Source organism: Kribbella sp. NPDC004138 (assembly GCF_053603655.1).
Window position 1 is genome coordinate 1 of sequence record NZ_JBSGFZ010000030.1, and the last position, 111,201, is coordinate 111,201.

Genomic DNA, 111,201 nt, shown 5'->3' on the forward strand with positions numbered 1-111,201 from the left:
GCCGCGGCTTCTTCTTGCCCATGGACTCCATGATGAACATCCTTCCGGAGCACAAGCTCCTGATCTCGGATGTCCGTCAAAACGGGGCAGGCCCACTGCGGCATGAGCCGACGTGCCAATGGGACACCGGCAGGTGCTCCACACACCCCCGGCACCGCCCACCAACACGCCGTAGTGGCGATCTGGCTTGGTCACTTCTTCGAGGCCATGCCTGAGGCTTCGAAACCGATGACCGCGTGGCTGAATGGAACTTCCGCGAACGCCGCCGCTCCAACGTTCGCAAGCCGTGGCTGGGGCTGAGTTGCGTGGCAGGCCGCTGGCCGCCGCGGCTCACTCAGGCGGGTGCCTGGTTCGAGGGCTCGTAGATCTGGGCCCGAGGTCCGCCTAGGCTTCCGGCAGGACACCGCGGCAGGGAGGGTCGGATGGCGATCACGGTCAGCATTGACAACTTTGCACGTGCCGAGACGGACCGGATGTTCGCCGGCATCCAGGCCGGTGCCGGGGGGATCAATACGTTCCGGCACAACCGGGAGCCCGCACCCATCGACGAGCAGACCGTCATCCGGTTGAACCGCGACACCCTCTACAGCTTCGCCGTCGTCGACATCTCCGCCGGAGCACGGGTGACCCTGCCCGATGCGAGTGAGCGCTACATGTCTGCGATGGTGGTCAACAACGACCACTACGTCAACGCGATCTTCCATGGCGCCGGCGCGCACGAGTTGACCGTCGACCAGTTCGACACCGACTACGTCCTGGTCGGTGTGCGGACCCTGGTCGACCCGGCTGAGGAGGGCGACATCGCCGAGGTCTCCCGGTTGCAGGACCAGATCATGCTGGAGGCCGGGTCGGCGCGGCCGTTCGTCTCCCCCGACTACGACAGGGTCAGCTTCGACGGCACCCGCGATGGGCTGCTCCAGCTCGCCAAGTACGTGACCGGGTTCGACCGGATGTTCGGCACCCGCGAGGAGGTCGACCCGGTCCGCTACCTGCTCGGCGCCGCCGCCGGGTGGGGCGGGCTGCCGACCAGGGAGGCCGCCTATGTTGGCGTCGAGCCGCGCGTGGACAAGGGCGACTACGAACTGACCCTCAAGGACGTCCCCGTTGATGCCTTCTGGTCGATCTCGGTCTACAACGCCCGGGGCTACTTCGAGCCGAACGGCAGCGGCCGCTACACGGTCAACAACATCACTGGAGTCCCGAACGACAACGGGTCGATCACGGTCCGGTTCGTCACCGACCCCAACGACCCGCGGGCCAACGCAATCCCCACCCCGGAGGGCTGGAACTTCCTGGTCCGCCTCTACCGACCACGGCCAGAGGTACTCGACGGAACCTGGAAGGTGCCCACCCTGGTGCAGGCGCCTTGAACACGGTCGGGAAGACACCCAGTCAGCGCGTCGTCTGGGCGGAATGACGCTGGCTGCACCGGTTGCCACAGGGCAGCTTCATCGCACGCCGGCAACGCTCTGTCATCGGCAGAGCGTGCTTCACGGACGCGGCAAAATGAGTGCATCGCGTGTCGCTGCGTCCGCCGCCGAGGTACCATGGCCGAAACCCGCACCGGGTCGCGTCACGTTACGGCGCAGCAGATGACGAGGAATGAGTTGCGCGGGATACCTCATCGGCCCCGCGATGCCAGAACTGCCAACGGCCTCCGTATGCAATGGCTGCTGCGGCGGTGGGAGCACATCGTCAAGCGGGCCGAAGCTGGTTCGACGAACTTCGATCGGCTGTCCCGCTTGTGACGGCGCTGAGGGTCTCGACGCACGTGACGAGCTTGAATCATTGATGCGCCGGGGCGGCAGACGAGCCGAGCGCATCTCGGTCCAGGTGAAGGCGCTGGATGAGCGCTTCCTACGAGCAACTTCTCCGCAGCCGTTCTCGCCCGTCGACGGCAACTGGTGGCGCTACCGCAATCTGGACTGAGTAGGTCCGATACCCGGCAGATGACGTTGCTCCTGAGCATCCGCTCATCGGCATGAGCGCCCTTCACTCTCGGCGGCAAATCCGGACGTCTTGCATGCCAAGGGGCGCCGACCTATACGCACTCCTCATCGCGCACGTGGCATCAGGTTTTGGCATCGGAAGGCGATGTGAACCGATCTTGGCCGACCATCGGCATGAGCGCAGCCTTACCATCCGGCGGCATGGGCACCGGCGCTCGTTGGAGGATGGGGGCATGGATGGCGCAATACCGCCCGATTGAGTTCGTGACCGACGGCCGGGTCTACGAGCCGACCGGACCACGTGCCGGTGAGTTCATCGTTGTGTTCGGCGCGTTGGTCACCGGGCCGGCGGCTCCGCCGTTCGGAGCGTCATGGGTGGTGGAGTTCTCAGCCGAATTGACGAAGCCCGACGGCACACGGGTCCTCGTCGACGCCGCGCATGTGGACTATCCGGTGGGCGACGAGTCTCCGGAAGAAGGGCCCTTTGTTTTCCTGCGCGGCGCACACGCGGGTGACGTGCCTGTCGGCACTCTGATCGTCTCCCGCGACACCACTCGATAGCTCTCGCGTGGCCCTTACCGCGGCAGAGTCGGACGCTATCGGCCGTCCCGACAGCGGCTGATCAGTGCGTTTGCGGATGGACGAACGTGGCCAGTCTCGGCGGGCGGCGCCGATCCTTAGAGGTAGTGAACACCGGTGTCGAGCCATCCGACGTCCGCGAGAGCGTGTCTGGCCGGCAAGTAGCGGTATGGAGTGTGCTGCCAGTCCAAGGCGGTCAACTCTTCCTCGTCGGTGAGCCACACGAAGTTCCGGAGGGCAGCCGCAGTGATCGCCGCTTCGGCGGCCGCGAACCGGACGCCCTCGTGGGCAAACACGGGAGCGAGGTCGATCACAACACAGACGTCCGGGAGCCGGGTAGCAGGTAAAACATGCTCGTAGTAGTCAGGCTTGAAGTCGAAGCGAGCGTCGAAACCAGCCCAGGCTTCGGCGTAGTCGATCGGCCGCCACACTTCTTCGGCCCGGAATGCTTCGCTCATAGGTGCAGAGGCTAGTGTGGTGCGACCTCAGACGCCTCAACTTTCCTCTCGGCGGCCTGTCCGTGCGTTGGGCCCAGCCGCTTGGGGCGTGGCGCGCGCTGTTGCGGGCCCGGGCCAATGTGCACCTACCCTATCCGGCGTGATCGTCAAGTATCCGTGTGTCTGCTGCGGGCATCTAACCCTCGGGGAACCGCCAGGTTCGCACCTGATCTGCCCAGTGTGCTTCTGGGAAGATGACGCGATCCAACTCCGTTGGCCGGACTGGCACGGCGGCGCCAACAAGGCCTCCCTGATCGAAGCCCAACTGAACTTCCAGCAAGTTGACGCCAGCGACGAACGGTCCATCCCGCACGTTCGCGCGGCTAAGGAAGACGAGCCCGTCGACCCGAGTTGGCGTCCCATCAATCCTCGCCAGGACAAGTTCGAACCACGCGGCGTCCAGTTGACCGCATGGCCGGACGACCGCACTGTCCTGTATTGGTGGCGCTACCGCGACACCACCTTCTGGATCCAAGACCCTGACAGACACGGTCACGAGCCACCCCGCCCTGGAGACGGTTAACTGCGCCTGTCAACGGCAGCGAGTCGAAACGCACTCAATTCGGCAAATCCGTGTGTCGGCGATCCGTCAAGTCGTCGCGGATGATCCGACGGATCACGGGATCGACCGATCTGAGCGCCAAGGTGTGCGGCGCGTGCTAGTCCAGGAAGGTCCATCCCAATCCGACGTACAGGGCTGCGCCGACGATAACGATGGCTATGAAGGCGAATTGCGCGATACCCGAGCGCAGGTCGCGGGCCTTGACCCGTGGTTGCTCCTGCTTGGACAGTCGTCGGAACTGCTTTCCCTTCATCTGATGAATATCGAACATGAGTGATGGATCGCCACCTGTTATCAAGAGGATGGCAGTGGACAGCAGCGCTGCGCCGTACAGCATGCCGTCGAGGCTGGTACCGGCGGCTAGCCCACGAACGAAGAAGGTCACCGTGGAAAGCAGTACGCCACTGATCGCGCCGGCCGCACCGATGCGGCTGGTCCGAGACTTGACCGCCGCGAGTACGAGGTAGATCAGCCATGTTGTCCCGAATGCTAGGAGTGCCATCGCTAGTAGTGGTTCACCTTCGGACACACCCCAGTCGTGCATGACGTGGAACGCAGCACCCCCCGGCCCGCGGGCGCTCCCAAACGCCTAGCCTGACGCGGCGTGGGTCTCGGCGGAATCGGTCCACGCGCAAACTCTCCCAACCGGGCATGGCCTGACGGTATCCGAACCGAGCAGTCTTCAGACCCCAGGCCGAAGCCGATCGAGTCGGCTGAGCAACTTCCTGAACTCGGCAGATCCGGAAGGACATGCCTTGCGCGCCGGGCCGAAGAAGTGTCGCCACCAAGTGCCCCGGAAGCGTCACCGATGTCCTGATACTGATTCGTCACCGATGTCTTGAGACATGACAGTGGGGACCCGGGTGAGCTGAGACTGCATGGGAACATTTGTTCGAAAATCATGTAGACTCGGGGTATGGCGGGGCGGAGTGTGGTGGGGCCGACGGCTCTGCGGATGATGCTGGGGGGTCATCTGCGGGAGCTGCGTGAGCGCGCCGGCGTTTCCCGGACCGACGCCGGCTGGGCGATTCGGGCCTCGGAGTCGAAGATCAGCCGTCTCGAGCTCGGCCGGGTCGGGTTCAAGGAGCGCGACGTCGCCGACCTCCTGACTCTGTACGGCGTGCAGGACGCGCGTGAGCGAGACCGCCTGCTGGCGCTCGCCCGCGAGGCCAACGACCCGGGGTGGTGGCATCGGTACGGCGACGTGACGCCGGAGTGGTTCGACGCGTATCTGGGGCTCGAGGCCACCGCTGAGCTGATCCGCACCTACGAGATCCAGTTCGTCCCGGGCCTGCTGCAGACCGCCGACTATGCGCGCGCCGTCGCGCAGCTCTCCCCCAGCGGGCCGCGCGCCGACAGCGAGATCGAGCGGCTCGTCGCCTTGCGCAGACGACGGCAACGGGTGCTCGACCGCGAGCCGCCGCTCAAGCTCTGGGCCGTTATCGAAGAGGCCGTCCTGCACCGTCCGATCGGCGGCACCGCGGTGCTGCGCGACCAGCTCGACGCCCTGCGCCAAGCCATAACCCGGCCGAATGTGACTGTCCAGATCATCCCGCTGGAAAGTTCAGGTCATGCCGCCACCGGAGGCGCGTTCAGCCTGCTCCGCTTCCCGCAGCGCGACCTGCCCGACATCGTCTACCTGGAGCACCTCACCAGCGCGCTCTACCTGGACAAGCGCGACGACGTCGAGACCTACACCCAAGCCCTGGACCTGCTGGCGTCCACCAGCCCGTCGCCGCAGCGGACCGAGCAGCAGTTGACGCGCCTGCTCGAGCGCCTGCCGGCCTGACTATTGCTCGGTCTCGTGCTCAGTCTCGCCCTTCAGATGTTCCACCCGCCCCTGGTCCTCTCCCGCGTCCAGCAGCTTGCCCCCAGGCGTCGGGTTGTGCGCGTACTCGGCGAGCGCCAGTGATGGATGGTGGAGGTCGAAGGCTGGGGACTCCGAGCGGATCCGGGGCAGTTTGACGAAGTTGTGCCGCGGCGGCGGGCAGCTGGTGGCCCACTCGAGCGAGCGGCCCCAGCCCCACGGGTCGTCGACCTCGACGCGAGGCGAGCGGCGGGACTTGTAGATGTTGTAGAAGAACGGCAGCATCGACGCGCCCAGGATGACGGCGCCGACGCTGGACACCTCGTTCAACGTGGTGAAGCCCTCATTGGCGCCGTACGACGCGTAGCGCCGCGGCATGCCCTCGACACCGAGCCAGTGCTGCACCAGGAACGTGGTGTGGAAGCCGATGAACAGCAGCCAGAAGTGCAGCTTGCCCCATTTCTCGTCCAGCATCCGGCCGGTCAGCTTGGGCCACCAGAAGTAGAAACCGGCGAACATCGCGAACACCACCGTGCCGAAGACCACGTAGTGGAAGTGCGCGACCACGAAGTACGAGTCGTTCAGCTGGTAGTCCAGCGCCGGCGACGCGAGGATGATCCCGGTCAGACCGCCGAACAGGAACGTGACGAGGAAGCCGACCGCCCAGAGCATCGGCGTGTCCAGCGACACCGAGCCGCCCCACATCGTGCCGATCCAGTTGAAGAACTTCACCCCGGTGGGGACCGCGATCAGGAACGTCATGAACGAGAAGAACGGCAGGTTCACCGAGCCGGTGACGAACATGTGGTGCGCCCACACCGCGATCGACAGCGCCCCTATCGCGAGGGTCGCCGCGACCAGGCCGTAGTACCCGAAGATGGGCTTGCGGCTGAACACCGGGAGAATCTCGGTGATGATGCCGAAGAACGGCAGCGCGATGATGTACACCTCTGGATGCCCGAAGAACCAGAACAGGTGTTGCCAGAGTATTGGTCCGCCATTGGCCGCGTCGAAGACGTGTGCCCCGAGTGCACGATCCGCCTCCAGCACCAGCAGCGCCGCCGCCAGGATCGGGAACGCGATCAGCACGAGGATCGACGTGACCAGCACGTTCCAGGTGAAGATCGGCATCCGGAACATCGTCATACCAGGCGCACGCATCGTGATGATCGTGGTGATGAAGTTGACGCCGCCGAGGATCGTGCCGAGGCCCGCCATCCACAGACCCATCACCCACAGGTCCCCGCCGACGCTCGGCGAGCGTTCCCCGCCCGACAGCGGCGAGTACGCCGTCCAGCCGAAGTCGGCCCCGCCGCCCGGGGTGCCGAACGCGCTCAGCGTGATCAGGCCGCCGAACAGGAACAGCCAGTAGCTGAACATGTTCAGCCGCGGGAACGCCACATCCGGCGACCCGATCTGCACCGGCATGATCACGTTGGCGAAGCCGACGAACAGCGGGGTCGCGAACAGCAGCAGCATGATCGTGCCGTGCATCGTGAAGAGCTGGTTGTAGACCTCTTCGTTCACGATCTGCAGACCCGGCTTGGCCAGCTCCGCCCGGATCACCAGCGCCATCACGCCGGCGATCAGGAAGAACGCGAACGACGTGACCAGGTACAACTGGCCGATCACCTTGTGGTCGGTCGTCGACAACAGCCGGCCGATCACCTTCCCCAGCGGCCGCCGGCTCCCCTGGACCGCGGCGGTTCCGGTGCGCTCGGTGACCCCGGCATGCCCGCTGACACTGGCCATGCACCCTCCCGAACTACAGCATCCCTTCGATTAGACACCTATGCTCCGAAGAGCAACACCCCATCAACCGAGTGCGCTCAGTAGCGATTTGCTGAAGGCCGGCAGGTCGTCGGGCTTGCGGCTGGTGATCAGGTTGCCGTCCGTGACGACGGATTCGTCCACCCAGTCGGCGCCCGCGTTGCGCAGATCCGTCCGCAGACTCGGCCAGGACGTCATCCGCCGCCCGCGCACGACGTCCGCCTCGACCAGCGTCCACGGCGCGTGACAGATCGCCGCGACCGGCTTGCCCGAGGCCATGAAGTCCTTGACGAATGCGACCGCCTTCTCGTCGGTCCGCAGCGCATCCGGGTTCGCCACTCCCCCGGGCAGCACGAGCGCGGCGAAGTCGTCGACCGACGCATCACCGACAGCCTGATCGACAGGTGCCGTCTCCGCGGCGGTCAAATGATTGAAAGTCTGTACCTGACCGGTCTCGGGGCTGAGCAGGACGGGCTCGTGACCAGCATCCTGCACGGCCTTCCAGGGCTCGGTGAGCTCCACCCGCTCGATCCCCTCGGCAGCGACCAGGAACGCGATCTTCGGCATCGTGAACTCCTCTCGGGTAGCAGGGACGTCATCCGGTACCCGAGGAGCCGGCCGGCACACGCGCTATTTCGGCGGACCCGCGGCGATCAGTGCGCGGACGTCAGCGAGCTGCAGCGTCACCGGGTCGACGTCCATCAGGCACCAGGTCGCGCCCGCATCGGCGTACGGACGCGGATCGACGTCCGGCTCCAGCGCGACCGCGATGTCGTAGTCGTCCAGGTCGCCGCGCAGTTCACGCAGTACGGCGGCCGGTGCCGCCACCTGCTCCGGCGAGGTGAGGTTGACCGGGAAGAAGCCGTCGTACCGTGCGGCGCGCCGGACCGGCTTCGCGTTGCCCGGGAAACCCGCGAGCCACACCGGTACCCGGCCGGCGACCGGGCGCGGCAGGAACTGCACGTCGTCGACCAGGAAATGCTTGCCGTGGTGCCGCACCGGCTCCCCGGTCCACCCGGCGGTGAGGATCTCGAGTGACTCGTCCATCCGCTCGGCGCGGATCCGGTCGTCGATCTCCTCGCCGGTCTTGGAGTACTCCTGCGCGAACCGGTCGCTGCCCAGCCCGACCCCGAGGATCAGCCGTCCGCCCGAGAGCCGGTCCAAGGTCGTTGTCTCGCGCAACAGCTTGGCCGGCCGCCGGCGGGCGATCGGCGAGACCATCGGACCGATCCGCAGCTGTTCCGTGGCGGTCGCCATCGCGCTCATCGTGATCCACGGATCCGAGACCTCCCGCACCGGCGGCCGCCACCACAGCTGGTCCCAGAGGAAGAACCCGTCCCAGCCGGCCTCCTCGGTCGCCGCCGCCAGTTGCGCGACCAGCAGCGGGTCGGACAGCTCGTCGAACAGCGGCAACCAGATCGCGTACTTCATCGCGTCACCTCGTCCACGAACGTCTTCCAGTACGGCGCCGACAGTCCGTGCCCCATGCCGTGCAGGACGACGAGCCGGGCCCCGGGCACCGCGTCGCGGATCGACTCACCGTGCGGCAGCGGCAGCAGCGGGTCGGCGTCCCCGTGCAGGACGAGCACCGGCACCGCCAGGTCGCCGAAGCCCCCGTTGCGCGGGGCATCGAAGTCCATCGCGAAGTGGTTCGTCAGCGCGGCCTCGTAGTCCTTCGTACGAGCCATGTCGTCGCGGACCAACGCCCGGGCGGCCGACTCGTCGAAGTGCCCTGCCGCCTCGGCCTCGATCGAGCGTACGACGTACTCCTCCACGGCGGCCGCATCACCGAAGTCCGGCGTACCCAGCCGCGGCATGTCCGCCGACGGCGGCGGCAGGCCCTCGTCGCCGCTGCTGCTCGACACGAACGTCAGCGACGCGACCCGCGACGGGTGATCGAGGCCGAGCATCAGTGCCGTCCCGCCGGACATCGACTGCGCCACCACGTGCGCCTGCGCGACGCCGAGCGCGTCGAGCAGGCCGACGGCGTCCGCGGCCAGGTCGCTCATCGCGTACCCGGGCGCGCCGACCGGGAACGAGGTCGAGCGACCGGTGTCGCGCTGGTCGTAGCGGATGACGAAGCGGCCGCGGCTCGCGAGCTCGGCGCACAGTTCGGCGTCCCACCACAGCATGGACGCCCCGGCGCCGTGGATCAGCAGGATCGCGGGGTCGGCCGGGTCGCCGTACGTCTCCGCGCAGAGTTCGATGTCATGGACTCGGTAGGTGGTCATGACACGACCGTAGGATCCGGCGCATCATCGTGAAAAGCGATTGATTCTTATCAAAGCGATCGCCATTGGCGATAGAGTGCGGCGCATGTACGAGTTGCGTCATCTGGCGACGCTGGCCGCCGTCGCCGACGAGGGGTCGTTCGGACGGGCCGCGAGCCGGCTCGGGTACACCCAGTCGAGCGTCAGCCAGCAGATCGCCGTCCTCGAGAAGACCGCCGGCGGTCCGCTGTTCGACCGGCCGGGCGGGCCGAAGCCGGTCCGGATCACTCCGCTCGGCGCCGTCGTGCTGCGGCACGGCCGCGAGCTCTTGCGCCGCGCGGACGACATGCGTGACGGGATCGAGCGGTTCCGGGCGGGCGACAGCCGGATCGACATCGGCACCTTCCAGACCGTCTCGAACACGTTGCTGCCGCGGGTGATCCGGGAGCTGCGCGACGCGCATCCGGGCTGCGACATCCGGCTGTTCGAGGAGGAGACCGACGATCCCGACCTGACCGGGCTCGACCTGATGTTCTTCGACGGGCGGACCGGAGACAGCATCGAGGACCTGAAGTTGCTCGACGACCCGTACGTGCTCGTGGCGCGCCCCGGCGACTTCCCCGCCGGACCGATCCCGCTCGAGAAACTCGACGGGCTTCCGCTCGTCGCGCACCCCGCGATCTGCCACCAGGCCGTCGTCGAGGATTTCCTGAACGCCCGCGGCATCCACCCGCAGTTCGTGTTCCGCACCGAGGGCAACGAGGCGCTGCTGGCGATGGTCCGGGCCGGTCTCGGTGCGGCTCTGGCACCGCGTCTCGCCGTACTCCGGGACGACGAGAGCCTGGCGTTGCACGAGCTCACGCCAGAGCTCCCGCCGCGGGAGATCTTCTTGCTGTGGCAGGCCGGCCGCACCCACTCGCCGCTCGCGGCGCACGCGATCGAACTTGCGCGACGTGCGGCGGCCGACCTCGCCGGTTAGCTGACCGTCAGCACCTTCGACGCCGTCTGCGTGCCCTGGTGGTCCGCGTCGGCCAGCCACACCACGCGGTAGGTGTACGTGCCACGGGCGGTCGGCTTGAGGCTGAACGCGTACTTGCCGTTCGTCGTCAGCTTCCCGGTCGTCACCGCCACCCACGACGTACCCGAACGACGCTGCAGGTACGCCGTCGTACCGGCGTGTGCCGGGTTCAGGTAGCCGTACAGCAGGCTCGATCCGCCGAGCGTGATCGCGCCCGGCACGAGGTACGCCGACATCGCCGGGTGGACCTGCACCAGCGCCGTGGCGCTCCGCGTCCCGAGCAGGCCGGCGCCACCGTTGTAGCCCCACATGTAGTAGGTCGACACAGCCGGCTTCTGCGACGTCGAGACGACCCCGTTGGCGTCGGTCGTGAAGGACCCGACCGTCGACCACTTGGTCGCGTTCTTGGCCTTCGAGTACAGCACCACCGGCACGCCGGCCATCTTCGCCGCACCGTCCAGCCGCGTGACGCCCATCGACAGCGTCACCGCACCGGTGTACATGATCGACGCCGAACTCGCGCCGAACGTCGCCTTCGTCCCGACCAGCCGGACATCGACACCCGGGCTGATCTTGCCGGCGCTGTTCTTCACCCACACGCGATACGCGTAGCTGGCCGAGTTCGCGAGCCCGGTGTGCGTGAACAGGCTCGCCGTGCCGTTGTAGATCGGCGTACCCGCGGTCGGCAGCTGCGGCGGGGTCGAGCCCGACGCGGCGCGGACCATGATCTGCCCGAGCGTGACGTTGGCAGGCTGCGTCCAGCGCAGCGTGGCCGCCGCGACCCCGCCCGACACGGTGAAGCTGGTGACCGGCGGCGGCGGAGCCGTCAGGTTCAGGTAGTCCTTGTCGATGTTCAGCGTCACGCCGCCGTTGGTCTCGGTGACGTTGTCGTACTGATGGACGCGCTGGTGGTTGCTCCAGTACGTCGCCGGGATCGACATCGTGCCCGGCGTGCGGTTCCACTGCGCGACCCAGATGTTGTCGGGACGCGTGTACGCCGTGTTCGCGTACGCGCCGACCAGCGCCTTCGCGCCGGAGGTGGCGCCGACGTACGCACCGCCGACGTACCCGCGGGCGTTGAGCTCCTGCGTCCACCCGCTCAGGTAGGACAGGACCGCGGCGTCACAAGCGGCCGTCGACGTGTACGCCTCGATGTCGCTGTAGATCGCGCTCCGCTGGGCGAACCCCAGCGCCTGCGCCGCCGTGACCGCGTTGATCGCCGCATTCTTGCCCTGGATCAGCGCGGTCGACGCGACCGAGGACATCCGGCTGTTGTACGTCGTGCACGGCGCCTGCAGGCCGACGTCGATCAGCAGGAACTGCCAGCCCTTGCTCGCGTTCGTCGTGACCCAGCTGGACGTCAGGTTCGGCTGCGCGCACGCCCGCAAGCCGCCGCTGATGTAGATGCCGATGCCCTGGTACTTCGGGCGCCAGGCATCCATCGTGCTCTGCGACGGCGCCGTGCAGGCGTCGAAACCGTCGCCCGCGTAGTTGCCCGTCGCAACAATCGTCGGCGTCACCGCAGCCTGCTGGGCGACCCGCGCCGACGAGGTCTTCGTCACCACCCGGCCGGTGGCGAGCAGGTCGCTCGCGGTCTGCTCGGCGCCCGGCGCGTAGTACGCCGTGGCCAGGACGCCGGCATCCGCGACCGCGCGCCGGAGCAGGCCGTCGGTGGACGGCTGCGCCGTGGTCAGCGGCTCCAGGATCAGGCCGGTGCTGCGGCCGACGCGGTGCGCCGGGCAGTCGGCCTGCGCCGTGCTGTGGCCGAGGTACACGGCCGGCTGGTCGAGCCGGACGCAGGCGGACGGAGTCGCGGCCAGGTCGACGACCGGCCAACTGGCCGGCACGGTCACCTGATAGCCGCGGTAGGAGACGGTCTTCGTGTCTTCAGCGGTGGCCGGTGCGCTCGCGGCGACTCCGGCGACCAGGCCGAGGGCAAGTGCCAGCACCCCAGGTCTGAACAACCTCACAATGCTCCTCAGTTCATCGATGGACGGTCCCCCCAAGTGAAGGCGAGCGCCGCCGCACTGTCGAAGAGCTTCCGGCACTCGCCTCGATGCGCAGATGCTATCGGCGGTGGGAGATCACCCGCCGGGGAGGATATTTTGGATCAATCGGTCCAAAACGTGCTAGGCTCGGCGGCATGCCGAGACCGAGGACGTTCGACGAGGACCGCGCCGTGGACGCCGCGATGCGGGTGTTCTGGAGATCGGGCTACGAGGCCACCTCGACCCAGGACCTGTGTGCGGCGACGGGCCTCGGCCGGAGCAGCATCTACAACACCTTCACCAGCAAGCGCGACCTGTTCGACCGCGCCCTGCGGCGGTACGCCGATCGCTTCACCGCCGCCCAGCTCGAGGTCATCCAGGACGCGACGCTTCCGATCCGCGAGCGGGTCCGGCGGATCCTGTGGACCGCGGTGGAGCCGGATCCCGACGACCCGGCGGGCTGTTTCGTGATCAACACGATCGTCGAGCTCGGCCCCAAGGACGCCGAGATCGTCGAGCTCCTCGACCGCGACCACAACGTCAAGCTCGCCGCCCTGACCACTGCTCTCCGGGCGGCACAGGCCACCGGCGAGCTCGACCCGGAGCCGGACGCGGCCGGGCTGGCGACGTACGTCTTCACCGTTCTCGGCGGGCTCCGGGTGGCCGCCCGGCGTGGCGCGACCCCCGAGAGCCAGCGAGTGGTCGTCGAGGCCACCCTGCGCAGCTTCTGAACCGCATCTCCCCCGGGCAGTCGCCTGCCCGCTTTTTGCACCGATCGATCCATTATCAGCTTGATTTCCGAGAGGACCCTCATGCCTCGCGCTGTCTATCTGCTCGGGCTCGCGATCTTCGCCCAGGGCACGTCCGAGCTGATGCTCGCCGGTCTGCTCCCCGAGATCGCGACCGACCTGGAGGTCTCGATCCCGGCCGCCGGGCTGCTGATCTCCGCGTTCGCGGTCGGCATGCTCGTCGGCGCCCCGATCCTGGCCGTCACCACACTGCGCTGGTCCCGGCGCGCCGCGATGCTCGCCTTCCTGACCGTCTTCGCGCTCACTCACGTGGCCGGCGCGCTCACCTCGTCGTACGGCGTGCTGGTCGCGACCCGCGTGGCCGGGGCGTTCGTGTACGCCGGATTCTGGGCGGTCGCGTCGGTGACCGCGATCGAACTCGCGGGACCGGCGGCGCGGGCCAAGGCGATGAGCATCCTGGCCGGAGGTCTGACCGTGGCCACGATCGTCGGGCTCCCCGCCGGCACGCTCCTCGGTCAGCACCTCGGCTGGCGATCGGCGTTCTGGGCGGTCGCCGTCTTGTCGGTCCTCGCGATCGCCGGCGTCGTCGCCACCATCCCCGGCGGGCGTGCGACGGAGGCGCCGCGGTTGCGCCTCGAGCTGCGGAGCATGGCGAACCCGCAGCTGTGGCTCGCGTACGGGACGACGGCGTTGTCGACCGGCGCGATCCTGGTGATCTTCAGCTATCTCGCTCCGCTGCTCACCGAGACGACCGGCCTGTCCGCGACCTGGGTGCCGGTGATCCTGGCGCTGTACGGCGTCGGCGCGCTGGCCGGGATCACGATCAGCGGACGGACCGCGGACCGGCGACCGTTCCGCACGCTCGTGATCAGCCTGACCGGGGTGATCGCCGCCGCGGTCGTCGTCGCACTCGCGACCGCGACGCCATGGCTCGCCGTACCGGCGATCATCGGCGTCGGCACCTTCGGCTTCGCCACCAACCCGGCGGTGAACTCGCGGGTGTTCAGCGTCGCCGGCTCCGCGCCCACGCTCGCGGCCGCATTCAACATCTCGGCGTTCAACGTCGGCATCACGGTCGGGCCCTGGCTCGGCGGCCTGGCTCTGGACGCCGGCGCGGGCTACTCCGCCGTCGGCTGGATCGGGGCCGCGCTCGGAGTCCTTGCCTTCGGCACCGTTCCGCTCGCCGCCCGGGCCGCGGGCAGGAAACGCGCCGCGACCGATCAGGCAGCGTACGAGACGGCCAGCTCGATCACCGGCGCGTAGGCCGCGCGCCGGGTTTCGGTCCAGGTCGCGGCGCCACCGGCGAGTTCGTCGGTGGTCAGGCGATAGATCAGCGCCCGGACAAGCATCTGCCCCCACTCCGGCAGGTGCGCCCAGCGCGCGGCGAGATCCGGTGTCGCGCGGTACCAGCACAGGGCGTCCGCGACGGCGACCGCCGCAGCCCAGGACGGTGGACGCCAGTAGACCGGCCAGTCGATGATCGCCGGCGGGAGACCGTCGGCGAACATCACGTTCCCCGGCAGATCGCCGTGCACCAGCTGCGACCTCAGCTCCACCGGCCGCCACGCCGCAGCGAGCGGCCCGACCAGGTCGACGTACGCCGGACTTCCGTCGGCCGACTGCTCGCGCCAGGCCACCCGGTCACCGTCGGCCCACGGATCACGGCGCGTGTCGAGGAACGACGGCCGCGGCAGGTCGGCAACGGCTTCGTGGAACGCGGCGGCCGCCGTGAGTACGTCGTCCTGCCGACTGACGTCCGTCGCTCCGGCGAGCAACTCCGTGGCCTCCCACCCCAACGCGACCCACTCACCGTCGCGAGCCCGCACCGGCCGGGGCACGCGGAAATCCCTGGACTCCGGCAACGCGTCCAACACGTCGGCGCGCCACGCGGCCTCGGCGTCAGCGCGTTTCAGTACGACGTCACCGGACCGCCAGGTCTCCCCCTGTCCACCCGCCAGCCGTACGGCGGGCTCGGACAAATCGAACGCGTCCAGCACACGACTTCCCGGTCCGTCCACAGCTCCACTCTTTCATCGCCGGGGTGCTCTAGGATTTCGCGGTGACTGATCTCGACCTGTTCGGCGACCTGGACACCGGCGCGCTCCCGGAGCGGCAGCAACGCATCCTGGTGGTGATCCGGGACTGGGTGACGCGGCACGGATACCCGCCCAGCAGCCGGCAGCTCGGCGACGCGGTCGGGCTGCGCTCCTCGTCGTCGGTGTCGAAGCACCTGGCCAGCCTGGAGGAGAAAGGGTTCCTCCGCCGCAGTCCGTCGGTCTCCCGGCCGATCGACGTGCGGATGTTCCTGCAGGAGCCGGCCGCGCGCGCCACGGGCGACGAGAACGTGCCGGTGCCGGTGGTCGGCGACATCGCGGCCGGTACGCCGATCTCCGCGGTCGAGCACGTCGACGACGTCCTCCAACTCCCCCGCGGGCTGACCGGCCGGGGCACCGTGTTCGGGCTGCGTGTCCGCGGTGAGTCGATGATCGACGCCGCCATCTGCGACGGGGACATCGTCGTGGTCCGCCAGCAGTCCGAGGCCCACTCCGGCCAGATCGTCGCCGCGATGATCGACGAGGAGGCGACCGTGAAGGTGTACCGCCGCCGCAACGGCCACGTCTACCTGGAGCCCCGCAACCCGGCGTACGAGGTCATCGACGGCGACAACGCCACCATCCTCGGCATCGTGGTCTCGGTGCTGCGCAGCGTCTAAATCCGCTCCAGGGTCTTCTTGACCCCGAACAGCTGCGAGACACCCGGGACGGACGAGAGCAGCCAGGCGAGCAGCGCGGAGACGGCGAAGGCGGAGGGCAGGAGTACGGCGTACTTCGGCCCGATGCCCGCGTCCCAGGTGACGACGAAGTACGCGATCGCGAGGATCACCGGCTGGTGGACGATGAAGTACGGCATCGCGGCCCGCGCGAGCGTCGGCGGTAGCGGACGCTGGAGCGCGGGCGCGCGGAGACCGAGGCCGAGGACCGCGACGAGCCAGCCCCACACGGCGAGCGTGATGAGCGGCGAGTACCACAGGTACGCCCACGAGTAGCCCGGGTCCGGCCACCAGCCGTCGAGGAAGTCGATGATGCCGGTCACGACGCCGAGCACGAACGCACCGGCGCCGAGCAGCAGCCCCGGTACGGCGTCCCGTCGTACCGCTGCCAGCAGGCGCTCGTCCGACATCACCAGGTAGCCGACGACGAAGAAGTCGAAGAAGAACACGAACTCGCCCCAACCGTGCTCGGGACCGGGCGCGGCGAGCAGCAGCAGATGGACCGGCACGAGCGGTACGGCGAGCAGCAGGATCGACCCGCGCCGCCGGCAGCGCCGCGCGATCCAGTCGGTTCTGCCGCGCAGCAGCAGGAACAGCGGTAGCCCGAGCACGGCGAACTGGATCAGGTAGACGAGGAACCACAGGTGGTACGTGTCCCGCAGCCACAGCGGCGCATCACCACCGAGGTCGCTGAAGAACGTCTGGACGTCACCGAAGAACGACGCCGTCGAGCGTCCCTTGTGGTGCTCCTCGATGAAGTACTGCAGCGGCGAGAGCAGCACGTACGCGACGACGAACGGGACGAGCAATCGCAGTGACCGTTCGCGGAGGAACTGCGGCGCGGCCCGCCACCGCAGGGCCAGCCAGGCGGCGCAGCCGGAGATCATGAAGAAGAACGCCAGCCCCCACAGTCCCAGGAACGCGATCCCGATCGAGATACCTTCGCTGGTCTCCGCGTTCTTCACATGCCAGTCGCCGTCGTCGAACGGCCGCAGCGTGTGGAACACGAACACCCCGACCACCGCCAGCGCCCGCAGCCAGTCGAGAAACCACAGCCGTTCCCCCCGCCCCTCCGCACCCATGGAGCAAGGATGCTCGGTCAGCGGGCCAGCCGCTCGTTGAGCAGCCCCAACTGTGCCGGGTTGGTGGTCAGCTCCGCCGCGCGACCGTCGGCGGTCCGGGCCTCGCCGTCGCGGCCGAGATCGCGCAGCAGCTGGGCCCGGGTCGCGTGGAACAGCGGGTAGTGCTCGAGATCGCCCGCCAACCCGTCGAGCTCAGCCAGAGCGTCCGCAGGCCCACGGACGTACGACAGCGCGATTGCTCGGTGCAGTCCGGCGACGGGTGTCGGCTGCAACGTGAGCAGCATGTCGTACAGGACGAGGATCTGCGGCCAGTCCGTCTCGGACCAGGTACGGGCCTCGCTGTGACAGGCAGCGATGGCCGCCTGGAGCTGGTACGGGCCGGGTGCGTGGTGACGGCGTGCGGTGCGGGTCAGGAGTGCCGTCGCTTCGGTGATCGCGGCGTGGTCCCACGAGGTGCGGTCCTGGTTCTCGAGCAGGACAATGTCGCCGTCCGGCGTGAACCGCGCCGCCGTGCGGGCCCGGTGCAGGCGGATCAGGGAGAGCAGGCCGCCCACCTCGGGTTCGTTGGGCAGCAGGCCGTGCAGCAGTGCGGTCAGCCATTCGGCGTCGTCGACGAGGTCCCGCGAGTGCGCACGGTCCGCCGTACTCGACAAGTAGCCTTCGTTGAAGAGCAGGTAGATCACCGTCAGCACTTCGTCGAGACGTTCGGGCAGGTCGTCGGCGCGCGGGATCCGGTACGGGATGCCCGCGTCGGTGATCTTGCGCTTCGCCCGCGTGATCCGTTGCGCGACCGCGGACTCCGACGCCAGGAACGCCGCCGCGATCTGCGCGGTCGTCAGACCGCACACCACGCGGAGCGTCAACGCGACCTGCGCCTCCCGCGCGAGCGCCGGGTGGCAGCAGGTGAAGATCAGCCGCAATCTGTCGTCCGGCGGCGGCTGCACCGGCGGCTCGAGCGCGGCCAGCTTGGCGCGGTAGTTCTGCTGCCGGCGCAGCACGTCGAGACCGCGCCGCTTCGCGACCGTGAACAGCCAGGCGTCCGGCCGCTCCGGGATGCCTTCGACAGGCCAGCGCTTGAGCGCGATCTCGACCGCGTCCTGGACCAGGTCCTCCGCGGCGGCGAAGTCGCCGAGCAGCGTGACGAGCGCACCGGCGAGCCGGCCGGCGTGGTCCCGGACCACGCGGGCCAGCTCGTCCTCGGGCCTCGTCACATCTGCTCGACCGGCCGGATCTCGACCACCGGGCAGGCCGGCCAGGTGCGCACCATCCGCAGTGCCTCGTCGAGGTCCTCGACCTCGATCTCGGTGAACCCGGACACGACTTCCTTGCCCTCGATGAACGGCCCGTCGGTGGTCATCACCCGTCCGCCGTCGAGCCGGACCGTGGTCGCGGTCTCCGGGCCCTGCAGCTTGGAGCCGCGGTCGGTGATCTTGTCCTTGTGGTCCTCGAACCACTGGTACACCCGCCGGTACGCCTCCTCCTGCTCGCCCGGTCCCAGCGCCGCGAATTCCTTCGCGAACTCCTCGGTCTCGATGAACATCAGCACGTACTTCACCCACGCACCTCCTTTCCGGACAGTCTGGCTCACGAAGCGGGCAGGGCGGCGTAGAGATCGACACCGTTGCCGGACGGATCCGCGACGGTCGCGTAACGCATCCCCCACGGCGCGTCGAACGGTTCCTGCAGGCTCGGTACGCCGGCCCCGACCAGGTCGGCGTACGCCGCGTCGAGCTCCGCCGGGCTGCCGTACTCGAAGGTCAGGAAGATCCGGCCGGTCGCCGGCGGTGTCCAGCCGGCAGTGATCTTGCCGCGGGCCTCGTCGGTGTCCAGCATCAGGTGCAGGCCGTTCGGCAGGTCGCAGCCGGCGTGGTCGTCCGGCATGTACTGATCGCGCTCGAACTCGAGCCCGAAGCGGCGGTAGAACTCGATCGCGGCGCCGAGGTCGGACACGACGACGTCGATGATCTTCACGGTGCCTGGCACGGTGGTAGGCATGGTTCTCTCCTCGTGGTGATGAACAGCGGTCACTCTGGAGACGATCGGCGGGTGCCGAGATCCGACACTCTGGATCCGACACTCTGAGAGGGTGGAGAGCATGAAACATCCGCTCTTCGCCCGGATCTACACCAAAGCCCGGCCGGCGCTCGACCAGCAGGGCGCAGCCGAGCACCGTCGCCGCCTCCTGGCGGGCGCCGCGGGCCGGGTGATCGAGGTCGGCGCCGGGGACGGCGGCAACTTCACGCACTACCCGCCCGAGGTGACCGGCGTGCTGGCCGTCGAGCCCGAGCCCTACCTGCGCGCCCAGGCCGAGCGGCAGGCCGAGTCCGCGCCGATCGACGTCGAGGTCGTCGAAGGTACGGCGGACCGCCTGCCGGCCGCTGACGCGTCGGCCGATGTCGTCGTGGTCTCGCTCGTTCTCTGCTCCGTGCCGGACCAGCAGGTGGCGCTCGCCGAGGCCCGGCGGGTGCTGCGCCCGGGCGGAGAGCTCAGGTTCTACGAGCACGTCGCAGCCGAGCCCGGCACGCGGCTCGCGACCGTGCAGAAGGTCGCCGACGCGACTCTCTGGCCGTTGTTCGTCGGCGGCTGCCATACCCACCGCGACACCGCGGCCGCGATCACGGCCGCGGGCTTCGAGATCGAGGACCTGGACGAGTTCCGCTTCCCACCCGACCGCGTCACGCCCGCCAGCCCCCACATCGTCGGCCGGGCTCGCCTCAGGGCATGAGGTCCATTGCGGCGGTTCCGGATTCGAAGTTGGTCGGGACGGAGACCTGGTCGTGGACGATCAGCCACTGGCCGTCGATCTTCTGCCACGCGGCGGTCCAGCGCAGCCAGTAGTCGATCTTGCCGCCGGGCTTCAGCGCAGCGTTCATGTGGTTCAGGGAGTAGACGACGGCCAGGTCGCCGTCGACGAGGACGGTGAGGTCGCGGACCTCGTACTCCAGCGGGGTCTCGAAGACGGTGAAGACGCGCTCCCAGTTCGCCCACTTCTTCTCCGCGCCGAGGTGCCGCAGCGGCGGCTCGATGTCGAAGGAGACCAGGCCGGGCGCGAAGATGGTCTTGACGGCGTCCAGGTCGCCGGTCCGGACCGCGTCGAGCAGGACCTCGACGCGCTCGCGGATCTCGACCTCGGAGACAGCGTTGTGTGACGTGGTGTGTGTGGTCATGTTCCCTACGACGAGACGCCGCCGCGAACTGTCAGACCTCACACTTCGCGGGCCTGTTCCGTCGTACGGGGTATGGACGAGAGGACCGACATGAGTGAGCCCGGCCTGAGCGCGATCATGAGCGAGCGGCGGCAGCTGATCAACCTGGCCTACCGGCTGCTCGGCTCGCTGGCCGACGCCGAGGACGTGGTCCAGGAGACCTACGCGCGCTGGTACGCGATGACGCCGGACGAGCAGCGGGCGATCGAGAACCCGGCGGCGTGGCTGACCAAGGTCGCGAGCCGGATCTGCCTGGACCAGCTGCGGTCCGCGCGCGCCCGCCGCGAGCGGTACGTCGGTGAGTGGATCCCCGAGCCGCTGCCGGAGACCGCCGAGTGGCAGACCGGGCAGACCGGCACCGCCGACCCGGCCGACCGCGTCACACTGGACGAGTCGGTGAACATGGCGTTCCTGGTCGTCCTCGACGCGATGACGCCCGCCGAACGGGTGGCGTTCATCCTGCACGACGTGTTCCGCTACCCGTTCCCGGAGGTCGCCGAGATCGTCGGCCGGACACCGGCGGCCTGCCGGCAGCTGGCCTCGTCGGCCCGGCGGCGGATCCGGGACGCCGAGCACCCGGCGGCGCCGTCCGCGCGCCGGGCGGAGCTGATCCGCGAGTTCAAGGCGGCCTGGGAGGCGACCGACATCGCCGCGCTCGTCACGCTGCTCGACCCCGAGGTCACCGCGGTCGCCGACGGCGGCGGCATCGTGGCCGCCTCGCTCGCGCCCGTCCACGGCGGCGCCGACGTCGCGCAGTACTTCGCCGACCTGCCCGTGTTCCGGCTCGGCAGGACGCTTCTCGAGCGCACGGTCAACGGGCAGCCGGGCCTGGTGATCCAGTTCGACGGCGTCATCGAGACCGTGATCGCCTTCGACGTGGCCGACGAACGCATCACCAACATCTGGGCGATCAGGAACCCGGAGAAGCTGAGCCCCTGGCAGAGCTGACCAGTGTCCGCACGGTCTCCTGGGCGCAGGCCTTGTTGACCCCGATCCCGCCGCGCGCGCCGCGTTTGATCCAGCCCGCCACGTAGTGACCGGGCCGGTCGACGACGGCGCCGCGGACGTTCGGGACGATGCCGCGGTCCGCGTCGAACGGCAGCCCGTCGATCGGCCGCCCCTCGAACCCGATCGCGGTGAACAGGTGGCTCGCCGCGATCGTCTCGCCGGTGTCGAGGACCAGGCCGTCGCCGGTCCAGGCGGCCGGCCTGGCGTGGTACCGGAACTCGACGCGGTCACCGACCGCGGCCTGCAGCTCCCGCAGGGCGGACTGCGTGTATGCCGCCTCGCCGGGCCCGCGTCTGCCGACCAGTACGACCTTCTTCACACCGCTCGCAGCCAGCGCGGCGCGCACCCCTGACGGAACCGCCATCGAGCGCAACCGCTGCTCGTCGCTCAGCAGGATCCGGGCGACGTCGAGTGCGACGTTCCCGTTGCCGACGATCACCGCACGCGGGCCGGCCAGGTCCGCGGGAGCCGCAGCGCCAGGGCGTCCGTTGTACCAGGCAACGAAGTCCTCGGCCGCGATGGCGGCCTCCTCACCGGCGATGCCGAGCTGACGGCTCCGCCGGGCGCCGACCGCGTGAACCACGGCGTCGTATCCAGCCGGCAACGCGCCGTCGTACCCGTGGAGCGCCGCCGCATCCGTCCCGGGCCGCCACCGCACCCGGAGGTGTGCGGCGATCCGCTCGAAGGTGTCGATGATCTGCTTGGTCTGCGGATGGTCCGGCGCGACGCCGTACCGCACCAGGCCGCCGACGTGCTGGAGCCGGTCGACGAGTGTGACCTCGGCCGTTGTCCGCAGCAACAGTTCGCGGGTCGCGTAGATGCCGGCCGGTCCGGCGCCGACCACCAGCACGCGCCGCGGCCCGCCGCCACGCACCTCGTACGACGGCGGCTCCCAGCGGTCCAGATCCATGGCCTCCAGTGGCTCGCGCTCCGCGAAGTGCGCCGCGTTGCGCTGCACGTCCTCGGGCGCCGACTGGTCGGAGGGCTTCGCGGCATCGACAGGGCAGATGTCGGCGCACGCGCCGCAGTCGATGCACGTGCGCGGGTCGATGAACAGGCTCGCACCGGTACCGAACCCGGGCTCGCCCGGCGCCGGGTGGATGCTGTTCATCGGGCAGACCGCGACGCAACTCGCGTCCGAGCAGCACTCCCCCGAGATCGCGTAACTCACAGCAGACCGGTCCGCCGGTACACCCGGGCCGCTGCGGGCGTGAGCAGCCCGACCGAGCCGAGAAAGTCCATCAGGTTCGCGCAACTGGTCCGCAGCAGCGAACGGTGGTACTCGTTGTGCCGCGCCTCCCGGATGGCGCGGCCGACGTCCAGCCCGACGTTCGCGTACACCTCCCGGCCGACCATGCTCGACACGATCATGTCGGCGGCGATCGCGATCACCAGCGCACTCACCCAGCGCCGTCCGCGTCCCGCACCGGCGAGCCGCTCGCGGGTCTCCTCGCGCGCGAACACCATGTGCCGTGACTCCTCCACGACGTGGATGTGGTTCACCGTACGTACCAGTGGCTCGACCCGGCGGTCGCGCATCCAGTCGCGCTGCATGACGTCCAGCACTTCCTCGGCCACCAGGATCGCGGCGTACGCCGACTCGCCGGTGGCCACGGTCTTGAACATCCGGCCGAGCTCGCGCGCCAGCAGCCGCGGCCGGTACGACGGCTCGACCATCCGCTCGGTCGCGCGGGCGAACATGATCGAGTGCCGGCACTCGTCGGCGATCTCGGTCAGCGCCCATTGGAACTCGGCGCTGCGGGCCGGCTTGTCGTACACGTCGCGCAGGATCAGCTGCTGCAGGATCAACTCGAACCAGATCCCGGTCGTCGCCACCGACGCCGCCTCGTGCCGGGTCAGCTCCCGCCGCTGCGCCTCGGTCAGCTCGTCCCAGTACGGCGTCGCGTACAGCGTGCTCCACTCCGGCGACATCCCGTACCCGTCGCCGATCGGCGCGTCCCAGTCGATCTCCGCGTCCGGATCCCGCGACAACCGGCCCGCCGACCCCAGCAACCGCTCAGCGGTCTCGTTCATCGAGCACACCTCCGAAGCGATATGACATCGTCTATGTAACATAACCGATGTCCGAAGTCGTGTCGAGGTTCCCAGTCGGTGTAACAGCCGCTACATTTGCTGCTGTGACGGATCGATGGCTGGTGCTTGTGGTGCGGATCCCCGCGGAGCCCTCGCGGCACCGCGTGGCGGTGTGGCGGGAGCTGCGGAAGGCGGGGGCGCTGTCGCTCGGGCAGGGCGTCTGGGCGGTGCCCCAGCTCCCCGTGTTCGAGGCCTCGATGCAGCGGACGGCCGAACTGGTGGCCCGTGCGGACGGCGAGGTCACGGTGCTCGACGCGGCCGGCCGGAGCGCCGACGACGCGGCCCGGCTGCGCCGGCTGTACGACGAGGCGCGGCGCGCGGATTGGACCGAGTTCCTGGCGGACTGCACGAAGTTCGAGGAGGAACTCGCCAAGGAGATCCGGATCGAGAAGTTCACCCTCGCCGAGCTCGAGGAGGAGGAGCAGAGCCTCGAGCGTCTCCGCCGCTGGCACCGCGACCTGACCGGCCGCGACGTCTTCGGTACGCCGGAATCCGCACAGGCGACCGCCCGGCTCAAGGACTGCGTCGCGCGCTGCGAGGAGTACGCAGAACTCGTGTTCCGCGCACTGCATCAGCTTCCGGGGCACGTGTGAGGACCATGTGGCCGCTGTATGCGGCCGGTTTCACGACCGCCTTCGGCGCCCACGCGGTCGCGGCGAACCTCGGTGGCTCGTCCGAGGATGCCGTCACGTCGCTGCTCACGCTCGGTCTCCTGCTCGCGCTGTACGACGGGGCCGAGGTGCTGCTGAAGCCGGTGTTCGGCACGATCGCCGACCGGATCGGCGCGCGCCCGATGCTGTTGTTCGGGCTCGCCGGCTTCGCCGTTGCCTCAGGCACCTATGTGCTCGTGGACCGGCCGGGCTGGTTGTGGGTCGCGCGCCTCGGCCAGGGCGCCGCGGCCTCGGCCTTCTCCCCCGCCGCCTCCGCGCTGGTGGCGCGGCTGAATCCTTCGGCCAAGCACGGACGCGCCTTCGGGAGCTACGGGTTCTACAAGAGCATCGGCTACACGGCCGGCCCGCTGCTCGGTGGTGGGCTGGTGTGGCTCGGCGGCTTCCGGTTGCTGTTCGCGGTGATGACAGTGCTCGCCGTGGGCGTTGCCGCTTGGGCGCTGATCGCCGTACCGGTGGTGCCCCCGTTGCCGCGGACGCGGCAGACCGTGCTGGACCTCGCGCGCCGAATCACCGATCCGCAGTTCCTTCGTCCGACAACGGCACTCGCCGCCGCGACGGCCGCGTTGTCCGTCGGCGTCGGGTTCCTGCCGGTGACCGGCGCCGCGGACGGACTCGGCACCATCGCGACCGGAGCGGCGGTGTCGCTGCTCGCCGCGACCGCGGCCGTCGTACAGCCACGCAGCGGCCGTGCGCTCGACGCCGGCCGGCTGACGACCCGCGCCGGCATCGCTCTCGGATTGATCCTCGCGGCGGCCGGTTTCGTGTGCGCGGCCCTGCCCGGCGTCGCGTTCCTCCTGATCGCGGCGGCGTTGATCGGTGCGGGGACCGGCGTGATCACGCCGCTCGGGTTCGCGGCGCTGGCGGCGAGTACGCCGCCGGAGCGGCTCGGTCAGACCATGGGGACGGCCGAGCTCGGCCGCGAACTCGGCGACGCGGGCGGTCCGCTGCTCGTCGCCGCGATCGCGACGGTCGCCGTACTCGACGCCGGATACCTCACGCTCGCCGCACTGCTGCTGCTCGGGCTGCTCATGCTCCGCCCGGGACGAAGCTGAACAGGCTCTGCCCTGTCACCAGCGGCTCCGGCACACCGGTGAAGCGGTGCACGCCGACGCCGAAACCGGCGTCCCGGTCGGAAAGCCAGACCCTTTCGAAGCCGCGCGCCTCGAACCAGTCGCAGATCGTCGGCGCCAGGTCCGGGTCCTCCCGGTGGCGGGTCCAGATCACGGTGCCGCCGGTCCCGCAGAACTGCGGCATCGCCTCGACCGTCCGCTTGATGTCCGCGTCGGACACGTTGCCGAAGATCCCGCACAGCAGCACCAACTCGGCCGGCACCATGCCGTCGTACTGATCGGTCAACGACGCATCACCCGTGATCACGTCGACATGGTCCGGCGCCCGCTCCCGAGCGGTGGCTGCGAGCTCAGGGTCCAGCTCGACGAGCCGCGCGTGGACGTCCGCCCCGCGCGGGTGGTCCTCGATCACCTCGAGGAGGTCCCGGCCTTGTCCTGCGCACAGGCTGACCACAGGCACCGGCCCGGCCGGAGCACGGTCGAGCGCCGCCCGCACCTGTTCCTGCACCGCCGCCAGCCGCCGCGACAGCTCCGATCCCGGGACGTCGTACTTCGCATGCCACGCTCGCCAGTCCATAGCGCGCAACACTAGAGACGACCTGAGGTCAGGTGCCGATCTGCCGATCTGTAACCTCACGGTGACGGAGAGGCAGGAACTTCCGGCCCTGATGGATAGTTGATCTTCAGGAGCACGGGCACGATCAGAGGAGAGTCATGGCACGGCGCGTCGAACAGAAGGCTGCGGCCCGCGAGCGGATCGCGGCGCAGCTGGCCGCCCAGCAGCAGGCGGAGCGACGACGACGCCTCCTGTTCGCGGTCGGTGCGGTCGTCCTGGTCCTGGTGATCGTCGGCGGTCTGGTGACGATCCGCCTGGTCGGCGGCGGCAAGAAGACCGCGACCGGCCCGTCCGGCGCGGCCGACTCCGGGCTGGTCACGGCGCTCTCCTCGATTCCGGACTCGACCTTCGCCGCCGTCGGGAGCGCGGACGTGAAGGCCGCGCCGTCGGCGATCACCGCCCCCGCGCTGACCGCGGGCGGCAAGCCGAAGGTGCTGTACATCGGCGCCGAGTTCTGCCCGTACTGCGCCGCGGAGCGGTGGCCGGTCACGGTCGCACTGTCCCGCTTCGGGACGTTCAGCAACCTCGGCACCACCCACTCGGCGTCCGAGGACGTCTTCCCGAACACGGCGACATTGTCCTTCCACGGCGCGACGTACACGAGTCAGTACCTGGCGTTCACCGGCGTCGAGACAACCACGAACGAGATGGTCGGGAACGGGTACAAGCCGCTCGACACCCCGACCGCCGAGGACCAGAAGACGTTCGACACCTACAACAAACCGCCGTACGTCGAGAGCGACGGGTCGATCCCGTTCATCGACCTCGGCGGCAAGTTCGTCAACTCCGGCGCGACGTACAGCCCGGAGGTGCTCGCCGGGAAGACGCAGACGCAGATCGCCGACGCGCTCAAGGATCCGTCGAGCCCGATCGCGAAGGCGGTCCTCTCCTCCGCCAACGTCTACACCGCGGCGATCTGCAAGCTGACCGACAACCAGCCGGCGAAGGTCTGCTCGACCGACACGGTGACCGCCGCGGCGGCGAAGCTCGGCAGCGCGAAGGGCTGAGGCGTGGCCAGCACTGCACAGCAGTCCGCCCGGACGTCGCTCGGCGTGATCCCGTGGGCCACGCTGGCCGTCGCGGTCGCCGGGCTCGCGGTCGCGGCGTACCTCACCTACGAGCACTTCACCGCCGGTTCGACGCTCGCCTGCCCGGACACCGGGGTGGTGAACTGCGCCAAGGTGACCAGCAGCCAGTACTCGAAGCTGTTCGGGATCCCGGTCGCGCTGCTCGGCCTCGCGTTCTTCGTCGGCATGACCGCGCTGTCGGTGCCGCCGATGTGGCGTACGGCGTCCCCGTGGCCGGGGCGCCTGCGGCTGGCCGGCGTACTGACTGGTGTCGTGTTCGTCTGCTACCTGATCTGGGCCGAGTTGTTCCAGATCAACGCGATCTGCCTGTGGTGCACGGTCGTCCACGCGCTGACGCTCGTGCTGTTCGCCCTCGTCATCGTCCGCCTGGCGCTGGTGCCCCCGGTGTCATGAATCAGGCTGCGTGAGCGTGTAGTCGACCAGCGACACGGTGGTCACGACCCGGCCGTCGGTCCGGGTCTCCTGCTGGATCGGCATCCCCGGCAGGCTGGTGGCGAACCAGAACACCTCGTCGGCCGCGCCGTCACGCACGGTGTAGCGCAGGCAGTCGAGGTCACCGATCGCGGTCCGGATCCGCTCCGGCTCGATCGTCGTGTCCGTGGCCGGGAACGAGGCGTGGCCCTGCAGGTCCAGCCAGGTCGTCGTGAACACCTGCGGCTCGCCGAGCGGTTCGCCGTCGAGCGTCAGCCGAGAGCGCTCCAGCGTGGCGCCGTCCGCGTCGCACTCGAGGTAGGTGCTGATCAGCAGGAACGACTGGGCATCCTCGGAGTCGACGCGGCGCGTGATCGACTTCCCCACCGTTGTCGCGTCCCGGATCTGACCGGCCGTGAACGGCGTCGGGGCACGCCCGGGGCCGAGCACATACGCATCCCGCGAGTCAGCTGCCATCTGGTGCCTCCGTGGCGAGGAATGGAGCCACTGTAGACGTCCTGTACCGCGTCATGAAACGAGTCGGCAGGGGTACCGGAGCGGCATGCGATGGCTACGACCGCGAGCGTTGCTGCTGGCCAACCTGGCGCTGTTCTTCGGGTTCCTGGTCGGACTGGCGTTCGTGGGTCACGCGCAGCAGAACTCCGAGCTCACCGATCACGGCCGGCCACCGGAGAGCTTCGGGCAGTACGTCGGCTCGTCCTCCTTCGGCGAGGCGCTCTTCGAGAACTGGGAGTCCGAGTTCCTCCAGATGTTCATGTACGTGCTGCTCACGGCGTACCTGGTGCAGAAGGGCTCGGCGGAGTCCCGGCCGCTCGACGAACCGGCGCCGCAGGACGAGGACCCGCGCGAGCACCGCACCGACCGGAACGCGCCCTGGGCGGTGCGGCGCGGCTCGGAGCTGATCCTGAGGCTGTACGAGAACTCGCTGGCGATCGCGTTCGGGGTGGTGTTCCTGCTGTCACTGTGGTTGCACGCGGCAACCGGTGCCGCGGCGTACAGCGAGGAACAGGCGCTGCACGGCGGCGCCGCGGTCACGACCTGGTCCTATCTCGGCACGAGTCAGTTCTGGTACGAGTCGCTGCAGAACTGGCAGAGTGAGTTCCTGGCCGTCGCGGCGATCATCGGCGGTTCGATCTACCTGCGGCAGCGGCGCTCGGCCCAGTCCAAGCCCGTCCACGCGCCACACTCGGAGACAGGTGGCTGATGAGCAAGTACCCGGGAGCGCAGGAATGGGTCCCGCACGACGGCGGGATGCGGAAGGTCCGCGCCGTGCTCGGCGACTGCCGGGGCTGCGACCTCTGGGAGGACGCCGAGCAGGCGGTGCCCGGCGAAGGGCCGGTGCGGGCCCGGATGATGCTCGTCGGCGAGACACCCGGTGACCACGAGGACAAAGAGGGGCACGTCTTCGTCGGGCCGGCGGGTCACCTGCTCGACAAGGCGCTCGTGGAGGCCGGGATCGACCGGTCGGCGGTGTACCTGACGAACGCGGTGAAGCATTTCCGTTTCGAGCGGCAGGGAAAGCGGCGGATCCACAAGACGCCGGCCGCCAGTCAGATCACCGCGTGCCATCCGTGGTTGCGGCGCGAGCTGGAGATCGTGAAGCCGTCGTTGGTGGTCGTGATGGGATCGGTGGCCGCGAAGGCCTTGCTCGGCTCGACGTTCCGGGTCACACAGGAGCGGGGAAAGCGGTTGGAGCTTCCGGGCGGCGGCCTCGCGGTGGCGACGGTGCATCCGTCCGCGGTGGTCCGGTCGGACGAGTTCCGGCGGGACTTCGCTCGGTTCGTCGACGATCTCCGGGTCGCGGTCGGCCTACTGGACTGACCACCGCCAGCCCCGAACCTCCGGCAGGTCCTCGCCGTACCGGGTGACATAGGCGTGATGCCGTGTGCGCTGGTCGATGAAGTACTGCCGCGCGGACACCGCGCGGGACCGCAGTGCCGGCACCCGGTCGATGACGTCCATCGCCAGGTGGTACCGGTCCAGGTTGTTGCGGACCACCATGTCGAACGGCGTGGTCGTCGTCCCTTCCTCGAGGTACCCGCGGACGTGCAGGTTGGCGTGGCCGTGCCGCCGGTAGGTGAGGCGGTGGATGAGCCACGGGTAGCCGTGGTAGGCGAAGATCACCGGCTTGTCGGTGGTGAACAGCGCGTCGAAATCGGCGTCGGGCAGCCCGTGCGGATGCTCGGCGGCGTCCTGCAGGCGCATCAGGTCGACGACGTTCACGACCCGGATCCGCAGGTCCGGGACGTGCTCGCGGAGCAGGCCGACCGCGGCCAGCGTCTCCATCGTCGGTACGTCGCCCGCACACGCCATCACCACGTCCGGGTCGCCGTCGTCGTTGCTGGCGAAGTCCCACACGCCGACGCCCCGGGCGCAGTGCACCGCGGCCTCGTCCCAGTCCAGCCAGTTCGGCTGCGGTTGCTTGCCCGCCACAACGACGTTGATGTAGTTCCGGGTCCGCAGGCAGTGGTCCATCGTGGACAGCAGCGTGTTGGTGTCCGGCGGCAAGTAGACGCGGACGACCTCGGCCTTCTTGTTCACGACATGGTCGATGAAGCCCGGATCCTGGTGCGAGAACCCGTTGTGGTCCTGCCGCCAGACGTGCGACGTGAGCAGGTAGTTCAGCGACGGGATCGGCCGCCGCCACTCGAGCTGGTTGATCGTCTTCAGCCACTTCGCGTGCTGGTTGACCATCGAGTCGACGATGTGGACGAACGCCTCGTACGACGAGAACAGGCCGTGCCGCCCGGTGAGCAGGTACCCCTCCAACCAGCCCTGGCAGGTGTGTTCGCTGAGGATCTCCAGCACCCGGCCGTCCGGCCCGAGGTGGCGGTCGGTGTCGCGCCGCTCGGCGAGCCACAGCTTGTCCGTCTCCTCGTAGACCGCGCCCAGCCGGTTCGACTCGGTCTCGTCCGGCCCGAACAGCCGCAGGTTGTCCGGGTTCCGCCGGAAGGCGTCCCGCAGGAACGTGCCGAACACCTTCGTCGGCTCCCCGTCCTCGGCGCCCGGCGCCTTCACCGGCACCGCGTACTCCTCGACCGGCGGCAGCTCGAGGTCGCGGCTCAGGAGGCCGCCGTTGGCGCGCGGGTTCGACCCCATCCGCAGCCGCTCCCCCGGCGCGAGCTCGATCAGCTCCGGGACCGGACGCCCGTCCTCGTCGAACAGCTCCCCGGGCCGGTAGCTGCGGAGCCAGTCCTCCAGTTGCCGGAGATGGTCCTCGTTCGTACGGACGCCGGACAGCGGCACCTGATGCGACCGCCACGTGTCCTCGACCGGCTCGCCGTCCACGGTCTGCGGGCCGGTCCACCCCTTCGGCGTCTTCAGCACGATCATCGGCCAGACGGGCCGCGGCGGCGCGTCGCTCGCCGACCGTGCCTCGCGCTGGATCTCGTCGATCCGGTCCAGACACACGTCCAGGGTCGCGGCCAGCGCCTGGTGGACCGCGGCCGGCTCCGACCCCTCGACCAGGTACGGCTCGTACCCGTAGCCCTGCATCAGGGCGGTCAGCTCCTCGTCGCCGATCCGGGCGAGCACCGCCGGATTCGCGATCTTGTATCCGTTCAGGTGCAGGATCGGCAGGACGGCGCCGTCGCGCGCCGCGTTCAGGAACTTGTTCGAGTGCCAGGACGCCGCGAGCGGACCGGTCTCCGCCTCGCCGTCGCCGACGACGCAGGTCACGACGAGGTCCGGGTTGTCCGCGGCCGCGCCGTACGCGTGACTCAGCGAGTAGCCCAGCTCGCCGCCCTCGTTGATCGACCCCGGTACGTCGGCCGCCACGTGACTCGGGACACCTCCGGGGAACGAGAACTGCTTGAACAGCCGCCCCATCCCGGCCTCGTCCAGCGTGGTGTTCGGGTACGCCGCGGTCCAGCTCCCCTCCAGCCAGGTGTTGGCCACCAGGGCCGGGCCACCGTGGCCGGGGCCGGTCACGAACAGCATCTCCCGGTCCCGCTGCCGGATCACCCGGTTCAGATGCGCGTAGATCAGGTTCAGGCCGGGCGTCGTACCCCAGTGGCCGAGCAGCCGCGGCTTGATGTGCTCGGGTCGCAGCGGCTCCCGGAGCAGCGGATTGGCGAGCAGATAGATCTGTCCGACGGACAGGAAGTTGGCCGCGCGCCAGTAGGCGTCGATGCCCTCGAGTTCGTCGTCACTCAGTGCCTTGGCCTCGATCCGCTCCACGGTCGCCCCTCGGGATTCGCCGACGATCTTCGTGCGCCAGCACTGGTACCCGGTGCCGGTCTCCAACATTCGGCAGAGTGCGGGTAGCATGGTTTCTCGATCGCGCACACAGGAGCGGTGCATTCTGAGCCGCGTTCCTGGAGGACCCTCTGAACGGCCCTCTGGACGACACCGGGTGGCATCTCGTCGGCGGGTCGGTCCTCGCGCGGTCCGGTATTCCGTCACGGCCCCCCGTGGCACGACACAGGAGGAAATGTTGGCCCGACGAGGTCAGCGCCAGCCCGGCGCTACCCGTTCCGCTCCCCGTCGCCGGCGCCGTGTCCGCGACGGCGAGTCCGACGGTCTGATCCAGGTCCTCGCGCAGGCCGTGCGCGAGGTCGAGGCAGCGGTCACCCGCGCCGCGATCAAGCCGTCGACCCGGACGAAGTTCCAGGTCGTCGCCCTGCTGGTCCGCGAGGAGCGGGCCCGGGTGAACGGCGCCGAGTCCGCCACCGAGGCGTACCGCACCGAGCAGCTCCGGCGACTCGACGGGATCGCGACGATCCTGGCCAAGACCGCCGCCCTGGAGCCCTCGCTGCTCGGCCTGCTGGCCGAGGACGCGGTGATCTCCGAGGCCGCGGCCGCGCTCCGGCGGCAGATGCTCGAGGACGCCGGTCTGGAGGCGCCCGAGGAGCCGGAGCCGGAGCAGCCCGTCGCTCCCCCGGAGACCCAGACCCGGCGGGTCGTGCCGCAGGCGGTCGTCTCCCGGCAGCTCGCCAACCCGTTCCTGGCCCCGGACTTCTCCAGCGCCCCGTCCCGGCCGGCCAGGCCGAGCCGGCTCGGCGGCTGGGAGCTGATCGGCCCGCTGCTGCGATCCTTCGAGCACGCCGCGGCGTCGGCCAGCATGACCCTGCCCGACCCGACGTCGCTGCGGCTGACCGGCGGCATCGACTCGCTCCGGCTGCGCGGTCTGGAGCTGATGCCGCACCAGGCCCGGCTGATCGCCGCCGCCGCGGCCGGTCACCGGACCTTCCTGCTGGCCGACGAGCCCGGCCTCGGCAAGACCGCCCAGGCGCTGCTCGCCGCCCAGGCCGCCGACGCGTACCCGCTGCTGGCCGTCGTGCCGAACGTCGTCAAGACGAACTGGGCGCGCGAAGCCGGCCTCTGGACCCCGCGCCGGACGCCGACGGTGATCCACGGCGACGGCGACACGATCGACGGGTTCGCCGACATCGTCGTGGTGAACTACGAGGTGCTCGACCGGCACGTCGGCTGGCTCGGCGAGCTCGGCTTCCGCGGCATGGTCGTCGACGAGGCGCACTTCATCAAGAACAAGAAGTCCCAGCGGTCGCGGAACGTGCTCGAGCTGTCGGACCGGATCCGGTCGCGGACCGCGCGGCCGCTGCTGATGGCGCTCACCGGTACACCGCTGATCAACTCGATCGAGGACTTCACCGCGATCTGGGAGTTCCTCGGCTGGATCGACGAGAAGGCGCCGCGCGCCGAGCTGATGGACAAGCTCGACGACACCGACCTGACGCCGGCCGACCCGGGCTTCGCCGCGGCCGCGCGGGCCAGCGTGATCGACATGGGCATCGTCCGGCGCCGGAAGGTGGACGTCGCCGCCGACATCCCGGCCCGCCGGATCGCCGACCTCCCGGTCGAACTGGACGGCGCCCTCGGCCGCTCGATCCGGGACGCCGAGCGCGAGCTCGCCGACCGGCTCGTCGCGCGCTACCGGACCGCGCTCGAGACGCGCCGGCTCGGCATCGTCGTGGACGGGATCGACCACGACCTGGTGCGCCAGGTGGCCGGCTGGGAGCGGGCCGAGATGGCGACCAAGAAGACCGGCGACAACGTGTTCAGCCTGTTCCGCCGGATCGGCCAGGCCAAGGCCGGCCTGGCCGCCGACTACGCGGCGCAGCTCGCGCAGAACGTCGGCAAGGTGGTGTTCTTCGCCCGCCACATCGAGGTGATGGACACCGCCGAGGAGCTCTTCGCCGAGCGCGGCATCCGGTACTCGTCGATCCGCGGCGACCAGACCGCGCGCACCCGGCAGAAGAACATCGACGCGTTCGTCAACGATCCGGACGTGGCGATCGCGGTCTGTTCGCTGCTCACCGCCGGCGTCGGCCTGAACCTGCAGGTCTCGTCGAACGTCGTCCTCGCCGAGCTGTCCTGGACGAATGCCGAGCAGACCCAGGCGATCGACCGGGTGCACCGGATCGGCCAGGACGAGCCGGTCACCGCGTGGCGGATCATCGCCGCGCAGACCATCGACACCCGGGTCGCGGACCTGATCGACGCCAAGGCCGGCCTGGCCGCGATGGCACTCGACGGCTCCGACGAAGAGGTCGGCTCCTCGGCCGACTTCCAGCTCGAGGCGCTGGTCGCCCTGCTGACCCGGGCGCTGGAAGCCGCGGCCTGATTCAGCCTGACATCTCCCCCACCGGCAACTCGACACCCAGCGTGTTGGTTGCCGGTGCGAGGGGGCAGGTCCAGTCCGGGCTGTAGGCGCACGACGGGTTGTAGGCGAAGTTCAGGTCGACGACGAAGCGGCCGGTGGCGAGGTCACCGCCCAGGTCGGCGCCCTTGACCGTGTCGATCAGGTAGCGGCCGCCGCCGTACGTCGTGCTGTTCGGGTCCTTGACCGGGACGAACAGGCCGCCGCCGTACGACTCCAGCCACCAGACGTCCAGGTCGCCGATCGGAAGGTGCAGGACGCCGACGCGGGAGAACGGGATCACGCCGTCGGTCGCCGACAGGAACTCCCAGTTGTGGGGTTTCACGTCGGTGTCGATGGTCGCTTCGAAGCGGTACTGCGGGTCGTACGGCGCGACGGGTGCGCCGGAGTATCCCTCTCGTTGTTCGACTGGGACCGGTGAGGCGGGGTGATGTCTCAGCAGGTCGTCGCGGGTGGCCTGCCACCGTGCGTGCGCCGCGGCGGGGTCGCTCTCGGCGCGGACGGCTCGGTACAGCGCGAAGACCTGTTGGCGCCAGTCGGCGACGGCCAGGGTAGGTGCTGCGAAGGTCACAGGGGCTCCTGTCAGCTCTCGAGGGCTTCGGCGGACTTCGCCCAGTTGCCGTGCAGGCGGTCGAGGTACGACTGCGCCTGCGCACCGGCCTTGCGGCCGCGGGCGAAGATCCGCATGTTGCCGCCGCCCGCGTTGTAGCCGAGGGCAAGCAACTCGTCCTTGGTGTAGAGGTCCGCGCGGTCGGCCGGCAGCCGTCGCGCGAGGTCGTGCAGGTGCCAGGCCGCCGCCTGGATCGCCAGCGCGGGGTTGTCGGGCAGCTCCTCCCACGTCCGCTTCGCGAACGGGCGGCCGCGTTTGGTCTCGTCGAACGCGGGCTTGTGCATGTTCGCGATCCCGAACGCCGGGTTCGAGTCGACCGCGGCCCACTGCCGTTCGAACTTCGGGTCGTGCGGCTTGTACGACTCGTTGTACAAGATTGCCATCAGCAACTGTGGGTTGATCCCGGCCTGCTGGGCGTAGCGCCGGACGTCGGCGGCGAAGTGTGCCGGGTCGTAGTCGTCGTACCAGGGTTTCGAGGCCGTCGGTGTCGGCTTGGCGGGAACCGTCGTGCTGACGGTGGGTACCGGTGCGGTCACCGGTTCGGTGGTGGCGCCGTCGTCCGAGCAGGCCGCCCACACCCCCGCCACGAGGACCCCGACCGCGACCCACGCCCACCGCTTCGCCACCTGCACCCCTCAAACCTAGCCGTACGGCGAACACCGGCCTGTCCGCAGAACGCAAATTGTGCGGGAAACGGGACAGATCGCGGCGAAACCGGTCATAGCAGCCGCATGATGTCACCACGGCAGCCCGACGGCGGCCAACCCCCGCCGGACCGCCAGGAGACGATGAACAGATGGCCATGATCGACCCGATGAGCGACATCACGGCCTCGGCCTTCGCGCGCCTCGCCCTCGAGCTCCACGACGCCGCGAGCGTCGAGGAGACCGTCGACGCCGTGGTGCAGTTCGCCCTTCAGGCCCTGAACTGCACCTACGCCGGCGTCGCGTTCGCGACCCGCGGCGCGCGGGCGCAGGTCGCCGCCGTCACCGACCCGGTGGTCGCCGAGATCTTCGAGCTCCAGATCGGCAGCCAGACCGGTCCCCTGGTCGAGTCTTTGCAGAGTCACGCGCCGGTCCTGATTCGCGACACCGGCTCCGACGACCGCTGGCCGGTGTGGGCCGCCAAAGTCACGGCGCTCGGAGTCCGCAGCGTCCTCGACGTACCGATGGTGACCGGGGCGGAGTCCCGCCGCGCGGTCGGCGTGCTCGGGCTGTACAGCCCGGACCCCGACGCGTTCGGCCCCGACGACGAGGCGGTCGCGCACATCCTGGCCCGGCACGCGTCCGTCGCGCTGGCGTCGGCGCGGCACGAGGAGTCGCTCGCCCAGGCGATCGACGCCCGCAAGCTCGTCGGGCAGGCGATGGGCATCCTGATGGAGCGCTTCGACATGGACGCCGACCGCGCCTTCGCCGTCCTCAAGCGCTACTCGCAGGACACCAACACCAAGCTCCGGGACGTCGCCCAGCAGCTCATCGACACCCGGAAGCTGCCCTAACGCGCCAGGGTCGTGCTCGGCAGCTCGCCGTACAGCTCGCGGTACGCGGCGGTCATCCGGCCGTGGTGGTGGAAGCCCCACCGGGCGGCCACTGCCACAACCGTCTGCTGCGACGGGTCGGCGGCCACGAGCTCCGCACGCACCTCCTCCAGTCGCAGCCGACGCAGGTAGGCCAGCGGCGTCGTACCGAGGTGCCGCTGGAAGGCCGTCTGGAGCGCACGCACGGTGACCCCTGCCGCCGCCGCGATATCGGCGATCGCGAGCGCCTGGTCGAGGTTCGACTCCATGAACGTGAGCGCCCGGCGGACCGTCGTGGGCCGCGCGTCCCGGCTGTCGGCGCCGACCTGCTGAGGGTCGGCATCGGCCGTGTTCGGGAACGCGGCCAGGACGCTCGAGGCGAGCAGCTGCGAGACGGACGCGAGCACGAGCGGCGAGTTCTGGACGGCCGGGTTGGGCAGCGTGTCGGCGAGGTAGGCGATCGTCTGCGACAGCTGGCGGGCGGCCTGACGGGACCGCGGCCGGTGGGCGAGCAGCCGCACCGGCCCGTTGATCTTCCGGCCGACGCCGGCCACCCGGGTCAGCAGCGCCGGGTCGAACATCGTGATGCTGTACGACGACGTGCGGATCTTCCCGGCGTACGGCCGGTCCGGCGGCGCGAACGACACCACCTCCCCCGGCTGGAACGCGTCCTCCCAGCCGTCAGTCGCGTGATCCGTGATGCGGCCGGTGTACACCTCGCACAGGCAGATCTTGCCGAGCGGGTCGGCGTCGTAGCTCATCTCGAACCCGATGTCGATCCGGTCGACGGTGATCGACTCGGCGGCCGCCCGCGCGATCCGCGTGCGCACGCCGGCCGGGCCGCCGCCGATCTGCATCTTCGTGTACGCCCGGTTCAGGAATTCCTCGGTCCGGCCGAGGTCCTGGCTCTCGAACACCAGTGACTCCATGCCCCCATCCTGCACGCCACCGGCACTCGTTGGCGACCAGCAGCCGTGGAAAGCGCTTGCTACAGTAGCGGGGTGATCTACGAGCTGAACCATGTCGGCGGGCGGGTGCGGGATCTCGAGGCGAGTCTGGCGTTCTACGGCGGGCTCGGGGCGGAGGTGGTCGACCGGTTGTTCATGGCCGGTCCGCGCGTGCACCGGGTGCACGTCCAGCTGGCGACCGGCCTGGTCGAACTGCTGCACCACGAGGAGCCCGACGCGCAGGCGTCGTACGGGCTGAACCACATCGGCTTCATGACCGACGACCTGGATGGCGACTACGCGCGGCTGACGGCACTCGGGTACGCCGAGATCTCGTCGCCACGGGTGGCCGGCAGCGGACAAGGGCGGCTGGCGTTCCTGTCCGACCCGAACGGCGTTCGGGTCGAGCTGCTGCAGCGCTCGGAGGAGTTCCGCGTCCCGCCGATCACCGCCGGCCCGGTCCGGGCGTTCACCCACGTCGCCGTCGCCGCCCCCGACCTGGACGCGGCGGCCGAGTTCTACGGCACGCACGTCGGCATGGAGCGCGTCGGCGAGAACACCTTCCGCCTCGGCGCCGACACACTCGAACTCGCAGCCCCGCCGGCCGCGTCGATCGCCCACCTGGCCTTCGCAACGACCGCCTCTGGGCCCGACACCCAGGACCCCGACGGCAACTCGATTCACTTCGTCCCTGCCTGATCTAGCCTTGGCGGCGTGTTCGACTACGACGCCGAGATGCGGTTCCTGCAGGCGCGCTTCCGGGCCGCCTGTGGTGTGCAGAGCGGGGACCGGGTTCTGGATGTCGGCTGCGGGGGCGGGCAGACGACGCGGGAGGCAGCCGCGGACGCCCGGCCGGGGCGGGTGGTGGGGGTGGATGTGTCCGAGCGGATGCTCGCGCACGCCCGACGGCACACCTCCGAGGGGCACGTCAGCTATCTGCTGGCCGACGCGGCGACGTACGACTTCGGGCCGGCCGCGTTCGAGGTGGGGATCAGCCGGTTCGGGGTGATGTTCTTCGACGACCCGGTGCGCGCGTTCACCAACTTGCGGCGGGCGTGCGAGCGGCTCGTGGTCATGGTCTGGCAGCCGCGGGCAGCCAACGAGTGGGCGCGAGTGATTCCGGAGACGATCGGCGGCGCCTTCCGCGACGAGTCGCCGTTCACGCTCGGCGACCGCGATGTCGCGCGGGACGTGCTGACGTCCGCAGGTTTCGCCGATCCCACCTTCACCGCGGTCCACGAACGGCTGTACTACGGCCCCGACGCCGAGTCGGCGTACGAGAACGTGCTCCGGCTCCGCGAGCCGCAGGCCCTTCTCGCCGAGCTCGCTCCGGCTCAGGCCGACCGGGCCCGGGAGGCGTTGCGTGCGATGCTCTCCGCGCGCGACAGCGGCGACGGAATCCTGTTCGACTCCGCGGCCTGGATCATCCAGGCTGTGTGACCGGCGTCACATTCAACGCATGTCGAGCCGCTCGGCACCCGCACGACGCACAGGCACAAGCACCAGACACCACTGAGCACCACTGATCCAAGGAGCACCAGATGCGTACCCTCATCACCACCGCGTTCATCTCCCTCGACGGCGTCGTGGAGGGCCCCGGCGGCGAGCCCGGCTACCGCAACTCCGGCTGGACCTTCAAGGACATCGCGTTCGAGGAGGCGGCCTACGCGCTGAAGGGCGAGGAGCAGACCGAGGCCACCGCGCTCCTGCTCGGCCGGGTCAGCTACCAGGCGTTCTCGCCGGTCTGGCCGGGGATGACGGAGGAGTTCGCCGGCTACAACGCGATGCCGAAGTACGTCGTGTCGACCACGCTGCAGGACAGCGACCTGGTGACGAACTGGGGCGAGACCACCATCCTCCGGTCCCTCGACGACGTCGCGGCGCTGAAGGAGACCGACGGCGGCCCGATCATCATCAACGGCAGCGCGACGCTCAACCGCAACCTGTCCGACGCGGGCCTGATCGACCAGTACAACCTGCTCGTGTTCCCGGTCCTGCTCGGCGCCGGCAAGCGCCTCTTCAGCGACGCCGACCGCGACAAGACCAACCTCGAGCTCGTCTCCAGCGAGTCCTACAAGAACGGCATCCAGAAGCTGGTGTACTCCGTCCAGCACTGATCGCTGTACTACGGTTCGGGGCATGGGTGTCGACGTCGTAGCACTCGCCCGCGAGCGGCTGGGGTTCGAGTCCCTGCGGGCCGGCCAGGAGGACGCCGTACGGGCTGTGCTCGACGGGCGCGATGTGCTCGCCGTCCTGGCCACCGGCACCGGGAAGACCGCGATCTACCAGTTGGCCGGCCTGGCGCTGGGCGGGGTGGCTGTAGTGGTCAGCCCGCTGGTGGCGCTGCAGCGCGATCAGCTACGGGCACTGCGTCCGGCCGGTGTCGAGGTCGCGGAACTGAACGCGACCGATCGCGCCGGCCGGCACGCGGTCCACGAGTTGCTGACGAGCAACCGGCCCGGCTTCGTCCTGCTCTCCCCCGAGCAGCTCACGCATCCCGACGTACTGGAGTTGCTCGCCGCGTCCCGGCCGACGCTCGTGGCCGTCGACGAGGCACACCTGGTCAGCGAGTGGGGTGAGGACTTCCGGCCGGACTATCTGCGGCTCGCGACCGCGATCCGCGGGATGGGACGGCCGCCGGTCCTCGCGCTCACGGCGACCGCCGCGCCGCCGGTCCGCAAGGAGATCGTGCACCGCCTGGAGCTGAACGAACCCGCCGTCGTGGTCGGCGGGTTCGACCGCCCCAACCTCAACCTCGCCGTGTTCGCCTTCGCCGACGACGACACGAAGAACCGCCGGCTGCTCAGCCACGTCCGCTCGTCGCGCGGGCCGGGCATCGTGTACGTCGGCACGCATCGGCATGCCGAGGAGCTCGCGCACGAACTCGACACGGCCGGCGTCGCCGCACAGGCGTACCACGCCGGGCTGCCGGCGAAGCAGCGCCGTGACGTGCAGGACACCTTTCTCGCCGGGGGTTGCCGGGTCGTGGTCGCCACGATCGCGTTCGGGATGGGGATCGACAAACCGGACATCCGCTGGGTCAGTCACGCGGAGGCGCCGGCGTCGGTCGACGCGTACTACCAGGAGATGGGCCGTGCCGGGCGGGACGGCGAACCGGCCGACATTGAACTGTTCTTCCGGCACGCCGACCTCGGTCTGAACCGCTTCTTCGCCTCCGGCGGCGTCACCGACGAGGATCTGCTCGCGGTCGCCACCGCGATCCACGACCACCGGCCGCAGGACGTCGTTGCGCTGGCCCAGGCCACCGGTCTGAGCACGGCCCGGGTCGAGCGTGCTCTCGGCCGGCTGACCGACGCCAGGGTCGTTGCCGTCGGCCACCAGTTCCGGCTGACCCGCTCGGTGGACGCCGCCGTCGCCGCGGCCTCGGCGGTCGAGCACGACCGTCGCGAGGTGGCCCGCTCCCGGGTCGAGATGATGGCCGGCTACGCGGAGTACGGCGGATGCCGGCGCGAGTGGCTGCTCAGCTACTTCGGCGAGCGGTACGACGGCCCGTGCGGCAACTGCGACAACGATCTCGCGGGCCGGACCGCGGCGCCGCCCGAAGACCAGCCGTTCCCGGTCGGCAGCCGGGTCGTGCATCGCGCGTTCGGAGCCGGGCTGGTCGAGCACTACGACGGCACGGCGATGACGGTCCTGTTCGACCGGGTCGGCTACAAGGAGCTCCGGACGGCGTTCATGATCCACAACCAGCTCCTGCAGGCCGAGGTGGCGCCATGAGTATCGACGTACGGCCGGCCAGTGTCTTCGAGGACGTGCGGGCGGTGATCGGGCCGAAGTCGCCGACGGCCAACGTCTGCTTCTGCCTCAGCTACCGCATCCCGTCCAAGCTCAACAACGCGCTGCGCGGCCCGGAACGCGCCGAGTACGTCGCGGGCCTGTGCGCGGCGACCCCGGCGCCCGGCGTGCTCGCGTACGACGGTGACACGCCGGTCGGCTGGGCCGCGATCGCACCGCGCGCGGAGACGACGTTCGCCCGCAACCGGAAGATCCCGCACGTGGACGACCTGCCGGTGTGGTCGTTGTGGTGTATCCGGGTCCGGCCGGGTCATCGCGGTCAGGGGATCTCGCACGCCCTGATCGCCGGCGCCGTCGACTTCGCCCGCGCGAACGGAGCGCCGGCCGTCGAGGCCTACCCGCTCGACAACGGCGACAGCTTGGTCGACCTGACGATGGCGTACGCCGGTATCCGCAAGAACTTCGAGCGCGCCGGGTTCGCCAAGGCCGCAGACACCACGTCGACACTCGCCGGGCATCCACGCATCCTGATGCGCCTCGACCTCAGCTGAGATCGAAGCGCAGCAAGGTGATGCTGTGCGGCGGGAAGTCGTAGCAGCCGTCCGCCAGCTCGGCGGTTCCCAGATCCCGCAGGCTGACGGCGTCCGGTGTGGTCAGGGTGTTGGTGGCGAGCACCTCGTCCGCGCTCAACTGCGTCACCGCAGCCCGGGCCGGAAGGCGGCCGCCGTCGAGCGTCAGGGCGGCGCGGATCGCCGTGTCGCGATGACGGTTGATGACGGCCACGCGGAGCGAGCGGCCGTCGGTCGTCTGCGTCGCGGAGACGTCGAGGTCCGGCACGGTCGCCGGGTAGCTGCGGAACTCGCCCCGGCGGTCGCGCTCGTCCCCCTGCCGTACGGCGGTCAGCCTGCCGGGCGACCGGACGTCGGCGGACAGCGCGACCGGGCCGAGGTGGTTCTGGTACAGGTCCCAGACGTGGTATGTCGCCGCGCGCACCGCACCGCCGGGCCGCGCGACGATGACGCCGTTCGCGTTGAGCAGGTTCACTGTGTTCGCCATCGCGACCGGGACCTGACGGCCGCCGGCGCGGTGCAGCGCATGGAAGACACCGGCGTAGAAGAGCGCATCGGCGAGCGTTCTCGGGCTCCACCGGTTCACCCGGTGCGCCGGCGCGGTCGGCAGGCCGTCGACGTCGCGCGCGACGGTGCCGCCGTCGTCCGACGGTTGCGGATCCGGCCAGGCGGCAGGCTCGACGTGCCGGATGTTCCACTCGTCGAGCGACAACGCCAGCGGGCGGTCCCCGGCGAAGCGTTCGACCAGGTCGGAATACTCGATGATCTGCTGCTCGAAATAGAGCGACTGGGCAACGATCGCCTCGTACTCCGCGGCGCCGTCGACCAGCTGCGTCGTCGCGCCGTACAAGTGGAACGACAAGTAGTCGATCTGGTTGCCGACAGCCCCTAGTACGGTCTCGGTCCAGCCGTCGCGGTCGTCGGCCTTCCCGACCGCAACGAACTTCAGCGCCGGGTCGACGGCTCGCATGAAGCGAGCGTGCTCGGCCGCGTCGGCGGCGTACGCGGCGGCACTGCGGTGCCCCATCTGCCAGTCGCCGTACACCTCGTTCCCGAGGCCCCAGTACTTCACGCCGTACGGCGCCGGGTGGCCGTTGCGGGCCCGCTGCCGGGTGTACTCGGTGTCGCCGCCGTAGTTGGTGTACTCGACCCAGCGGACCGCGCCGTCGACGTCCCGGCAGCTGTGGGCGAGGTACGGCTCGGTCCCGACCTCGGCGCACCAGGCGAGGAACTCGTCCGTGCCGAAGCGGTTGGTCTCCTCCGAGCCCCAGGCCAGCTCGAGCCGCCGCGGCCGGGACTCCCGCGGGCCGACGCCGTCCTCCCAGCGGTACGGCGACGTGAAGTTGCCGCCCGGCCAGCGGACCACCGGGAGCCCGAGTTCGCGGCAGAGCTCGATCACGTCGCTGCGCAGGCCGTTGCGCGCGCCGCCTCCGCCGTACGCCAGCGGCGAGCCCTCGTCGAACACGCCGCCCTCGATGTTGCCGAAGAACGCGGACTCCAGGAAGTGCCCGTAGAGCATCGGATCGATGGTGTGGCGCCGGTCGCGGTGGATGTCGATCGTGGCGGCGGATGTCACGGGCGGGAGACCTCCGGTGGAGTTGTCGTGAGCACGAGGGCAATGCCGCCGCGGGCCGCGGCGTCGGGACCGAGCGCCGCGTGGGTGAGTCGCGCGGTCCGGCGGACCTGGCTGTGGGTGTACCGGCCGAACGCCGCCCGCAGCGGGTCGAACAGGGGGTCGCCGGTCTCGGCCAGTTCCCCACCGATCACGACGACCTCCGGGTTGACCGTGTTGCAGGCCGCCGCCAGCACCTCACCGATCCGCGCGCCGGCTTCGGCCAAGACCTCGTGAGCCTCGGCGTCGCGCGCTTCGAGGACGGCTGCGCAGCGCTCTTGCAGGGTCGTCAACGAGACGTACCGTTCGAGGCAGCCCCGGCCGCCGCACGGGCATGCCGGTCCGTCGCGATCCACGCTGATGTGCCCGAGCTCCCCCGCCGCGCCGCCCGCGCCCGCGAACAGCCGCCCGCCGAGGACCAGCCCGCCGCCGACGCCGTACGACAACCGCAGGTACAACGCGCTGCTCACACCCGCGCCGGCGCCCCAGACCGCCTCGGCCAACGCAGCCAGGCGGGTGTTGTTGTCGACGAACACCGGTACGCCGAAACGCGCGCCGAGAGTCTCGCGCACCAAGTCCGCATCCGGCTCGGGCCGGCTCGCATCGGCCGTGACGGGCCCGACGATGCCGACCCCGATGCCGGCGAGCGCGGCCAAAGAGATCTCGTGCCTGCTGGTCAGGTCGTCGACCAGATCGAGCGCAAGCTCCAGGCGGCGCGCCGACGGTGTCCTTTCCGCGCAGGCGACCGCGCCCGAGGCGACCACCTCGTGCGCGACGTTCGCGATCGTCGCCTGGACGCCGCGGTGGCCGAGGTCCAGACCGAGTGCGAGCCCGCCGGCCGGGTTCAGCGTGAGCATCGAGACGGGCCGTCCACGCCCCCGACCGGTGGTCGCCTCCTCGCTCGTCTCCGTCAGGGCCTGCCGACCGAGCAACGTCTGGACGATCGACGAGAGCGTCGCGCGCGACAGGTTCGTCTGCTCGACGAGTTGGGCACGGGTCAGCGCGCCCCGGGTGCGGAGTGCGGTGAGCACTCGTTCCTCGTGTGTTTCCCGGAGCAGCCGCAGCGGCCCGGACGGTTCCGTCCCCACGGCATCCGACTCTGACCGGCACGCCCTCTTTTTGTCAATGCTCCAGATTTAATAGACTGGTTCGCATGCCGCCCAACGTCCTGGTTCTCTGCACCGACCAGCAGCGGTTCTCCGCGCTGGGTGCCGCCGGCAACGACGAGATCGACACGCCGAACCTCGACCGGCTCGCGAGCCAGGGCGCGCTGTTCGGCAACTGCTACGTGCAGAACCCGGTCTGCGCTCCCTCCCGCGCCAGCCTGATGACCGGCCGTTACGTGCACCAGCACAGCCTGTGGGCCAACGGCGTCGGCCTGCCCGACGAGGCGCGGCTGTTCAGCAAGGACCTCGCCGACGCGGGCTACGACTGCGGCCTGGTCGGCAAGTTCCACCTCAACGCATGCTTCGGCGGCCGCTCCGAGAAGCGGCACGACGACGGCTTCCGCGTCTTCCGCTGGGCCCACGATCCGTACCCCGGCTCCTCCGAGAACGAGTACCACCGCTGGCTCCGCACGCTGCGCCCCGACCTCGCGGGCGCGGACATCGACTACGACACGCTGCCGACCGAGCTGCACTACAGCCACTGGATCGGCGAGCAGACGATCGACTTCCTCACCCACTCCCGCGAGCGCGGCAAGCCGTTCCTGTTCGTCGCGAACTTCTTCGATCCGCATCACGGCTTCGGCGCCCCGGAGGAGTACGTCCGCCGGTACCGCGACCGGGAGCTCAGTCGCCCGCTGCCCGACGACCTGACCGGCAAGCCGCCGATCCAGACCGAGGCGTCGCACGCGTCGTACGCCGGTCACGCGCGCGGCTTCACGTCGTACAGCCCGGAGGAGTTGCAGGAGGTCAAGGCGGCGTACTACGCGATGGTGACGCTCGTCGACGACGAGGTCGGCCGGATCCTCGCCGCGCTCGACGCCGAAGGGCTCACCGAGGACACCTTGGTGATCTTCACCAGCGACCACGGCGAGATGCTCGGCGACCACCGGCTGATGCTGAAGGGCCCGATGCTGTACGAGCAGGCCGTGCGGGTTCCGCTCGTCGTGCGCTGGCCCGCGGCCGTCCCGGCCGGCACCCGCTGCGACGAGCTCGTCCAGTGGATCGACCTGTCCGCCACGATCCTCACCGCCGCCGGGCTGCCCGTCCGCGGTGAAGGGCAGGATCTGTTGCCATTGGTTACCGAGCGTGCCGCGGGCCGCGGTTGGGCGCTGAGCGAGTACCGCAACAGCGGGCATCCGTACACGCCGCCGGTGCACCTCACGATGCTCCGGCGCGATCGCTGGAAGCTCGTTGTCCAGCACGGCTCCCCCGCGACCTCCAGGGAGCGGACCGGCGAGCTGTACGACCTCGCCGCGGACCCGGACGAGCTGCAGAACCTGTGGGACGACCCGCTGCATCGAGACATCCGCACCGACCTCCAGGAGTTCCTCCTCGACGTCCTGGTCGCCACCGAGGACCGCAGCCAGGAGCGCGTCGCGGACTGGTGAGGCTCAGGCGGTCGTGAAGCGCTGTTCGACCGTGTCCAGGAAGCCTTCGACCTGGCGGTACGTCTCGGAGCTGTAGGCCCCGATGCTGCGTTCGTTCCCGAGCGCCTCCCGCATCGCGTCGAGGTAGCGGCGCTGCAGGATCTCCATCTGTTCCCGGGTGTCCGCCTTGGTCTCGCGCAGCTGCCGGCTGCCGGAGACCAGGCGCGGCACGATCCGGTCCTTCAGCGTGCTGACCACGACCGGGTCGAGCGGTTCGCCGTCGACGGTCTGCTCCTCGAGCGGGCCGACGGCGTCGATCGCGGACTCGCCGATCCGCCGCATCAGCGCCTGCACCGAGTCGCGCTTGTCCTCGGCGCTCTCCGGGCGGAACCGCATCCGCGCGATCACCGCGGGCAGCGACAGCCCGAACAGCACCAGCGTGATCAGCGCGACGATGAACGCGGCGAGCACGACGGTCGCGCGGTGCGGCGTACCGGCGGGAATCGTCTGCGCGGCGGCGACCGTCACGACGCCCCGCATCCCGGCCCAGGCGAGCACCAGCAGGCCGCGGCCGGTGATCGGCTCCCGTTCCTCGAAGTCGGCGTCCGCACGGCCCCGCGCCAGCCGCTTGCGGGCCCAGGCGAGCCTGTTCTCCTCGCGCGCGCCGGACGGCTCCATCGAGTCCAGATGCTCCTCGAACTGGTCCAGCTGCGCGCGGACCTGCTCGGTGCGGTCGTTCCGCCCGAACCGGCCCTGCAACGCCGGCCACGCCAGACCGAGGAACCGCAACACGATCAGCAGGCCGACCACCAGCAGGACGAGCGCGGTGATCTCGCCGAGCGTCGTCTCCGCACGGGCGTCGTCGACGAGCTCCGGCAGCTGGTACCCCATCGCGAGGAAGACGCCGCTCTCCAGGATGAAGCTGATGGTCGTCCAGGTGGTCGCCTGCGTCTGCCGGTCCCGGGCGCTGAACTTCCGGCTGCCGAGCGCTCCGGTCAGCAGCCCGGCGACGACCACCGCGAGTACGCCGGACGCGTGTGCTTCCTCGGCCGGGAAGTACGCGAGGAACGGCACGGCGAACGAGATCGTCGTGTTCAGCACCGGGTCGTCGAGCCGCTGCCGCAGGACGACGGTGAGCAGCCCGACGGCTGCCCCGATCAGGATCGCGCCGACGACCGCCCAGGCGAAGTCGAGGACGGTGTGGCCGAGGCTGAAGTGGGCGGTGACGGCGAGCGCGGCGACCGCCGTCCGCAGGACGACCAGCGCCGAGGCGTCGTTGACGAGACTCTCGCCTTCGAGCACGGTCATCAGGCGGGGCGGGAGTCCGACCCGATGGCCGATCGCGGTCGCCGCCACCGCGTCCGTCGGGCTCACGACCGCGCCCAGCGCCGTCGCGAGCGCGAACGAGATGCTCGGGAACAGCGCGTGCACCAGCGCGCCGATCACCAGCGCCGACACGATCACCATCACGATCGACAGCCACGCGATCAGCCCGAAGTTCCGCCGTACGTCGAGCACCGGGAGCTGGACCGCCGACGCGTAGAGCAGCGGCGGGAGGACCCCGGCGAGGATGATCTCCGGCTCGAGGTGGATGGCCGGCGTACTCGGCAGGTAACTCGCCCCGATCCCCAGCGCGACCAGCAGCAGCGGCGCCGCGACGCCGGTCCGCCGCGCGAACACCGAGGCCGCGATCATGATCGCGAGCCCCGCTCCGGCAATCAGAACGATCTGGTGGTCCACATGACAGCACTCTAGGGCCGGGCACTGGGGTGCCCAGGTAATGACCAGGGATTCTCACTGGTGTCACGGGGGCCGCGGAGCGGCAGATTGGTGATCAGCGAAAACGTCGATCCCAGGAGGAAGTCATGAGCAGCACCGACCTGAAGCTCGAAGCCGTCGTCGTCCCGGTCGCCGACACGGATCGTGCCAAGGAGTTCTACACCGGCCTCGGCTGGCGGCTGGACGCGGACTTCGCGTTCGACAACGGGTTCCGGGTCGTCCAGTTCACCCCGCCGGGCTCCCCCGCCTCGGTCCAGTTCGGTACCAACATCACGACGGCCGCACCGGGCACCGCGCAGGGCCTCTACCTGGTCGTCACGGACGTCGAGGCGGCGCGGGCGGAGCTGCTCGCGCACGGCGCCAAGGTCAGCGACGTCTTCCACCCGGCCGCGCCGGGCGCCCAGTTCGAGCCCGGCGACGGCGGCGCGCGGGTGACCGGGCCGGCCGACGAGCGGTCCAGCTACGGCTCGTTCGCGACGTTCAGCGACCCCGACGGCAACACCTGGCTGCTGCAGGAGGTCACCAAGCGGCTGCCCGGGCGCGTCGAGGACGCGACGTACAGCTCGGTCGACGACCTCGAGGCCGCCCTCAAGCGCGCCGCCGCAGCGCACGGCGAGCACGAGGCCCGGACCGGCAAGGCCGACGAGAACTGGCCGGCCTGGTACGCCGCCTACATGGTCGCCGAGCGCACCGGCTCCGAGCTTCCGGAGTAAACCTGTCCGTGGTCGCCCCTAGCCTGCGGGTATGAACCGGATCGATCGGCTGTACGCGCTCGCGGAGGAACTGCGCGCGGCGGGGCCACGAGGGCGGACGGCGCGGCAGTTGGCGGCGCGGTTCGAGGTGAGCGTGCGGACCATCGAGCGCGATCTCAGCGCGCTCGGGCAGGCCGGCGTTCCGCTGGCGACCAAGCAGGGCCGCACCGGAGGGTATTCGGTGGACCGTTCGATGAGCCTCCCGCCGCTCAACTTCAGCGCGCGGGAGGCGATGGCGGTCGCGGTCGCGCTGAGCCGCGGCGACCACGTGCTGTTCGCGCGGGACGCGCGGACCGCGCTGCAGAAGATCGTGGCCGCGATGCCGCAGCGCGATCTCGACGAGGCGCGGGCGGCGGCGGCCAAGGTCCGGCTGCTGGTGCGGCCGGTCCCGGATCCGGACGTCGCGATCGCCGAGCAGGTCTGGCGGGCGGTGCGCGACAACCGCGTCCTGCGGATCCAGTACACGAACGGCGACGGCGTCGAGACGCTCCGGGAGATCGAGCCGCAGCACGTCGTCGTCGGGCCCAACGGGTCGTACCTGACCGGCTGGTGTCAGCTGCGTCAGGAGGAGCGGGTGTTCCGGATGGACCGGATCACCAAGGCCGAGCCGTCGGCGACGCTGCCGCAGCGGCCGCCGGCGTCGGGCCGCCTGCAGGTGGACGGGTACGAGACCAAGCTCCCGGCCGCCGCGCTGCGTCCCGAGGATCTTTTTCCAACACCGACATAGGGCTGTCGCGAACCGCTGGGAGCGTGGTTCTCGTTGACACGTTCTACGTCGAAGGAGAGATCCATGAGTACTCCCGCCCCTGGCACACTGGCCTGGTTCGAGGTCGCGAGCGACGACCCGGAGACCGCCGAGAAGTTCTACGGCGGGTTGTTCAACTGGTCGTTCGAGTCGTCCGGGAGCCTGACGTCCGGCGGCCTCGACTACCGCAACATCACGGCACAGGGCGCGCAGCAGCCGATGGGCGGCCTGTTCGCCACCAACGGCGAGCTGCCCAACCACGCTGTTTTCTACATCCTGGTCGCGGACGTCGAGACGACCTGCGCGGAGGCCGAGCAGCTCGGCGGCACCGTGGTGAACAAGCGCATCGGCACCGGCGGCGGCACCCCGGACTTCGCCTACCTCCGCGACCCGTCCGGCAGCCAGTTCGCGGTCTTCACCCCTCGCCCCGAGTGATGCAGGTCCCCCGCCGGTGTGTACCGGCGGGGGCACCCGTCGTCGAGGGTCAGACGGCCAGGCGGCCGCCGTCCACGGGGAGGGTCGCACCATGGACGAGGGAGGCGGCGTCGGAGGCGAGGAAGACGATGCCCGCGGCTACTTCGTCGGGCGTGCCGACGCGCTGGAGCGGGGTCGTGCCGGCCAGGTTGTCGAGGTTCTCGCCCATTACGGCGGTGCCTTCGGTCCGGGTCGGGCCGGGGCTGACCGCGTTCACGCGCACACCGGCGGGCCCGAACTCGGCCGCCCAGGCCCGGGTCAGCAGCTCCACCGCCGCCTTGCTCGAGCCGTACGCCGCCATCCCGGCCATGCCGATGGACGCGACCATCGTGGTCACGTTGACGATCGCGCCCGATCCGCGCGCCGCCATCAGCGGGGCCAGCTCGGCGACCAGGTAGAACGGCGCCCGCACGTTCACGGCGTACACGGCGTCGAAGTCGCTGTCCGGCACCTCGGCCGTCGGCCCGAACGGGAAGATCCCCGCGTTGTTGACCAGCACGTCGACGTGCCCGCCGCCGAGCTCGATCGCCTGCTTGGCCAGGGACCGCACACTCGCCAGGTCGGTCAGGTCCGCCGGCACGAAGTCCGCCGTCCCGCCGTCGGCCCGGATCTCCTCGACCGCCCTGCTTCCCCGGGCGGCGTCCCGCCCGCTGATCACCACGTGCGCGCCACGCCGCGCGAGCTGCCCCGCCACGGCGCGGCCGATGCCGCTGTTGCCGCCGGTCACGAGCGCGGTCCGGCCGGCGAAGTCCTGCGTCATATCGGTTCCATCCTCTGGTTCGGAGTTGACGCTCCGATAGTTCGCCGACGAAATTGGAGTATCAACTCCAAAATCCGTACGGTGGGCGGTATGACCGAGACCGCCCGGCGACTGACCAGGAAGGGCCAGGCGACCCACGACCGGATCGTCACGGCCGCGGCGCGGCTGATGCTCGAGCAGGGCGTCGCCCGCACCACGATCGAGGACATCCAGGCCGCGGCCGGCGTCAGCCCCTCCCAGCTCTACCACTACTTCCCCGGCAAGGACGCCCTGGTGACGGCGGTGGTCGACCACCAGGCGACGCAGGCGCTCGACATCCAGCAGACCTGTCTGCAGCGGCTGGACACGATCGACTCGCTCGGCCGTTGGCGGGACGTGATGGTCAACATCCTGACCGAGATGCAGTGCGTCGGCGGCTGCCCGCTCGGGTCGCTGGCCAGCGATCTGTCCGAGAGCGATCCGGTCGCCCGGACCCAACTGGCCGCCGCCTTCGCCCGCTGGCAGGAGCTGATCCGGGAGGGGCTGGCCGACATGCAGGCGCGTGGCGAGCTCGCTTCGGAGGCGGACCCCGGCGAGCTCGCGGTCGCGATGCTGGCGGCCGTCCAGGGCGGGCTGCTGCTGAGCCAGGTGAGCCGCGACCCGGCGCCGCTGCGGATCGCGGTCGACACGATGATCGACCACCTGCACGCCTTGACGCGACCCGCGGTTCCGTAGGGTTCGCGGTATGGGTAGCAGTGTCTACGTTGCTTCGGTGGAGGGGACGACCGGCAAATCGACGGTCGCGCTCGGCGTGCTCCATCAACTGTCCCGCCGGGTCGGGCGGGTGGCCGTGTTCCGGCCGATCGTGCGGGCGGACGCCGCCACCCACGGCGGCCGCGACTACGTCCTCGACCTGCTGATCGCGCAGGACGCGGTCGAGCAGTCGTACGAGGACGGCGCCGGCGTCACGTACGAGGAGGTGCACGCGGACCCCGAGGCCGCGCTGGACACGATCGTGCAGCGCTACCACGCGGTCGCCGAGCAGGCGGACGCGGTGCTGGTCGTCGGCAGTGACTACACCGACGTCGGCACGCCGACCGAGTTCTCGTTCAACGCCAAGATCGCGGCCAACCTCGGCGCGCCCGTGCTGCTCGTGGTCAACGGCTTCGGCCGGACGCCGTCCGAGGTCCGCGCGATCGCCGACATGGCCGCGGCCGAGCTGACCGCGAACCACGGCTCCCTGTTCGCCGTGATCGCCAATCGCGTGGACAGCCAGAGCACTCCGGTGGTCGCGGCACTCGACGGCATCGGCGCGCCGGCGTTCGCGATTCCCGAGCAGCCGGTGCTGAACCAGCCGCTCGTCGCCGACCTGCTCGCGCCGATCGACGGCTCGCTGCTCAGCGGCGACCCGCAGCTGCTCACGCGCGAGGTCACCGGGCTGATGATCGCCGGGATGACGATGCCGAACGTCCTGGACCGGCTCTTCGACGGTGCCGCGGTGGTCACCGCCGGCGACCGCCCGGAGGTCGTGCTCGGCGTCCTGATGGCGCATGCCTCGCGGACCTTCCCGCAGATCTCGGCCATCGTGCTGAACGGCGGCTTCGAGCTGCCCGGCCAGGTGCAGCGGCTGATCGAGGGCCTCGGCGTCACGCTGCCGATCATCGAGACCGGCCTCGGCACGCAGGCCACGTCCGCCAGGCTCACCGCCGTCCGCGGCCGGCTGACGAAGGACTCGCCGCGCAAGGTCGACACCGCCCTGACGCTCTTCGACCAGTACGTCGACGGCCCGGCGCTGCTCGACCAGCTCGCACTCGCCCGCAGCAGCGCGGTGACACCGCTGATGTTCGAGCACCGGCTGGTCGACCGCGCCGTCTCCGACCGCCGGCACATCGTGCTGCCGGAGGGCGACGAGGACCGGATCCTGCGCGCCGCCGACGTCCTGCTCCGGCGCGGCGTCGCCGACCTCACCCTGCTCGGCGATCCGACCCTGATCAGCGCGAAGGCCGCGAGCCTCGGCGTCGACGTGACCGCGGCCCGGGTCGTCCATCCGGAGCACAGCGACCTGACCGAGCGGTTCGCCGCCGAGTACCACCGGCTGCGGCAGCACCGCGGCGTCGACCTCGACCGGGCCCGCGAACTGGTCCGCGACGTGTCGTACTTCGGCACGATGATGGTCCAGCTCGGGCTCGCGGACGGGATGGTGTCGGGCGCCGTGCACACCACCGCGCACACGATCCGGCCCGCGCTCGAGGTCGTGAAGACCGTCCCGGACGTCTCGGTGGTCTCGTCGGTGTTCTTCATGTGCCTGCAGGACCAGGTCCTGGTGTACGGCGACTGCGCGGTGAACCCGGTTCCGACGGCCGAACAGCTCGCGGACATCGCGATCTCGTCGGCCGCGACCGCGACCGCCTTCGGGGTGGAGCCGCGGGTCGCGATGCTGTCGTACTCGACCGGCTCGTCCGGCACCGGCACCGACGTCGAGAAGGTGTCCAAGGCAACGAACATCGTCCGGGAGCGGGCCCCGCGGCTGCCGGTCGAGGGCCCGATCCAGTACGACGCCGCGATCGACGCCGCCGTGGCGCGGACGAAACTGCCGGACTCCCCCGTCGCCGGGCGCGCCACCGTGTTCGTGTTCCCGGACCTCAACACCGGCAACAACACGTACAAGGCTGTCCAGCGGTCGGCCAACGCGGTCGCGGTCGGTCCGGTGCTGCAGGGTCTCCGCAAGCCGGTCAACGACCTCTCCCGCGGCGCCACCGTCCGGGACATCATCAACACGGTCGCGATCACCGCGATCCAGGCCCAGCAGGAGGCGGCCCGATGAGTGAGCACGTGCTGGTGATCAACGCCGGGTCCTCGTCGCTGAAGTACAGCCTCGTCGACGCGAAGTCGGGCGAGGCCGCGGCGACCGGGCTGGTCGAGCGGATCGGTGAGGACCAGAGCCACCACGTGCACCACGGGCCGCACGGCGACGCCGACGACGACCATCCGGTCGCCGATCACGAGGCCGCGCTCGAGGCCGCCGTCCGGGCGTTCGAGACGCACGGCCCCGCGCTCGGTGACGTCGACATCGTGGCCGTCGGGCACCGCGTGGTGCACGGCGGCGACCAGTTCGCGGCCCCGGCGCTGGTGGACGACGACCTGATCGCGGCCGTGACCGACCTGGTTCCGCTGGCTCCGCTGCACAACCCGGCGAATCTCGAAGGCATCGAGGTGGCGCGCCGGCTGCTCCCGGACCTCCCGCATGTCGCGGTGTTCGACACCGCGTTCCACCAGACGCTGCCGCCGTACGCCTACACCTACGCGGTGCCCAGCGCCTGGCGGGAGGAGTACGGCATCCGGCGGTACGGGTTCCACGGCACGTCGCACTCGTTCGTGGCCGGTCAGGCCGCGCGGCTGCTCGGCCGCGACGTGCATGACGTGAACCTGATCGTGCTGCATCTCGGCAACGGGTGCTCCGCGACCGCCGTCCGCGGCGGCACGTCGGTGGACACGTCGATGGGCCTCACCCCGCTGGAGGGTCTCGTCATGGGGACCCGGTCGGGCGACCTCGACCCCGCGATCCACGGACACCTCGCGCGGGTCGCCGGCCGCTCCGCGGAGGAGACGGACCGCGCACTCAACTCGGAGTCGGGGCTGAAGGGCCTCAGCGGCGCGAACGACTTCCGCGAGGTGTCGCGCCGGCGCGCGGCCGGCGACGAGCGGGCCCGGCTCGCGTTCGACGTGTACTGCTACCGGCTGAAGAAGTACGTCGGCGCGTACTACGCCGTCCTGGGACGTGTCGACGCGATCGTCTTCACGGCCGGTGTCGGGCAGCATGCGGCCGAGGTCCGAGCCGCCGCACTGCACGGTCTGGAGGGCCTGGGCATTCACGTCGACCCCGTGCGGAACGCCGACCCCGACGACGGCTTCGCCTCCACCGAGGACAGCCCGGTCGCCGTGCTGGTCGTCCCCACCAACGAGGAATGGGAGATCGCCCGCCAGGCGGTCGAGGTGCTAGCTACCCGGTGACTCCTTCTTGAAGGCCTCGACGGCGGTCGGGAGGGTGTAGAAGACGCGGCCCGGGCCGAGGCGTTCGAGGAAGCCGGCGGCTTCGAGGTCGTCGCGAAGGTCCTGCTTGACCCGCGCCAGCGCGAGCACGATGCCGCGCGCCGTCAGTTCCTCGCGCAGTGCGTCGAGCGCGTCGATCGCGGTGATGTCGATCTCGACGTTCGCCTCCGTGTTCAGCAGCAACCAGCGCACCGGGGTGGGCGAGTCGTCCGCCGCGGCGAGCGCACGGCGGTGGAAGTCCTCGGCGTTCGCGAAGAACAGCGGCGAGTCGTAGCGGTAGACGACCAGGCCGGGCACCGGCCGCGCGTCCGGGTAGTCGTCGATGTCGTGCATCCCGGCGATCCCGGGCACGTAGCCGAGAATCCCGTCGTGCGGCCGGGCCACCCGCCGCAGCAGGTCGATGACGGACAGCCCGACGGCGACGAGGACGCCGTACAGGACACCGAGCGCGACCACGCCGACGGTCGTTGCCACCGCCAACAGCAACTCGCTGCGCCGGAACGACGCGATCCGGCGGAACTCGGGTACGTCGATCAGGCGCAGCGCGGCGTAGACGACGAGGGCGCCGAGCGCGGGGATCGGGAACGTCTCGAGCAGCGGCCCGGCGAAGAGCAGCGTCGCAACGATCGCCAGCGCGGCCACCAGCGAGTAGACCTGGCTCTTGGCGCTGGAAGCCTCCGCCAGGGCGGTGCGGCTGCCGCTGCTGCTCACCGGGAAGCCCCGCAGCAGGCCCGCGGACACGTTGGCGAGTCCGAGGACGAGCAGCTCACGACCGGGATCGATGTTCCCACCGCCGCGGCTGGCGAAGGCGCGGGCCGTGAGCACCGTGTCGGTGTAGCCGACGAGCGCGACGCCGACGGCGGGTAGCGCCAGCATCGCGACGTCCTGCGGATCGATCGAGGGCACCTGCGGGACCGGCAGGCCGCTGGGCACCGAACCGACCAGAGCCACGCCCTTGTCGCCGAGTCCGGCCATCCAGGTCACCAGCGCTGCCAGTGCCACGACGATCAACGGGCCGGGCAGACGCGGTGTCCACCGCGCCAGGGCGAGCAGCGACGCCAGCGCCGTCACCGAGAGCAGCACCGGGGCGAGCTCCCATTCAGGGATCAGGCGGATCGCCGACACCACCTCGGCCACCGGTGAGTCACCCTCGACCGGAGCCCCGGTCAGCCGTCCGAGCTGGCCGGTGATCATCAGAACCGCGATGCCGGCCAGGTAGCCGATCAGCACCGGTTTCGACAGCAGGTCCGCGAGGAAACCCAGTCGCGCGGCCCATCCGGCGACGCAGATCGCGCCGACCATCAGCGCGAGTACGGCGGCCAGCCCGGCGTACCGCGCCGGGTCCCCGGCTGCGAGCGGGCCGATCGCGGCGGCGGTCAGCAGCGCGGTCGTCGACTCCGGTCCGATCGACAGCAGTCGCGACGTGCCGAGCAGGAAGTACAGCACGAGCGGACCGAGCGAGGCCCACAAGCCGGCCACCGCGGGCAGACCGGCGAGCTGGGCGTACGCCATCACCTGCGGCACGAAGTACGCCGCCACCGTCAGCCCGGCGACCACGTCCGACCGCAGCCAGCCCCGCTGATATCCCCGCAGCGTCTCGAGTCCCGTAATCGTCAACCCAGGCCCCCTTTCGCAGAACTGCTGCCCTTCAGTGTCCGCCACACGGAGGACCTTCGGCCCTACTGCCACGCCCGGGACGGACGGCAGGCTGCTGAACCATCACGGGCTTTCATCGGTTGGTTCGAAAATTGCCCGGAGCGGGCACAGAGATCGACACAACGGCGACCGGCGGGAGCACTATGACAAGGGGACCCGCCCGACAAGGGGAGCTGATCATGGATAGCACCGGCGGCGACAGGACCGCAGTACGTTCCCCGTGGTTGATGCTCGCCGTCGCCACGATCGGGTTCGCGGTCAACTTCTGGGCCTGGGCGCTGCTCAGCCCGCTCGGCCCGCTCTTCCGCACCCAGGGCACGCTCGGCACGCTGACCGAGTCCGATGTGGCGCTGCTGGTCGCCGTGCCGGTGCTCGTCGGCTCGCTCGGGCGGATCCCGATCGGCGCGCTCACCGACCGGTACGGCGGCCGGGTGATGTTCCCGCTGGTGTCCGCGGCGACGATCGTGCCGATCCTGTTCATCGAGTTCTTCGCGCTGGACTCCTACGCCGCGCTGCTGGTCGGCGGGTTCTTCCTCGGCATCGGCGGCACCGCGTTCGCGGTCGGCGTGCCGTTCGTGAACGCGTGGTTCCCGCCGGAGCGCCGCGGCCTGGCGATCGGCATCTTCGGCGCCGGCATGGGCGGTACGGCGATCAGCGCGCTCACCACGGTCAAGCTCTACAGCAACGCCGGGCACCAGATCCCGTTCCTGCTCACCGCGATCAGCCTGGCGGCGTACGCCGTCATCGCCTGGTTCGTGCTCCGGGACGCGCCGAACCGCCGCCCGGCGCAGGGCGGGTTCGTGCAGCGACTGGTCGCGAACGCGAAGCTCCCGATCAGCTGGCAGGCCTGCATCCTGTACGCGGTCGCGTTCGGCGGATACGTCGCGTTCTCGGTGTACCTCCCGTCGTACCTGAAGACCGCCTACGACCTGAGCGCCGCGGACGCGGCCAACCGGATGGCCGGTTTCGTCGTCGTCGCCGTCGTGATGCGCCCGGTCGGCGGCTGGCTGTCGGACAAGTTCGGCCCGATCCCGGTGCTGGCGTGCTGCTACGGGGTCGTGGTCGTCGGTGCCGCGGTCGCCGCCACGACACCACTGCTCCAGCCTGTCGGGACGATCGCCTTCCTGGGGATGGCCGCCGCGCTCGGCGGCGGCAGCGGCGCCACCTTCGCGCTGGTCGCCAAGGTGACGGACCCGGCCCGCGTCGGCGGCGTCACCGGACTCGTCGGCGCCGCGGGCGGCCTGGGCGGCTTCGTGCCGCCGCTGATCATGGGCTACGTCTACGGCCGCACGCAGTCGTACGGGATCGGCCTGACGCTCCTGTCGATCACAGCGGCCTTGACGCTGCTGCTCACGCTGACCATTGTGAGGAGGACCTCTCAACCGAGTCCTCAGGAGTCGCGCACCACACCGATCGAGGGAGCCGCATGAGTCTGGACGGCGAGCTGACCGAAGCTCTGATCCGTACCCGTCGCTACTTCACCAAAGGCACTGTTTCCGACGACCTGCGCACCCTCACCAAACGCGGTGGCCGCGGCGCGGACGACTTCTACCGCGACCGCTGGAGCCACGACAAGGTGGTCCGGTCGACGCACGGCGTGAACTGCACCGGTTCGTGCTCGTGGAAGGTGTACGTCAAGGACGGCATCATCACCTGGGAGACTCAGCAGACCGACTATCCGTCGGTCGGTCCGGACAAGCCGGAGTACGAGCCCCGCGGTTGCCCGCGCGGCGCCGCGTTCTCCTGGTACACCTACTCCCCCACGCGCATCCGCTACCCGTACGTCCGCGGCGTCCTGCTCGACCTGTACCGGCAGGCGAAGGCGCAGTACGGCGACCCCGTGGCGGCGTGGGCGCACATCGTCGACGACCCGGAGCTCGCGCACCGGTACAAGTCGGCGCGCGGCAAGGGCGGGCTGGTCCGCTCGACCTGGGACGAGGCGACCGAGCTCGTCGCGGCGGCGTACGTGCACACGCTGAAGAAATGGGGGCCGGACCGGATCGCCGGGTTCTCCCCGATTCCGGCGATGTCGATGGTGTCGCACGCGTCCGGCGCCCGGTTCACGTCGCTGATCGGCGGGACGATGCTGTCGTTCTACGACTGGTACGCCGACCTGCCGGTCGCGTCGCCGCAGGTGTTCGGCGACCAGACCGACGTACCGGAGTCCGGCGACTGGTGGGACGCCGGCTACCTGATCATGTGGGGCTCGAACCTGCCGGTCACGCGGACGCCGGACGCGCACTGGATGGCGGAGGCCCGGTACCGCGGGCAGAAGGTGGTCGCGGTCGCGCCGGACTATGCCGACAACGTGAAGTTCGCCGACGAGTGGTTGCCGGCAGCACCCGGTACGGACGGCGCGCTGGCGATGGCGATGGGGCACGTGATCCTGCAGGAGTTCTTCGTCGACCGCGAGACGCCGTACTTCACGAAGTACGCCAAGAGCTACACCGACCTGCCGTACCTGATCCGCCTCGACGAGACCGACGGCGGCTACCGCCCCGGCAAGTTCCTCACCGCGGCCGACCTCGGCAGCACGGAGGAGAACGCCGCGTTCAAGCCTGTGGTCCTCGACACCACCACAAGTCAGCCGGTGGTCCCGAACGGCTCGCTCGGCCACCGCTTCGGCGAAGCAGGACAAGGCCGGTGGAACCTGGACCTGGGCTCCACCGATCCCCTCCTGACACTGCAGGGACGTGAGAGCGTTCCTGTGACGCTGCCGAGATTCGACGCCGACGGCCACCTTCTGCGGGGCGTTCCGACCCGGCACATCGGCGATCACCTGGTCACGACCGTGTACGACCTGATGCTCGCGCAGTACGGCGTCGCGCGCCCCGGCCTTCCCGGCGACTGGCCGGCGTCGTACGACGACCTCGCGCCGTACACCCCCGCCTGGCAGGAGCCCATCACCGGCGTACCGGCCGCCGCGGCAGCGCGGATCGCCCGCGAGTTCGCGCAGAACGCCGAGGACTCCAAGGGGCGGTCGATGATCGTGATGGGGGCCGGAACCAACCACTGGTTCCACTCCGACACGATCTATCGGGCGTTCCTCGCGCTCACCACGCTCACCGGCTGCCAAGGCGTGAACGGCGGCGGCTGGGCGCACTACGTCGGTCAGGAGAAGTGCCGCCCGATCACGGGCTGGGCGCAGCTCGCGTTCGGGCTGGACTGGGTGCGGCCGCCCCGTCAGATGATCCAGACCGCCTACTGGTACCTGCACACGGACCAGTTCCGCTACGACTCGTTCGGGGCGGACGCCTTCTCGGACCTGCCCGGCAGTATGAGCGGCAAGACCACCGCGGACCTGATCGCGATGAGTGCGCGGCTCGGCTGGATGCCGTCGTACCCGACCTTCAACCGCAACCCGCACGACCTCGCCGACGAGGCCGCCGCCGCGGACCGGCCGGTCGCGGAGCACATCGTCGAGCAGCTGAAGTCCGGGGATCTCCGGTTCGCCTGCGAGGATCCGGACGCGCCGGAGAACTTCCCGCGCATCCTCTCGATCTGGCGCGCCAACCTGCTCGGCTCGTCGGCCAAGGGCAACGAGTACTTCCTGGAGCATCTGCTCGGCGCCGGGTCCTCGCTGCGCGCGAGCGAAGGCGTGCATCCGCAGGACGTCGAATGGCACGACGAGGCCCCGCGCGGCAAGCTCGACCTGCTGCTGACGCTCGACTTCCGGCAGACCAGCACGACGCTGTTCTCCGACGTCGTCCTGCCCGCCGCGACGTGGTACGAGAAGCACGACCTGAACACCACCGACATGCACCCGTTCGTGCACTCGTTCAACCCGGCGATCGCGCCGCCGTGGCAGACCCGGACCGACTGGGACGCGTGGCAGGCGATCGCCGAGAAGTTCAGCGCGCTCGCGGCCACCCAGCTCGGCACCCGCCGCGACGTGGTCGCCGTACCGCTGCTGCACGACACGCCGGACGCGCTCGCCACTCCGCACGGCACGGTCCGCGACTGGAAGGCCGGCGAGTGCGAACCGGTGCCGGGCGTCACGATGCCGAAGCTGATCGAGGTCGAGCGCGACTACGCGGCCGTCGCGGCGAAGATGTCCGCGCTCGGTCCGCTGATGGAGAAGCTGGGCGCGACCACGAAGGGCGTCACGTACGACGAGACCGCCTCGGTGGAGTACCTGCGCGCCAAGAACGGCGCCGTCCGCGGCGGGCCGGCCGACGGTCGTCCGTCGCTGAAGCGTGACGTGCACGCCTGCGAAGCGATCCTGGCCCTGTCCGGTACGACGAACGGACGGCTCGCCACCGAGGGCTTCAAGACTCTCGAGCGCCGCGTCGGCAAGCCGCTGCACGACCTCGCGGCCGAGCACGAGGGCAAGCAGATCACCTTCGCCGACACGCAGGCCGCACCGGTCCCGGTCATCACCTCGCCGGAGTGGTCCGGCTCGGAGTCGGGCGGCCGCCGGTACTCGCCGTTCACGATCAACGTCGAGCGGCTCAAGCCGTGGCACACGCTGACCGGCCGCCAGCACTTCTACCTCGACCACGACTGGATGACCGAACTCGGCGAGAACCTGCCCGTGTACCGCGGGCCGCTGGACATGGGCGCGATGTTCGCCGAGCCCGAGATCGGGTCGGTCGGGGAGCTCGGCGTGACGGTTCGCTACCTGACACCGCACAACAAATGGTCGATCCATTCGGAGTACCAGGACAACCTGTTCATGCTCTCGCTCAGCCGCGGCGGGCAGACGATCTGGATGAGCGACCAGGACGCCGCGAAGGTGGGGATCGTGGACAACGACTGGATCGAGGCGGTGAACCGCAACGGCGTGGTGGTCGCGCGGGCGATCGTCTCGCACCGGATGCCCGAGGGCACGGTCTACATGCACCACGCGCAGGACCGGCTGATCGACGTACCGCTGGCCGAGACGTCCGGGAAACGCGGCGGGATCCACAACTCGCTGACCCGGCTGCTGATCAAGCCCTCGCACCTGATCGGCGGGTACGCGCAACTGTCCTTCGCGTTCAACTACCTCGGGCCGACCGGGAACCAGCGCGACGAGGTCACCGTGATCCGCAAGCGCTCGCAGGAGGTGACGTACTGATGCGGGTGATGGCGCAGATGGCGATGGTCATGAACCTGGACAAGTGCATCGGGTGCCACACCTGCTCGGTGACCTGCAAACAGGCGTGGACGAACCGCACCGGCACCGAGTACGTCTGGTTCAACAACGTCGAGACGCGGCCCGGGCAGGGGTACCCGCGCACGTACGAGGACCAGGAGACGTGGAAGGGCGGCTGGGCCCTCACCAAGCGTGGACGGCTGACGCTGAAGTCCGGCGGCCGGCTGAAGAAGCTGCTGACGATCTTCTCGAACCCGAAACTGCCCTCGATCCACGACTACTACGAGCCCTGGACGTACGACTACGCGAACCTGACCGACGCGCCGGCGCAGCAGCACACGCCGGTCGCGCGGCCGAAGTCGTTGCTGTCCGGCGACGACATGAAGATCACCTGGTCGGCGAACTGGGACGACGACCTCGGCGGGTCCGCCGCGACGGCCGAGCGGGACCCGATCCTCAAGAAGGTCGGCGACAAGGTCCGGTTCGAGTTCGAGCAGACCTTCATGTTCTACCTGCCGCGGATCTGCGAGCACTGCCTGAACCCGTCCTGCGCCGCGTCCTGCCCGAGCGGCGCGATCTACAAGCGCACCGAGGACGGCATCGTGCTGGTCGACCAGGACCGGTGCCGCGGCTGGCGGATGTGCGTCTCCGGCTGCCCGTACAAGAAGGTCTACTTCAACCACCGCACCGGCAAGGCGGAGAAGTGCACGTTCTGCTTCCCGCGGGTCGAGGTCGGTCTCCCGACGGTCTGCTCGGAGACCTGCGTCGGCCGGCTGCGCTACATCGGTCTCGTTCTGTACGACGCCGACAAGGTGCTCGCCGCCGCGTCCGTGCCCGACGAGCAGGGCTTGTACGAGGCGCAGCGGGACGTGTTCCTCGACCCCTTCGATCCCGCCGTCCAGCGGGAGGCCGAGCGGGCCGGGATCCCGGCGGACTGGATCGAGGCGGCCCGGCGATCGCCGGTGTACGCGCTGATCAACCGCTTCCGCGTGGCGTTGCCGCTGCATCCGGAGTACCGGACGCTGCCGATGGTCTGGTACATCCCGCCGCTGTCACCGGTCGTCGACGTGGTCCGCGAGACCGGTGAGGACGCGGAGCGCAAGGACAACCTGTTCGCGGCCATCGACGCGCTGCGGATCCCGATCGAGTACCTGGCCGAACTGTTCACCGCGGGCGACGTCGCACCGGTCGACCAGGTGCTGCGCAAGCTCGCCGCGATGCGCTCGTACATGCGCGACATCAACCTGGGCCGCGATCCGGACGGCAGCATCCCGGCGGCGGTCGGGATGAGCGAGGAGGACGTGTACGACATGTACCGGTTGCTCGCCCTCGCGAAGTACGACGAGCGCTACGTGATCCCGGCGGCCCACGCCGAGCAGGCCCACGAGCTCGAGGAGCTGGCCTGCTCGCTCGACTACGAGGGCGGACCGGGGATGGGTGGATCGGGGCCGTTCGGCGAGGGCTCCGGCGTACCGACGCCGATCGCGGTCGAGAACTTCCAGATGCTCAAGGACCGCCAGACGTCGGAGGGGATCGCCTCGCCGGAGGACAAGCAGGCGCGGGTCAACCTGCTCAACTGGGACGGCAAAGGCAAGCCCGACGGCCTGTTCCCGAGGCGGCCGGACGACGAGGAGCACCCCGGATGAAGCATCCCGCTCCGGCCCTGCCGGCCGGACAACTGACGATCGCCTGGCAGTCCGCGTCGTTGCTGCTCGACTACCCCGACGAGATCCTGGTCGAGCGTCTGCCGCTCGTCCGGCGTGCCCTCGACCGGCTCCCGAGCAGCCTCGCCGAACCGCTCACGGCCACCCTCGAACAGCTTGCTGCCGGTCACCTTCCGGACCTGCAGGCGCGGTACGTCGAGACGTTCGACAGCCGGCGGCGGCACAACCTCTACCTCACGTACTTCGCCCACGGCGACACCCGCCGCCGCGGCGTCGCGCTGTTGCGGTTCAAGCAGACCTACCTGCGATCCGGTTTCGTCCTCGACGACTCCGAGCTGCCCGACCACCTCTGCGTCGTCCTGGAGTACGCCGCGACGGTCGACCAGAAGCTCGGCCACCGGCTGCTGCTCGACCACCGTGCGGGGCTCGAACTGCTCCGGCTCGCGCTCGCCGACGGCGACTCGCCCTGGCACGGCGCGGTGCTCGCGGTCACCGCGACGCTGCCGCCGCTGCAGGGCGACGAACGGGACGCGATCGCCCGGCTCGCCGCCGAGGGCCCGCCGCAGGAGGAGGTCGGGCTCACGCCGTACGCGGCCCCGGCCTTCGATCCGGCCGTCCTCCCGATGCCGACCTTTCCCGGAGCGCGCTGATGGACGAGATCCTGTGGGTGGTCTTCCCGTACGTCTGCCTGACCGTGTTCGTCGTCGGACACATCTGGCGGTACCGGTACGACAAGTTCGGCTGGACCACGCGGTCGTCGCAGCTGTACGAGGACCGGCTGCTGCGCTGGGGCAGCCCGCTGTTCCACTTCGGCATCCTGGCGGTGTTCCTCGGGCACGTGATGGGACTCGGCATCCCGAAGTCGTGGACCGACGCCGTCGGCGTCTCCGAGGGGCTGTACCACTTCTTCGCGGTGTCGATCGGCGCGATCGCCGGGTTCTGCACGCTCGTCGGCCTCACGATCCTCATCTATCGCCGTCGTACGGTCGGTCCGGTCTTCTCCGCCACGACACGGATGGACAAGCTGATGTACGCCGTCCTGGCGACGGTGATCCTGCTCGGTCTGGCCAACACGGTGGTCGCCAACCTGGTCGGGGACTACGACTACCGCGAAGGCGTGTCGATCTGGTTCCGCGGCATCTTCCGCTTCGATCTGCACCCGGATCTGATGGCCGAGGCTCCCTTGACCTTCCAGCTCCACGGTCTCGTCGCGATCGCGCTCTTCGCGCTCTGGCCGTTCACCCGCCTGGTCCACGTCTTCAGCGCGCCGCTCGGCTACCTCACCCGCCCGTACATCGTCTACCGCAGCCGCGACGCCCGCCCGACCACACACTCGCCCCGCCGCGGCTGGGACGCCCGCTGACTCATCCCTTGATCGTCTGCGCCGCCTCGGCCAGCTCGGCGAGGCGGTGTGCGCGGGCCGACTCGGCGGGCGTGAACGGCTCGCCCGGACGGCTGAACACGAACAGGCCCGTCCACGGCGAGGGAAGCTTGAGCACCGTCGCGTCGCCGGGAAGCTGACCGGCGAGCGTCACCCGGTCGGTGACCAGCCGCGCGCCGAGCAGCTCCGCGACCGCGTGCGGCAACTCCGCCGGGTCCGCGACCACACGCGCCGACAGGCTGAGCGCCTTCGTCTGCCCGTCCACCAGCGCCAGCGCGGTCGTCGGCCAGACGTGCGTCTCCCGCCCGCCGCCCGACTCCACGGCGATCTCCAGGTCGGCCGCCGTCACGTCGGCCGGGGTCGAAACCACCAACTCGTCGCGGACACCGCCGTCGATCGGATGGACGTGCAGCCCCAGGATGTTCGCATCGAGCACCGCGAGCCGCCGGGTCAGACTCTCCAGCGCTCCCGCCCGGTCGTCGAGCGTGACACGGATCCGCCACAAGGTCCCGATCCCGTGCCGTGGACGGACCCTCGGGGCGTGCAGCCAGGACCGCAGCAGCCGCATCGTCGACGGCTCCACCACCCAGATCACCAGCGCCGTTGTCACGGTCGCGAGCAGAGCCACCGAAACCAGGTACGGCGGGTGCGCCGACAGCACCGCCGCGTGCAGGGCCAGCTCGACCGGCGCGATCGCCACGAGCTTCGCCAGCGTCAGGCGGAGGCGCCGCGGGTGGGGCAGCCGTCCACACACCTCACAGGCCGTTCCGCCGGTGAGCGTCGTACGCAACGAATCCATACCCGACAGCGTCCCGGACCCAGATTGCCCAGCTGTTGCGCCGGTGTGAAATCACGGCTCGATCAGACCGGCGGTTTCAGATGACGCGCGGTATGGCGGTGGTCTTGTCGCCGCGAGCGACGCGGAGACGGACGCGGTGGCGGAGATGGGGCAGGCCGAGGACGGAGTGCAGGTCCGCCGCGGCGCGGGTGACCGCACTGTGTACGGCGGTCAGCTCCGCGCTCGGCTCGATCGTGCACTGGATCTCGGCCACCAGTTCTCCGCGATCGGCGACCACCCGCCCGGATGCGTCCCGGATCTCCGGCAGGCCGGACAGGTCGGAGGCGGCCGCATCGACGGCAGCGTGCGCGTCGGCGAACAGCCGTCCAGTCTTTCCGCTGCTGGGCAAGGTGAAGCGGCCGTTGAGCCTTCGTGGGAGGTGGCGGGTCAGCCACCAGAAGCCTCCCAGCGTGAGAGCGGCGCCCGCCGTACCCGTTGCCCAGGGCCACCAAGTCGCCGAGGTCCGGTCGGGCGGGGTCTCGAGCGTGATGGTGGCCGGGGTATCCGTGTGCCACCAGTAGACAGCGGCGACTCCGGCCGCGATCAGGACCAGCGCGACCGCGACGCCGACGACACGGTCCAGGGCGATGACGCCGCGACGCATGTCAGTCCTCCCTCAGGTCGATACGGACGCGCGGGTGGGGTTCGAGCGTGCTCAGGCGGTCGGCGACGGCCGTACGGACCTCTTCACGCACCCTGGCCGGGTCACCGAACGTCGTCACGGTCGCCCGCAACCGCCGCCGCTTCGCGACCACCGACGCCCCGGTCACAGAGTCGACCCGTCCCGCACTGTCCGCCGCCAGCCGAGCCGCATCAACCAGCCGGATCCACACAATGCCGGCGGGCGCGTCGACCGCCAGATGAGTACGTCGGCGCGGTTTCAAGGTCAGGGCCAGAAGGAGCAAACCGAGCACGACGACTGCCGCGCCCGCCGGCCGAAGCCAGCTCGCCGGACCGAGACGCACCGTCCGAGCAGACCAGTCCTCGGGGACCACGGCGCCGCGCAGCAGACCTGCCGCGTGGAGCATCTCGGCAATACCGGCAGCCCCAAGACCGATCAGGACCAGCGCTACCAGGACCCCGACGACCGAGACCGCCGGGCCGGCCACCGGCCTCTTCGCAGCCGGAGGAGACGCGGCTTCACCGACCGCGGCGGAGCGGTCTCGTGGGGCGGTGGTGGAGGAGTCGCGTGTGGCGACGGCGGTGATGGCGATGTCGACGCGATCGACGCCGAGGCCGGTGAAGCGTTCGATGTCGTCGGCTACCGCCTGGCGTACTTCGGCGGCGACCTCGTCCAGTGGGCGGCCCCACGCCGCCGCGACTTCGACCTCGATTCGCGTCCGGCGGCCCGCGATCACCGCGCGGGCCTTCGGCAGGCCGCGGCCCAGTACGGCGTCCCGCCGGACGACGGCGCCGTGCCGGCGGGCGGTGATCTCCGCGATCCGTTCGACCGCTCGCTGCGCGATGTCGAGCCGCCCTCGATCACCCCCGATCGCGATCGAGGACGGCTCTGCCTCAGGGTTACCTGTGCCGGTAACGGGCGGCGGCGCGGTGACCGTGTCAGCCACGGCCGCGGCGGGAGATCAGGTCGTCGAGCCCCTTCGTCCCGTCGGACAGGAAGCGCCCGACGACGAGCCCGACCGCTCCCAGGACGAGCGCGAGCAGGAAGCCGGGGAACCCGCCGGCCGCGGCGGCGATGGCGATCAGCAGACCGGCGAACAGACCGATGGTCGACGTGCTCACGTACTCTCCTCAGAGCTCACTCGGATGGTGGGTTGACCGCTTACTGCACCCGGCGCTCGGCCGGGGCCTCGTCCGCGTCGTCGTCCTCGTCGTCGCCGTCGAGGTGCACGTCGCTGACCGTGATGTTGACCTCGGTGACCTCGAGCCCGGTCATCCGCTCGACCGCGCCGATCACGTTGCCGCGGATCGCGGCGGCGAGCTCGGCGATGCTCACGCCGTACTCCGCGACCAGCTCGATGTCGACGGCAGCCTGCTTCTCGCCGACCTCGACCGACACGCCCTGGGACAGGTTGGTCCGCGAGCCCGGGATCCGGTCGCGCAGCAGCCCGACCGCGCGGGCCGCGCCGCCGCCGAGCGCGTGCACGCCGTCGATCTCCCGGGTGGCGATGCCGGCGATCTTCGACACCACGACGTCGGCGATCGTGGTCCGCCCGAGGGCGCCGCCGGAGCCGGTGCCCTCGGCAACCACATCCGCAGTCACGGTGCCGGCGCCGCGCTTCGGGGCGGTTGTGGTGGTCACGGTCTCGGTCATCGGCAGATGCCCTTTCTCGTCAGCGGTTGTGCCTGTTCGACGGTTGGACAACGGCAGACCCGGAATCGTCACGCACCGCCCAAGGGTGACATGTCTCACGCCGTCGGTCGGGGAGGCTACCGTGACATTCGGGCCTTCCGTGTCGTCCTCCCTGCATGAGCACCCTGGAGCCGCGGTGACGGCCCTCGTCGAGCTGGACGAGGCGACACTGGTCGCGCGTGCCCGCGACCGCGATGCCGCCTCGTTCGAGCTGTTGGTCCGCCGGTACCAGCGACGGATCTACACGTTGTGCCTGCGGATGCTCGACGGTGCCAGCGGGGAGGCCGAGGACATCGCCCAGGAGACGTTCGTGACGGCCTGGCGGCGGCTGCCCGAGATCCAGGACGACGGCGCGTTCGGCAGCTGGCTGTACCGCACGGCCACCAACAAGTGCCTGACCGTCCTGCAACGGCGCCGGCCCACTGTCGATCTCGACGAGCATCACCCGGCGCCCGACGGCGATCCGGCCCGGTCGGCCGGGACGAGCGCGGCGATGAGCGCGCTCTCGGAGGCGCTGCGGCGGCTGCCCGCACAACAACGCGCGTGCTGGCTGTTGCGTGAGGTCCACGGCCGGTCGTACCAGGAGATCGCCGAGCTGGTCGGGACGACGCCGACCGCCGTCCGGGGGCGGATAGCCAGAGCCCGCGCCGAGCTCGCGGAGGTGATGAAGCCATGGAGGTGACCGATCTGCACCCGCTGGCCTGCGGCCGGACGGTCGAGGACGTCGGGGACGAGCTGGACCGCGGTACGCCGGGTGCGCACGTGTCCGACTGCCCGCACTGCCGGACCGCGCGGGCCGGTCTCGAACAGCTGGCCGCGGCGACCGCGGTCCTGATCGACGACCCGGTCGACGTTCCGAGCGGAATGCTGGACCGGATCATGACCGCTGTCCGCGCGGACATGAACCTCGGGCGGACGATTCCGCTCGGGTCCCCGGAGGTCGCGCTGTCGGTGCCGGCGCTGGCCGCCGTCCTGCGGTACGCCGTCGACGCCGTACCAGGGGTCAGGGCCCGTCAGTGCCGGATCGAGGTGCCGGCGGAGCGGCCGGACGCCGTACGGGTGTCGATGACGGTCGCACTGGAGTTCGGGACCGGCCAGGTCGAGGCGCTCGGGCTGGCCCGCGAACGGGTTGCGTCGGCGCTGAGCGGCCAGATCGGATACGAGCTCGACCGGCTGGACTTCGAGGTCGTCGACGTCTGGACAGACCCGCGGTGACCGACGAACTGAAGCGGCTGGCTCTGGCCCAGACGGCTGCGACGGCCGCCCGGTCCGTCGCCGGGGTCGTCCGCCTGCAGCCGGGTCTGGTCGGGCTTCTGAAGCAGTTCGCCACTCAGGCGTGGGAACGCACCACCGGCCGCCCGGTCCCGGACGTGGCCGGCATCGACGTCGACCTGCGGGCCGACGGACTCCTGCTGATCAACGCCCGGATCGTCACAGCCGTGACCCACAACGCCACCGAGGTCGGCCACGCTGTCCGGACAGCAATCACCAAGGAAGTCGAGTCCACCACCGGCTCGGTCCCCGAGGTCCGCGTCCGCATCGTCGAAATCGCCCTCGAGCCTCAGCACGGGTGAGGCAGTAACGCTTCGGACGGCGTTCGGTCAGGCTCGGTCGGCGGAGAGTTCTTCGGCGATTCGGTCGCCGATGACCAGGCAGGCGGTGGCGGCGGGTGACGGTGCGTTGAGGACGTGCAGTGCGCGGCCGTCGCGGAGGAACAGGAAGTCGTCGACGAGCTTGCCGTCCCGGGTGACCGCCTGCGCGCGAACCCCCGCACCGCACCGCCGTACATCGGCGACCTGGAGCTCGGGCAGCATCCGCCGCGCCTCGCGGACCAGCGCCCGGCCGGTGAGCGAGCGGACGATCTCCTTCGCGCCGGTCCGGGCGTACCGGCGGGCAAGCTTCCAGGACCCGCGGTACGTCGCGGACTCCCAGACATCCCGGACGACGATCCGCGACCACGAGTACCCCTCGCGGGACAGCGCTGGCACGGCGTTCGGGCCGACGTGGACGCTGCCGTCGATACCGCGCGTCAGATGCACGCCGAGGAACGGCAGGTCGGGATCGGGCACCGGGTAGACGAGCCCCTTCACCAGATGCTCCCGCCCGGGCACAAGCTCGCTGAACTCGCCGCGGAACGGGAGGATGCGCACGCCGGGTTCGAGGCCGGACGCGCGCGCCAGCCGATCGCTGTGCAGCCCGGCGCACACCGCGACCCGATCGGCCTCGATCACGTCGTCCGCCGTCCGAACCCGCACCACCGGGCCGGCGTTCTCGACAGTCGTCACGGACACTCCGGTCCGGATCTCGCCGCCTGCCGCCCGCACATCGTCGGCGAGCGCGGCCGCCACGAGCTTGAAGTCCACCCGGCCCGTGGAGTCGACCGCCAAGGCGCCCTTCACCCGCAGATGCGGTTCCCGCTCGGCGACCTCGTCCAGGCTCAACCGGCGTACGGGCACCCCGTTCTCGCGACCGATCCCGAACAGCCGGTCGAGCTGCGGCAGCTCGGTGTCGGTCGTCGCGACGACCAGCTTCCCCGGTACGTCGAGCGGGATGCCCTTCTCCGCGCAGTAGTCGCGCAGCGCCGCACCGCCGGTCACCGCGAACCGCGCCTTCAGCGACCCCGGCCGGTAATACAGCCCGGAGTGCACCACGCCCGAGTTGTGCCCGGTCTGGTGTGCCCCGACCGCCGGCTCCTTCTCCAGCACGATCACCGGCGTACCGGGGTCGAGCCGCTGCAGGCTTCGCGCCACAGCCAGCCCCACGATCCCGCCGCCGACCACCACCGCAGATCTCGTCACCTGTGAAAAGAGCCGCGAAGCCGGTCAGAAATACAGCCACTCCCGGAGCGCGGTCGCCAGCGCGACCGGCGCGTCGTACTGCATCAGGTGGCCTGCGTCCGGCACCTCGGCGTATGTCGCTCCGGAGATCAGCTCCGCCAGCCGCCGGCCGGTCGCGGGTGGGATCCAGGCGTCGTCGCGGCCCCACAGCACCTTCACGGGTATCGACAGATCGCCCAGGCTGCGCTCGTTCTCGGCCAGGAACTTCTCGTCGTACTGCGCGATCTGCCGGTAGAACGCGGGTTGTCCCGCCTCGGTGCGCCACGGCGCGACGAGCTCGGCCAGCTCGTGCTCCCGCAGACCGCGATGACTCGCGGCACTCACATAAGCCCGCAGGATCGCTTCGTGGATGTACGGCGGCAGCTCGTCGAGCGTCGTCGGGTGCCGCTTCACGAACTGGAAGAACGGCGAACCGCTCGGCGGGATCGCCACCACGTCGACGAGCATCAGCGACGCGTACGCCGCCTTCTCGGCCAGCGTGGCGCGCAGCGAGACCGCACCGCCGAAGTCGTGCGCGACTACGTGCGGCCTGTCCAGTCCCCAGTGCTCCAGCAACGCCGCGAACGCCTTGGCCTGCGCGCCGAAATCCACCGTGTGATCCGGATGCATGGACGATTCGCCGTACCCGGGCATGTCCCACAGGTGCACCGTGAAATCGGCACTCAACGCGTCGGCGTACCGCGACCAGACCCGCGAGGAGAACGGCGTCCCGTGACAGAACACCACCGGCGGACCGCTGCCGGCACGGCCCCACGCGATCGATCGGCCTTCCCAGTCGAACCGCTCGTCGACATCCATACGCCACCCTAACCATTGCGCCGGTTCACAACGGTTAGCCAATGCGCGGAGCAGGAGTCGTGCTCAGCGCCGTCGGCGCCTGGCTCGGCTTCCCGCTCGCGGACCCGATCATCGGCCTGGTGATCACGGTCGCGATCCTGTTCGTGCTGCGGGACGCTGCCCGCGAGGTGTACCGCCGCCTCATGGACGCGGTCGATCCCGCGCTCGTCGACCGGACCGAGCAGGTCACCCGCGCCGTTCCCGGCGTCCTCGACGTGACCGGCGTCCACCTTCGCTGGCTCGGCCACACCCTGCGCGCCGAAGCGCGGATCACCGTGGAGTCCAGTACGTCGCTCGTCGAGGCGCACCATCTCAGCCACCAGGTGGAGCGCGCCCTGATCGACGCCGTACCCCACCTGGCCGCAGCGACCATCCATGCCGAGCCGCTCCCCCGGGACGCGTCCCCGGCCCACGACCTCATCACCCGTTGACGGCCCGTGACGCGCTAGACGAAGGCGGACAAGAGCAGCGTCATCGCCAGGCCCATCACCGAGATGATGGTCTCCATCACCGACCAGGTCTTGATGGTCTCGCCGACGGTCATGCCGAAGTACTCCTTGACCAGCCAGAACCCGGCGTCGTTGACGTGCGAGAAGAACAGTGAGCCGGCGCCGATCGCCAGCACCACCAAGGCCAGGTACGTCGTACTCTCGCCGGTCGCGAGCGGCGCGACGATGCCGGCCGCGGTGACCGTCGCGACCGTCGCCGAGCCGGTGGCCAGCCGGATCAGGACCGCGACGATCCAGCCGAGCAGCAGGGCGGACAGGTTCGCCGCGATCGCGATCTTGGCGATCGCCGTGCCGGTGCCGCCGTCCACCAGAACCTGCTTGAACCCGCCGCCGGCGCCGACGATCAGCATCACGCCGGAGATCGGGAGCAGGCTCGTGCCGATCTTGCGGCTCAGCTCCGGGACGCCGAAGCCGACCGCGGTGCCGAAGGTGTACATCGCGAGGAGGACGGCGATCAGCAGCGCCACGACCGGATCGCCGATGAACTGCAGGGCCGGGAAGAGCGGGTTGTCCTTGCTCATCCACACGTCGGACGCGGCTTTGATCAGCATCAGCGCCACCGGGAACAGCACCGTCACGATCGTCGCCGCAAAGCTCGGCGTCCGGGTCCGCACCGATCCGGCCGGCGCGTCGTCCCCGTCCATCACCGATGCCCCGGACGAGCCGGCGGAGCCGGCTGAGCCTGACGGCCCTGACGGCCCTGACGACACCGACGACCCTGACGACCCTGACGACCCTGACGACCCTGACGACCCTGACGACCCTGACGACATGGTGGGCGGACCGCCTGGGTGTACCTCGGCCTCCTGGTGACCGGCGCCGATCTCGAGCGCCGCGCCGGCGGCCCCGATCGGCACCCACTGCGCCGCCAGCCGACCGAACAGCGGCCCGGCGACGATCACCGTCGGGATCGCGACCAGCAGACCCAGCGCCAGCGTGATGCCGACGTTGCCGCCGAGGACGCCGATCGCGGCCAGCGGGCCCGGGTGCGGCGGCACGAAACCGTGCAGGACGGACAGGCCCGCCAGCGCCGGGATCCCGAGCAGCATGGCGCGGGCACCGGTGCGCCGGACCGCAAGGACCACGACCGGGATCAGCAGCACCAGGCCGATCTCGAAGAACATCGGGATGCCGATGATGAACGCGATCAGCGCCATCTTCCACGGCAGCCCGCTGGCCCGGCCGCGCAGCAGCGTGTCGACCACTTGATCGGCGCCGCCGGAGTCGGCGAGCAGTTTGCCGACCATCGCGCCGAGGGCGATCAGCACACCGACGTACCCGAGGACACTGCCGACGCCGTTCTCGTACGACTTCGTGACCGCGCCCGCGCCGATGCCGGACCCGAGGCCGACGAACAGTGCTCCGATCGTGAGCGCCAGGAACGCGTGCACCTTGAACGCGACGATCAAGACGACGATGAGCGCGATTCCCAGCACAGCGACGACCAGCACCCGGGTGTCGTGCGCGTTCCACGGCGCGTTGACGTCCGCCTCAGCCACCAGCGGAAGACCTACTTCGTAAGCGATACGCATGGCTCCACCGCTTCCTTTCGTGACCCCGCCCTTACGCAGTGTCCCATCGCACGCCGGACCACACCTGCCGACGCGCGATCCGCGGCCGCGAAAGCTCTTGCGCGATGAGGTCTTGCGGGGATGTTATCGATCACTTACGGTCTGGGTGATCGATAACACGACGCCGCGAACCGCTCGCGGAGCAGCACTGATCTCTGTCAGACCTCCCCCGCCCAGTGAGGACCTGCTGTCATGCCCCGAACCGTGTCGTTCCGTCTGATCCTCGCCGGCCTGGCGGCGGTGCTGATCGCCGTCGTGGGACTGCCCCCGGTCGGCGCGGCGCCCCGGCAACAACCCGCCTACACCAATCCGTTGATGAGCGACATCGTCCAGGCGTTCTCCGACGTCGGGCTGATCCGCGCCAAGGACGGCGCCTGGTACTCCTACGCCACCAATACCAGCCTGACCCGCGAGAACGCCGACCACGGCGGTCCGCAGCACCTGATCCCGATGGTGCGCTCCACCGACCTCGTGCACTGGGAGTTCCTCGGCGACGCGTTCAGCGCCGAGAACCATCCGGAGTGGGCGCCATGGCCGCAGAAGGGGTACTGGGCGCCGGACGTCCGGTACGTCGACGGCCAGTACTACATGTACTACTCCGCGCCGAGCTCCACGCCGCTCGGCGCCGCGATCGGGCTCGCGATCGCCGACTCGCCGGCCGGCCCGTGGAAGGACGTCGGCCATCCGGTCGTGGACTTCGTCGCCGACAGCGAGGTGATGGAGATCGACCCGATGATGTTCATCGACGACGACGGCACGAAGTACCTGTACTACGGCTCGTTCCGCCGCGGCGGGCTGCACGTCGTACGGCTCGCGCCCGACGGCCGCAGCACGGTCGGAACGTCGCAGCAGGTCGTCGCCGGTGAGCGCGGCGAAGGCACCTGGGTGACCAAGCGCGGTCCCTGGTACTACCTGTTCTACTCAGGCTACGGCTGTTGCATCGGCAACGTCGGCGGCGGAGGCTACCCGGTGCTCGTCGGCCGCTCGACCTCGCCGACCGGTCCGTTCGTGGACGAGAACGGCGTATCGCTCACCGCCGCACGGCCCGGCGGCACGATCGTGAACTCGTTCAACGGCAACTCGCTCTCCGCGACCGGGCACAACGCGGTCACAGTGGACCGCTCCGGACAGCAGTGGAATCTCGTCAACTCCGACCTCCGCGCCGACCACACGTGGGGCGGCCGGCCGCAGTCCATGGACCGCCTCGACTGGATCGGCGGCTGGCCGACGGTCCGCGCCGGCCTGTGGACCTCCGACCAGCCGCAGCCCGCGCCCGCCGCGACGCCAACCATCGGCGGCTCGTTCAACGAGTCCTCGTCCTTGTCCGACTGGCGTGCGCTCAGCGGCGAGTGGACGGTCGGCCAGGACGCATCCAGCGGCGGGTACGCCGAATCCGCCGACGCCTCGTCGCTCCTGGTGAGCCGTACGGGCGGACCGGCCGACTACCGCGTCGAGGGCGATCTCCGGACGTCGACCGGCCGGGCGGGACTCGTCTTCGCCTACCACTCGCCGCGCAACTACTCCGTCGCCTGGCTCGATCCGTCCCGCGGCTCGCTCCGCGTCGAACAGCACGTCGGCGGAAAGCTCGCCAACTCGGCGGAGACCGCGCTCTATCAGGGCTTCCGGTACGACACCTGGCACTCCGTGAGCGTCGAAGTACGCGGCGACCGGGCGACCGTCCAAGTCGCCCCAGCACTCGGCGACAACGCGCTCGCCGAACTGAACATCCGGCTCGCGAACGGGTTGGCCGGCGCCGCCCAGATCGGCCTGACAGGTTCCGCACAGGGCGACAACCTCGCGATGACGAAGCTCTACGAGCCGGTCACGCACAAGGTCCCGGATCCGCGGGTCGGCAAACTCCTCCCGGACTTCAGCGACGAGTTCGACACCGTGGACTCGCGCTGGCAATGGACCGGTCCGAACCAAGGCCGACTCGAGAACGGTCAGCTGGTGTGGGACACCCAGGCCAACGACCTCAGCAAGGAAGACAACCTCGCCACCGTCCTGCTCCGCGACGCACCGCAAGGTGACTACACCGTCGAGACGCGGCTGTCGCTGCCGTTCGCAGCCAGCACCGGCAATGCCCGCGCCGGCCTGATCGCGTGGGCCTCGCGGACAGAATCGCTACAGCTCGCCCCGACGCGCACAGGCGCCGTACAACAGGCGTTCCTGTGGCCTGGAGCCGACGCGACCCCTTGGGCGGAGGCGATCCAGCTCGGGCCGAGCGCCGACACCATGTGGCTGCGGCTGCGCCACACCACCCAGCCGGTCACCGGCGAGCACTTGTTCCAGGCAGCGACCAGCCTGGACGGCCGGCACTGGCAGTGGGGCAGCTATTGGTACCTGCCCGCCGACGCCGGACCGGTCAAGCTCGGTCTCATTTCGATGGGCGGCACCGGCACGACAGCCCGGTTCGACTACGTGCGGACGTACCAGTCATGACAAGGGAGCAGCCGATGACGATCACTCGCCGCACGCTGTTGGCCGGCGGTGCAGCCGGCGCGCTGGCTGCCAGTCTCCTACCGGACGCCGCGTTCGCCGTACCGCCCAACGAAGACGGCTACGACCTTTGGTTGCGCTACCGGCTCGTCGACGACAGCGCACTGCTGTCCCGGTACCGCTCCGCGTTCACCCATGTCGTTGTGCTCGGCAACCACGCCGTACTGCGATCCGCGGGCGCCGAGCTGGCGCGTGGACTGTCGGGGCTGCTCGGGCGATCGATACCGGTGCGCGATCAGATCAGCAACGGCGCGGTTGTCGTCGGTGTCGGTGCGGACAGTGCCCTCGGTCCGGAGGGGTTCACGATCAAGCGTCGCGCCGATCGGCTCGAGATCACCGGGTCCGGCGAGAGCGGAGCGCTATACGGTGCATTCCGGTTCCTGCAGCAATTGCAACGCCGCCGCCCGCTCGACCGGCTGGACCTGACCGACCGGCCGGCCGCCCCGCTGCGCATGGTCAACCACTGGGACAACCTGAACGGCAGCATCGAACGCGGGTACGCCGGCAAGTCGATCTTCGCCTGGGACGAGCTCCCCGGGCTCCGCGAGCGGTACGTCGACTACGCCCGGATCCTCGCGTCCGTCGGGATCAACCACACCGTGGTCAACAACGTGAACGCCAGCGCCGAATTCCTGCGCTCCGAACGGTTGCCGGGGCTGGCGGCGCTGGCCGGTGTCCTGCGGTCGTGGGGTGTGCGGCTGTGGCTGTCGGCCAACTACGCCGCGCCGATCACACTGACCAAGGACCAGCCGGCACCGATCACCGTTGCCGATCCGCTCGACGCCCGGGTCCAGCAGTGGTGGCAGGACAAGATCGCCGAGATCTACCGGCTGATCCCGGACTTCGGCGGGTTCCTGGTGAAGGCGAACTCCGAGGGCCAGCCGGGCCCGCTGGACTACGGGCGCACCCATGCCGAGGGCGCCAACATGCTCGCCGACCGGCTCGCGCCGTACGACGGGCGGCTGGTGTGGAGGTCCTTCGTCCACGAAGGGTTCGACGACTGGGCGGAGTACCAGTACCGGGTCTTCCATCCGCTCGACGGGCAGTTCCACGGCAACGCTGTCGTCCAGACGAAGAACGGGCCGATCGACTTCCAGGTCCGGGAGCCGGTGAACCCGTTGTTCGGCGGGTTGCCGAACACCAACCAGATGATCGAGCTGCAGGTGACGCAGGAGTACACCGGACACTCGACACACCTGTGCTACCTCGTCCCGGAGTGGAAGTCGATCCTGGGCTTCCAGACCCACACCGGCAAAGCGTCGACCGTCGCGGACATCGTGACCGGAGTCGCGTACGACCAGGACAACGTCGGTCTGGCCGGGGTGATCAATCTCGGCGACGACCGGGACTGGACCGGCTATCAGCTCGGCGCGGCGAACACGCACGGATTCGCGCGGCTGGCGTGGAACCCGGGGCTGTCCGCGGACGAGATCGTGTCGGAGTGGATCGAGCTCACGTTCGGCGGCGACCCGCAGTTCAGGTCGGTGCTGAAGGCAATCATGTTGGGGTCCTGGCAGACCTACGAGAGCTACACGTCGCCGCTGGGTATGGGCTATCTGACGTACCCACTCGGCGCGCACTTCGCGCCGGCGCCGACGACCACGCAGAACCTGTCGCACCACACCACCACCGAAGGCACCGGATTCGACCGGACCGCGACCGGGTTCACCGGGATGTACGCCCCGCCGTGGCAGGAGATCTACAGCTCGCTGGAGAAGTGCCCGGACGAGTTGCTGCTGTTCATGCACTGGGTGCCGTACACGCACCGGCTGCACTCGGGGACGACCGTCATCCAGCACATCTACGACAGCCACTTCGACGGCTACGACAAGGTGGTGGCGTTCCGGCGAGCGTGGGACCGGCTCGCGGGCCTGGTGGATCAGGCGCGGCATGCCGACATCTCCGCCACCTTCGACGCGCACATGATCGAGGCGGAGCGCTGGCGGGACACGATCGTGTCGTACTTCTACGGTTTCTCACGGATCGTGTCGAGCGGGACGGGATGGCTGCAGCTCGGTTATCCGGGCGGGCAGTTGCTGTTCGGCGGGAAGGCGAACAACCTCCCGGTCGAGGTCACCAATGCGAACAGCACGTCGCGGTCCTTCGCGGCGACGGTGCATCCGGTGGACTCGGGATGGCAGGCCGGTACGGCGAGTGCGACCGTCGGACCGGGCGCGGCGACCACCGTCGTACTGCCCGTCACGCCGCCGTTGATCGCGGATCACGTGGACCTGTCGATCGACATCACACCGGCGCAGACAGCGCTGAGCTCGCGGCACCAGACCTTCGTGGTCACGCCGGACGCCGCGCAGTGCCATCTCGCACTGGACATCGGAACCGCCGACAGCCCGCTGGTGACGGGCTACGCGCGGGTCTCTCCCAGCACCACCTGGAACACAACGCTCGGCTACGGGTGGGTCGGCACGGCACCGCAAGGCCGCGACCGCGGGAACACGTGGGATGCGCTGCGCCGGGACTTCTGTGGTGACTACCCCGCCCGCACGCTACGGATCACATTGCCGCCCGGACCGGTCCGTCTCTCGGCGCTCGTCGGCGACGGCGGCCCGGACTGTCCCCCGACGATCATCGCCGAGGGCAACAAAGTCCTTGCCACCTCCACCGACCTGCCCGGCGGCATCTTCACCTGGCTCCACGCAGATCTCGACGGCGGCCCCACAGGCCGCACCGCCGATCTGATCCTGGACAGCGAACCCGACCGCTTCTGGCACCTGGGCGCGCTTGTCCTCACCTGACCACGCCGCTGTCAGCTCTGGCGGGGCCAGCGGGGTGCGGCGGTGGTTTCGCGGAAGACGATCTCGGTCGGGGCCGCGGGCAGCGGGGCCGGTTCGGGTTCGTTGCGGATCGCGGCGATCAGTCGGCGCATGCCGTGCCGGCCGGAGGATTCGCGGTCGACGCGGACGGTGGACAGCGCGGGGGTTCCGTACCGTACGAGGGTCAGGTCGTCCCATCCGGTGACGCTCAAGTCGTCCGGAACGCGCCAGCCGCGGTCGAACGCCGCGCGCAGCACCCCGGCCGCGATGTGATCGCTCGCCGCGACCACCGCCGTGACCGGTGTGTCGACAGGCAACGACCGCACCGCTTCGGCGCCGGTCTCCGGATGCCACGGACCGTCGTACATGCCGTGCGACCGCAGCCCGAGCCGGTCACAGGCCTTCAGGTACCCGGACTTGCGCAGCTGGGCCGACTTCCAGTCCTGCGGTCCCGCGGCGTGGAAGAAGTCGCGGTGCCCGAGCGCGGCGAGCCGCTCCAGGATCTCTTCCATCGTCGCCTCGTCCGCCGCGACCGCCTCCACGGCGTGCAGCCGGTGGTCGAACTCCGCAGTCTGTACGACGACGCCCGCGTTGTTCGTGGTGCCCGTCAGCGGTGTCACCGACAGTACGCCGTCGACCTGACCGCGTCCGAGGATGTCGTCGGCCAGCCGGCTCAACGCGGCCGGGTCCTCGTCGACGCCGATCACGATCTCCACCTGGTACCCGAGCCGCTGCGCCTCCTCGCACGCCGCGGCGACGGTCCGCTCCGGCCCGGTCCACCCCGGCAGGATGATCGCGACCACCCCGGTGCTCCGCGTCCGCATCGCGCGGGCCATCAGGTTCGGCCGATACCCCAGCTCGTCGATCGCGGCCTTGATCCGCACCTCCGTGTCCGCCCGTACGGCCGGATCCGACCGCAAGTACCGCGAGACGGTCTGATGCGAAACCCCCGCCAGGGCAGCCACGTCGTACATCGTCGGCCGCCGCTGCGCACTCATACCGCCACGATACTTGGATCAGTCGGGTTCGACGGTCAGCAGCCGGTCGAGCACCTCACCCGCCTCGTCGTACCCGGCGTCGGCGATGCGTTGCAGTTCCCGCAGGTCGCGCGCGGCGGCCGCGCGGCGGGTCAGCAGCTCGCCGGCGTGCAGGCAGCCCTCGTCCAGCAGTTCGTTCAGTTCCTCGACGTCGTCGCGCTCGTCGGCCAGGTCCGCCAGCCGGTCCTGGGCGCGCTCGTTGCCCTCGTCGGCCAGGGCGCGGAGGGTCTCCCGATCGAAACTCGTCATACCGGCATCGTGCGACATTGCCCCGGGGGAAGGGTCAAGCTGGTGTCGTGATCACCATCGGCGAGCTGGCACGGTACGTCGGCGTCTCGACCAAGACGATCCGGGTCTACCACGACAAGGGGCTGCTCCCGGAACCGCCGCGCGACGCGTCCGGGTACCGCCGGTACTCCGCCCAGGACCTCGTGGAACTGGTCAAGATCCGCACCCTGGCCGAAGCCGGCCTGCCGCTCGCGACGATCGCCCGGCTGTCCGCCGGATCACCGGCCGAGCTCCAGGACGCGGCCTCCGCCGCGGTGACCGAACTGACGGCGCGCATCGAACGACTGACCGCCACCCTGTCCCGCCTGCAGCGCCTTGCCGCCGGCAACAGCCCGTTCCTGCCACCCGAGGTCGAACAGCACCTCCTGCGACTCCATGACCTCGGCTTCTCCGATCGCTGGATCGCGCTGGAGCGGGACCTGTGGATCCTCACCTTCGCGACCTACCCGGACACCGCCCGCCGCTACTTCGCCGACCAGTCCCAGGCCCAGAACGACCCGGAACTGCGCCGCCTCTACCTCGAGTACGACCGCGCACACGACCTCGACCCCGCCGACCCGGCCCTCGCAGACCTCGCCGACCGCATCGTCACCGCCTCCCTCGCCCGCTACCCCACCACCGACCTGAACGAGCCCCCGGACGACCTGGCGACTCTCCCCCAACTCGTACAGTCCTCGATCAACGCATCCTCACCGGCCTGGGAACGCCTCGACACCCTCATCCGCCACGGCCTGCGGACCAGGCCGGGAGGCTAAGGCACAGCACGCTTCGGCTACAGCTGCGTCGACGCTGAGTCGGCTCCGCCGCCGCTGGCGCGCCACTCGAGTGCTTCTGGGAGATCGTGGTACTCGAGGAGGTGCTGACCTGCGATCCGTGCCAGTTCGTCGCGTACCTCCGCCGGAGTCGCGTAGAAGTACTCGCGCCGGAGATTGACCTTGTTCACCCGTTGCTCGGCGAACGCCGCATGCAGCGCGCTCTCGAGACCGAGGGCGTCCTCGCTGAAGATCACCGCATGGACGTCGAACCTGAACGGGACCGACGCGTCCCCCAGCTCCCGCACACGGTCCAACGGATCGAGGCGCCGGGTCATCCCGATCTTGATCATGTTCTGACCGAACGAGCCGATGTTCGAGATGATGTAGACGTACCCGGTGCGGATGTTCGCCGCACGCTCCTCGACGCCGGTGATCGACGACTCGATCTCAGCGATCTGAGCCTCGAGCTGCTCGATCGCCGCCGCATCGCCGGACGTCCGTACCCGCGCCAGAGCCGTCTCGTAATGCGTTCGTTCCTTCAGCAGCCGTGCCTTCTCGCGCTCGAACTCGCGGCGCGCGGTCTCCTCCTCGCGCTGCTGCTCGCGCTGCGCTCGGATGCGTTCCTTCTCTTCCTCCACCTTCGAGAGGTAGTCAGCGGTCAGCAGAACCTCGTCGACACGCAGGGCGTGGTAGTCCTCGCTGATCCTGATGCTCATACTGTCGCCCAGACGCGCGATCGTCTCGCGCGCTTTCGTCAGGCGTTCGACGCTCGAAGCCCGTCGATGCGGCCGCACCGTTCGCACGCAGTTGTCTGCCTCGGCGTTGTAGGCGCGGAGCATCAGCTTCGAGATCTCACGCACCATCTTCGCGCCCGCCCGAACGGAGTTGTTCACCTGCCAGGTGGTGGTCGCCGTGACAGCGCCATCTCCCTTGGCAAGGGATTTGTACCGGTCCTTCAGCTCTGCGAGGCGCGTCTTGTAGGCGACCGCGTCCTCCAACGGGTGCGCGTACTCGTAGAGACCAACTTCCTGCAGCGTGGCGACCTCGTTGGTCTCGATGATGCTCTGCCGTGCGGCGGCCAACTCGGCCTGCGCGTTGGTGACGTCCAGTCGGGCGTTGTTCACCCCTGCCCGCACCTGCTCCAACTCGTTCCGGAGCCGGTCGGTCTCGGTGGCAATCGTCAGCGCGTCCATTCCACCGAGTTGGTCAACAAGCGCGTTCAGCCTCTCGACCTCGTTCTCGAGACGCCGCTTCCCGCCGAACAGTCCACGACCGTCTCGTGCGCTCGGAATGGTCAGAGCGGGTACAGCGGTCATGGCGACCGCCTGGTGCGTACCGACTGATTGGCCTTCGTTCAGGGCCGGGGCTACCTCCGGGCCTGGTGCCCATCCCTGGGATGGGGCCGCGTGCCGTCCGCGAACCGGGGCCGGTCCAGACGGAAGCGGGTAGTACTTGCCTCCGGGTGCCGGTGCAACGGGTTGAGTCACCTCCTCGATCCACAGCTGCCACCCAGGCGGCGCGGGCGGCCAGCTCGGATTGGGCTCCCATCCGGGCGGCGGAACGAATCCCGCGGGCGGCTGCGGCCAGTTCGGCGGCGGGTTGAATCGGTACGGCATTCGCGAACTCCCCCACTTCGGATCGGCCCGACTGGCACGATCGCTGCGCGGCTGTTCGGATCCGGTCCCTGCCCTCCCCGGCCAGGACCAACCGCGCGGCCCGAATATCGCGATCAAGCACCGGATCGTTACACCGGGCGACGCCGCACAGCGCGGCGGCGCGGGCGGACGGCGGCCGAGCTCGGCACCCCTGTACGGCGACGCGCGGCACGATCCGCGTCGGCTTCCGGGTGACGGCGTGGGCCCAGCTCGTCCACACGTCGACGAGGCAGTTGCGGACGGGGCCCTGGCCGGTGACGTCGGGCTGCTGGACCGGCTGCACCATCTGTTGCTCCCGGCACTCACCCTGAGCCTGGTCGGGATCGCGCCGGTCGTCCTGCACACCCGCCAGGCCGTCGCGGTCGCGATGGCCGCCGACTACGTCGCCTTCGCCCGCGCCCAGGGCGAGCGCACCATGGGCCTCGTCGTGCATCGGGTTGTCCGGAACGCCGCCGAGCCGGCGTTGCTGCTCCAGTTCAGCTCTCTGGGCGAACTGTTCGGCGGGTCGGTACTGGCCGAGCAGGTGTTCTCCTACCCGGGCCTCGGCGCGGCCACCACGGCGGCGGCACTCGGTCAGGACGTGCCGCTGTTGCTGGCGATCGCGCTGTTCACCACCGTCTTCGTGTACGGCGGCAACCAGGTCGGCGACCTGCTGCACACCTGGATGGATCCACGCACCCGACGGCTGTGGGCCGCCAGATGACCGATCCGGTCACCGCAGCTGTTCGCCCCCGGCACCTGCTCGCCGACCGGCGCCGCCGCACGCTCGTGTTCACCGCGGTCGCACTGGCCGTCGTCGTGACGGTGCTGATCACGGGATCGCTCTCCGTGGACGCGGCGAGCACGACCCACCTGCCGGAGCGAAACCTGAGCCCGTCGTGGGAGCACCCGTCCGGTACGGACCGGCTGGGACGCGACATGCTCGCGCGGGTGTTGTCCGGGCTCCGGCTCAGCCTCGTCGTCGGCGTCAGCGCGGCCGTGATCTCCGGCGTCGTCGCCGTCCTGATGGCCTGTACCGCGGCCGTCGGCGGCCGGCACGTCGACCGTGCGGTCACCTGGGTGGTCGACCTCTTCCTCGCGCTCCCCCACCTGGTCCTGCTGATCCTGATCGCCTTCGCGCTCGGCGGCGGAACCCGGGCGGTCGTCATTGCGGTGGCGGTGACCCACTGGCCGTCGTTGACCCGGATCCTGCGCGGTCACGCCCGGCAGCTGGTGTCCTCCGACTACGTGGCGCTGTCGCGCCGGTTCGGTCGCGGCCGCTGGTGGATCGCGCGCCGGCATGTCGCGCCGCAGCTGCTCGGCCACTTCCTGGTCGGGACCGTGCTGCTGTTCCCGCACGCGATCCTGCACGAGGCCGCGCTTTCGTTCCTCGGCCTCGGCGTCGATCCGGGCCGGCCGTCCATCGGCGTCCTGCTGGCCGAGTCGATGCGGTTCCTGTCCGCCGGCGCCTGGTGGCTGGCCGTCCTGCCCGGCCTGTGCCTGCTCGTGGTCGTGAAGCTGGTCGATGCGATCGGCGACAACACCCGCGCTCTGGTCGACCCGAGGAGTCACCACCTGTGATCACCGTCTCGGACCTGCACGTCACCTTCACGCAGTACACGCGCGGGCTGCGCCGTCGCGAGATCGTCGCGCTCGCGGGCATGAACCTGACGGCCGGTCGCGGCCAGGTGGTGGCGCTCGTCGGCGCCTCGGGGGCGGGCAAGACCCTGCTGGCGCACGCCGTTCTCGGCATGCTCCCGCCCAACGCCTCCGAGTCCGGCACGATCACGTACGACGGAACGGTGGTGGACCCGGCGGCCCGACGACGACTGGCCGGCCGGGAGATCGCGCTGCTCCCGCAGTCGGTCGACCATCTCGACCCGCTCGCGACCATCGGCCGCCAGGTCCGGCGGTCGGCACAACTCGCCGGTCTCGACGATCCGGCACGGCGGGCCGCCGACGCTCTCGCGGCCCGCGGCCTCGGCCCCGCGGTCCTGCGGCAGTACCCGCACGAACTGTCCGGCGGCATGATCCGTCGCGTCCTGGTCACCATGGCGACGATGGGCGACCCGCACCTCGTCCTCGCCGACGAGCCCACGCCGGGTCTCCCGGCCGCCGACGTCACCGCCGTCCTGTCCGACTTCCGCGCCATGGCAGACGCCGGGCGTGCCGTCGTCCTCATCACCCACGAGCTCGGAGGCGCGCTCGCGATCGCCGACACCGTGGTGATCTGCCACGACGGGCGCACGGTGGAAACCGCCGAGCCGGCCACGTTCGCCGGGGACCGGCTCCGGCATCCGTACGCGAACGCGCTGTGGCACGCCCTGCCCGCCAACGGTTTCACGGTCCCGGAGGCCCGGCTGTGCTGATCGCGAAGGACCTGTGGTTCCGGTACGACGACCGCTGGATCGTCGAGGGGACGTCGCTGACGATCGCGCCCGGCGAGATCGTCGGACTGTTCGGCCCGAGCGGCTCCGGGAAGAGCACCGTCGGCCGTCTCCTCGCCGGGCTGCTGACTCCTGATCGCGGCGAGATCGCCTCGGGGCCGCGGCCCCACGGCCCGCACCCGGTCCAGCTCGTGCTCCAGCACCCCGAACGGGCCGTGAACCCGCAGTGGCGGATCCGTGACATCCTGGCCGAGTCCGGCGCCGACCGGGCCACGATCGACGCGCTCGACCCCGAGCTGGTCGGACCGTCGTGGCTCGACCGCTTCCCGCACGAGATCAGCGGGGGCGAACTCCAGCGCGTCAACCTCGCCCGCGCCCTGCTCGCCCAGCCCGGCTACCTGGTCGCCGACGAGATCACCGCCAGCGTCGACACCGTCACCCAGGTCCGCCTCTGGCAGCTGCTCCTCGACAGGGCGAAGGCTCAGGACATCGGCGTCCTGGCCATCTCCCACGACCAGGACCTGCTCGACGCCGTCACCGACCGCGTGGTCGAGCTATGACGGTGCGACCGACCACTTCTCCTCGATCCGGGCGAACTTCCACACCGCGTGCGCACCCAGCCACGTGAGCACGAACAGACCGACGATCGCATAGCCGACGTAGTTCAGATCGACGGCGGCGATCGCGGCCAGCGGGCCGTGCTCGATGTGCAGCTTGTCGGTGAGGATCGAGATCAGCTCGATGCTGCCGATCACCAGCGCCACGGCGACCGACAGGCCGGTGATCGTGATGTTGTAGTACACCTTCCGGACCGGCTTCGCGAACGCCCACCCGTAGGCGAAGTTCATCAGGCAGCCGTCAATGGTGTCGAGCAGGCTCATCCCGGCGGCGAACAAGATCGGCAGCGTGAGGACGGCGTACCACGGCAGGCTGAACGCGGCAGCGCCGCCGGCGAGCACCAGGAGGCTCACCTCGGTCGCGGTGTCGAAGCCGAGGCCGAACAGGAACCCGATCGGGTACATCTGCCACGGGCGGGTGACGGCCTTGGTCACGCCCGCGAGGACGCGGTTCATCAGGCCGCGGTTGTTCAGTTGCCGCTCGAGCGTCGCCTCGTCGTACTCGCCGGTCCGCATCTGCCGGAAGACCTTGACCACTGCCACGAGGACGACCAGGTTGAGCGCCGCGATCAGGTACAGGAAGACACCGGAGACCGCGGTCCCGATGACACCGGTGGCCTCCTGCAGCCGGGACGAGTCGTCTGCGACCTGACCGGCGAGGGCCCGCACCCCGATACCGAGCAGGAAGCAGAGCACGAACACGACGGTCGAGTGCCCGAGCGAGAACCAGAACCCGACAGATACCGGCCGACGGCCGTCGGCCATCAGCTTCCGGGTGGTGTTGTCGATGGCCGCGATGTGGTCGGCGTCGAACGCGTGCCGCATCCCGAGCGTGTACGCCGTGACACCGAGCCCGACCCCGAACACCCCGGCGGACCCGAGCAGGTAGTGGCGCGGCGCGACGACCAGCGCCAGCACACCCCATCCGATCAGATGCAGCAACAGCACGAACGCGCTCATCGCGCCGATCGACGCGAATTCCCGGCGGAAAGTCCTCACGAGCTGCCAGTAAACGCCTCTACGACCGCCAGATGCAACAAAGTCGCACCTACGATGCGGAGTTGGTCCACGCTCGCAGCTTCGAGAGGCGGCGGACCACGAGCTGATCGAGCAGGAGCACAATCACGAGCGTGAGGCCGAAGAGCGGCAGGAAGAGGCCCAGCGCGACAACCAGGACAGCGAGGCCAGGAGTCGCCCGCAGTGGGAGGCGGCCGCGGGGTGCGCCGAGGGTGTTGCCTCTCGGGCGGCGGCGCCACCACATCAGCGGGCCGGTGACGCACATGAACATGACGCCGAGACAGAAGGCAGTGGTCAGCCAGAAGTTCACGACGCCCACTCGGCGGCCCTCGTGCAGAGCGATGCCCTGGGCAACGACCTTTGCCAGCGCCGGATAGTCGCGATACCCGTACGTCGACACCACGCCCCCGCCGTACCGGTCGACATGCAGCGTGCGTTCCTTCCCGGGGTCGCTGAACGCGTAGCCGATCGCCGAGAACACGCCTTCGTCGCCGGTGGGCAGGGCGATAGTCATCGGGCGCTGCAGCCCGTTGCGCTCCCCGACGGCGATGGCCGTGTCGACCGTGGCCACCGACCGCGTGCGGTTGGACGGGTCCGAGCGCGGTACCTCGGACTTGCCGAGGGCCCACGGCACCGAGTGGCTGTGCGGCAACGATTCGTCCAGGGTCGACGTCGGGTTCGACAGCGCGCCGGGGTCCTCGGCCCAGAACGATGTCCCTTGATGGGTCGCGAGCTGCTGGGTCTTCGCGCCCCAGAAGCCGGTCCACGGCAGGCCGGACACGACCAGGAACAACAGCCCGAGCCCGAGGACCGCGCCGGTGCGACCGTGCCGCGACCGCAGTACGGCGCCCGCCGCACCAGCGGCTCGCCGGCGCGCTCGCGCGACCCTGCCGCGGATGAACAGGTAGTAGCCGGTCAACGCCATCACGATCGCCCAGCAGGCGGCGATCTCGATCACGTAGTCGCCCCAGCGGCCGGCCATCAGCTCGCCGTGCAGCAGGATCGCGGCGCCTGACAACGTCCGGTCCGGGTCGAGCGAGCCCAGCACCTTGCCTTCGTACGGGTCGACGAACACGTCCCGCGAGCCGCCCGCGGTGTCGACTGAGAAGAGCGTCGAGCGGTTCGGCGCGGACGGCTCGGTCATCGACACCACGGTCGCGTCGGGGAAGGCGCGCCGCACCTCGTCGAGCTGGGTCTCGTACGGCTGCGCGACCAGCCCGGCGGGCCGATCGACCTTCATCAGGCCGGCATGCAACACCGGTTCGAGCTGGAACCGGAACAGGTAGATCAGCCCGGTCGCCGCGAGGATCAGCAGCACCGGGATCACCAGGAAGCTCGCGTAGAAGTGCCACCGCCAGAACGCCCGGAACAACCCGGTCCCCCGCGGACTGCCGCCGCCGGTCCGCTTCGCCGGGGCCTCCAGCTCCTGTACTGCGCTCACGTCCACTCCTTCTCCGCACGATCCGGAACAGGAGTCGGGTCGCCGGCGCGTCCGGTTCCTGCCGGTGCCTGTGGCGTGGGACACACGATGGGACGGGATGCGACCATGGGTTCCGCCATGCAGGAGAGCCTGGGGTTCCGAGCCGCACGGGCCGCGATGTTCGCGGCCACCTGCATGCTGCTCGCCGCGCTCGGCCACGTCCTGATGTCCGGTACGCCGGTCCCGTGGTGGGCGATGGTCGCAGGCGCGGGGTCGATCGGGACCGCCGCGTGGATCGTGGCCGACGGCGAGCGCGACGTACCGTTCGTCGTCCTCGCCACACTCGTCGCCCAGGCCGCGCTGCACACCGTGTTCACCCTGGCCCAATCGATGGCGGCACCGCCCCCGATGCACGACCACATGACAGGCCATATGACGGGGATGTCGTCGCTCGGCATGCTCGCGGCCCACCTGCTCGCGGCGCTCCTGTGCGGCCTGTGGCTCGCGTACGGCGAGCGGGCCGCGTTCGCCGTCCTGCGATCCGTCGCCGGCCTGGTCCTGCTGCCGTTGCGCCTGCTCGCGTCACCACAGATCACCGCGCACCGGCCGCGGATTCAGGCCGTCCACTCCCCCACGCCGTACACCGACCTGCTGCTCGGCCATGCCATCACTTCGAGAGGTCCCCCGCGCGGAATCGCTGCCTTCTGACAGCACGACCCATCCGGGCAGGTACTGCCCGGCCCTCCGCTCACCGGCGACGCGCGCTGCCGTGCGCCGCCGGATCCTGGACTTCCGAAGGACTCAAGCCATGGCTTCTGCCTTGCTCGACGAAAACTCGACCCACCTGGCCCTCGCGGCCCGCGACGGCGACCTCGTTGCCCTCGACAACTTCATCCGCGCGCTGCACCACGACGTCCGCCGGTACGTCGCGCATCTGAGCGCCGACCCGCACGCGGTCGACGACCTGACCCAGGAGACGTTCCTGCGAGCGTTGCAGAGCCTGCACCGCTTCGAGGGACGCTCGTCGGCGCGGACGTGGTTGCTGTCCATCGCCCGGCGTACCGTCGCCGACGAGCTGCGCCGGAGAGCGGCCCGGCCGAGAATCTCCCGGTACGACTGGCAGCTCGCCGCCGAGCAGAGCCAGCCGCGGGACCTGCCCGGCTTCGACGACGGCATCGCACTGACCGAGCTGCTCGACAAGATCCCCGGCGACCGCCGCGAGGTCTTCGTCCTCACCCAGCTCGCCGGCGTTCCGTACGCCCAGACCGCCGCCCACCTCGGCTGCCCGGTCGGCACCGTCCGCTCCCGGGTCGCCCGGGCCCGCACGACCCTCGCCACGCTGCTCACCACCTGACCCCGGTCAGGCCGGGCAGCGGGTATTGCGGGGCGGGACCGTCAGGGAGGCCAGGTAGTCGGTGACGAGCAGGGTGATGCACTCGTTGCGCCCGACCGCGCCGTGGCCCTGGCCTTCCCAGGTCAGCAGTTGCGCAGTACCCAGGCCGGACGCCATATCCACCGCTCCGCTGTACGGCGTGGCTGGGTCGTGACGGGTGCCGACCACGAGGATCGGGTGGTCGGTGGCAGCGACCGGCGGCTGCAGGGTGTGCCGGTCCGGCTCCCAGAACGTGCACCCGAACAAGAACCATGACAGCCACACCCCGAACAGCGGGTACTGCTGGGCGAAGCGCGCCCCGGCCGCCCTGATCTCGGTCTCGGTCGGCCCGGGCGCGCTGTCGTTGCAGTTGATCACGAGTTGCGCGTCCGCGGCATCCGCCCCGCTGCGGGCCGCGTCGGCCAGGTCCCGCAGCGTGCCCGAGTCGCCGGCCGTGGCCTCTGCCAGCCCGTCGGCGAGATCCGGCCAGCGCGCGTCGTCGTACAGCGCGCCGGCCACCGCGTCGAGCACGTCGGTGCCGTACGTCGGTTCCTCGTCGCCCGGCCTCCCGCTCGGGATGGGCGACTGCTCGGCCCTGCGGACCAAGTCGGTGACGAAGCCGCGGGTGGCGCCGAGGGCACGGCACCTGTCCTGGCTCGCGCACCAGGCGGCGAACTGGTCGAAGGCGTCCTCGAAGCCCGCGACCTGACGGTCGACGGTCTCGATCCAGGTCGTCCGTGGGTTGCTCGGGGCATCGAGTACGGCCGCGCGCACCTTGTCCGGGTACAGGCGGGCGTACTCCGCGCCGAGCTTGGCTCCGTAGGACCAGCCGAGGTACGTCAACGCCGGCCGGTCGAGGGCCGAGCGAATGCGGTCGATGTCGACCGCGGTCGCGGTCGTGCTGAACAGCGCCGCCTTGGACCCCAGTGCCGCCGCGCACTCGGCGGTCCTCGCGCGCATCGTGTCCGCGGCCCGGGTGTACCCCGTGGGAGTCAGGAGATCCGGCAACCCGGGCGGGTCCGAATCCTTGTGCGCACACCGGATCTGCTGCGAATGGCCGACGCCACGGGGATCGAAGCCGATCAGGTCGAACCGGTCCAGAAGCGCCTCCGGCAGCAGCCCGGCCGCGACTGCGGCGTACTCCACCCCGGACTGACCGGGACCGCCGGCGATCAGCAGCAGCGGCTCCTTCCCGGCACCGCCCGACTGATGGATCCGGATGAGCTGGACCGCGAGCGTTCCGGCCTCCGCATGGGCGGGGTCGAGGTCGACGTCCACCGCACCGCAGCTGAACTCGAGCCGGGCGGACCGCTCCGCAGGCAGATTCGCTGCGTGTACGTCGGTGACGCCCGCGCAGTCCCCCCACTCGATGGACGCCGTCTTGTCCGGCCGTGACGACGTACACGAGGTCAGTCCAAGGACCGCGGCCACCAGCACCGCGACCGCACCCGACGGACGCACATCCCCAGTAAAGCAGCAGGTCTGGGCGACCGGCACCGCCCAGACCCGCCCGTATCACGTCCCGTCGGGCTGCACGGCCGCCTTGGCCTTGCGCGATCTCGGCTTGCGACCGGCCGGCTGCGAACCGTTGCCGTTCCCGTTGATGCCGGGCTCGGCGGCGAACGGGACGAACGGCATCGTCAGCGGCAGCGCCGCGAGCCGCATCAGGAGCAGGACGTTGTCGTCACCGGCGGTCTTGTTGAGCCGGAGCCGGCCGCAGTTGGTGCACCGGTGGATGAGGACCCAGCGGCCCTCGCCGCGGACCGTGACCGCGATCGGCTCCATGCCGCCGGCACAGTCGGCCTTGCGATCGCCCGGCACGTTGCGGTCGAGGTGCCGCGACCACAGACAACTCGGGCAATGGTTGCGATGGGTGGTTCCAGGGGCGTCGAGGGAAACCTCTACGCCGCAGTGTTCACAGCTGAACGAACGTGCGAATGCCAAACCGAAAGACCTTTCAGAGCAAAGCTACGGGACAGGACAGACATGGCCTTCCTCCTTCCGGTCCGCGCCGGCCCACCCGGCGCACGTCCTGACAGCAGACCAGTCCGTCGCCGGCATCGTCAATCGAATAACAGCCCGGTCGCGACGGCTTGACCTTGACGCAGGGTCAACCCTGCACGCTTCCGGTATGACAGTGACATCGACCGCCGGCCCGGCGATCCACGTACAGGGCCTGCAGAAGTCGTACGGACAGAAACCGGTGCTGCGCGGCGTGGATCTCGACGTCGCGCGCGGCAGCATCTTCGCCCTGCTCGGCTCCAACGGCGCGGGCAAGACCACCACGATCAGGATCCTCTCGACACTTCTCGCGGCCGACGCGGGCACGGCCGAGGTCAACGGTTTCGACGTCGCCACGCAGGCGGCCGACGTCCGGCGGTCGATCAGCCTCACCGGCCAGTTCGCCGCCGTCGACGAGATCCTCACCGGCCGGGAGAACCTCGTCCTGGTCGCGAAACTGCGGCACGTCCCGGACCCCGGCGCGGTCGCCGACGAGCTGCTCCGCCGCTTCACGCTCACCGATGCGGCCGGCCGGCGGGTGGCGACGTACTCGGGCGGGATGCGCCGCCGGCTGGACATCGCGATGAGCCTGATCGGCGACGTACCCGTGATCTTCCTCGACGAGCCGACCGCCGGACTCGATCCGGAGGCGCGGATCGAGGTCTGGCACACGGTCCAGGAGCTGGCCGGCCACGGGACGACGGTGCTGCTCACCACGCAGTACCTGGAGGAGGCCGAGCAGCTCGCCGACCGGATCGCGATCCTGCACAACGGCCGGATCATCGTCGCCGGCACCCTCGGCGAGCTCAAGCAGCTGCTGCCGCCCGCCAAGGTCGAGTACGTCGAGAAGCAGCCGTCCCTCGAGGAAGTCTTCCTCGCGATCACCAGCCAGGGGGCCTGACGATGAGCACCTACTCCTTCAACGACGTCGGCGCGCTCACCGGCCGGACCCTGCGCCACGTCACCCGCAGCCCGGACACGATCATCACCACCGTGGTCACGCCGATCGCGATGATGGTGATGTTCGTCTACGTGTTCGGCGGCGCGATCGACACCGGGGCCGGCGCGTACGTGAACTACCTGCTGCCGGGGATCCTGCTGATCACGGTCGCGTCCGGCGTCGCCTACACCGCGTTCCGGATCTTCATGGACCTGAAGAGCGGGATCTTCGAACGGTTCCAGTCGATGCCGATCGGCCGGTCCGGCGTGCTCTGGGCGCACGTCGTCACCTCCCTGGTGGCGAACCTGATCTCGCTGGTGGTCGTCGTCGGGGTCGCGCTGCTGATGGGCTTCCGCTCGGACGCGGGCGTGCTGGACTGGCTCGCGGTCGCCGGCATGTTGTTCCTGTTCACGCTGGGCCTGACCTGGATCGCCGTCATTCCCGGGCTGTCCGCGTCGACCGTCGAGGGTGCGGGCGCGTTCGCGTACCCGCTGATCTTCCTGCCGTTCGTCAGCTCGGCGTTCGTGCCCACGCAGACGATGCCCGGACCGGTGCGCTGGTTCGCCGAGCACCAGCCGGTGACGTCGATCGTCGACACGATCCGCCGGCTGTTCGCGGGGCAGCCGGTCGGCGACGACATCTGGACCGCGCTGGCGTGGTGCGTCGGAGTCCTGGTCGTGGCGTACGTCGTCGCGATGGCCGCCTATCGCCGCAAGCTCGCGTGAGGCAGGCTGTGACGCATGCTCACGATCAGCCGGCTCGCGGCGTACGCCGGGGTGACGGTGCGGGCGGTCCGGCACTATCACAAGATCGGGCTGCTGCCGGAGCCCGGCCGTGACCGGTCCGGGTACCGCTCCTACGACGCTGCCGCGGTCGTCCGCCTGATCCGGATCCGCACGCTGGCCGATGCCGGCGTACCGCTGGCGCGGGTGCAGGAGCTCCTCGACGCCGCCCCGGACGAGTTCTCCGGCGGCGTCGAGGAGATCGACAAGGAGCTGCGCGCCGAGGTCCGGCGGCTGCAGGACACCCGCAAGCGTCTGGCCAAACTCGCCGCCGGCGACCAGCTGGCCCTGCCGCAGAGCGTCGTCGACTACCTCGACCGGCTGCGCGGTCTCGGCATGAAGGAGCAGTACGTCGAGATGGAGCGGGACGCCTGGATCATGGTCGCGGCCCAGGTCCCGGACCAGATCGACGCGGTGATCGTCAAGAAGCACGAGGCGTTGCAGCATCCCGAGATGCTGAAGCTCTACCGCATCGTGAACGAGGCCCTCGACTGGCCCCTGGACGACCCACGGATCGTGCAGATCGTCGACATCCTGGAGCGCATCATGGTCGCCGCCGTCCAGGCCGGTGAGACCGGTTCGTACGGACTCGACGACAACCTGGTCACGCTGATGGACACCGCCGTCCTCGAGGCTTCCCCCGGCGCGGAACGGGTGCTGGCGATGCTGGAAGAGCGAGGCTGGAAAGGCTGGACCCGCATCGAACGCATCCCGGCCGGCAGAGTCGACGAGCTGAGCCCCCGACCGTCATCGACGCCGGCGGACCAGCTTGGCGGCACTGTCGACGAGCAATAGGACCAGCGCGCCGGCCGCAGCGAACAGCCAGCCCTGGTACGACGGCCAGCCGCCGCCCAACAGGTGCGCGACCGGCGGTACGCCGAGGAACACCATCAGCAGGCCGAGCTCGACGACGAGCGCGAGCAGGAGCGGCCTGTTCGTCGTGGGGCCGATCTCCACGATCGTGCTGCGCTCGCTCCGGCAGGCGAGCGCGTTCGCCATCTGCATCATGACGATCACCGCGAACGCCGTACCGGAGGCGACCGCGAGCGCGGCCGCCGCCGGCTCGGTCCCGAAGGTCCATCCGTGGCCGCGCAGGACGAGCAGGAAGGCCGACATCGCCCCCACGGCCTCCGTCATCCCCAGCACCCCGAACGCCCGGATCAGCAGACCGCGATCCACCAGCCGGCGATGCCGCGCCGGGCCGTCGAGCACCCGCGGGCCGGGGTGCTCGACGCCGAGCGCGAGCGCGGGCAGCACGTCGGTCCCGATGTCCAGCGCGAGCACCTGCAGTACGCCGATCGCCAGCGGCACCGAGCCGCCGGACAGCGCCCAGGCCACGAACGGCGCCAGCTCGGCGACGTTGTCGGCCAGGTGGTAGGTCAGGAAACGCCGGACGTTCGAGAAGGTGGCGCGGCCCAGCCGGATCGCGGTCACGATGCCCGCGAAGTGGTCGTCGAGCAGCACCAGGTCGGCCGCCGCGCGGGCCACGTCGCTGCCCGAGGCCCCCATCGCGACGCCGACGTCGGCCTCCCGGAGCGCCGGTGCGTCGTTGACGCCGTCCCCGGTCATCGCGACGACATGCCCGCGGGCCCGCAGCGCCCGGGCGATCCGCAACTTGTCGGCGGGTGTCACTCTGGCGACCACGACGCCGTCGTCGCGGTCGAGCAGTTCGCCGAGCGGCCCGTCGTCGGCGGGCAGTTGCTCACCCGAGACCACGAGCCCGCCGGGCCCGAGCAGGCCGACCTCGCGCGCGATCACTTCCGCGGTCGCCGCGTGGTCACCGGTGACGACCGCGATCCGGACCCCGGCCTGCCGGCAGGTGGTCAGCGCGGTGTGGACGTCCGGTCGTGGCGGGTCCTCGAGGCCGAGCACGGCCAGCAGGTCGAGCGCGTCCGGCCGCAGGTCCAGGTCGCCGTCGCGAACGAGCACCCCGGACGCTTCCGCCACCGCGAGCACCCGCCGGCCCTGACCGGCCAGGTCGCCGACTGCCGACGCGGCGGCGCCGTTCGTGCGGCAGTACGGCAGCAGCGCGTCCGGCGCGCCGATCACCATCGTGTTGCCATCGGCAACCACAGCGCTGTACCGCGTCTCGCTGGTGAAGGTGACCCGGTGCGTGATCGTCTCCGGAGGCACCGGCGCCACCCCGAGGCGCCGCGCGAGGACGTCCAGCGCGACCTCCATCGGATCCCCTTCCGCGGCCCACCCGTTCTTCGACCGCACCGCGCGGCCGCGAACACAGGCGACGGCCGACCGGGCGGCCCGCGCGGCCGCGTCGATCGCGGCTGGACCGCCGTCGGCCGAGCCGTCCGGGTCGTAGCCGTCACCGTGCATCACCACGGATCCGTGCGGCGTCCAGACGTCGAGGACCTCCATCTGGTTCAACGTCAGCGTCCCGGTCTTGTCGGTGCAGACGAACGTCGTGGCGCCGAGCGTTTCGACCGCGTCCAGCCGCCGTACGAGCGCGTTGCCGTGCGCCATCCGCTGCGCGCCACGTGCCAGCGACAGCGTGACGGTCGGCAGCAGGCCCTCGGGGACGAGCGCCACCATCACTCCGACCCCGAACAGGAACGCCTTGGTGGCGCTCAGACCCAGCACGAGGGATACCGCCGTCAACGAGGCGCCGACGGTCACGGCGATGACCGCAATCACCCGGATCAGTCGGTGCAGCTCGATCGTCAGCGGACTGGGGCGCCGTACCGCGCTCTCGGTCAGTGACTGGATCCCGGCCAGCCGGGTCCGGCCGGCCACCGCGGTCACCACCGCTTCGGCTTCGCCCTGCACGACGAACGTTCCGGCGTACACCTGGTCGCCGCTGCCCGGGCGGACCGGGACCGATTCACCGGTGAGCATCGACTCGTCCACGGCCAGGGCGTGCACCGTGACCAGGCGCAGATCGGCCGACACCCGGGCTCCGGCGCCGAGCAGGACCAGGTCGTCACGGACCAGTTGGGTCGCGTCGACGGACCTGACCTCGCCGTCGCGGATCACCTGCGCCCGGACCGGCAGCAGGTCACGCAGCCGCTCGGCGGCGCGGTCGGCGCGGTACTCCTGGGCGAACGCGAAGACACCGTTCAGGACGATGATCACGACGATCGCGATCGCCAGCGGCGCCAGCCCACCGGCCAGGGCGAGCGCGGCCGCCACCCACAACATCACCGCGAACAGATGCGTCAGCTGACCGGCGAGCAGTTTCCAGGCCGCCGTACGACGGGGTGCGGGCAACTCGTTCGGACCGTCGGCGGCGAGCCTTCGCGCCGCCTCCGCAACCGGCAAGCCGCGGACAGGCGATGTCTCCACACCAGGCATGGCCACCTCCCCCACGAGCGTCCGGCTCGTGGCGCCGCCGTAGCAGGGGCCAACGGCCCGACATCGGGGCCGGACGGCCCACGGCCGCGTGAAGCCGGAGGTCAGGCCAGGGCGAGGAAGAGCTTCTCCATCTTGGCCACGTCGACGTCGCTGTCCTCGTCGGTCAGGCAGCGCTGCAGGCCGGTCGCGACGACGGCATAGCCGGCGCGGGACAGCGCCTTGTTGACAGCGGCGAGCTGGGTGAGGACCGCTTCACAGTCCGCCCCCTCCTCCATCATCCGGATCACACTGCCCAGGTGGCCGTGGGCGCGCTTCATCCGCGCGATGACAGGTTTGATCTCGGCGGCCTCGAGCTCCATCGGTGCTCCTTCTCCCAGCGTCGGAGTTCTCAGTCTACATCCCCCCGGGGGGATGTGTTACGGTGGCGGCAGATCCCCCTAGGGGGATGCGAGCCGGGAAAGGATCCTCGATGTCAGACACCGCCGCCGACCAGCAGCACGCCGCATCGCTCCCTGGCGTGACCGTTCGGGTGATCGACACCGCGTCGCTGGGCGACCGCAGCTACCTCGTGCACGACGGCACGGTGGCGTTCGTCGTCGACCCGCAGCGCGACATCGACCGCGTCCTCGACCTGCTCGACGCCGACGGTGTCCGGCTGACCCACGTCTTCGAGACCCACATCCACAACGACTACGTCACCGGCGGCTTCGCACTGGCCGCGGCGACCGGCGCGACGTACCTGGTCAACGCCGACGACCAGGTCAGCTTCGACCGCACCCCGATCCACGACGGCGACACCATCGACATCGGCGCCCGGATGCGGGTCCGGGCGATCCACACACCAGGACACACCTTCACCCACCTGTCCTACGCACTCAGCCACGGCGACGAGCCGCTCGCGGTGTTCACGGGCGGCTCACTGCTGTACGGCGCCACCGGGCGACCCGACCTGCTCGGCCCGGAACACACCGACGCCCTGGTCCGGCACCAGCACGCCTCGGCCCACAAGCTCGCCGGCGACCTGCCCGACACGGCCGGCGTCTACCCCACCCACGGGTTCGGTTCGTTCTGCTCCGCGACCCAGTCCGAGGCCACCGAATCCACCATCGGGCAGGAGAAACGCGCCAACCCCGTCCTGACCCAGAACGAACAGGACTACGTACGTGATCTGCTGGCCGGGCTCGGCGCCTGGCCCGCGTACTACGTGCACATGGCACCCGCCAACGCCGCCGGCCCCGGCGCACCCGACCTCTCCCTGCCCAAGCGGGCCGACGCCGCCGAACTGCGGCGCCGGATCGACGCGGGCGAATGGGTCGTCGACCTGCGCACCCGCACCGCATTCGCCGCCGGGCACGCACCCGGCACACTGAACTTCGGGCTCGACGGCTCGTTCACGACCTACCTGGGCTGGCTGATCGAGTGGGGCACCCCACTCACCCTGCTCGGCCAGACCGCCGCCGACGTCGCCCAAGCCCAGCGCGAACTCGTCCGCATCGGCATCGACCGCCCCGCCGCGCATGCGACCGGCGGACCGCGGGACTGGACGCCCGACGTCCCGGTGTCGTTCCCGACGGCGACCTTCGCCGACCTCGAGCAGGTCCGCCACCACCGCGACGTCGTCGTCCTCGACGTCCGCCGCGCCGAGGAACACCACTCCGCCCGAATCCAGGACGCGGTCAACATCCCCATCCACGAACTCGTACGGCGACTGGCCGAGGTCCCGCCCGGCGAGGTGTGGGTGCACTGCGCCGCCGGTTACCGCGCCTCCATCGCCGCCTCGATCCTCGACGCCGCCGGACGCAAACTCGTCGCCGTCGACGACCAGTTCGAGAACGCGGCCAAGGCCGGCCTGCACCTCGTCGGGCCAGACGCCTGACGTATTACTCACCCCGAAGGAGAACCCATGTGCCGACCCGTCAACTGCAAGACCTGCGCCAAGACGACCTGGGCAGGCTGCGGCCAGCACGTCGCCCAGGTGAAGGCGATGGTCCCCGCCGATCAGTGGTGCCCCGGCCACCCCAAGGCCGAGCGCAGCGGCGGCAGCTGGCTCGGCAGACTCCTCGGCCGCTGACCGGACAGAACGCTGACCGGACAGAGCGCAGACCTCCGGTTCGGCCGGCCGTCATCCAGGGTCGTCGTACCTCGCGCGGCGGGACCTCTCGCCCTACTGGTGCGCCACAGTGCGGGGGACGCTGGGCGCAAGATCTGGTGGACGGAGGAAGGTGAGGGCGATGCTGATCCGGGAGCTGATGACCAAGGAGGTCGTCGCCGTGGCGCCGGAGACCCCGATCTCGTCGGCGCTGCAGCTCATGGACGAGGCGAAGATCACCGCGCTGCCGGTGCTCGACCGGCACGGTGCGCTGGTCGGGATCGTGAGCGAGGCCGACCTGGTCGAGGAGGAGAACCTGATCAGCGACCGCGTCCCGGTCACCGTCGTACGGTTGCCCGGCCCGACGCCGCCGCGCCGGGTCGCCGAGGTCATGACGTACCTGGTCGTGACGGTGCGGCCCGACGAGGAGCTCGAGGCGGCGATCGACCTGATGCGCTCGACGATGGTCAAGAGCCTGCCGGTGGTCGAGCACGACCGGGTGGTCGGGATGATCAGCCGCAGTGACGTGGTCCACCTGCTCGCCGGTCGCGACCGCCGCGTTCAGGCCGAGGTGACCGAGCTGCTGCAGCCGGAAGGCCCGGACTGGCAGGTCCAGGTGCAGGACGGCATCGTCACCGTGATCGGTCCGAGCGACCCCCGCGAACGCCACCTCGCCGAAGTCCTCGCCGGCACGGTCCGCGGTGTCATCGGCGTACAAGTCAGCCGCCTGAGCACTCTCTGACGGGAGCCCCGCGGTCAGAGGATCCGTGAAACGCCCGGCACCTTCTTGATCAGGAGCCAGGCAGCGCCGAACGAGGCGCCGATACCGCCGACGGCGACTATCGGCGCCTTGACCTCGGCGGGGAGGTCGACAGGGCGCAGAACCACGGCGAGCGCGAGCAGGAAGACGGTCTGGAACATGAAGGCCGCGTAGGCGCTCCGGCTCAGCGCCGGGCCCCACCGATACTGCCGAGCCAGCCGGTGCTGGGCCACGCTCAACAGCCACACCGAGCCGAAGACGGTCAGGATCGCCTCGACGACCGCGAAGAGTCCCCCGAGCCAGTGCAGGCCCCCGAGCACCTCCTCGACGGCGTCCAGTGCGCCGGCGAGAAGCAGTAGCGCCGCCATCGCGCCGGCCGCGAGCAAAGTCACCACCCGGGACCGTCGAGCTATGTCTGCCGGGACCACTTCGCGCCAGCCCTCCCGCGAGCCGGCGATGCCCAGCGCGAACACCGCGACGCAGGCCGGCCACTCCCACAGGTTCAGGTCGGAGAAGCCGCTCTCCGAGCCGTACGGGTAGACCAGCCGGACGGCGAACGACAGCGGCGCGACGACGAGCACAGTCAGCGCCAGAGTCTTCAGCGTGATCCCTCGGGCGGCGCGGTGTGCGCTCCCCCGACGGCGCCAGACGGCGTACCCGAGCGAGTAGATCAGCAGCACACCGACGAACCACAACGGTCCGGTGTCGACCTGCCGCTCCGCCCCGAGATACTCGTCCCAGAAGGAACCTGGCGCGTGGCCCAGCGGATGCGCGACCGCGTACACGAGACTCGGCTGCACCACGAAGACGTAGACGACGAACGGTACGCCGAGGCGCAGCAACCGGTCGGTGACGAACCGCCGCGCGCCCTTGCGGTCGTACGACGGCGGTGTCAGCAGCCCCGCCACCAGGAAGAGCAACGCGATCAGGAAGAACCCGAACGGACTCACCGGCACGAGCAAGGTCATCTCGACCGCCACGTTCAGCGTCACCTCACGCAGCTCGGAGTACGTCCACGCCTCGACGATCCCCGCGTACCCGAGGACCGCGTGGAGCGCGATGATCACGGCGATCAGGACGACCTTGAGGTTGTCCAGATAGACCAGGCGCGTCGGGGACCGGTGGTCGAGCACCTCCTCTAGTGCGGCCTTTCGTGCTGATGGACGAACGCGGCCGGGCAGGGTGTGTGGAGCAGGATGCCGTGGGCGGTTCCGCCCGGCAGGATCGCTCGGACGCGGCCGTGCACACGCCCGCCCACAACCAGCAGCTGGGCACCGGCCTCGGTGGCGGCATCGGTCAGGGCGGCGACCGGCTGACCGCGTCTGAGCTCCGTCCGGAACGTGGCGCCGGGGTGCTCGCCGCGGCACCGGCCGAGGATCTCGTCCACGCGCCGGTTGTGGTGGATCCGCGCGATCTCGGCCGCCGGCAGCACCGCCGTTTCGTCGCGGGTGGACGTCCTGGGGACGTCCCAGACGTGCACCAGACGGATCGGAGCGTCCCGTTCGGCGGCGAACCGGACGGCGAAGTCGACAGCCGCCGCGCAGCGATCGAGCCGGTCCACGCCGACCACGACCGGCGCCTGCGGGTCACCGGGCCGCCACTTCGGCGGTACGACGACCACCGCGGTCTCGGACTCGTGTGCCGCGGCCTCGGCCGTGGACCCGATCAGCAACCGGCTGAGGACGCCGTGGCCGTGCCGCCCGACCACGAGCATCCGGTCGCGGCCCGCGGCACCCGCCAACGTGTGCGCCGGCGGGCCGGACAGCACCAGGCCGGTGTGCAGTCCCGGACGGTCGTGATGGTCGAGATACGCACAGACCTCGCGGACCAGAGCGTTGGCCGCGGCGTCGGCGCCGGGGAAGTCGAAGTACGCCCCGAGCGGTGGGCGGTCGTCGATCACGTGCAACGCGCGGATCGGGGCCGCGGTCAGCTCCGACTCGTGCAACGCCCAGTCCACAGCGCCGTTGTCGGCCCAGCTCCCGTCCACGCCCACCGCGATCGTGGCCCGGCGCTTCATGACGCCGCGGCCTCGGCCTGCTGATGAAGCAAACCGATGATGTTGCCGTCCGGATCCGCGAACATCGCGAACTCGCCGATGCCCGGGATCACAGTCGGCGTGACCACCGTCTTGGCCCCGAGTGCGGCGGCGCGGTCGAGCATCGCCCGCAGGTCGTCGACCGCGACGTACACGGTCACGTACGGCGGCATGTCGCCGCTGGTCTGCAGCAGGCCGCCGCCGACCCCGGCCCCGTGCGCACCCGCCGGCACCAGCGCGTACTCCGGTCCGGCCGGCTGCGGATTCCAGCCGAACAGCTCACCGTAGAACGCCGTCATCCGCGCGAGATCGCGACCGCCGATCTCGAAGTGAATCACCGGATTCGTCATCGAACCCACCCCCAACAGCGCCAAGCCGGTCGGGCGCCGTGCGGCCGGTGAGGTGGCGGTCGCACGGCGCCCGGTGGTTGGAGCGGCGCGCCCCTGAACCCGCTCTCCGACACGTTGTTCGCTGCCCGTCGGACAGGCCGAACAAGACGAGGAGGATCCGGTTCCCTGGTGGTCCGAAGCCTCGGCGTCCGTTGCGGTGATCCGCTCGCGGGACCGGGGCTCCGCCGGGTCCTCCTCGCCACTTCCAGTGCACTGCGGGCACCGGGTCCGTCGAAGGGCCGAAGGTCCCGACCGGCCCGGGACCTTCGCCCCCAAGCCGTGCGACAGGGACCTATGTCCCGGCTTCGGGGTCCAACGGACCTGCCCGCGCGGCCGGCCCGTTGCGAGCCTGAAGTCGTAGGAGCTACCGGAAGGGACCGATGACATGGGCAGGCTTGATGATCGGGTCGCGCTGGTGACCGGTGCGGCGAGCGGCATCGGCGAGGTGACCGCCTGGCGGCTCGCGGCCGAAGGTGCGGCAGTGCTGCTCACCGATATCGCGGTGGATGCCGGCGAGGCCGTGGCCGAAGGCCTGCGGGACTCCGGGGCACGGGCCCGGTTCGCCCGCCACGACGTCGCGAGTGAAGCCGACTGGCAGGCCGTCTGCGAGCTCGCCGCCGAGGCGTTCGGCGGGATCGACATCCTCGTCAACAACGCCGGTATGGGCGATCTGGCGACGATCGAGGAGACGACGCTCAAGGACTGGCAGCACACCATCGACGTCGACCAGACCGGTGTCTTCCTCGGGATGCGCACCGCCGCGCCGTACCTGAAGGCGTCCGGCCACGCGTCGGTGATCAACATCAGCTCGATCTTCGGCACCAGCGGCGGCTTCGGTACGTCGCCGGCGTACCACGCGGCGAAGGGCGCGGTCCGGACCCTCACCAAGAACGCCGCGCTGCACTGGGCGACCGACGGCATCCGGGTCAACTCGATCCATCCGGGGTTCATCGACACCCCGATCCTGGACTCGGCCCGGAACACGCCGTTCTGGGACGTGATGACCCAACTGACGCCGATGGGACGTCTCGGCCGGCCGGAGGAGGTCGCGGCGGGTGTCGCCTACCTGGCCAGCGACGACGCGTCGTTCGTCACCGGCCTCGAGCTGTACATCGACGGCGGTTACGTGGCCCGCTGATGGTCGTGCGCGGACGTGACACGGGCGCCGTGACCGACTGGGTCCTGGCGTTCGGCGGCTACGACCCGGCCGACGAGCGCCGCCGGGAGGCGCTGTGCACCGCCGGGAACGGGTACTTCGCCACCCGCGGGGCGTGGGCGGGATCGGTGGCCGGCGACCATCACTACCCCGGGACGTACCTGGCCGGGTACTACAACCGCCTGACGGACACGATCGGCGACATCGCCATCGAGAACGAGAGCCTCGTCAACCTGCCCGACTGGTTGCCGCTCACGTTCGCCGCCGACGACGGCGCCTGGTGGACGCCCGACACCACCGAGGTGCTCGACCACGATCTGGAAGTGAACGTCGCCCGCGGGGTGGTGACTCGCCGGTTCCGGCTGCGGGACCCGGCCGGGCGCGAGATCCGTGGCGTCGAACGCCGCTTCGTCAGCATGGCCGACCCGCACCTGGCCGGGCAGACGCTCGCTGTCACCGCGGTGAACTGGTCGGGCCGGCTCCGGATCGGATCCGCAGTGCATGGCAACGTCACGAACGCCGGCGTCGAGAGATACCGCAAGCTGGCCGCGAGGCACCTGACCCGCGTCGCGCCGGTGGTTGCTGACGGCAACCTCATCGTGACGGCTGCGACGACCCAGTCACGGCACCGGATCTGCGTCGGCAGCCGGGTCGCCGCTGCCCGGAACGGCTCGGTCCTGGACGGGTGGACCACCCGCACCGACGACACCTCGGCGTACGCCGAACTCACGGTCGCGGTGACGCCTGGCGACACGGTCGGCGCCGAGAAGATCGCGGCGATCCACGGCTCGCGCGACGTCGGCATCTCCGAACCGCAACTGGCCACCGAGCTCGCACTGCAGAGTGCGCCGTGTCTCGGTGACCTCCTCGAACGTCACGTGCTGGCCTGGTCGCAGCTGTGGCGGCGCTTCAGCGTGGAGCTCGAGGAGGCGTACGACGGGACACTGGCCGCGCTCCGGCTGAACATCTTCCACCTGCTGCAGACCCTGTCCCCGCACAGCCCGGACAGCGACGCCGGCGTACCGGCTCGTGGTCTGCACGGCGAGGCGTACCGCGGACATGTCTTCTGGGACGAGCTCTTCGTCTTCCCGGTCCTCACGCTCCGGCTGCCGGAATTGACCCGTGCACTCCTGCTCTACCGTTGCCGACGGCTACCCGCGGCCCGGCTCGCGGCGCGGCAGATCGGGCTCCAGGGCGCGATGTTCCCGTGGCAGTCCGCCTCCGACGGGCGCGAGGAGAGCCAGCGTGTGCACCTCAACCCGCTCTCCGGCCACTGGACCGACGACGTGTCGTTCCGGCAGCGGCACGTCGGCCTGGCCGTCGCTTACTCGATGTGGCAGTACGTCGAGACCACCGGCGACACGGATTTCCTGTCCGATCACGCCGCCGAGGTCATCGTCGAGGTCGCCCGCTTCTTCGCGGCGCTCGCCGAGTACGACGCGGGCCGGGACCGCTACGTGATCCGCGGCGTGATGGGTCCCGACGAGTTCCACACCGCGCACCCGGGTCACGCCGAACCCGGCATCGACAACAACGCCTACACCAACGTCATGGCCGTCTGGCTGTTCGGCGTCGCCGCCCGTGCGCTTGACCTGCTCCCGGCCTGGCGACGGACCGAGCTGATCGAGTCGCTCGGCCTGCGGCAGGAGGAACGCAACCGCTGGGACGAGCTCACCCGCCGCATGTTCGTGCCCTTCCACGACGGTGTCATCAGCCAGTTCGAAGGCTACGAACAGCTCACCGAACTCGACTGGCCGCAGTACCGGGACCGGTACGGCGACATCCGGCGCCTCGACCGGATCCTCGAAGCCGAGGGACGCGACGTGACGACGTACCAGGTCTCCAAGCAGGCCGATGTGCTGATGTTGCTGTATCTGCTCCCCCGGCGTGACCTGCGCGCCCTGATGGAGCGGCTCGGGTACCCGTTCACCGCCGAGATCGTCCGGAACACTGTCGAGTACTACCTCGCCCGGACCTGCCATGGCTCGTCGCTGAGCGCCGTCGTGCACGCGTGGGGGCTCGCCGCGCTCGATCCCGATCGCGCCCTCGCGTTCCTCGAGCAGGCCCTGCACAGCGACGCCGGCGAAGCACTCCGCACCGGCACCACCGCCGAGGGCGTGCACCTCGCGGCGATGGCCGGAGCCGCGGACCTCGTCCAGCGCTGCTTCACCGGACTCACCACGACCGGCGGCGTCCTGCGCTTCCGCCCGCATTGGCCCGCCAGACTCGGCGCACTCGAGATGGTGCTGCGCTACCGCGGGCACCGCACGACGGTCACGATCACGAGCACGACCGTCGCCGTCACGATCGACCCCGGGCCGGGGCCGGCCGTCGCCGTCCGCTGCTTCGGGCGGACGCGGCAGCTCAAGCCCGGCGACAGCCACCGCTGGACCCTCCCCGCGTGAAGCGCCCGAAAGGCCTTGTTTCCGCGACCGCCGACCACCCCGGATCCGCTAGGCTCAGAAGGTGTTCCCCAGTTGTTGTCGCACGAGCTCATGAACCAGTCGCCGGAGCCCCCGCCGAGGGAGCACAGTGATCCGTTCGACATCGTCGCGATCGGGTCGTCCGCCGGCGGCATCCGCGCTCTGGGCCTGGTGCTCGGCGCGCTCCCGGCGCGCCTCTCGGTGCCGGTGGTGATCGTCCAGCATCTCGACCCGCGCCACGAGACCGTGATCGCCGATGTGCTCGGGCGGCGCACTGCACTCGAGGTCAAGCTGGCCGAGGCGGGTGAGCAGGCACGGCCGGGGACCGTGTACGTGGCGCCTCCCAATCGGCACCTGCTCGTCGGCGGCAACGGCGAGCTCACGTTGTCGAGCAGCGAACTGGTGCACTTCGTGCGGCCGTCCGCCGATCTGCTGTTCGAGTCGGTGGCCGGGGCTTACGGTGCGCGGGCGATAGCCTGCCTCCTGACAGGATCCGGCAGCGACGGGGCGATGGGGGTGAGTGCGGTCAAGTCACGGGGCGGCACGGTGATCGTCGAAGATCCGGAGTCGGCGGAGTTCCGGGGCATGCCGGACGCGGCGGTCGGCACCGGATCGGTCGACTTCGTTCTGCCGCTGGACGAGATCGCGGGCGTCATCGTCGCCCTGGTCGACGCGAGGAGCGTGTGATGCCGGACGACACCGACGACGGTGTGAACCCCGACCTGGAGCAGTTGCTCGCCTTCATCCGGGACGCGCGCGGCTTCGATTTCACCGGCTACAAGCGGACCTCGCTGGCCCGCCGGGTCCGCAAGCGCATGCACGACGTCGGGATCTCGCAGTACCTGGACTACCGCGATCTGCTGGAGACGAGTGCGGACGAGTTCGGGTTCCTGTTCAACACGATCCTGATCAACGTCACCAGCTTCTTCCGCGACACCGAGAGCTGGTCCTATCTGCAGCAGGAGATCATTCCCGAGCTGCTGGGCAGCGCCGACGCCGACCAGGAGATCCGGATCTGGAGCGCCGGCTGCTCCAGCGGCGAGGAGGCGTACTCGCTGGCCATCATGTTCGCGCAGGCGCTGGGCATCGAGGAGTGCGCCCGGCGGGTCAAGATCTACGGTACCGACGTGGACGAGGAGGCGCTGCGCGAGGCCCGCACCGGCGCCTACTCCGAGAAGGCACTCGAGGCGATTCCCGAGGACCTGCGCGAGCTGTACTTCGAGCAGAGCGGATCGCGTCTGGTCTTCCGGTCGGACCTGCGCCGCAGGGTCATCTTCGGCCGCCACGACATCACCCGGGACGCCCCGATCTCCCGGCTGCACCTGCTGGTGTGCCGCAACACGCTGATGTACTTCAACGTGGAAGCACAGTCGCAGATCATCGACCGGTTCCATTTCGCCCTGCGCCCGGAGGGCTACCTGTTCCTCGGCAAGGCCGAGATGCTGCTGTCCGACGGCGAGCGGTTCGACGTTGTCAACATGCGTCAGCGGGTCTTCCGCCGGCGGGCAGGCCGGGCCGAGCCGCCGCACCAGCCCAACCCGCTGAAGCTGACCGCGCCGACGGGTGGCGAGCGACGGGACGCGGCCCGCAGGCGGCAGTTGCGCGACCTGGTCCTGGAAACGGCCCCGGACGCGATGATCGCGCTCGATCTCGACGGCGCGATCACCCAGGTGAACAGTCAGGCCAGAGCACAGTTCGGGCTCACCTCCCAAGACGTCGGGCGGCCACTGCGCGACCTCGAGGTCTCCTATCGGCCGACCGAGCTGCGCTCGCTGATCGAGCAGGCGCACTCCGAGCGCCGTACCGTCCGGGTGAACGGCGTGGAACGCCGGTTGTCCGCCCAGGACGTGCAGTACCTCGACATCATCGTCCAGCCGCTGACCGCCGACGACGGCATGGTCGTCGGATCGTCGCTGGCGTTCCTCGACACCACCACGCTCACCCGGCTGCAGCTGGAGGTGAAACGCAACCGGGAGGATCTGGAGACCGCCTACGAGGAGCTTCAGTCCACGAACGAGGAACTGGAGACCACCAACGAAGAACTCCAGTCCAGCATCGAGGAGCTGGAGACCACCAACGAAGAACTCCAGTCCACGAACGAGGAACTGGAGACCACCAACGAAGAACTCCAGTCGGGCAACGAAGAGCTCGAGACGATGAACGAGGAGATCCGGATCCGCAGTACCGAGCTCGACGAGGCCCGGACCTTCCTCGAGGGTGTGCTCGCGAGCGTGGCCGCCGGGGTGGTGGTGCTCGACGGAGAGCTCAAGGTGCGCAGCTGGAACCGCGGCGCGGAGGAACTCTGGGGACTGCGCAGCGACGAGGTCCAGCGGCAGGCGTTCTTCCAGCTCGACTTCGGGCTGCCGACCGACGCCCTCGTGGAGGTCGTGCAAGGCTGCCTCACGTCCGGCCGCCGGACGGATCCGGTCGACCTGATCGCCGTGAACCGCCGGGGCCGCAGGATCAAGTGCTCCGTGATCTGTTCACCGCTGGACAGTCAGGCAGACGGCGTGGTGCTGCTGATGGAAGACCTCCAGGAAGCCGGGAAACAGGACTAGAATCGCACTGTGATGAGTGGGCTGTCCGCCTGGATCGGAGCCGCTCGGGAGCAGGCCGAGCGCGAGCGCACCCGAGCGGATCGTGCCGCCGCGATCGCCCGTCGGCACGAAGAGCTCGTGACCACCGGACCGGACGCGATGCGTGCTGTCCACGAGCGGCTGGGCCGCATCCACCGCCGCAGCGAAGACCGCCATCTGACGGCTGCCAAACTGCACGATGCGCACATCCGCAGGCTCGGCCGATGGATCTCGCCGGACGCCCTGGAGGCCGAGCGTCCGCGGCTGATCTCCGCGGTCGCGGAGCTGCTCGGGACCCGGAGTGCCGGGATCACGCTGCTGAACTCGCGGCAGATCGAGGTCTCGGTGACCTCTTCCGACCCGCTCGCGGCGGCCGCCCAGGACCTGGAGCTGACGCTCGGGGAAGGACCGGTGCACGATTCCACGTCCAGCGGCCTGCCGGTGGCTGTGGCCGCGCAGTCACTGCAGCATCGCTGGCAGTACTACTCGCCCGCGATCGCCGCCCTCGGCGTGCGCTCGCTCGCGGTCGTTCCGCTCGGGCCGCCGGAGCGGTGCATCGGCGCGCTCGCGGTCTTCGATCCGCCCGGGCCGCCGTCCGCGGAGCCGCTGGTCGGCGAGCTCGAGGAGTTCGCCGACGCACTGACCCATACGATGCTCCTGACCGAGGAGTGTCTCGCCCGGCTGCTCGAGGAGGGAGAGACCGCCGGCGCCGCGAACGTACTCGACTCGCCCAACCACCGGCTGGTCCTCCATCAGGCCGTCGGGATGGTCGCCGCTCAGTGCGACTGCAGCGTCGACGACGCGCTGATCCTGATCCGGGCCCGGGCCTTCGCACACGACGAACAGGTCACCGACGTGGCCCGGCGGGTCGTCGAGAAGCGCCTGCGGCTGGACGTGCAGGAGGGGAGAATCCCCGATGAGTGAAGCCGAGTACGCCGCGTGTGTCACGGTGCACGACCTGGTCGCCCGCTTCGTGACGGACGACAATCTGGTCGACGCCCTCGCCTGGCTCACGGCGCGGTGCGCGGAATCGCCCGGTGTGACGGCCTCTGCGCTGATGCTCGCCGACCGCGACGGCGCCCTCGACGTCGTCGCAGCGTCGTCCGCCGCGGCACGCCGCCTGCAGGAGCTGGAGTCCCGGGTCGCCGAAGGACCCGCTCATGACAGTTACGGCAGTGGCTCGCGGGTGGACTGCCCCGATCTGACTGATGCCGACACCCGGTGGCCCCGCTTCACGCCCGCGGCCCGGCGCAGGGGCATCCGGGCGGTGCACGCCTTCCCGATGCCCTTGCCGGGGCGGACCATCGGGTCCCTGACGATGTTCCTGAGCAAGCCCGGCGCGCTCTCCGAGGGCTCGCTCGAGGCCGGGCAGATGCTGGCGAGCACAGCCGCGCTGGGCGTGGAGGCGCACCACTCGACCCAGCACGAGACCCGCGCCGACCAGTTGCAGGGGGCCCTGGACAGCAGGGTGCTGATCGAACAGGCGAAAGGGCTCCTCGCCGAGCGGCTCGGCCTCAGCCTCGACGACGCCTTCACGGTGCTGCGGCAGTACGCGCGCAACAACGGACGCCGCCTCGCCGACGTCGCGGCCTCCGTACTCGACGGCACGCTGGCCCTCACCGCGACCCGCCCCCGATAGTCCCGCGCAGCCGAGCCCCCGTTCCGCTGCACCTGCGCCGTTGCCGTGCAGCGGAACGGAAGCCGACCTCGCCGGGCTCCCCTCCGTTGCCGGACGAGGAGAGGAGCCTCGTCCGGCGACCCGGCGTACCCGCACGCTCAGTGCGGAGTTCAGTGGGACATCACCCGCTCCCGTCGGCAGCGCGTTGGTCCAGCTCGCGTTGCAGGCGCTGCCGGTAGATCTGGAGCCGGATGTTGAGGACCCTCGGCCCGCCCTGCTGCGGCGACCATCGCTCGTCGATCTCCGCGTCCAGCGACGCCAGTGCGGCCGTCAGCTCTTCGGTCCGCCACGCGTCGAAGCGGGTCGAGTGCGCCAGCCGGTCCAGGTACACCGAGGTCATCGTGCTCACCCCTGCCCGTCGTCGCGCCGGCCGGCAGCCAGGTCGAGAGCCAGGTTGAGGGTGGCGATCGCTCGCGCCTGGCGAACGGTGCTGCGATGCCGGGTGACGCTGCGCAGCTGGGCGTGCGCACGCCGGAGGACGGCCGGGTCCGGGATCCGCTCGACCAGCTCGGCGGCTGCCGACGCAGGCATCCAGTCCGGATCCACGACCGATCTCAGAACCCAGACGACGACCCATTGCGGCGACCGGGCCGGGACCATTCGACGGCGCGTCCCGCCGAGCGGGAACGCGGCATTCGCGGGAAGCAGCGATCGATCGGACGAAACGAACATAGGACCCCCTGTGCACGCAGCAGGTGCCGGGTCCGGGGCCCCTAGATAGGGCCTGACAGTACCACCTCGCACTGGGCCCGAACAGGCTGTGAATGTTGCCTGCGCCCGTCGTTCGCCGCCTCCGATCACCAACGAACACAGGCGAACACGGGCACTCTCAGGCGATCTCAGGCGATCACGGAGGTCGGGACCGATGCCCGGCGATCTCGGGACTTTCGGCCCACCGCCCGGCGGCGACGATGTTGCAGAGTGCTGGTGAGACCCCGTCGATCCCCTCTGGCCCGGTCTGGGGCTGTGTCAGAACTCCGATTTGGAGACCAGCCCCATGACCACGCACGAAGCCGCCGCCCCTGAGGACGGCACCGAATTGCACGCGGATGTCGAGACGTACTACGAGAACGGCGCATGGCACACCCGCCGCTGTGATTCACCGGAGCCGTTCGCGTCCGGCCCCAGCCGGGTTCGGCTGATCGCCATCGGCGTCGAGGTGGCCCGCTGGAACGGGCTGTGCCACATCATCCGCGACATCGACGGCACCGTCGCCGAGGTGAACCGGTACGCCACCGGCCCGTATCCGAGCCGCTCCCCCGTTCCGACCGGGCGCTCCTGAGTCTGACGCGTCAGGGGCGGCTTCGGTGCTCCGGTGAGGGCGTGATGCCCGGCGTCGACTCGGTGTCGTCGTACGCCCACCTGAGCTCGTTGTCGAGGCCGACCACGCCGTCGACCTCGGCCGTCAGTTTCCCGGCGAGCTCGGCGGTGCTGCGCCGGTCGACCTGGCCGGACAGTGTCACGACTCCGTCCCGGACGGCGAGCTCGATGCCGGACGCGTCGTCACCGAGGGTGGTGACGACGACCTCCCGCCGGACCCGCTGCAACAGGTGGTCGTCGGGCTCGAGGAAGATCTTCAGCAGGTCGGACCTGGTCACGATCCCGGTCAGCACCTCACCGTCGGTCACCACCAGCCGGGTGATGCCCCGCGCCGCCATCAACTTGGCCGCCTCGGGAATCGTCGCGGTCTGATCGATCGTCACCGCCGGACGCGACATCAGCTCGGCGACCCGCAGACCGGTCGCCCGCGAACGGGCCTTGCGCTGCCGCCGGCGCAGCGCCCAGGAACGTCGGCGCGAGCCCTGGAACTCCTCCTTGCGGACCAGATCCGTCTCCGAGACCACGCCGCCGACGCCGCCGTAGGCGTTGATCACCGGCACGGCGGTGATGTGGTGCGCGGCCAGCACACCGACGACTTCCTTGTACGGCGTGTCCTCGGTCACCGTGACGACCTCGCGGGTCATCACCTCGGACACCTTCATCGGCTGCGTCATCGCTCCTCCAACGCACTCAGTCCGGATGGATCGAGGTGCCCATGCCGGCCTGGCGAATGAGGTCGGACACCAGGTCCTGGGCCTGCCCGATCGTGGTCTCGAGCGTCTTCAGGCCGTCGTCGGGCCGGCCGGCCTCCAGCGCCCACCGGGCCGCCGCCATGCCTTGGACCAGCGAGTCGTTGATCTCGATCGCCTCGCGGTACAGCAACGCGCCGGACTCCAGCTTGCGCCGCTCGGCCTCGGCCCGGCGGAGCCGGTCCGACGCGTCGCCGAGCAGGAACCCGAGCAGCAGCTCAGGCAGGCAGCGAGCGATCCAGCCCACCGGACCCAGGTCCGTGCCGGTCGCCAGAACCCAGGTCACCACCATCAGCACAGCCAGCGCGCCCGCGGCAACGCCGGCGCGCAGCCCGAACGCGACCGCGATCAGAGCGACCGGAAGGGTGAACAGCAGCATTGTCGCGTCAACGGCATCGCCGTCGATCAGCCGTACGACCCACACGGAGGCGAACAGCATCCCCGCGACGACCAGTGCCGCCGCCGGGTGCTGCCGGAACCACGGCTCCCGGGCCCATGCTGTCGATCCGCTGCCGAAAACGCTCATTTGCCCAGCGTGCGCCGCACCTGCCGCGAGCGCACGGGCCGAAGGTCACCTGCCGCGGTGACAACCTCCCGGCCGCGAGGTCCCGATGGTCCGGGACCTTCGGCCCTACTCCACACCGCC

General features: G+C 70.1%; 111 protein-coding genes. 61 read left to right on the plus strand and 50 right to left on the minus strand.

The features are described 5' to 3' along the window. Positions 1 to 422 precede the first annotated feature (422 nt). Complete coding sequence (locus tag ACWEOO_RS34500; protein WP_452146614.1) at positions 423 to 1,370, plus strand: DUF1214 domain-containing protein; 948 nt, start codon at positions 423 to 425, stop codon at positions 1,368 to 1,370. A gap of 816 nt (positions 1,371 to 2,186) precedes the next feature. Then, positions 2,187 to 2,510, plus strand: coding sequence for a hypothetical protein (locus ACWEOO_RS34505; RefSeq protein WP_452146615.1), 324 nt, complete (start codon positions 2,187 to 2,189; stop codon positions 2,508 to 2,510). A 116-nt stretch (positions 2,511 to 2,626) separates the two neighbouring features. On the opposite strand, the gene ACWEOO_RS34510 is transcribed toward ACWEOO_RS34505, so the two are convergent. Beyond that, a complete protein-coding gene (locus tag ACWEOO_RS34510; protein ID WP_452146616.1) occupies positions 2,627 to 2,986 on the minus strand; it encodes a DUF2716 domain-containing protein in 360 nt (119 codons plus the stop codon). A 139-nt stretch (positions 2,987 to 3,125) separates the two neighbouring features. Between ACWEOO_RS34510 and ACWEOO_RS34515 the strand changes: the two genes are divergently transcribed. Beyond that, entirely contained in the window at positions 3,126 to 3,548 is a 423-nt protein-coding gene (locus tag ACWEOO_RS34515; RefSeq protein ID WP_452146617.1) for a CPCC family cysteine-rich protein, read from the plus strand. Positions 3,549 to 3,684: 136 nt separating this feature from the next. Here the strand turns inward: ACWEOO_RS34515 and ACWEOO_RS34520 are convergent, their stop codons facing one another. Next, positions 3,685 to 4,131 carry a hypothetical protein gene (locus tag ACWEOO_RS34520; protein WP_452146618.1) on the minus strand — a complete coding sequence of 149 codons (447 nt, stop codon included), beginning with the start codon at positions 4,129 to 4,131 and terminating at the stop codon, positions 3,685 to 3,687. 372 nt (positions 4,132 to 4,503) lie between these two features. Here ACWEOO_RS34520 and ACWEOO_RS34525 point away from each other — a divergent pair, with 372 nt between their 5' ends. Continuing rightward, positions 4,504 to 5,376 carry a helix-turn-helix domain-containing protein gene (locus ACWEOO_RS34525; RefSeq protein ID WP_452146619.1) on the plus strand — a complete coding sequence of 291 codons (873 nt, stop codon included), beginning with the start codon at positions 4,504 to 4,506 and terminating at the stop codon, positions 5,374 to 5,376. Here the strand turns inward: ACWEOO_RS34525 and ctaD are convergent, their stop codons facing one another. From ctaD to ACWEOO_RS34545, 4 genes are all read right to left on the minus strand, one after another. Next, positions 5,377 to 7,146, minus strand: a complete 1,770-nt coding sequence (gene ctaD / locus ACWEOO_RS34530; protein WP_452146620.1) for an aa3-type cytochrome oxidase subunit I — start codon at positions 7,144 to 7,146, stop codon at positions 5,377 to 5,379. Positions 7,147 to 7,209: 63 nt separating this feature from the next. Continuing rightward, positions 7,210 to 7,731, minus strand: coding sequence for a type 1 glutamine amidotransferase domain-containing protein (locus ACWEOO_RS34535; RefSeq protein WP_452146621.1), 522 nt, complete (start codon positions 7,729 to 7,731; stop codon positions 7,210 to 7,212). A 63-nt stretch (positions 7,732 to 7,794) separates the two neighbouring features. Continuing rightward, the gene (locus ACWEOO_RS34540) at positions 7,795 to 8,595 is read right to left on the minus strand and encodes an LLM class flavin-dependent oxidoreductase (RefSeq protein WP_452146622.1); all 801 of its coding nucleotides are present in this window, start codon (positions 8,593 to 8,595) and stop codon (positions 7,795 to 7,797) included. Beyond that, positions 8,592 to 9,395 carry an alpha/beta fold hydrolase gene (locus ACWEOO_RS34545; protein WP_452146623.1) on the minus strand — a complete coding sequence of 268 codons (804 nt, stop codon included), beginning with the start codon at positions 9,393 to 9,395 and terminating at the stop codon, positions 8,592 to 8,594. Before ACWEOO_RS34545 ends, ACWEOO_RS34540 begins: the two co-directional genes overlap by 4 nt. A gap of 85 nt (positions 9,396 to 9,480) precedes the next feature. Here ACWEOO_RS34545 and ACWEOO_RS34550 point away from each other — a divergent pair, with 85 nt between their 5' ends. Beyond that, the gene (locus ACWEOO_RS34550; protein ID WP_452146624.1) at positions 9,481 to 10,353 is read left to right on the plus strand and encodes a LysR family transcriptional regulator; all 873 of its coding nucleotides are present in this window, start codon (positions 9,481 to 9,483) and stop codon (positions 10,351 to 10,353) included. On the opposite strand, the gene ACWEOO_RS34555 is transcribed toward ACWEOO_RS34550, so the two are convergent. After that, positions 10,350 to 12,356: a glycoside hydrolase domain-containing protein gene (locus tag ACWEOO_RS34555; protein WP_452146625.1), complete on the minus strand. Its 2,007-nt coding sequence runs from the start codon at positions 12,354 to 12,356 to the stop codon at positions 10,350 to 10,352. The two genes, ACWEOO_RS34550 and ACWEOO_RS34555, sit on opposite strands and share 4 nt — an antisense overlap. Before the next feature lie 179 nt (positions 12,357 to 12,535). Here ACWEOO_RS34555 and ACWEOO_RS34560 point away from each other — a divergent pair, with 179 nt between their 5' ends. Then, a complete protein-coding gene (locus ACWEOO_RS34560; protein ID WP_452146626.1) occupies positions 12,536 to 13,111 on the plus strand; it encodes a TetR/AcrR family transcriptional regulator in 576 nt (191 codons plus the stop codon). A gap of 81 nt (positions 13,112 to 13,192) precedes the next feature. After that, a complete protein-coding gene (locus ACWEOO_RS34565; RefSeq protein WP_452146627.1) occupies positions 13,193 to 14,392 on the plus strand; it encodes a Cmx/CmrA family chloramphenicol efflux MFS transporter in 1,200 nt (399 codons plus the stop codon). Here the strand turns inward: ACWEOO_RS34565 and ACWEOO_RS34570 are convergent. Beyond that, a complete protein-coding gene (locus ACWEOO_RS34570; protein WP_452146628.1) occupies positions 14,350 to 15,147 on the minus strand; it encodes a TIGR02569 family protein in 798 nt (265 codons plus the stop codon). The genes ACWEOO_RS34565 and ACWEOO_RS34570 overlap by 43 nt on opposite strands. A 41-nt stretch (positions 15,148 to 15,188) precedes the next feature. Between ACWEOO_RS34570 and lexA the strand changes: the two genes are divergently transcribed. Further along, positions 15,189 to 15,842 (plus strand): transcriptional repressor LexA, encoded by a 654-nt coding sequence (gene lexA, locus ACWEOO_RS34575; RefSeq protein WP_452146629.1) that lies wholly within the window; start codon positions 15,189 to 15,191, stop codon positions 15,840 to 15,842. Here the strand turns inward: lexA and ACWEOO_RS34580 are convergent. Genes ACWEOO_RS34580 through ACWEOO_RS34595 form a run of 4 tightly spaced genes read right to left on the minus strand, consistent with a single transcriptional unit; the run spans position 15,839 to position 18,976 of the window. Further along, the gene (locus ACWEOO_RS34580; protein ID WP_452146630.1) at positions 15,839 to 16,981 is read right to left on the minus strand and encodes an acyltransferase family protein; all 1,143 of its coding nucleotides are present in this window, start codon (positions 16,979 to 16,981) and stop codon (positions 15,839 to 15,841) included. The genes lexA and ACWEOO_RS34580 overlap by 4 nt on opposite strands. A gap of 17 nt (positions 16,982 to 16,998) precedes the next feature. Beyond that, positions 16,999 to 18,192 (minus strand): RNA polymerase sigma factor, encoded by a 1,194-nt coding sequence (locus tag ACWEOO_RS34585; RefSeq protein ID WP_452146631.1) that lies wholly within the window; start codon positions 18,190 to 18,192, stop codon positions 16,999 to 17,001. Next, positions 18,189 to 18,536 carry a YciI family protein gene (locus tag ACWEOO_RS34590; protein ID WP_359928662.1) on the minus strand — a complete coding sequence of 116 codons (348 nt, stop codon included), beginning with the start codon at positions 18,534 to 18,536 and terminating at the stop codon, positions 18,189 to 18,191. Before ACWEOO_RS34590 ends, ACWEOO_RS34585 begins: the two co-directional genes overlap by 4 nt. 29 nt (positions 18,537 to 18,565) lie before the next feature. Further along, positions 18,566 to 18,976: a VOC family protein gene (locus tag ACWEOO_RS34595; RefSeq protein WP_452146632.1), complete on the minus strand. Its 411-nt coding sequence runs from the start codon at positions 18,974 to 18,976 to the stop codon at positions 18,566 to 18,568. Between the two features lie 100 nt (positions 18,977 to 19,076). Between ACWEOO_RS34595 and ACWEOO_RS34600 the strand changes: the two genes are divergently transcribed. Beyond that, on the plus strand, positions 19,077 to 19,706 hold the full coding sequence (locus ACWEOO_RS34600; protein WP_452146633.1) for a class I SAM-dependent methyltransferase: 630 nt from the start codon (positions 19,077 to 19,079) through the stop codon (positions 19,704 to 19,706). Here ACWEOO_RS34600 and ACWEOO_RS34605 read toward each other — a convergent pair. Then, on the minus strand, positions 19,696 to 20,148 hold the full coding sequence (locus ACWEOO_RS34605; RefSeq protein ID WP_452146634.1) for a YybH family protein: 453 nt from the start codon (positions 20,146 to 20,148) through the stop codon (positions 19,696 to 19,698). The genes ACWEOO_RS34600 and ACWEOO_RS34605 overlap by 11 nt on opposite strands. 90 nt (positions 20,149 to 20,238) lie before the next feature. Here ACWEOO_RS34605 and sigJ point away from each other — a divergent pair, with 90 nt between their 5' ends. Further along, positions 20,239 to 21,135, plus strand: coding sequence for an RNA polymerase sigma factor SigJ (gene sigJ / locus ACWEOO_RS34610; RefSeq protein WP_452146635.1), 897 nt, complete (start codon positions 20,239 to 20,241; stop codon positions 21,133 to 21,135). Here the strand turns inward: sigJ and ACWEOO_RS34615 are convergent. Both ACWEOO_RS34615 and ACWEOO_RS34620 read right to left on the minus strand, forming a co-directional pair. After that, positions 21,098 to 22,366 carry an FAD-dependent oxidoreductase gene (locus ACWEOO_RS34615; protein ID WP_452146636.1) on the minus strand — a complete coding sequence of 423 codons (1,269 nt, stop codon included), beginning with the start codon at positions 22,364 to 22,366 and terminating at the stop codon, positions 21,098 to 21,100. The genes sigJ and ACWEOO_RS34615 overlap by 38 nt on opposite strands. Then, positions 22,363 to 23,229 (minus strand): AurF N-oxygenase family protein, encoded by an 867-nt coding sequence (locus ACWEOO_RS34620; protein ID WP_452146637.1) that lies wholly within the window; start codon positions 23,227 to 23,229, stop codon positions 22,363 to 22,365. Before ACWEOO_RS34620 ends, ACWEOO_RS34615 begins: the two co-directional genes overlap by 4 nt. A gap of 104 nt (positions 23,230 to 23,333) precedes the next feature. Here ACWEOO_RS34620 and ACWEOO_RS34625 point away from each other — a divergent pair, with 104 nt between their 5' ends. After that, positions 23,334 to 23,882 carry a Chromate resistance protein ChrB gene (locus tag ACWEOO_RS34625; RefSeq protein ID WP_452146638.1) on the plus strand — a complete coding sequence of 183 codons (549 nt, stop codon included), beginning with the start codon at positions 23,334 to 23,336 and terminating at the stop codon, positions 23,880 to 23,882. A 5-nt stretch (positions 23,883 to 23,887) separates the two neighbouring features. Continuing rightward, a complete protein-coding gene (locus tag ACWEOO_RS34630) occupies positions 23,888 to 25,012 on the plus strand; it encodes an MFS transporter (RefSeq protein ID WP_452146639.1) in 1,125 nt (374 codons plus the stop codon). Here ACWEOO_RS34630 and ACWEOO_RS34635 read toward each other — a convergent pair. Continuing rightward, positions 24,987 to 25,607, minus strand: a complete 621-nt coding sequence (locus tag ACWEOO_RS34635) for an SAM-dependent methyltransferase (RefSeq protein ID WP_452146640.1) — start codon at positions 25,605 to 25,607, stop codon at positions 24,987 to 24,989. The genes ACWEOO_RS34630 and ACWEOO_RS34635 overlap by 26 nt on opposite strands. Positions 25,608 to 25,744: 137 nt before the next feature. On the opposite strand from ACWEOO_RS34635, the gene ACWEOO_RS34640 reads away from it, so the two are divergent. Both ACWEOO_RS34640 and ACWEOO_RS34645 read left to right on the plus strand, forming a co-directional pair. Then, the gene (locus ACWEOO_RS34640) at positions 25,745 to 26,653 is read left to right on the plus strand and encodes a DUF929 family protein (RefSeq protein WP_363715696.1); all 909 of its coding nucleotides are present in this window, start codon (positions 25,745 to 25,747) and stop codon (positions 26,651 to 26,653) included. Between the two features lie 3 nt (positions 26,654 to 26,656). Beyond that, positions 26,657 to 27,127: a vitamin K epoxide reductase family protein gene (locus ACWEOO_RS34645; protein ID WP_452146641.1), complete on the plus strand. Its 471-nt coding sequence runs from the start codon at positions 26,657 to 26,659 to the stop codon at positions 27,125 to 27,127. Here ACWEOO_RS34645 and ACWEOO_RS34650 read toward each other — a convergent pair. Next, a complete protein-coding gene (locus ACWEOO_RS34650; protein WP_452146642.1) occupies positions 27,122 to 27,622 on the minus strand; it encodes a hypothetical protein in 501 nt (166 codons plus the stop codon). The two genes, ACWEOO_RS34645 and ACWEOO_RS34650, sit on opposite strands and share 6 nt — an antisense overlap. Positions 27,623 to 27,707: 85 nt before the next feature. Between ACWEOO_RS34650 and ACWEOO_RS34655 the strand changes: the two genes are divergently transcribed. Continuing rightward, a complete protein-coding gene (locus tag ACWEOO_RS34655; RefSeq protein ID WP_452146643.1) occupies positions 27,708 to 28,370 on the plus strand; it encodes a DUF6766 family protein in 663 nt (220 codons plus the stop codon). Next, positions 28,370 to 28,987, plus strand: coding sequence for a UdgX family uracil-DNA binding protein (locus ACWEOO_RS34660; RefSeq protein WP_452146644.1), 618 nt, complete (start codon positions 28,370 to 28,372; stop codon positions 28,985 to 28,987). The genes ACWEOO_RS34655 and ACWEOO_RS34660 overlap by 1 nt, the downstream gene beginning before the upstream one ends. Here ACWEOO_RS34660 and ACWEOO_RS34665 read toward each other — a convergent pair. Further along, entirely contained in the window at positions 28,976 to 31,414 is a 2,439-nt protein-coding gene (locus ACWEOO_RS34665) for a phosphoketolase family protein (RefSeq protein WP_452146645.1), read from the minus strand. The genes ACWEOO_RS34660 and ACWEOO_RS34665 overlap by 12 nt on opposite strands. A gap of 184 nt (positions 31,415 to 31,598) precedes the next feature. Between ACWEOO_RS34665 and ACWEOO_RS34670 the strand changes: the two genes are divergently transcribed. Continuing rightward, on the plus strand, positions 31,599 to 33,752 hold the full coding sequence (locus ACWEOO_RS34670) for a DEAD/DEAH box helicase (RefSeq protein WP_452146646.1): 2,154 nt from the start codon (positions 31,599 to 31,601) through the stop codon (positions 33,750 to 33,752). A 1-nt stretch (position 33,753) separates the two neighbouring features. Here the strand turns inward: ACWEOO_RS34670 and ACWEOO_RS34675 are convergent, their stop codons facing one another. Together ACWEOO_RS34675 and ACWEOO_RS34680 are read right to left on the minus strand one after the other, a co-directional pair. Beyond that, a complete protein-coding gene (locus tag ACWEOO_RS34675) occupies positions 33,754 to 34,359 on the minus strand; it encodes a DUF1684 domain-containing protein (RefSeq protein ID WP_452146647.1) in 606 nt (201 codons plus the stop codon). A gap of 11 nt (positions 34,360 to 34,370) precedes the next feature. After that, positions 34,371 to 35,024: a transglycosylase SLT domain-containing protein gene (locus ACWEOO_RS34680; protein ID WP_452146648.1), complete on the minus strand. Its 654-nt coding sequence runs from the start codon at positions 35,022 to 35,024 to the stop codon at positions 34,371 to 34,373. A gap of 170 nt (positions 35,025 to 35,194) precedes the next feature. On the opposite strand from ACWEOO_RS34680, the gene ACWEOO_RS34685 reads away from it, so the two are divergent. Further along, positions 35,195 to 35,896 carry a GAF and ANTAR domain-containing protein gene (locus ACWEOO_RS34685; RefSeq protein ID WP_452146649.1) on the plus strand — a complete coding sequence of 234 codons (702 nt, stop codon included), beginning with the start codon at positions 35,195 to 35,197 and terminating at the stop codon, positions 35,894 to 35,896. Here the strand turns inward: ACWEOO_RS34685 and ACWEOO_RS34690 are convergent. Next, on the minus strand, positions 35,893 to 36,843 hold the full coding sequence (locus ACWEOO_RS34690) for a helix-turn-helix domain-containing protein (protein WP_452146650.1): 951 nt from the start codon (positions 36,841 to 36,843) through the stop codon (positions 35,893 to 35,895). The two genes, ACWEOO_RS34685 and ACWEOO_RS34690, sit on opposite strands and share 4 nt — an antisense overlap. A 72-nt stretch (positions 36,844 to 36,915) precedes the next feature. Between ACWEOO_RS34690 and ACWEOO_RS34695 the strand changes: the two genes are divergently transcribed. From ACWEOO_RS34695 to ACWEOO_RS34715, 5 genes are all read left to right on the plus strand, one after another. Beyond that, complete coding sequence (locus ACWEOO_RS34695; RefSeq protein ID WP_452146651.1) at positions 36,916 to 37,560, plus strand: VOC family protein; 645 nt, start codon at positions 36,916 to 36,918, stop codon at positions 37,558 to 37,560. 15 nt (positions 37,561 to 37,575) lie between these two features. Then, complete coding sequence (locus ACWEOO_RS34700) at positions 37,576 to 38,301, plus strand: class I SAM-dependent methyltransferase (protein WP_452146652.1); 726 nt, start codon at positions 37,576 to 37,578, stop codon at positions 38,299 to 38,301. Positions 38,302 to 38,402: 101 nt separating this feature from the next. Next, the gene (locus tag ACWEOO_RS34705; RefSeq protein WP_452146653.1) at positions 38,403 to 38,978 is read left to right on the plus strand and encodes a dihydrofolate reductase family protein; all 576 of its coding nucleotides are present in this window, start codon (positions 38,403 to 38,405) and stop codon (positions 38,976 to 38,978) included. Positions 38,979 to 39,000: 22 nt separating this feature from the next. After that, entirely contained in the window at positions 39,001 to 40,599 is a 1,599-nt protein-coding gene (locus ACWEOO_RS34710) for a RecQ family ATP-dependent DNA helicase (RefSeq protein WP_452146654.1), read from the plus strand. Further along, positions 40,596 to 41,168: a GNAT family N-acetyltransferase gene (locus tag ACWEOO_RS34715; RefSeq protein WP_452146655.1), complete on the plus strand. Its 573-nt coding sequence runs from the start codon at positions 40,596 to 40,598 to the stop codon at positions 41,166 to 41,168. Before ACWEOO_RS34710 ends, ACWEOO_RS34715 begins: the two co-directional genes overlap by 4 nt. Here ACWEOO_RS34715 and ACWEOO_RS34720 read toward each other — a convergent pair. Both ACWEOO_RS34720 and ACWEOO_RS34725 read right to left on the minus strand, forming a co-directional pair. Further along, on the minus strand, positions 41,161 to 42,762 hold the full coding sequence (locus ACWEOO_RS34720; protein ID WP_452146656.1) for an alpha-L-arabinofuranosidase C-terminal domain-containing protein: 1,602 nt from the start codon (positions 42,760 to 42,762) through the stop codon (positions 41,161 to 41,163). The genes ACWEOO_RS34715 and ACWEOO_RS34720 overlap by 8 nt on opposite strands. Beyond that, positions 42,759 to 43,886 (minus strand): ROK family protein, encoded by a 1,128-nt coding sequence (locus ACWEOO_RS34725; RefSeq protein WP_452146657.1) that lies wholly within the window; start codon positions 43,884 to 43,886, stop codon positions 42,759 to 42,761. Before ACWEOO_RS34725 ends, ACWEOO_RS34720 begins: the two co-directional genes overlap by 4 nt. Before the next feature lie 65 nt (positions 43,887 to 43,951). On the opposite strand from ACWEOO_RS34725, the gene ACWEOO_RS34730 reads away from it, so the two are divergent. Beyond that, the gene (locus tag ACWEOO_RS34730; RefSeq protein ID WP_452146658.1) at positions 43,952 to 45,352 is read left to right on the plus strand and encodes a sulfatase-like hydrolase/transferase; all 1,401 of its coding nucleotides are present in this window, start codon (positions 43,952 to 43,954) and stop codon (positions 45,350 to 45,352) included. Between the two features lie 3 nt (positions 45,353 to 45,355). On the opposite strand, the gene ACWEOO_RS34735 is transcribed toward ACWEOO_RS34730, so the two are convergent. Continuing rightward, positions 45,356 to 47,071: a cation:proton antiporter gene (locus ACWEOO_RS34735; protein ID WP_363715662.1), complete on the minus strand. Its 1,716-nt coding sequence runs from the start codon at positions 47,069 to 47,071 to the stop codon at positions 45,356 to 45,358. Positions 47,072 to 47,196: 125 nt separating this feature from the next. Between ACWEOO_RS34735 and ACWEOO_RS34740 the strand changes: the two genes are divergently transcribed. From ACWEOO_RS34740 to ACWEOO_RS34750, 3 genes are all read left to right on the plus strand, one after another. After that, entirely contained in the window at positions 47,197 to 47,823 is a 627-nt protein-coding gene (locus ACWEOO_RS34740; RefSeq protein ID WP_452146659.1) for a VOC family protein, read from the plus strand. A gap of 31 nt (positions 47,824 to 47,854) precedes the next feature. Then, entirely contained in the window at positions 47,855 to 48,589 is a 735-nt protein-coding gene (locus ACWEOO_RS34745) for a helix-turn-helix transcriptional regulator (protein ID WP_452146660.1), read from the plus strand. Between the two features lie 63 nt (positions 48,590 to 48,652). After that, positions 48,653 to 49,042, plus strand: coding sequence for a VOC family protein (locus tag ACWEOO_RS34750; protein WP_359928724.1), 390 nt, complete (start codon positions 48,653 to 48,655; stop codon positions 49,040 to 49,042). A 49-nt stretch (positions 49,043 to 49,091) separates the two neighbouring features. On the opposite strand, the gene ACWEOO_RS34755 is transcribed toward ACWEOO_RS34750, so the two are convergent. Then, on the minus strand, positions 49,092 to 49,841 hold the full coding sequence (locus tag ACWEOO_RS34755; protein ID WP_452146661.1) for an SDR family NAD(P)-dependent oxidoreductase: 750 nt from the start codon (positions 49,839 to 49,841) through the stop codon (positions 49,092 to 49,094). Positions 49,842 to 49,931: 90 nt separating this feature from the next. Between ACWEOO_RS34755 and ACWEOO_RS34760 the strand changes: the two genes are divergently transcribed. From ACWEOO_RS34760 to ACWEOO_RS34770, 3 genes are read left to right on the plus strand one after another with little or no spacing between them, the layout of a single operon-like run. Beyond that, positions 49,932 to 50,555, plus strand: a complete 624-nt coding sequence (locus ACWEOO_RS34760) for a TetR/AcrR family transcriptional regulator (protein ID WP_452146662.1) — start codon at positions 49,932 to 49,934, stop codon at positions 50,553 to 50,555. Between the two features lie 10 nt (positions 50,556 to 50,565). Then, the gene (gene pta / locus ACWEOO_RS34765; RefSeq protein ID WP_452146663.1) at positions 50,566 to 52,644 is read left to right on the plus strand and encodes a phosphate acetyltransferase; all 2,079 of its coding nucleotides are present in this window, start codon (positions 50,566 to 50,568) and stop codon (positions 52,642 to 52,644) included. Beyond that, positions 52,641 to 53,831 carry an acetate/propionate family kinase gene (locus tag ACWEOO_RS34770; protein WP_452146664.1) on the plus strand — a complete coding sequence of 397 codons (1,191 nt, stop codon included), beginning with the start codon at positions 52,641 to 52,643 and terminating at the stop codon, positions 53,829 to 53,831. Before pta ends, ACWEOO_RS34770 begins: the two co-directional genes overlap by 4 nt. Here the strand turns inward: ACWEOO_RS34770 and ACWEOO_RS34775 are convergent. Then, positions 53,817 to 55,487 (minus strand): SulP family inorganic anion transporter, encoded by a 1,671-nt coding sequence (locus ACWEOO_RS34775; protein WP_452146665.1) that lies wholly within the window; start codon positions 55,485 to 55,487, stop codon positions 53,817 to 53,819. The genes ACWEOO_RS34770 and ACWEOO_RS34775 overlap by 15 nt on opposite strands. A 218-nt stretch (positions 55,488 to 55,705) precedes the next feature. Here ACWEOO_RS34775 and ACWEOO_RS34780 point away from each other — a divergent pair, with 218 nt between their 5' ends. Genes ACWEOO_RS34780 through narI form a run of 5 tightly spaced genes read left to right on the plus strand, consistent with a single transcriptional unit; the run spans position 55,706 to position 63,630 of the window. After that, complete coding sequence (locus ACWEOO_RS34780) at positions 55,706 to 56,956, plus strand: MFS transporter (RefSeq protein WP_452146666.1); 1,251 nt, start codon at positions 55,706 to 55,708, stop codon at positions 56,954 to 56,956. Then, positions 56,953 to 60,585, plus strand: coding sequence for a nitrate reductase subunit alpha (locus tag ACWEOO_RS34785; protein ID WP_452146667.1), 3,633 nt, complete (start codon positions 56,953 to 56,955; stop codon positions 60,583 to 60,585). Before ACWEOO_RS34780 ends, ACWEOO_RS34785 begins: the two co-directional genes overlap by 4 nt. Next, a complete protein-coding gene (narH, locus tag ACWEOO_RS34790) occupies positions 60,585 to 62,249 on the plus strand; it encodes a nitrate reductase subunit beta (RefSeq protein WP_452146668.1) in 1,665 nt (554 codons plus the stop codon). Before ACWEOO_RS34785 ends, narH begins: the two co-directional genes overlap by 1 nt. Then, positions 62,246 to 62,917: a nitrate reductase molybdenum cofactor assembly chaperone gene (gene narJ / locus ACWEOO_RS34795; RefSeq protein ID WP_452146669.1), complete on the plus strand. Its 672-nt coding sequence runs from the start codon at positions 62,246 to 62,248 to the stop codon at positions 62,915 to 62,917. Before narH ends, narJ begins: the two co-directional genes overlap by 4 nt. Beyond that, positions 62,917 to 63,630, plus strand: a complete 714-nt coding sequence (gene narI / locus ACWEOO_RS34800; RefSeq protein ID WP_359928742.1) for a respiratory nitrate reductase subunit gamma — start codon at positions 62,917 to 62,919, stop codon at positions 63,628 to 63,630. Before narJ ends, narI begins: the two co-directional genes overlap by 1 nt. A 1-nt stretch (position 63,631) precedes the next feature. Here the strand turns inward: narI and ACWEOO_RS34805 are convergent, their stop codons facing one another. From ACWEOO_RS34805 to ACWEOO_RS34825, 5 genes are all read right to left on the minus strand, one after another. After that, positions 63,632 to 64,447: an amino acid-binding protein gene (locus ACWEOO_RS34805; RefSeq protein ID WP_452146670.1), complete on the minus strand. Its 816-nt coding sequence runs from the start codon at positions 64,445 to 64,447 to the stop codon at positions 63,632 to 63,634. A gap of 76 nt (positions 64,448 to 64,523) precedes the next feature. Next, positions 64,524 to 65,090, minus strand: coding sequence for a hypothetical protein (locus ACWEOO_RS34810; RefSeq protein ID WP_452146671.1), 567 nt, complete (start codon positions 65,088 to 65,090; stop codon positions 64,524 to 64,526). 1 nt (position 65,091) lies between these two features. Then, positions 65,092 to 66,054: a DUF6286 domain-containing protein gene (locus ACWEOO_RS34815; protein ID WP_452146672.1), complete on the minus strand. Its 963-nt coding sequence runs from the start codon at positions 66,052 to 66,054 to the stop codon at positions 65,092 to 65,094. Next, positions 66,047 to 66,229 carry a hypothetical protein gene (locus ACWEOO_RS34820; RefSeq protein ID WP_325039536.1) on the minus strand — a complete coding sequence of 61 codons (183 nt, stop codon included), beginning with the start codon at positions 66,227 to 66,229 and terminating at the stop codon, positions 66,047 to 66,049. Before ACWEOO_RS34820 ends, ACWEOO_RS34815 begins: the two co-directional genes overlap by 8 nt. A gap of 40 nt (positions 66,230 to 66,269) precedes the next feature. Then, positions 66,270 to 66,761: an Asp23/Gls24 family envelope stress response protein gene (locus ACWEOO_RS34825; protein ID WP_452146673.1), complete on the minus strand. Its 492-nt coding sequence runs from the start codon at positions 66,759 to 66,761 to the stop codon at positions 66,270 to 66,272. A 175-nt stretch (positions 66,762 to 66,936) separates the two neighbouring features. Between ACWEOO_RS34825 and ACWEOO_RS34830 the strand changes: the two genes are divergently transcribed. The 3 genes from ACWEOO_RS34830 to ACWEOO_RS34840 are packed head-to-tail and all read left to right on the plus strand — an operon-like array spanning position 66,937 to position 68,374. Further along, positions 66,937 to 67,482 (plus strand): RNA polymerase sigma factor, encoded by a 546-nt coding sequence (locus ACWEOO_RS34830; RefSeq protein WP_452146674.1) that lies wholly within the window; start codon positions 66,937 to 66,939, stop codon positions 67,480 to 67,482. Beyond that, positions 67,473 to 68,015, plus strand: coding sequence for a hypothetical protein (locus ACWEOO_RS34835; RefSeq protein WP_452146675.1), 543 nt, complete (start codon positions 67,473 to 67,475; stop codon positions 68,013 to 68,015). Before ACWEOO_RS34830 ends, ACWEOO_RS34835 begins: the two co-directional genes overlap by 10 nt. Next, positions 68,012 to 68,374 (plus strand): hypothetical protein, encoded by a 363-nt coding sequence (locus ACWEOO_RS34840; protein ID WP_452146676.1) that lies wholly within the window; start codon positions 68,012 to 68,014, stop codon positions 68,372 to 68,374. The genes ACWEOO_RS34835 and ACWEOO_RS34840 overlap by 4 nt, the downstream gene beginning before the upstream one ends. 27 nt (positions 68,375 to 68,401) lie before the next feature. Here the strand turns inward: ACWEOO_RS34840 and lhgO are convergent, their stop codons facing one another. Both lhgO and ACWEOO_RS34850 read right to left on the minus strand, forming a co-directional pair. Further along, positions 68,402 to 69,598 carry an L-2-hydroxyglutarate oxidase gene (gene lhgO / locus ACWEOO_RS34845; protein WP_452146677.1) on the minus strand — a complete coding sequence of 399 codons (1,197 nt, stop codon included), beginning with the start codon at positions 69,596 to 69,598 and terminating at the stop codon, positions 68,402 to 68,404. Positions 69,599 to 69,622: 24 nt separating this feature from the next. Further along, positions 69,623 to 70,435, minus strand: coding sequence for an alpha/beta fold hydrolase (locus ACWEOO_RS34850; RefSeq protein WP_452146678.1), 813 nt, complete (start codon positions 70,433 to 70,435; stop codon positions 69,623 to 69,625). A gap of 41 nt (positions 70,436 to 70,476) precedes the next feature. Between ACWEOO_RS34850 and ACWEOO_RS34855 the strand changes: the two genes are divergently transcribed. Beyond that, a complete protein-coding gene (locus tag ACWEOO_RS34855; RefSeq protein ID WP_452146679.1) occupies positions 70,477 to 70,905 on the plus strand; it encodes a cation diffusion facilitator family transporter in 429 nt (142 codons plus the stop codon). A gap of 14 nt (positions 70,906 to 70,919) precedes the next feature. On the opposite strand, the gene ACWEOO_RS34860 is transcribed toward ACWEOO_RS34855, so the two are convergent. Next, positions 70,920 to 72,515: a GntT/GntP/DsdX family permease gene (locus ACWEOO_RS34860; RefSeq protein ID WP_452146680.1), complete on the minus strand. Its 1,596-nt coding sequence runs from the start codon at positions 72,513 to 72,515 to the stop codon at positions 70,920 to 70,922. A gap of 231 nt (positions 72,516 to 72,746) precedes the next feature. Here ACWEOO_RS34860 and ACWEOO_RS34865 point away from each other — a divergent pair, with 231 nt between their 5' ends. Together ACWEOO_RS34865 and ACWEOO_RS34870 are read left to right on the plus strand one after the other, a co-directional pair. Further along, positions 72,747 to 74,996 (plus strand): family 43 glycosylhydrolase, encoded by a 2,250-nt coding sequence (locus ACWEOO_RS34865; protein ID WP_452146681.1) that lies wholly within the window; start codon positions 72,747 to 72,749, stop codon positions 74,994 to 74,996. Between the two features lie 14 nt (positions 74,997 to 75,010). Then, entirely contained in the window at positions 75,011 to 77,806 is a 2,796-nt protein-coding gene (locus ACWEOO_RS34870) for an alpha-glucuronidase family glycosyl hydrolase (RefSeq protein WP_452146682.1), read from the plus strand. Positions 77,807 to 77,817: 11 nt separating this feature from the next. Here ACWEOO_RS34870 and ACWEOO_RS34875 read toward each other — a convergent pair whose 3' ends face one another. Beyond that, positions 77,818 to 78,822: a LacI family DNA-binding transcriptional regulator gene (locus ACWEOO_RS34875; protein WP_452146683.1), complete on the minus strand. Its 1,005-nt coding sequence runs from the start codon at positions 78,820 to 78,822 to the stop codon at positions 77,818 to 77,820. Positions 78,823 to 78,840: 18 nt separating this feature from the next. After that, positions 78,841 to 79,110 carry a hypothetical protein gene (locus ACWEOO_RS34880; RefSeq protein ID WP_452146684.1) on the minus strand — a complete coding sequence of 90 codons (270 nt, stop codon included), beginning with the start codon at positions 79,108 to 79,110 and terminating at the stop codon, positions 78,841 to 78,843. Positions 79,111 to 79,157: 47 nt separating this feature from the next. On the opposite strand from ACWEOO_RS34880, the gene ACWEOO_RS34885 reads away from it, so the two are divergent. After that, the gene (locus tag ACWEOO_RS34885; protein WP_452146685.1) at positions 79,158 to 79,904 is read left to right on the plus strand and encodes a MerR family transcriptional regulator; all 747 of its coding nucleotides are present in this window, start codon (positions 79,158 to 79,160) and stop codon (positions 79,902 to 79,904) included. Between the two features lie 17 nt (positions 79,905 to 79,921). On the opposite strand, the gene ACWEOO_RS34890 is transcribed toward ACWEOO_RS34885, so the two are convergent. Beyond that, positions 79,922 to 81,220, minus strand: coding sequence for a DUF4041 domain-containing protein (locus tag ACWEOO_RS34890; RefSeq protein ID WP_452146686.1), 1,299 nt, complete (start codon positions 81,218 to 81,220; stop codon positions 79,922 to 79,924). Between the two features lie 538 nt (positions 81,221 to 81,758). Here ACWEOO_RS34890 and ACWEOO_RS34895 point away from each other — a divergent pair. Genes ACWEOO_RS34895 through ACWEOO_RS34910 form a run of 4 tightly spaced genes read left to right on the plus strand, consistent with a single transcriptional unit; the run spans position 81,759 to position 84,485 of the window. Beyond that, positions 81,759 to 82,262, plus strand: coding sequence for an ABC transporter permease subunit (locus ACWEOO_RS34895; RefSeq protein WP_452146687.1), 504 nt, complete (start codon positions 81,759 to 81,761; stop codon positions 82,260 to 82,262). Continuing rightward, positions 82,259 to 83,119, plus strand: coding sequence for an ABC transporter permease (locus ACWEOO_RS34900; protein WP_452146688.1), 861 nt, complete (start codon positions 82,259 to 82,261; stop codon positions 83,117 to 83,119). Before ACWEOO_RS34895 ends, ACWEOO_RS34900 begins: the two co-directional genes overlap by 4 nt. Then, entirely contained in the window at positions 83,116 to 83,907 is a 792-nt protein-coding gene (locus ACWEOO_RS34905) for an ATP-binding cassette domain-containing protein (protein ID WP_452146689.1), read from the plus strand. Before ACWEOO_RS34900 ends, ACWEOO_RS34905 begins: the two co-directional genes overlap by 4 nt. Further along, positions 83,901 to 84,485, plus strand: coding sequence for an ABC transporter ATP-binding protein (locus ACWEOO_RS34910; protein ID WP_452146690.1), 585 nt, complete (start codon positions 83,901 to 83,903; stop codon positions 84,483 to 84,485). The genes ACWEOO_RS34905 and ACWEOO_RS34910 overlap by 7 nt, the downstream gene beginning before the upstream one ends. Here ACWEOO_RS34910 and ACWEOO_RS34915 read toward each other — a convergent pair. Both ACWEOO_RS34915 and ACWEOO_RS34920 read right to left on the minus strand, forming a co-directional pair. Next, the gene (locus ACWEOO_RS34915) at positions 84,480 to 85,541 is read right to left on the minus strand and encodes a HoxN/HupN/NixA family nickel/cobalt transporter (protein WP_452146691.1); all 1,062 of its coding nucleotides are present in this window, start codon (positions 85,539 to 85,541) and stop codon (positions 84,480 to 84,482) included. The genes ACWEOO_RS34910 and ACWEOO_RS34915 overlap by 6 nt on opposite strands. A gap of 49 nt (positions 85,542 to 85,590) precedes the next feature. Next, a complete protein-coding gene (locus ACWEOO_RS34920; protein ID WP_452146692.1) occupies positions 85,591 to 87,000 on the minus strand; it encodes a PepSY-associated TM helix domain-containing protein in 1,410 nt (469 codons plus the stop codon). A 117-nt stretch (positions 87,001 to 87,117) separates the two neighbouring features. Between ACWEOO_RS34920 and ACWEOO_RS34925 the strand changes: the two genes are divergently transcribed. Beyond that, a complete protein-coding gene (locus ACWEOO_RS34925) occupies positions 87,118 to 87,687 on the plus strand; it encodes a hypothetical protein (protein ID WP_452146693.1) in 570 nt (189 codons plus the stop codon). Positions 87,688 to 87,787: 100 nt separating this feature from the next. Then, positions 87,788 to 88,333: a sigma-70 family RNA polymerase sigma factor gene (locus ACWEOO_RS34930; RefSeq protein WP_452146694.1), complete on the plus strand. Its 546-nt coding sequence runs from the start codon at positions 87,788 to 87,790 to the stop codon at positions 88,331 to 88,333. 6 nt (positions 88,334 to 88,339) lie between these two features. On the opposite strand, the gene ACWEOO_RS34935 is transcribed toward ACWEOO_RS34930, so the two are convergent. Next, a complete protein-coding gene (locus ACWEOO_RS34935; RefSeq protein WP_452146695.1) occupies positions 88,340 to 89,812 on the minus strand; it encodes an alpha/beta hydrolase in 1,473 nt (490 codons plus the stop codon). A 54-nt stretch (positions 89,813 to 89,866) separates the two neighbouring features. Continuing rightward, positions 89,867 to 90,295, minus strand: coding sequence for an RNHCP domain-containing protein (locus tag ACWEOO_RS34940; RefSeq protein ID WP_452146696.1), 429 nt, complete (start codon positions 90,293 to 90,295; stop codon positions 89,867 to 89,869). A 187-nt stretch (positions 90,296 to 90,482) separates the two neighbouring features. On the opposite strand from ACWEOO_RS34940, the gene ACWEOO_RS34945 reads away from it, so the two are divergent. Genes ACWEOO_RS34945 through ACWEOO_RS34955 form a run of 3 tightly spaced genes read left to right on the plus strand, consistent with a single transcriptional unit; the run spans position 90,483 to position 92,869 of the window. Then, positions 90,483 to 91,253: an ABC transporter ATP-binding protein gene (locus ACWEOO_RS34945; RefSeq protein WP_452146697.1), complete on the plus strand. Its 771-nt coding sequence runs from the start codon at positions 90,483 to 90,485 to the stop codon at positions 91,251 to 91,253. A gap of 2 nt (positions 91,254 to 91,255) precedes the next feature. Further along, the gene (locus ACWEOO_RS34950; protein WP_452146698.1) at positions 91,256 to 92,017 is read left to right on the plus strand and encodes an ABC transporter permease; all 762 of its coding nucleotides are present in this window, start codon (positions 91,256 to 91,258) and stop codon (positions 92,015 to 92,017) included. A gap of 15 nt (positions 92,018 to 92,032) precedes the next feature. Continuing rightward, positions 92,033 to 92,869: a MerR family transcriptional regulator gene (locus ACWEOO_RS34955; protein ID WP_452146699.1), complete on the plus strand. Its 837-nt coding sequence runs from the start codon at positions 92,033 to 92,035 to the stop codon at positions 92,867 to 92,869. Here the strand turns inward: ACWEOO_RS34955 and ACWEOO_RS34960 are convergent. Together ACWEOO_RS34960 and ACWEOO_RS34965 are read right to left on the minus strand one after the other, a co-directional pair. Further along, entirely contained in the window at positions 92,822 to 95,380 is a 2,559-nt protein-coding gene (locus tag ACWEOO_RS34960; protein WP_452146700.1) for a cation-translocating P-type ATPase, read from the minus strand. The two genes, ACWEOO_RS34955 and ACWEOO_RS34960, sit on opposite strands and share 48 nt — an antisense overlap. A gap of 101 nt (positions 95,381 to 95,481) precedes the next feature. Continuing rightward, entirely contained in the window at positions 95,482 to 95,739 is a 258-nt protein-coding gene (locus ACWEOO_RS34965; protein ID WP_355691135.1) for a metal-sensitive transcriptional regulator, read from the minus strand. Positions 95,740 to 95,849: 110 nt separating this feature from the next. Between ACWEOO_RS34965 and ACWEOO_RS34970 the strand changes: the two genes are divergently transcribed. From ACWEOO_RS34970 to ACWEOO_RS34980, 3 genes are all read left to right on the plus strand, one after another. Continuing rightward, positions 95,850 to 97,256: an MBL fold metallo-hydrolase gene (locus tag ACWEOO_RS34970; protein WP_452146701.1), complete on the plus strand. Its 1,407-nt coding sequence runs from the start codon at positions 95,850 to 95,852 to the stop codon at positions 97,254 to 97,256. 27 nt (positions 97,257 to 97,283) lie between these two features. Further along, positions 97,284 to 97,451, plus strand: coding sequence for a hypothetical protein (locus tag ACWEOO_RS34975; RefSeq protein ID WP_452146702.1), 168 nt, complete (start codon positions 97,284 to 97,286; stop codon positions 97,449 to 97,451). A gap of 160 nt (positions 97,452 to 97,611) precedes the next feature. Continuing rightward, positions 97,612 to 98,211 (plus strand): CBS domain-containing protein, encoded by a 600-nt coding sequence (locus ACWEOO_RS34980; protein WP_359928798.1) that lies wholly within the window; start codon positions 97,612 to 97,614, stop codon positions 98,209 to 98,211. Positions 98,212 to 98,225: 14 nt separating this feature from the next. On the opposite strand, the gene ACWEOO_RS34985 is transcribed toward ACWEOO_RS34980, so the two are convergent. From ACWEOO_RS34985 to ACWEOO_RS34995, 3 genes are read right to left on the minus strand one after another with little or no spacing between them, the layout of a single operon-like run. Then, positions 98,226 to 99,362: an acyltransferase family protein gene (locus ACWEOO_RS34985; RefSeq protein WP_452146703.1), complete on the minus strand. Its 1,137-nt coding sequence runs from the start codon at positions 99,360 to 99,362 to the stop codon at positions 98,226 to 98,228. 5 nt (positions 99,363 to 99,367) lie between these two features. Next, positions 99,368 to 100,246, minus strand: a complete 879-nt coding sequence (locus tag ACWEOO_RS34990; RefSeq protein WP_452146704.1) for a universal stress protein — start codon at positions 100,244 to 100,246, stop codon at positions 99,368 to 99,370. Beyond that, complete coding sequence (locus ACWEOO_RS34995; protein WP_452146705.1) at positions 100,243 to 100,614, minus strand: VOC family protein; 372 nt, start codon at positions 100,612 to 100,614, stop codon at positions 100,243 to 100,245. The genes ACWEOO_RS34990 and ACWEOO_RS34995 overlap by 4 nt, the downstream gene beginning before the upstream one ends. Before the next feature lie 424 nt (positions 100,615 to 101,038). On the opposite strand from ACWEOO_RS34995, the gene ACWEOO_RS35000 reads away from it, so the two are divergent. From ACWEOO_RS35000 to ACWEOO_RS35025, 6 genes are all read left to right on the plus strand, one after another. After that, positions 101,039 to 101,791, plus strand: coding sequence for an SDR family NAD(P)-dependent oxidoreductase (locus ACWEOO_RS35000; protein ID WP_452146706.1), 753 nt, complete (start codon positions 101,039 to 101,041; stop codon positions 101,789 to 101,791). Positions 101,792 to 101,820: 29 nt separating this feature from the next. Then, entirely contained in the window at positions 101,821 to 104,214 is a 2,394-nt protein-coding gene (locus tag ACWEOO_RS35005) for a glycoside hydrolase family 65 protein (protein WP_452146707.1), read from the plus strand. A 75-nt stretch (positions 104,215 to 104,289) separates the two neighbouring features. After that, positions 104,290 to 104,919: a chemotaxis protein CheB gene (locus tag ACWEOO_RS35010; protein ID WP_452146708.1), complete on the plus strand. Its 630-nt coding sequence runs from the start codon at positions 104,290 to 104,292 to the stop codon at positions 104,917 to 104,919. After that, entirely contained in the window at positions 104,919 to 106,790 is a 1,872-nt protein-coding gene (locus ACWEOO_RS35015; protein WP_452146709.1) for a CheR family methyltransferase, read from the plus strand. The genes ACWEOO_RS35010 and ACWEOO_RS35015 overlap by 1 nt, the downstream gene beginning before the upstream one ends. A 12-nt stretch (positions 106,791 to 106,802) precedes the next feature. Then, entirely contained in the window at positions 106,803 to 107,732 is a 930-nt protein-coding gene (locus tag ACWEOO_RS35020; protein WP_452146710.1) for an ANTAR domain-containing protein, read from the plus strand. Next, entirely contained in the window at positions 107,725 to 108,447 is a 723-nt protein-coding gene (locus ACWEOO_RS35025; protein ID WP_452146711.1) for a GAF and ANTAR domain-containing protein, read from the plus strand. Before ACWEOO_RS35020 ends, ACWEOO_RS35025 begins: the two co-directional genes overlap by 8 nt. 160 nt (positions 108,448 to 108,607) lie before the next feature. Here ACWEOO_RS35025 and ACWEOO_RS35030 read toward each other — a convergent pair whose 3' ends face one another. Together ACWEOO_RS35030 and ACWEOO_RS35035 are read right to left on the minus strand one after the other, a co-directional pair. Next, complete coding sequence (locus tag ACWEOO_RS35030; RefSeq protein WP_452146712.1) at positions 108,608 to 108,826, minus strand: hypothetical protein; 219 nt, start codon at positions 108,824 to 108,826, stop codon at positions 108,608 to 108,610. A 5-nt stretch (positions 108,827 to 108,831) separates the two neighbouring features. Further along, entirely contained in the window at positions 108,832 to 109,158 is a 327-nt protein-coding gene (locus ACWEOO_RS35035; protein ID WP_359928813.1) for a hypothetical protein, read from the minus strand. 325 nt (positions 109,159 to 109,483) lie between these two features. On the opposite strand from ACWEOO_RS35035, the gene ACWEOO_RS35040 reads away from it, so the two are divergent. Next, positions 109,484 to 109,768, plus strand: coding sequence for a hypothetical protein (locus ACWEOO_RS35040; protein WP_452146713.1), 285 nt, complete (start codon positions 109,484 to 109,486; stop codon positions 109,766 to 109,768). A gap of 10 nt (positions 109,769 to 109,778) precedes the next feature. Here ACWEOO_RS35040 and ACWEOO_RS35045 read toward each other — a convergent pair whose 3' ends face one another. Further along, the gene (locus ACWEOO_RS35045; protein WP_452146714.1) at positions 109,779 to 110,480 is read right to left on the minus strand and encodes a CBS domain-containing protein; all 702 of its coding nucleotides are present in this window, start codon (positions 110,478 to 110,480) and stop codon (positions 109,779 to 109,781) included. Positions 110,481 to 110,496: 16 nt separating this feature from the next. Beyond that, positions 110,497 to 111,081, minus strand: coding sequence for a hypothetical protein (locus ACWEOO_RS35050; protein WP_452146715.1), 585 nt, complete (start codon positions 111,079 to 111,081; stop codon positions 110,497 to 110,499). Positions 111,082 to 111,201: the final 120 nt, after the last annotated feature.

Coding starts and splice junctions, on each gene's coding strand:
- ACWEOO_RS34500 (WP_452146614.1), top strand. CDS start 423: ATGGCGATCACGGTCAGCATTGACAACTTTGCACGTGCCGAGACGGAC.
- ACWEOO_RS34505 (WP_452146615.1), top strand. CDS start 2,187: ATGGCGCAATACCGCCCGATTGAGTTCGTGACCGACGGCCGGGTCTAC.
- ACWEOO_RS34510 (WP_452146616.1), bottom strand. CDS start 2,986: ATGAGCGAAGCATTCCGGGCCGAAGAAGTGTGGCGGCCGATCGACTAC.
- ACWEOO_RS34520 (WP_452146618.1), bottom strand. CDS start 4,131: ATGCACGACTGGGGTGTGTCCGAAGGTGAACCACTACTAGCGATGGCA.
- ACWEOO_RS34525 (WP_452146619.1), top strand. CDS start 4,504: ATGGCGGGGCGGAGTGTGGTGGGGCCGACGGCTCTGCGGATGATGCTG.
- ctaD (WP_452146620.1), bottom strand. CDS start 7,146: ATGGCCAGTGTCAGCGGGCATGCCGGGGTCACCGAGCGCACCGGAACC.
- ACWEOO_RS34535 (WP_452146621.1), bottom strand. CDS start 7,731: ATGCCGAAGATCGCGTTCCTGGTCGCTGCCGAGGGGATCGAGCGGGTG.
- ACWEOO_RS34540 (WP_452146622.1), bottom strand. CDS start 8,595: ATGAAGTACGCGATCTGGTTGCCGCTGTTCGACGAGCTGTCCGACCCG.
- ACWEOO_RS34545 (WP_452146623.1), bottom strand. CDS start 9,395: ATGACCACCTACCGAGTCCATGACATCGAACTCTGCGCGGAGACGTAC.
- ACWEOO_RS34550 (WP_452146624.1), top strand. CDS start 9,481: ATGTACGAGTTGCGTCATCTGGCGACGCTGGCCGCCGTCGCCGACGAG.
- ACWEOO_RS34560 (WP_452146626.1), top strand. CDS start 12,536: ATGCCGAGACCGAGGACGTTCGACGAGGACCGCGCCGTGGACGCCGCG.
- ACWEOO_RS34565 (WP_452146627.1), top strand. CDS start 13,193: ATGCCTCGCGCTGTCTATCTGCTCGGGCTCGCGATCTTCGCCCAGGGC.
- ACWEOO_RS34580 (WP_452146630.1), bottom strand. CDS start 16,981: ATGGGTGCGGAGGGGCGGGGGGAACGGCTGTGGTTTCTCGACTGGCTG.
- ACWEOO_RS34595 (WP_452146632.1), bottom strand. CDS start 18,976: ATGCCTACCACCGTGCCAGGCACCGTGAAGATCATCGACGTCGTCGTG.
- ACWEOO_RS34600 (WP_452146633.1), top strand. CDS start 19,077: ATGAAACATCCGCTCTTCGCCCGGATCTACACCAAAGCCCGGCCGGCG.
- ACWEOO_RS34605 (WP_452146634.1), bottom strand. CDS start 20,148: ATGACCACACACACCACGTCACACAACGCTGTCTCCGAGGTCGAGATC.
- sigJ (WP_452146635.1), top strand. CDS start 20,239: ATGAGTGAGCCCGGCCTGAGCGCGATCATGAGCGAGCGGCGGCAGCTG.
- ACWEOO_RS34620 (WP_452146637.1), bottom strand. CDS start 23,229: ATGAACGAGACCGCTGAGCGGTTGCTGGGGTCGGCGGGCCGGTTGTCG.
- ACWEOO_RS34630 (WP_452146639.1), top strand. CDS start 23,888: ATGTGGCCGCTGTATGCGGCCGGTTTCACGACCGCCTTCGGCGCCCAC.
- ACWEOO_RS34635 (WP_452146640.1), bottom strand. CDS start 25,607: ATGGACTGGCGAGCGTGGCATGCGAAGTACGACGTCCCGGGATCGGAG.
- ACWEOO_RS34640 (WP_363715696.1), top strand. CDS start 25,745: ATGGCACGGCGCGTCGAACAGAAGGCTGCGGCCCGCGAGCGGATCGCG.
- ACWEOO_RS34650 (WP_452146642.1), bottom strand. CDS start 27,622: ATGGCAGCTGACTCGCGGGATGCGTATGTGCTCGGCCCCGGGCGTGCC.
- ACWEOO_RS34655 (WP_452146643.1), top strand. CDS start 27,708: ATGCGATGGCTACGACCGCGAGCGTTGCTGCTGGCCAACCTGGCGCTG.
- ACWEOO_RS34660 (WP_452146644.1), top strand. CDS start 28,370: ATGAGCAAGTACCCGGGAGCGCAGGAATGGGTCCCGCACGACGGCGGG.
- ACWEOO_RS34665 (WP_452146645.1), bottom strand. CDS start 31,414: ATGTTGGAGACCGGCACCGGGTACCAGTGCTGGCGCACGAAGATCGTC.
- ACWEOO_RS34670 (WP_452146646.1), top strand. CDS start 31,599: ATGTTGGCCCGACGAGGTCAGCGCCAGCCCGGCGCTACCCGTTCCGCT.
- ACWEOO_RS34685 (WP_452146649.1), top strand. CDS start 35,195: ATGGCCATGATCGACCCGATGAGCGACATCACGGCCTCGGCCTTCGCG.
- ACWEOO_RS34690 (WP_452146650.1), bottom strand. CDS start 36,843: ATGGAGTCACTGGTGTTCGAGAGCCAGGACCTCGGCCGGACCGAGGAA.
- ACWEOO_RS34705 (WP_452146653.1), top strand. CDS start 38,403: ATGCGTACCCTCATCACCACCGCGTTCATCTCCCTCGACGGCGTCGTG.
- ACWEOO_RS34710 (WP_452146654.1), top strand. CDS start 39,001: ATGGGTGTCGACGTCGTAGCACTCGCCCGCGAGCGGCTGGGGTTCGAG.
- ACWEOO_RS34715 (WP_452146655.1), top strand. CDS start 40,596: ATGAGTATCGACGTACGGCCGGCCAGTGTCTTCGAGGACGTGCGGGCG.
- ACWEOO_RS34730 (WP_452146658.1), top strand. CDS start 43,952: ATGCCGCCCAACGTCCTGGTTCTCTGCACCGACCAGCAGCGGTTCTCC.
- ACWEOO_RS34740 (WP_452146659.1), top strand. CDS start 47,197: ATGAGCAGCACCGACCTGAAGCTCGAAGCCGTCGTCGTCCCGGTCGCC.
- ACWEOO_RS34745 (WP_452146660.1), top strand. CDS start 47,855: ATGAACCGGATCGATCGGCTGTACGCGCTCGCGGAGGAACTGCGCGCG.
- ACWEOO_RS34750 (WP_359928724.1), top strand. CDS start 48,653: ATGAGTACTCCCGCCCCTGGCACACTGGCCTGGTTCGAGGTCGCGAGC.
- ACWEOO_RS34755 (WP_452146661.1), bottom strand. CDS start 49,841: ATGACGCAGGACTTCGCCGGCCGGACCGCGCTCGTGACCGGCGGCAAC.
- ACWEOO_RS34760 (WP_452146662.1), top strand. CDS start 49,932: ATGACCGAGACCGCCCGGCGACTGACCAGGAAGGGCCAGGCGACCCAC.
- pta (WP_452146663.1), top strand. CDS start 50,566: ATGGGTAGCAGTGTCTACGTTGCTTCGGTGGAGGGGACGACCGGCAAA.
- ACWEOO_RS34770 (WP_452146664.1), top strand. CDS start 52,641: ATGAGTGAGCACGTGCTGGTGATCAACGCCGGGTCCTCGTCGCTGAAG.
- ACWEOO_RS34780 (WP_452146666.1), top strand. CDS start 55,706: ATGGATAGCACCGGCGGCGACAGGACCGCAGTACGTTCCCCGTGGTTG.
- ACWEOO_RS34785 (WP_452146667.1), top strand. CDS start 56,953: ATGAGTCTGGACGGCGAGCTGACCGAAGCTCTGATCCGTACCCGTCGC.
- narH (WP_452146668.1), top strand. CDS start 60,585: ATGCGGGTGATGGCGCAGATGGCGATGGTCATGAACCTGGACAAGTGC.
- narJ (WP_452146669.1), top strand. CDS start 62,246: ATGAAGCATCCCGCTCCGGCCCTGCCGGCCGGACAACTGACGATCGCC.
- narI (WP_359928742.1), top strand. CDS start 62,917: ATGGACGAGATCCTGTGGGTGGTCTTCCCGTACGTCTGCCTGACCGTG.
- ACWEOO_RS34805 (WP_452146670.1), bottom strand. CDS start 64,447: ATGGATTCGTTGCGTACGACGCTCACCGGCGGAACGGCCTGTGAGGTG.
- ACWEOO_RS34810 (WP_452146671.1), bottom strand. CDS start 65,090: ATGCGTCGCGGCGTCATCGCCCTGGACCGTGTCGTCGGCGTCGCGGTC.
- ACWEOO_RS34825 (WP_452146673.1), bottom strand. CDS start 66,761: ATGACCGAGACCGTGACCACCACAACCGCCCCGAAGCGCGGCGCCGGC.
- ACWEOO_RS34835 (WP_452146675.1), top strand. CDS start 67,473: ATGGAGGTGACCGATCTGCACCCGCTGGCCTGCGGCCGGACGGTCGAG.
- ACWEOO_RS34850 (WP_452146678.1), bottom strand. CDS start 70,435: ATGGATGTCGACGAGCGGTTCGACTGGGAAGGCCGATCGATCGCGTGG.
- ACWEOO_RS34855 (WP_452146679.1), top strand. CDS start 70,477: ATGCGCGGAGCAGGAGTCGTGCTCAGCGCCGTCGGCGCCTGGCTCGGC.
- ACWEOO_RS34860 (WP_452146680.1), bottom strand. CDS start 72,515: ATGCGTATCGCTTACGAAGTAGGTCTTCCGCTGGTGGCTGAGGCGGAC.
- ACWEOO_RS34865 (WP_452146681.1), top strand. CDS start 72,747: ATGCCCCGAACCGTGTCGTTCCGTCTGATCCTCGCCGGCCTGGCGGCG.
- ACWEOO_RS34870 (WP_452146682.1), top strand. CDS start 75,011: ATGACGATCACTCGCCGCACGCTGTTGGCCGGCGGTGCAGCCGGCGCG.
- ACWEOO_RS34875 (WP_452146683.1), bottom strand. CDS start 78,822: ATGAGTGCGCAGCGGCGGCCGACGATGTACGACGTGGCTGCCCTGGCG.
- ACWEOO_RS34880 (WP_452146684.1), bottom strand. CDS start 79,110: ATGACGAGTTTCGATCGGGAGACCCTCCGCGCCCTGGCCGACGAGGGC.
- ACWEOO_RS34890 (WP_452146686.1), bottom strand. CDS start 81,220: ATGACCGCTGTACCCGCTCTGACCATTCCGAGCGCACGAGACGGTCGT.
- ACWEOO_RS34900 (WP_452146688.1), top strand. CDS start 82,259: ATGACCGATCCGGTCACCGCAGCTGTTCGCCCCCGGCACCTGCTCGCC.
- ACWEOO_RS34925 (WP_452146693.1), top strand. CDS start 87,118: ATGCAGGAGAGCCTGGGGTTCCGAGCCGCACGGGCCGCGATGTTCGCG.
- ACWEOO_RS34930 (WP_452146694.1), top strand. CDS start 87,788: ATGGCTTCTGCCTTGCTCGACGAAAACTCGACCCACCTGGCCCTCGCG.
- ACWEOO_RS34945 (WP_452146697.1), top strand. CDS start 90,483: ATGACAGTGACATCGACCGCCGGCCCGGCGATCCACGTACAGGGCCTG.
- ACWEOO_RS34950 (WP_452146698.1), top strand. CDS start 91,256: ATGAGCACCTACTCCTTCAACGACGTCGGCGCGCTCACCGGCCGGACC.
- ACWEOO_RS34955 (WP_452146699.1), top strand. CDS start 92,033: ATGCTCACGATCAGCCGGCTCGCGGCGTACGCCGGGGTGACGGTGCGG.
- ACWEOO_RS34960 (WP_452146700.1), bottom strand. CDS start 95,380: ATGCCTGGTGTGGAGACATCGCCTGTCCGCGGCTTGCCGGTTGCGGAG.
- ACWEOO_RS34965 (WP_355691135.1), bottom strand. CDS start 95,739: ATGGAGCTCGAGGCCGCCGAGATCAAACCTGTCATCGCGCGGATGAAG.
- ACWEOO_RS34970 (WP_452146701.1), top strand. CDS start 95,850: ATGTCAGACACCGCCGCCGACCAGCAGCACGCCGCATCGCTCCCTGGC.
- ACWEOO_RS34975 (WP_452146702.1), top strand. CDS start 97,284: ATGTGCCGACCCGTCAACTGCAAGACCTGCGCCAAGACGACCTGGGCA.
- ACWEOO_RS34980 (WP_359928798.1), top strand. CDS start 97,612: ATGCTGATCCGGGAGCTGATGACCAAGGAGGTCGTCGCCGTGGCGCCG.
- ACWEOO_RS34990 (WP_452146704.1), bottom strand. CDS start 100,246: ATGAAGCGCCGGGCCACGATCGCGGTGGGCGTGGACGGGAGCTGGGCC.
- ACWEOO_RS34995 (WP_452146705.1), bottom strand. CDS start 100,614: ATGACGAATCCGGTGATTCACTTCGAGATCGGCGGTCGCGATCTCGCG.
- ACWEOO_RS35000 (WP_452146706.1), top strand. CDS start 101,039: ATGGGCAGGCTTGATGATCGGGTCGCGCTGGTGACCGGTGCGGCGAGC.
- ACWEOO_RS35015 (WP_452146709.1), top strand. CDS start 104,919: ATGCCGGACGACACCGACGACGGTGTGAACCCCGACCTGGAGCAGTTG.
- ACWEOO_RS35020 (WP_452146710.1), top strand. CDS start 106,803: ATGAGTGGGCTGTCCGCCTGGATCGGAGCCGCTCGGGAGCAGGCCGAG.
- ACWEOO_RS35025 (WP_452146711.1), top strand. CDS start 107,725: ATGAGTGAAGCCGAGTACGCCGCGTGTGTCACGGTGCACGACCTGGTC.
- ACWEOO_RS35030 (WP_452146712.1), bottom strand. CDS start 108,826: ATGACCTCGGTGTACCTGGACCGGCTGGCGCACTCGACCCGCTTCGAC.
- ACWEOO_RS35035 (WP_359928813.1), bottom strand. CDS start 109,158: ATGTTCGTTTCGTCCGATCGATCGCTGCTTCCCGCGAATGCCGCGTTC.
- ACWEOO_RS35040 (WP_452146713.1), top strand. CDS start 109,484: ATGACCACGCACGAAGCCGCCGCCCCTGAGGACGGCACCGAATTGCAC.
- ACWEOO_RS35045 (WP_452146714.1), bottom strand. CDS start 110,480: ATGACGCAGCCGATGAAGGTGTCCGAGGTGATGACCCGCGAGGTCGTC.
- ACWEOO_RS35050 (WP_452146715.1), bottom strand. CDS start 111,081: ATGAGCGTTTTCGGCAGCGGATCGACAGCATGGGCCCGGGAGCCGTGG.